Origin of the sequence: Chryseobacterium salipaludis (assembly GCF_022968825.1) — a bacterium.
In the GTDB taxonomy this organism is placed as follows: Bacteria; Bacteroidota; Bacteroidia; order Flavobacteriales; family Weeksellaceae; genus Kaistella; species Kaistella salipaludis.
In genome coordinates, this window is the sequence record NZ_JALHKS010000006.1 from 1 (window position 1) to 115,343 (window position 115,343).

Sequence of the window (115,343 nt, forward strand, 5' to 3'; positions counted from 1 at the left end):
TTCACTGAACATCGACTACACCATCCCGGCTGAAAAAGCACAGACAGTCCTCTTAGGAAAACCGGAAGGGAAATACACCCAAACAGTAACCTATACCGCTACAACCAACTAATTCCTCCGGCGTTGAGCCTCTCGGCGCTCAGGAAAAATACCCAAAAAGGTCCGGCACTCCAGCCCGGACCTTTTTCTTTTCTTCTGCCTTTCTCACGAAGCACCTCGCAACCCGCAACCCGCAACCCGCACCTTGCACCTTGTCAGTTCGAGTGTTTTTCCGAAGCGCAGCGTAGGAACAATCACCGACAACCGACAACCAACCACCGACCACTCACCACTCGCAACCCGCAACCCGCAACCCGTACCCCCGTCATTGCGAGGAGGCGCCAGCCGACGAAGCAACCCCCTGAACGGCAGCGCTCCTTTGAAAACCCGCAATCACTCAATTACTCCCCACTCCTCTCCTCTGACCACCCACTCCTCACTTCCGATCACCGGCCACCCGCCACCGTTCACCGTTCACCGACCACCGATCACCGACCACCTCGCAACCCGCAACCCGCAACCCGCACCTTGCACCTTGTCAGTTCGAGTGTTTTTCCGAAGCGCAGCGTAGGAACAATCACCGACCACTGACCACCCCGCAACCCGCAACCCGTACCCCCGTCATTGCGAGGAGGCCTCAGCCGACGAAGCAACCCCCTGAACGGCAGCGCTCCTTTGAAAACCCGCAACCCGCACCTCGCAACCCGCAACCCGCACCTCGCAACCCGCAACCCGCAACCCACACCCTGCGCCCCGCACCAAAAAAATCCGTAACTTTGCCCCGCAAAAACACATTTTTCCACCGCGCCTCTGCCTTCCTCACCCCTGCAGCCGCCGGTTTATAAATGAACACAACATGATCCCGACTACAATACAATCCTGGCTTCGGCGCCGCACCGCCGCCCCCTTGGCTGCCGTTCTGATCCTGACCCTCTGGGCCTGTGGCCCCAAAAAAAACATGGTCTATCTGGAGAAAAATGACTACCAGCAGGCCGTGTCCCAGGCCGTCTATCAGGGAACCCGCCTCCAGACCGGCGACCTGCTCGACATTAAAGTCTCCGCTTTTGATGAATTTGCCGTTCGCCCCTTCAACCAGGCCACCATGTACAAAACAGCCAGCCCAAATGAAGTGCTGAATAATACCACCAACCAGAATGCTCCCCAAGGTTACCTCGTGGATGCCGATGGCTATATTAGTTTCCCGGTCCTGGGGCGCCTCCACGTCGCCGGCCTCGGCCGCCAGCAGCTCCAGGAAGACCTCGAAGGACGCTTAAAAGCCTATCTGACGGATCCCATGGTCACCGTGCGTCAGCTCAACTTCAATGTCACCGTTCTCGGCGAAGTGAACAAGCCCGGCCAGTATACCAGTGATAATGAGAAAATTAATCTCTTCCAGGCCTTGGGCCTTGCCGGTGACATGACCCAATACGGTGATCGCACCAATGTTAAGCTCGTGCGCAACGTCAATGGCACGGAGCAGACCTATACCCTCGACTTTACCGATGCGGGCCTTACCAAATCGCCCGTCTATTATTTGCAGCAGAATGATGTGCTCTACGTCCAGCCGGATGAAACCAAAAAAGTCGTTGCCAATACCAATCCCAACCGCACCCTCGTTCTCTCGCTCGTCGGTGTCGGTATCACCCTCGCTTCACTCTTAATCAATGCCTTCAAATAACCGCATGGAGATGGACTTCCTCCCGGAACACCAGCCGGAACAAAAAATTGATCTTAAAAAAGTAATCGGCCGCTACCGCAAGAAATGGCCGTGGTTCCTGGGCTCATTGTTATTATGCTTGGTCGCTGCCTGGCTCTACCTGCGCTATGCACCTGTCATTTATCAGACCCGCGCTTCTGTTTTTGTGGCCAAAGCTTCCAAGAAAGGAGGCTCCGGCGGCCTCACCGATCTGCAAAACATTTCCCTCACCGGCGGCCTCAGCGAAACCGATATCGAAGACGAAATTTCCATGCTCAAAGCAAAGCCGCTTATGCTGCGTGTGGTCAAAGAACTGAACCTCGATATGCAGTTTATTTATGAAGGAAATGTGCGCACCAACGAACTCTTTTCCGACGGGCCGCTCGACGGCAAGGTTACCCACCTGCGCGAACCCCGGAAATTTAAACAGCAGGCCTACACGATCCGTCCGGCCAGCAATACCAGCTTTAAACTCAGTGCCGAAGGAAAGCCGGACCGTATTTTCCGTTATGATGTTCCCGTGCAGGAAGAGTTTGGAACTTTTGTCGTGTCACGACACCCGGCCGTAGAATTCAAAAGCCCGCTAAAATTAGTAGTGCGCAACGCCGCTTTGGCCGCCGAAGACTTGGAGCGCAGCCTCACCTTGGGCGTACCCGGCAAAAACTCCGCCGTCATCGAAATGTCGCGCAATGGTGAAAACCCCGATAAATCGGAAGCGGCCCTCAACGAGCTGATCCGCCAGTTCAACCTCGATGCCATTGAAAACAAAAACCAGGAAGCCGAAAATACCGCCAAGTTTATCGATGAGCGCCTCGACCTCATTACCCGTGAACTGGGGACCATTGAGAGCCAGAAGGAAGCCTTCAAACGCTCCAACCAGATCACCGATCTTGAGACCCAGGCCAAACTCTCCGTTGAAAATGCCAACGAAGCCACCAAAAAGATCATGGACGTCGGCACCCAGCTCGAGATGGTCAACTCTGTCCTGGCCTTTGCCAACTCCGCCAACAATGAACAGCTGCTGCCTTCCAATATGGGCATGCCCGCCGGTCTGGACCAGCTGATCTCCGACTATAACCAGCTCGTCCTCACCCGCAACCGCACCCTGCGTCAGGCCACCCCGGCCAACCCCGCCGTCCAGCAGTTCAACCGTGATATTGCCGCTACGCGCAATTTGGTGCGCGACAACCTCGTGAAGACCCGCGCTACGTTGCAGAATACCTTGTCTGATTTGCAGGCGCGCGTCACTGAATCCCGTGAAAGCATCACCAAATTCCCGGGTCAGGAGCGCCAGTTCCGGAACATTGACCGCCAGCAAAACATTAAGGAAGCGCTTTACCTCTACCTCTTACAGAAACGCGAAGAGACATCCATCTCTTTGGCTGTTACGACTCCGAAGGCGCGTGTTGTCAATCCGGCCTATACTGTAGCACAGCCGGTCGCTCCTAAAAAACAGATCATCTATCTTGGCGGCTTCCTGCTCGGCCTGCTGTTGCCCTTCCTTGGTTTCTATGGCTACTTTGCCTTTGATACCAAAGTGAAAACCAAAAAGGATCTTTCTGATGCCCTGCCTGATGTGCCCGTCCTGGCGGAGGTACCCACCGTGGGGAAGGATGACTCTGACCTCATGGGTAAAAATGACCTTTCCGTCTATGCTGAAGCCTTCCGCATCCTGACCGCCAACCTGAAGTTCATGCTCACCAAAATCTCGGGCACCGCGCCGGTCATCCTCTTCACCTCCTCCGTGAAAGGCGAAGGCAAAACCACCGTGTCGGTGAACTCCGCGCTCAGCCTGGCCAGTACCAAAAAAGTACTCCTCATCGGCGCCGACCTCCGCAACCCGCAACTGGAACGCTATATTGTTCCCGGCCCGCAAGGCCTCTCCGATTACCTGGCAGATGCCACCGTCCATACCGATGATATCATTCACCCGTCCGGCCTCACCCCGAATCTGGACACCATCAGCAGCGGTACCATTCCGCCGAATCCAACCGACCTGCTGGAAGACAGCCGCCTCGCGGACTTGCTCACTGATTTGCGTCAGCGCTATGACTACGTCCTCATCGACTCCGCCCCGCTCATGATGGTCAGTGATTCCTTCCACATCCTGCGTCATTCCGATGTCCTGGTGTACGTCGTCCGTGCCCGCTACACCGAAAAAGAACTGCTCGATTATGCCGGCACCGTCGCCAAAGACGACAACGTTTCCCGCATGGCCCTCGTCCTTAACGATGTCGATAAAGATGAAATGCGCTACGGCTACGGTGGCAAATACGGCTACGGCTACCACGACGAAACCAAAAAACCCTGGTGGAAATTTTAACAAAATGCAAATTCGCAAATATGCAGATCTGCAAATACGCAAATAAGCAAATCAGCAAATCAGCCAGATATAAATAAAATAAGTTAAAACATAAAAGCAAATTCGCAGATATGCAGATTCGCTTAATCAAGACTAAATATACGAGAGTAGTTAAAGCGGAACGAGGCAAATTCGCAGATCCGCAAATCCGCCCCGTTAGAAATAAGATAAGTTAAAACGTAAAAAACAAATACGCAGATACGCAAATACGCGAATAGGCAGATATGCAAATATGCAGATTCGCAAATCCGCCCTGTAACACATGACTGTCCAAACTTATAGAGAGCTCGACGTCTGGAAAAATTCCATGACACTTGTTGAAGATATATACAAAATGTCTTTTGGCTTCCCTAAAGAGGAAATGTATGGCTTAACTTCTCAAATACGCCGGTGCGCTGTTTCAATTCCTTCAAACATTGCCGAAGGTTTTATGCGCAGGAGTACCAAAGAGTTTATGCAATTTATTTATATTGCGCTTGCCTCCCTCGGAGAACTGGATACGCAATTGGAAATTGCGGTGCGTCTGCAATATCTCGAACGGGCTGCAGCTATCCTGCAAAACATCGAAATAATAAGAAAACAGTTATATGCTTTAAACAGATCTTTGAAAGCAAAACTTTAACCCATCACCAACCACCGACCACCGACCACTAATCACCGACCACCAACTCCATGAACCAATCACCGACCACCGACCACCGACCACCGACCACCGACCACCCACTACTCAATAAAAAAATTCTCATCACCGGCGGCGCCGGCTTCATCGGCTCCAACCTCACCGAAAAGTTCTTAGAGCTGGGAGCGGTCGTTACCTGTCTGGACAACTTCGCTACCGGCCATCGCCACAACATTGCGCCTTTCCTCAGCAATCCGAACTATACCTTGATCGAGGGGGACATCCGGAATCTGGATACCTGTCGGGAGGCATGCAAAGATCAGCAATTTGTCCTGCACCAGGCTGCTCTTGGCTCCGTGCCTCGCTCCATTAACGATCCGATTACGAGCAATGAGGTGAATGTGAGCGGCTTTCTCAACATGCTCGTCGCGGCACGTGATGCCAAAGTCAAGCGTTTCGTCTATGCCGCCAGTTCCAGCACCTACGGAGATTCTACAAGCCTGCCCAAGGTGGAAGATGTGATTGGCAAACCGCTCTCGCCCTATGCCATCACCAAGTATGTCAATGAACTGTACGCGGATGTCTTTGCGAAAACCTACGGAATGGAATGCATAGGCCTTCGGTACTTCAATGTCTTTGGCCGCAGACAGGATCCCAACGGCGCTTATGCCGCCGTCATCCCCAAGTTTGTCATTCAACTCATGAACCATCAAAGTCCGACCATCAATGGCGCCGGCGATTACTCACGAGACTTTACTTATATCGACAATGTCATCCAGATGAATCAGCGGGCCATGCTGACAGAAAATCCGGCTGCCGTCAATACGGTATATAATACCGCTGTGGGCGACCGTACTACCATCAAAGACATGGCCCAACTCCTTAAGCAGTATTTAAGCGAATACGATCCGGCCGTCAGCGACGTAGAAATCTTGCACGGTCCTGTTCGTGCAGGTGACGTGCCCCACTCCAAAGCCAGTATCGCAAAAGCCCGGGATTTACTGGGTTACGAACCCAGTCACATATTTGCACAAGGGCTCAAAGAAGCCGTAACATGGTACTGGGAAAACCTTAAAAGCACAAGACAGTAAAAACAGATAAAAAAACACAAACATATATTATGACTCACAAAATTGCCGTCATCGGCCTTGGTTATGTAGGCCTTCCCCTTGCAAGGTTGTTTGCCACAAAATTTCCTGTAGTGGGATTTGACATTAATACCAAAAGAGTAGCCGAACTCAATGCTGGCCACGACGACACCCTTGAAGTATCAGATGAGCTGTTGCAGTCGGCGCTTGTTGCGGTCAATCCCTTTGCTGATCTAAATGCAGGAGAGGGACTGTATTGCTCTGACAATCTTGACGATATTGCTGATGCTAATATTTACATTATTACGGTACCTACGCCTGTAGATAAGAACAACAGACCGGTATTGACTCCGCTTATAAAGGCAAGCGAAACCGTAGGACAGGTTATTAAGAAAGATGACATCGTCATTTACGAATCTACCGTTTATCCAGGCGCGACGGAGGACGACTGTATTCCTGTTGTTGAGAAGGTAAGCGGGATGACGTATAATGTAGACTTTTTTGCAGGATATTCGCCGGAGCGTATTAACCCGGGAGATAAGGAGCATACCGTAGAGAAAATTAAAAAAGTGACCAGTGGTTCCACACCTGAAATCGGTAAAGTAGTAGATGATCTTTACAGCTCTGTTATAAGTGCCGGCACCCATCTGGCTCCGACGATTAAAGTGGCCGAGGCTGCCAAGGTGATCGAGAATTCCCAGCGCGACATCAACATCGCTTTTGTCAATGAGTTGGCCAAGATATTCAACCTTATGGACATCGATACCCATGCGGTGCTCGAAGCAGCCGGGACCAAATGGAATTTCCTTCCCTTTAAACCGGGCTTGGTAGGCGGTCACTGTATTGGCGTGGACCCGTACTACCTCGCGCAGAAGGCGCAGGAGTATGGCTATCATCCGGAAATCATTCTGGCCGGTCGTCGCCTGAATGACTCTATGGGTAAATATGTTGCAGAACAAGTACTAAAGGCCATGATCAGAAAAGGCATTAATCCGTGTGGCGCTAAAGTGCTAAATTTAGGAATTACCTTTAAGGAAAACTGCCCAGATGTACGAAATACCAAGGCTGTCGATGTAATTCGAAACTTAGAAGCGTACGGCTTAGAGGTAACTACATTTGACCCATGGGCGGATCCCGACGAGGTAATGCATGAATATGAGATTATTTCTCATTCACAATTTAAAACGGAGCACTTAAAACCATCAAGAAAATATGATGTAATCATAATAACAGTCGCGCATGATGCCTTTAGAAAATTAAATTTATTAGAATATCTTAAAGAGATAAATATTATATATGACGTCAAGGGTATTATAGAATCAACGGCTGAGAAAACATCTATAAGATTATAGACAAAACTTTTCTTTAGCTCCCACAAATGGATATTAGAAAGACTGTAGTATCAGGTATCAAATGGTCCTCAATAAGCAATATTGGGCTGGCAATACTGCAGTTGATACAAATCAGCATTCTTACTAGGTATTTACCAAAGGAAGACTTTGGTTTATTAGCAATCGCAGTCTTTTCTGTTAATTTTACGAACATCTTTGTTGAAATGGGTATTTCAACTGCCATTTTATTTAAGCAAAATATTACCCAGAAGCAATACAGCAGCTTATATTGGCTAAATAATTTTATCGCGATAATATTATATATATTTATATATACCGCTTCACCTTTAGTTGCACAATTTTATAATCAACCAAAAGTCGAAAACATAATTAGAATATTAGCTTTTAATATCATTTTAATGGCTATCGGACAACAACACAGAGTTATACTTCAAAAGAAGTTAATTTTTCATACCCTGGCAAAAGTTGATCTGATCGCATATACCGTAGGCTTAATTACTGCAGTAACTATGGCAATATCTGGTTACGGAGTCTACAGTTTGGTATTTTCCACAATTAGCACTTCGGCAATTTCGTCATCACTGCTGATATATATTCGCAGAAAACAGGAACCGATTTTACTACATTTCAAAATGAGCGAAATCAGAGATTTTTTGACAATCGGAACTTATAGTCTAGGTAGCAACATATTAGATTTTCTCTCGAGGGAAATAGATCTAATTTTAATAGGTAAATATTTTGGCCCACGCACCTTGGGCATTTATTCGTTGGCTAAACAAATAAGCTTAAAACTATATTCAGTTGTTATTCCTATCGTATTTAGTGTTTTTAATCCTCTGCTAGCTTCAATGAACCGCGAGAAAAAAAAGGTTGAATACTATTATCTTAAAGTTTTGCACATGATTTCCCACACTACAATACCATTCTACTTAATTGTCGCACTATGCTCTCGCGAAATTCTGACGATATTATATGGGAAAGAATATGAAACAGCTTATTATATCTTGGCTTGTTTAGCAATTTTTCAAGCATGCTTTACACTCGTAAAACCAGCTGGCAGCCTTCAAATTGCCACTGGTAGAACTGATGTAGGTTTCATATGGACGATCATCAGAAATGTTTTAACAGTAACAGTTTTACTCTTCGTTATTAAAAGTGAAAATATCGACGCAGTAGCAACATCTTTAGCAGTTTTAAGCTGCGGATTTCTATTTCTTATGTACAGGTTGCAAATAAAAAGAATGACCAAAATTACATTCAGAACATATTTACAGCAATTCCTCTCTCCTTTATTATTACTTGTTACTATAACAACTTTAAATCTTTTCTGGATAGATGGATATACTATTTCAAACAATATTTTTATCAGCTTAATAATTAAAATTATGACAGGTTTGATAACTTATTTCGCAGTCTTATTTATGATAGGAGAATTAAAAATAATTAAAATAAAAGCGCTTTTTCGAAATGAAAATAGGTGATATAAATTCCTTTTTGTATTTGGGTTATTTTTTAGATTTTCAGAATTCTAAAAACATAATTGAAACAGGAGACTTTTCCAGTAAACAGAATGAGTTATCAAAATTGGATGAAAATGATCTTCTTAGCTTAGCAAAAACGGCATGGTTTAGAACTTTCGAAGAATTGTTCTCCAATAAAAGTTTAAACGTTGTACCAATTAGCGGCGGTATAGACAGCAGGGCAGTTCTTGCAACTCTTCAGGAGTTTACTGAAAGTTCTAATATATATACATATACATTTGGGACCGAAAACACTTTAGATTTTGAAATTGGAAATTTAGTTGCTAAAAAGCTCCAAACCAAACATAGAACTTTTTCTTTTAGTAATTACAAATTTTCTACGCAAAAAGAAATAGAAATTTCTAAGAGAACGCATCATCAGACATTTTTATTTCATCATCCGCCTTTAGAAGAACTGGATAAACTTTATTATGGCGCAAACATCTGGTCTGGTTACATGTTAGACTGGATAGCAGGTTCTCACTTACCTGCTAAGGGAGCTGAAACACCAACGGCTGCGAGAGAAAAAGTATTAAAAAAAGAACGGTTTGTAAAATCTGCAAATCTTACTTGCGCAACCGAATCACAAATAGCAGCATTATACGATCTGCCTGATCGTAATCCTGGCATTTCATACGAAGAATTAATAGAAGTTTATAACAGATACCCGAAATATATAGCACCAAATATCTTATATGAAGGTTACCAATTTATTCTGCCAGGCAATAGTCGCAATCTCTTTAATTTTTACTTTAATTTGCCAAACAGATATAGAAGAAACCAGACACTATATAAAAAATTTGTTTTCACCGAGTTTCCAAAAATATTTGCATTACCTTTAAAGCAGTTTCATGGCTTGCCGAGCGACCATAGTATGTTAAGGCTTAATTATGCTCGCCTTAAGAATAAAATCAGAAACAAAATGAACCTGCTAAATCGAACCTCAATCAATCCACAAATAAATTATATGGATTTCAACACAGGAATTCGCCAAAGAGAGGATTTAAGAACTACAATTCATGATAATTTGATGGATTTAGCAAAAAGGGATATTGTACCTTGGATTGATTTGCCACAGATTTATAATGATCATATTAACCAGAAGGGTAATTATGCTGATGCCCTCATAACTCTCGCATCCCTTGAGATTCATATAAAAGCCGGAAAACAATTATGACAAAGATTCTATACTTATCAGGCTCACAAATCCCATCAAAATCGGCAAATAGTGTACACGTGATGAAGATGTGCCAAGCCCTAGCTAATGAAGGATGCACTGTTAAACTCACTGGTATGGGAACAAGTAAGGAAGATCTGTACAAGTTTTATGATGTCGCAGCTAAATTCAAGACAGCAGTAAGTTCACCACAAAGAAATAATATTTTACGTTTCTTCGCTTACAATTGGTTATGTTTTAAGGAAATTGCACAAAGTCGTAATACAGTAGTTTATCTTAGATACTTCTATCCCCTATTATGGTGTATAATATTTAGGAAAAAAGTAATAGTTGAATTCCATGGGATATCGCATAATAGATTTATAAAGTGGCTTATTAATATCTTATTACGTTCAGAAAAACTTGTAACTGCGGTCTTCATTACCGAAAAACTACTTCTCGAGTATCAAAAAATGTTTAAACTCGAGCAAGAGCGATGTCTAATTCTATCTGATTGTGCAGACAAAGTAGACGTTCCTGAAAATGGAACAAATCGTAAAAATATAGGATACGTTGGTCATTTATATGGTGGCAGAGGAATTGAGATAATCATTGAGGTTGCAGTTCTTTTGCAAAATTATACGTTTCACATAATAGGTGGACATCCGGGTGATGTTGAAAAGTACCGTGCAATATCTCCTACCAATATAAAATATTATGGTTTTAAAACTCAGGCAGAACTCAAGGAAGTTTACAAGCACTTTAGTATAGCGCTTGCTCCTTACCAAGAAAAGGTCAGCATTGAAAAAAAAGGTGCCGATAATGCTAGATGGATGTCACCAATGAAAATATTCGAATATATGGCAAACAAAAAAGTTATAATTATGTCCGATCTCCCGGCTTTACGAGAAATTGGATTACACACTAAAGATTTCTTAATGGTGGACGCTAAAGATTCTAGTCAATGGAAGAAGGCAATCGAAACGCTTAATAATGATTCTGATTTATTTGATGACATAAGGGAACATTCCTATAAAACTTTCCTAGCAAAATATACTTGGAGTTCACGTGCAAAAAGAATAACTGACGCGATAAGTTTGAAAAAGTGAATATATTTCTCTTATTATACCTCCTTCTGTTACTTATAACAGTAATACAACTGAATTACAATCAAAACCGCACCTTCTATATAAGGATCGGATGGTTTTTCTCTATTCTAACTTTTCTTTATTACGCGCTACCCATACTAATAGTATTATATCTTCCTGCTACCGTACAACAAATAACTTCACGGGATTTCACTGCGGATCTGATTTTACACATATCGCAGATATTAGTTGTTGCACAGTTTTCATTTTTATTAAGTGAAGCCGTATGTGCATATTCTTTTAAAAACGCGAAAACAACAATAAAAGCTTATCCTTACAGCAATTATATTCTATTACTTTTACTAATAACTGGTTATTGCCTCTTCTTTTATAGATGGACTTCCGTTGGAGGCTACGGAGCCATACTGCAGATGGCCAGAGCAGAATATATAAACGAAGTTGCCGCTGAAAGCAGCTTACTATCTCGCTACGACATTATAATAACGATTCTGTCGGTATTGCTAGCTTATAATATTGCGGTTGACAAAACTTATTTAAGAAATAATAACGCACTAATATTCTTCTATTTTATATTTTTATTGTTAACCTTATTGATGGGAACAAGGTTAAATTTAGTAAATTACCTATTAGGTTTCTTTGGAACTTTTTTTATACTCAACAAAAACTTTTTATTAAAAAACAGAGGTAAACTCACGGTAGCAGCTTCTGCAATTATTCTATTTTTGACTATTTATCAAACTGTGCGTGGCGATATTGCTAACTATTTTGCTACGGATTCGTTCAGTATAAGTAGAGAAAACATTACTCTTGTCCCCACTGAATTTTTTACAGGTATACTATCAGAAAGCCATTTGAGCGTTATCCCAGATATAAATAATGAACACTCTTATTTTACTCGCCTGCTTCCAAAATCGATTAAAAATTTTCTCCAACTTGAGAATTACGACACATATGCAGTCGAAATTGCTTCTAAGTCCCGTTTTTCCAGTGGAAATGTCGTGTATACCGTGCCTTATGCGACCGACGTTTTTCACGGCTCTGCAGATGATTTATTTCTATTCCTAATAACCAGTACAATAATATATATTACATTCTCATATATTGCCCATGCATTCAGCAAAACAAATTTAATGTGCTTAGTGCTTTTATATTTCATAATTTATAATGTGTTTCGGGCTGAAGGTCCGATCTGGTTTTCTAAATTTTATTTAAATTACTTTTTACTATATTTAATAACTCTGCTTATTGGCAAACGCAATGTTATTACAACAAATTCTTAATATAAAAATAAATGAAGCAAAATTTAACAGTTAATTTACAAGGATTACTTGTTATTACCATAGATTCCGGCTTGGAAATCACAAATCGAATTGATGAATTTTTACGAAGTTTCGACTCTAAGGAAAAATCAGCATATCAGAGGATAACCATTAAAAAAGTACAAGCATTACCGACTTCATTACATAGAGAATATTCAGATAATATTTATATTAATTCCGAATCTTTAATAGACCTTAATTATGGCATTGAGGTTATATTAAAAGAAAATGAAATTATTTTAAACACTAAGTATAGATATATTGAATGGTTAATGTATATGATTCAGATAGCTCTTTTAAGAACAGACAGCGTATTAATACATGGTGCTGCTGTCGCCAAAAATGGAAAAGCAATTCTTTTCCCTTCTTGGGGAGGAGTAGGTAAGACGGCCATTCTTAATGATTTTGTAAAGAAATACAACTACCAAGTAATCGGAGATGATTTATTTATTCTTACAAAGAATGGAAAAATACTATCCTTCCCTAAGCCTATGGTATTATACCCGTACCATAAAAATCTTTTTCCTGACTTATTTAAAAAATCTCCGACATTACTTCCCGACGCTCTAAATAAAACAGTATCTAGGCTAGTTCCTAAGATTAAAAAACTTCTTTCTCCTTTCCCGATTTTAATGAATTTTGCACGTAATAATAACCCACAAGTGAAATGGGCGTTGCCAACGGAAGTATTTGGCGTTGAAAATATTGCTAATGAAACTGACGTTGAGAGAGTGTATTGGTTAGAACGTTTTAAAGGTGAAACCGTAAGGAATGACTGCAACGATGCTATATTTTCTCAAATTTTAGGAAGTACTGTTAACGAGTTTGATCAGAGAGTAGTATTCTGCGTAAATATTTTAATGGGACTTGGCGTGCTCGATAACAAAGTATATCTAATTAAGTGGGATCAGGTATTGCGAAATGGTTTAGAAAAAGCAAAAAAAGGTAAAATAAATATTAGTAGTGAGGTTAGTATTGATGAAATAGGCTCACTTGTTCACCAAATGCTCTAGTCAATTTTATAACTCATTGCAAATGGAAAAAATTCCCTTACTCCTAGCGACCGAAAAAAGATATTTTCTCAACAACGACGACGACATTGTAGATATTGACAATACTAGATCATATCAGTTTTGGGCAAGATATTTACAGGTCTTTAATCACGTAATCGTTATTGCGCGAGTTAGCGCAAAAGTTGTTGATAGAGCACCAAACGTTGAAGGCGAAGGCGTTAGCATCTTTCCGTTGGAAGACTTTCAGGGTCTAAAAGAAACAGCGATTACATACAGGAAAACATATCTACGAATTCAGCAACTTTTACTAAATCTAAACCACGCTGCGATATTGCTCAGATTACCAGGAACAATTGGCAATATAGTAGCAAGCCTCTGCATTAAGAATAATCTTAAATACTCTGTGGAATTAGTAGGAGATCCTTATGAGGTTTTTCGCGCAAAAGACAACCTGTTATTTAAAGCATTAGCATATTATCAAAAAATTAAACTTCGAAATATTATACGGAATTCCTCAGGCGTATCTTATGTAACTCAGTACTATTTACAGAACGTTTATCCCTGTGCTGGTTATCAGACACATTATTCAAGTATACAACTTAATAGGAGTTTTTTGCAAGTTAAACAGCAGTCCAGTAATTCTAAACTTTTACTGATCGGCGTAGGCTCTCTCGAATTTAGGTATAAGGGTGTTGATGTGTTACTCCACGCTTTGAAGATGTTAAAGGATGAAAATATTGATTTTTCTTTGGTATGGTTAGGTGATGGAAAATTGCTCAGTGAATACCAAGGTTTAGCAAATAGATTAGAACTCGACGATAAAATTAAGTTTGAGGGTAGTGTAGATAATGCGTTAATACCGAAATATTTAGCAGCAAATAATATTTTTGTTATGCCAAGTTTGTCGGAAGGGTTGCCCCGGGCATTGATCGAAGCGATGGCCTCAAGCCTTATATGTATTGGATCAAATGTTGGAGGAATTCCAGAATTACTATCAAAAACTTGTCTTTTTGAACCAGGAAAAAGCCTGTCATTGTTTTCAAAACTAAAAGAGGTAAAAACAGATTATTACTATTTCCTCCAAACTTCTCATCGGAACTATGAAATAGCGATGGAATATTTACCTGAAAAATTAAATGAGAGGAGAATAAAATTCTTTAAATCGATCAATGTAAATACCTTAAAGTGAGAATAATCAGGACTTCCACTGTTCCTTTATCATTAAATGCTCTGCTAGGTGGGCAGCTCAAATTTTTGAGTAAGCACTTTGAAGTGATAGGCGTTTCTTCACCCGGTCTAAATCTTGATCTTGTTAAAAACAGAGAAGGTTGCCGTGTTATTGCTGTTGAAATGCAGAGAAATATTTCTCCGCTTAATGATGTGATTGCCCTGTATAAGCTATTTTGCATCTTAAAAGTCGAGAAACCTGTCCTAGTGCATTCTATTACACCAAAAGCTGGCTTGCTAACTATGCTTGCCGCTCGGCTTTCTGGTGTGCCAATTCGTGTTCATACATTTACAGGACTTATATTTCCTACTCGGCAGGGATTTGTTCGACGTTTGCTTATATTAACAGACAGAATTCTTTGCTGGGCCGCTACTAATATATACCCTGAGGGACAGGGAGTAAAAGATGATTTGCAAAAGTTTGAAATAACAGAAAAACCGCTTAATGTGCTAGCTAATGGAAATGTTAACGGGATCGACACCACTTATTTTTCCACTACCACTATTGAAGAACAATCGGCAGCGCAGTTAAAAGCAGAGCTCGGAATTTCCTCAGAAGATTTTATCTTTATCTTCGTTGGCCGTCTTGTAGGTGACAAAGGGATCAACGAACTCATTACCGCTTTCTCAAAAATCAGCAAATCAGCAGATCAGCAAATCAGCAACAGTTGCAAGCTTCTCCTCGTAGGGCCGGTAGAGGCCAAACTAGATCCCTTGCTGCCCGAAACGCTGAACCACATTGAAATTAATCCGAATATTATTTCCGTCGGCTTTCAACAGGATGTCCGCCCTTACTTTGCCATCGCTGATGCCCTGGTGTTCCCCTCCTATCGCGAAGGTTTTCCTAATGTCGTCATGCAGGCCGGTGCTATGGAATTGCCGGCTATTGTAACCGATATCAACGGCTGCAATGAAATTATTATCCATGGAAAAAATGGTCTCATCATCCCGCCGAAAGATTCAAATGCACTTTTCAACGCGATGCTGCAACTATGGGAAGATAAAACTCTATACGCGCAATTAAAGCGAAACGCAAGACCTATGATTACGAGCCGGTACGAACAGCAAGTGGTCTGGGATGCTTTATTGGCAGAATACAATCGCTTGATCTTAGAATATAAAAATAAAAAAGGTGTATAAAATAGTGTTCAAAAGAGTAATGGATTTCCTGTTTGCCCTCTTGGGCCTCATCCTCCTCAGCCCCATTTTCCTAGTGATAACCATTGCCTTAACCCTTGCCACCGCCGGCCAGCCCTTCTTCTTCCAGGCCCGCCCCGGCCTGCACGGACGCATTTTTCGCATCGTTAAGTTTAAAACTATGAACGATAAAAAAGATAGAAACGGTCATCTGTTGCCGGATGCAGACCGGCTCACCGCTGTCGGCAGTTTTGTGCGAAAAACCTCCCTCGATGAAATCCCCCAACTGCTCAACGTCCTCAAAGGCGATATGAGCCTGGTGGGACCCCGCCCGCTCCTGCCCCAGTACCTGCCGCTCTATTCAGCGGAGCAGGCGCGCCGCCATGAAGTGCGGCCGGGCATTACTGGCTGGGCCCAGGTCAATGGCCGCAATGCCATCAGCTGGCAACAGAAATTCGACTTTGATGTCTGGTATGTGGACCACCTCTCCTTCCTGCTGGACCTGAAAATTATGTGGCGGACCCTGAAAAAAGTAGTCGTGCGGGAAGGAATTTCCCAGGAAGGCCAGGCTACCATGGAAGCTTTTAAAGGAAACGTATGATACTCTACGGCGCCAGCGGCCATGCGAAGGTCGTACTTGATATATTGCAGCAGAACGGCATCGTGCCCGAGCTGATTATAGATGATAATCCAGCCCTTCAGCAACTGGACGGCATACCGGTAACCACAGATCGAACCGCTCTTGTATCGGGTCACCAGGCCATCATCACCATCGGCAACAATCACATTCGCAAAAAGGTTTCAGCACAACTGCCACTTGCCTTTGCTACTGCCATTCATCCTGCCGCTGCCGTCGCCGCATCCGCATTTATAGGTGCAGGCACCGTAGTCATGGCGCAGGCTGCCGTCAACCCCGCTGTTACCATTGGCAATCACTGCATCATCAATACGGGCGCAACCATTGACCATGACTCTATTTTAGAGGATTTTGTCCACATTTCCCCGAATGCTGCCTTAGCCGGAAATGTAACCGTCGGCGAAGGAACCCATATCGGTATTGGCGCCTGCGTGATTCAGGGAATTCAGATTGGCGCCTGGGCAACTATCGGCGCCGGTGCCGTCATCATCCGCGATGTTCCGGCGGGCGCGACCGTCGTGGGCAATCCAGGCCGGATTATTAAAGTGCAATAGAGCCTTTTGCGCCTTCGTTTCATTCTGCACGTTTTCTTCCGACAAGGAATTGTAAATCTGAATTCTATAAAGTGGATACCGCACTCCTCATTCTTTGCCCTCCTGCTCGCCCTATTCTTTCTTCCCGTTCTGGTGATCTATTATATTTTTGAGAAAAACGGACGAAAGCACATAGTAAAAGTAATTCTGCTGACCGCTTTGCTGTATGCCACAGTGCTGTACCTTATATTTCAAGGTCTGGCGAATTATCAGGAAAGTTGAAAAACAATGCGTAGCCACCTACCTTTCAAAAGGGTGATTACCTAAAATCAAATACTCCAAGACTTAAATAGGGTATAGAGCCTGATTCAAAACAATAAAAACAAAAAAAATTACCCTAAGACTATCACAGCATTATTTACCAAGATGTTTTTTCACTGCAGCGGCGGAAGTGCCTGCGGCCTTAACTGCAGCTTTCAATTGTAATGGGGTTACACCAAATTTATCTGACCAATATTTTAACTCCCAGCTTTCGTTCACATTTATTTTCGATGCATCTTGCGGTCTTCTTTTATTTAAATCATCACTCATAATTGCATAGTTATGTATTAATAAAAGTAAATGTAAGAAATATTTACCCTTATCAAATTATGGCTTCCCCCAAAACTTAAAAAAAGAGTCTTTTCACCTTTTATTATGAAGCACACATTTCAATTCTCATTGATATGTACGTTACAGTTGTTGGCTTTTCATACCCATCGAAAGCCTGATTACTGTCTGCCAACACCACACGCGACATGCAGGCCAGGCTTCCAATTAGATCTTAGTCTGTTTTCACCCCACGGCTGTCATGCCGTTCTTTTTCTCTAAATTTAATAGCGTTAACCTTACTGATGCTTCGCTGAAAAATTCATTTTCACATTACTTATTAATATCATTTCGCTTACTTTAAAACTTTGCCATATCTGTCTTCAGCACAACGCAGCCCCTAAAACACCGAATCAATGGCGCTTCTAACTTTCTTTTAAAATACAACTACGGCAAAACCCAAAAAAATTGCCATACTTATAATACATCCCGTATCGCTTCCTCAGCAGCGGTCTCGTCCGCATCCACCCTCCCAGATCTGCATTTCAACCATGCCCGTCGCTTTATTCATAGGCACTTCTCCCGAAATATGAAAAAAAACAAACTTTTAATTTGCCGCTTCAAAATAATTCTTAAGTTTATCACCTGCTAAACAGTCGGTTGCAACGCTAAATAGCACACCGGGCTGCCAGCCTTAAAACAAAACAACACAAATATGAAAACACTTGTATCCTTACTCTTAGGCAGCGGCCTGCTCGTAGCTTCCTACCTGACGATCTTTACACCAAATGCCCTAAAAGCCGAGACCGCCCGCTGCACCGGTTCAGCTTCCTGCTCAGCCTGTACCAATTGTTCCCGCTGCGGCCATTGTGGCGCCGGCGGCAGCTGTGGCGTTTGCCGGGGAAGTTCCTCCGGCCGCCAGGCCTACTCTTACGGAACGAATACCTCCGCACGAAAAAGATCATCCGCCGCGGCCTACACTTCTTCCCGCAGTATAGCGCATCGGTCCTCTGCCCCCTCCTCTCGGACTAAAACGATAGACCGTCCGCTCACCATAGGTACGGCCCTCTACCCTGTCAACGAAATCATCAACGTCCGCAAAGGTCCCGGCACGCAGTATCCCGTCCTTGAAAAAGTAACGCCGCAGTCTGAGCTAATACTGTTGCAGGTTCACCAGGGTTGGTATAAAGTCGAGGTTTCTGCAACCGGCACCGTTGGCTATGTCTTTGCGAATGGCGTTCGCTGATTCACACTTCGATCACCGAAAAGACTTTCGTACACCCGAAACCCTTACTATTAATTATAAATTAACGCAACACGTATGAAAAAACTATTTATTTTTTCCCTGCTCTTCCTCGGCACTATGGGCTTCGCGCAGAAAAAAGAGTACGACCCCAAAATGATGGGCTGTTACAAGGGTTCCGAAGCTAATCAGCAGGTGGACGGCATTTCAAAATATTGGGTCTCCTGCCGCCTGGACAAAGGTAAAAGTGTGTTGCTGTTCGTAGCCATCGACCATGGCCGGGTACAGCAAACCACCGAAAACGGTACCTGGTGGACCGGCAATGGAAAATACTACGAACTGCACAAATATGATAACGTGACCGATGTCTATAATTATGAAGTCCTGAGCAATGGTGATGTCCGCTTCAGATCAATCGAACTCATGGGGCAACAGGACGACACCTACGAGTTTACGGATTATAAGATCGCAGAGGATTAAAAAATGTGAAAATCAGGCAGTGGGCATGACTGCAAATCATTTCTCTTGTTTTTACAAAGGGTATCTGGCCCTTGACTTTAAATGAGCGTTTTTTCTTTTATGACCACATAGGAAGCGTTTAAATATCTTGCAGGTTTAAAACGGTTCGACAACAAAATAATTTTAAATGAAGTCAGAAGGCGCCGGCACGCCGCACGGCGAAATACAGAAAAGCAGGTGCCGGGATGGCGCAATATAAGTTTGGCAAATAGACCTTGAGCGCTACATCTTAAGGCTAGTTCTGCTGAGTGATAATTCATTATAGCATAATGTATATCCGACAAAAGTGTAAGGTGTAAGCTCAAAAAAAGATATGTATATTTGGAAGAGTCATCCTCCGCAAAACGCTGGCCGCGAAATAAAAACCCAACTGTTAATTTGTACATAGCCGATGCCCGATTTGAGTAAAACCTTTCTTTTCAGAATGACTCATATTGAGAACATTCCTCACATTCTTCAATATGGCATCACCCATGCAACCTCAGAAAATGCCAACCCCGCTTTTGTTCCGATAGGCGACAGCACTTTAATTAATGCACGGAATAACTTTTTACTAAATAATGGCCGACGCTTGGGAGCGTACATTCCGTTTTATCTTGGGGTCAGAACGCCAATGCTGTATGTGGTACAACACGGCTTCAATATGGTAGCACCCACACCAGCTGAAAACATTGTGTATTGTGTAACTTCTGTTCAGAAAATTATTGACTTGGGTTTGAACTATATGTTCACCGACGGGCATGCCGTGGATCGCTTCAGTTCACAATACACCGCAGCCAATCTTCAGGATATAGATACAATTCTGGACAAGGCAGCCATTAAGGCCAAATATTGGAAAGATGAATACGATTTGGACAAAAAACGAAGAAAGGAAGCAGAGTTTTTAGTTGCAGGAGATATTGCACCGCAAGCTATTTTGGGCTTTGTAACTTACAATCAAATAGCAAAGGATAAAGTTGTTAACTTTGGTGCACAAGAAGCAAAGGTTTACATTGACCCCAATTATTATTTTTAGGAAATGATACACTACAAAACAGGAAACCTGCTGGACAGCGAAGCAGAAGCATTGGTCAATACCGTGAATACCGTTGGGGTGATGGGTAAAGGAATTGCTTTGCAGTTTAAGAACAGGTTTCCCAACAACTTTAAATTGTATGCCAAAGCATGCAAGAACAAGGAACTGAACGTGGGCCAACTGCTGGTAACTGAAGAAGAAGATTTGCTGTCCGGCAAAAAAATCATCATCAATTTTCCGACAAAAACCACTTGGCGTCTGCCTTCCGAATACCAGTATATTGAATCAGGCCTCACTGCATTAGTGAAGGTAATTGAGGAGAAAAATATTAAATCAATTGCGATTCCGCCTTTGGGTGCAGGCAATGGCGGCCTCGATTGGAACAGGGTAAAGCCGATTTTAGAAAAACAATTGGCAGCAGTTGATAGTGACATTTACATTTATGAACCAAATGCGGCTATACAGGAAGTGCTGAAAAAAGAGAGAGTGAAGCTCACGCCTGCCCGGGCCATGCTGCTTTCTGTTCTATATGAACTGGTTCGAAACGGCGAGTTTGTCTCCGAATTTTCAGCCGAAAAAATTGCGTATTTCCTACAGCGTTTTGGCGCAAAGGAAACCTTTAAGCTGGAATTTCAGCCTAATTTTTACGGGCCCTATTCAGGCAAAGTAAAACACGTACTATATTATCTGAATGGCAGCTACCTGATGGGCTACAGTTCCAAAGATAAAAAACCATTTGAGGAACTGAGCTTAATTACTGATACTGAAGCGGAGGTAGAAGCATTTTTAAATAAGCCCGAAAATGCAGTTCACAAAAAAACAGTAGAAAAAACAAAAGCATTCCTGTCTGGCTATTATTCTCCATTTGGCTTGGAACTGCTGTCAACCATCGACTACATCATTTCTGAGAAGAACACGCGAAATCCTGAAGCAATTACACGGGAACTGGAAAACTGGAGCGGCCGTAAAAAAACCTTATTTACCAATCCGAAATTTGTCGAGATCGCAATTGATAGTCTGGAGATGCATCTTGATTAATGGCAGGATAATACTGAAAGCCGCTTGCAGAGATACCCTATATTACTCTTTCTACTTTATCTTTCGGTCAGAGTCCAATTATTGAACTTCTATACTGTAAATACATATTTAAATATACTCTTCATCTTGTGCAAATTTCAACAAGACACACAGTATAAACATACAATTAAGAAACATGGTTGAAGCAACTTTTAGAGGTACGGGGCAATTAAATGGTCCGGTCCCCATTAATAAAACTATTGAAGTAGACGAACAAACTGCTAAAGATTTAGGAAGCTTAAAAAGAGATGAAGTTAAACTTGCAATTCTGGCAATGCATTATCCGGGTGTAAAAGTTAATCCTCGAAACATTTCCGTAAATATAAAGCGAATTAATAAAAAAGAAGACTATAATGTTTATGGGAAATTTGTAAAAAGGAATAGTCCAAAATCTTTCAGCATCTTAAATATACTTTCTTGGATTGTGTTCTTACCCTTCAAATTGGCGTGGTGGTTATTAAAAAGCATCTGGAAAAATGGATAATTACATTTACGCTAAATGGCAGATATGAGATATGAACTTAAATATACAGAACTGATTTTCGAAATTATAAATTCAGAAAGATTTAAAAACGGCTTAGAAATAATTAACACCTCCTATCCCAATTTAAAACAGGAAGCACTAATAAGAAATTTAATCCTTGAGGAATTAAACAGTCGCTTTCTTTCAGCAGGAATCACTAATCTGAAGGCATTTGCTGAACATCCAAGAGTTAAAGGGACAAGAATAGACTTATCAATTGTAGATGTAGACACTATCGAAAGCCCTTTTAAGATCGAATTTAAATACCAGTTTTCCAAGGATTGTAACAACATGAAAGATTACTGGAAAGTTGTTGACAGGGATTTCGAAGTTAGAGTAAGTGATCTGTTTATTTTAATAATATCTGATTGGGATGTTCAGGAAAAGAGTTATTTTGACAGTCAATGGGGAATAACTTCGAATTTGTCCAGATACGTTTCAAAAAAAACGGATTGGAAAGCAAATATTATTCAGAACTTTAAGAGATTCGAAAAAGCACAACTTAAAGAGTGTGAAACAATATCAGTAAAAAATCCGTATAGAACTCAATATTATTTTTATCTTCTTTCCAGATAACGGCTCCTGTGACACAACAGTATTTTGAAATCTGGAATTTGACTTGAAAGCTGATGTGTGATGAGATTACTTAGTGTCCTCGCAATGCAGAAGCTGTTTTTTAAGGCTAGCTGAGTCTCTATGGGCAATCCTTACCAACCTGCAAATATCTTTTGTGTCTGGCCGAAGAAACATCCAGCCGGACGTACGAGTGATGCTTCAGCAGTTTTGTCATTCATCAATTAATTGCTCATCTTTCGTTTCACTGTCTTCGGTGCCATGGCTTTGCTGTTGGGAAGTTTTGTATTCTGCAAAAATTAAACTAAAGAGCACCATAAGTCCAAACATCAGTACTATGACAATCCACCACTTTAAGATATTAAATATCCATAAATAAGGCAAACACGCAACAATTATAAAAAGTATATTTTCCTTCCGTACCCTTGAAAACTGACCCGATAGTAAATTTTTAAAAAGCTCGTTTAACAGCACTATAAGTGTCCAACCAAAGAAGACAAAAATAACTTTTCGCAGCCAGGTTGACAGGTAGGGGCGTTCATCAATAAATAATGTACTGAATGTTAAAACGATTGCAATGACAGAAAGCGTGTTAATAATTACGGAAAAGCTTTTAGCTCGAACTGTGCTTTCTTTTTTCTTATATATGTAGGAGAGATTCAGGTTAAGAATTCGATCTCTTTCGAGCACCATATTATCCCCGGGAATATCCCTGACTATAGTTTCATCAGAAGTCTTACTTCGTACATATTTTTTAACATCCGATAGAACAATGGTCTGCAGCATAAAATTTTCGGAAGATGTGAAATAGCCATCTACTTTTCCAGAATATAAGATAGTATTTTCTCCACCATCGATGAGAACGTCTGCCACAGTATAAGAATAAGTAAGTGTATCGTCGGTATTGCTGCTATACTGGCCTGTTATCAGTCCTTCCCAATAATTTTCATATTTGAAAATACCCAAAACCCGAAAGAGGGAGGTCTTTGTAAATCTGTAGAAAAGATACCCAAAAAAAATTGAAATCAGATAAACACATGACGTAAGAAGAATGATATCAGCAAATAATTCTTTATCGTAGTCTGGAATTTTGTTATTAGAAAGCTGTGTGAAATTTTGTGAGATCTTGTTGTAGGTCAGATTTTCCAATAGCCGTAAGCTAAAGACATTTTCAAGCGACCAAAAAATTAATCCGGAAAGGGCCAGCATCAGTACACTTGCCAATACGGTTAATACGGTTCTCTCGAAAAGATTGCCTCTCTCAAACTCTTTAGAATATTCTTTCCTAAATAAAAATTTCCGGAACAGAAAGCCCGGAAATATAAATATCATTACATAAAGAATAGTGTTTAAGGCAATATTAAGATCTCCCATTGCACTATTTTACTACGATAGTAATTTTTCTATCGGATAGATGAACAGTTTTGCTTTTTTCACCTTTTTTCTTTCTTAACTCTTCAACTGCAGAATTAATTAGCTGTCTGTCGTTTGGATTTTTAAAATCTTCCCGAAAGTTATTAATCGATCTGTCCTCCGCAGCAGTAACAAGCGTAGTAAAAAAGGAATTGATAAGATAAAACACATTTGATAAAATAACCATAGCTGTATTTTTTCTGTTAAGCAAATGTAAGAACAAAAACTTATCCACAACCATTGCACAGTATAAATTTTTGATTATTTTAACAGCTGTCCTAAAAAGTCCCTGCAGATAAAATATTGAATCCTGTGCCAATTGTGTTATTTCAGTGCCTTATAAACATACGCTCTTTAACGCCGACACTTGGAAACCATTCCTTCCAAAAGGTCTTGATGCGATCTATTAAGTTAGCAAAGTAAAATATCTTTACTAGCCATATTATAGTCCCTTTTTGAATTGTTTTGCATAATCATAGAGCATAGGACGCTTAGCTTTTTTATTCCAACATAATCTCATACCTAATTTTAAGCTGTTTCATACATCCTGAACAAGTTCCACATGCATAGTTGGAAATATGGCATGAATGAGCGATACTGATGAGTTCAAGAGGAACATTATACTTCTGAACTAACTCATGACTGTAATAATCCAATGTTGGACACTTTATCTTAATTTTCCCTTCTTGAAAAGATGTCAAATTATTAATCAATTTGTAAAATTCTTTTGTTCCATCAGTATGGAATTGATCAGATTTAACCGACGCTAAGTAAAGTTCTGTAATTCCGTCTTTTATTCCTTGCATCGAAGCTAATGTGATCAACAATTGATTTCTAAATGGCCACCATTCCTCAGATGGGCCAATATCTATATTTTCAGAATTTGCTAATGTGCCTGATCCCAGATGTCTACAATCTACTTTAATAACTTTATGGTTAATCCCTAACTTCTCGCAGACAAACTTCGAAACATAAATCTCTCTCTCTGCTACAGTTTGGCCGTAATCAATCGTATAGGCCAAGTTAGGTCTCAATTTATAAGCGAGACAAATTGAGTCTACACCTCCTGATAATAATAACGCTCTTTTTACAGCTTCCATATAGTATGATATATAGCTGTTGTTAAGTGCTTAAAAATATCCACATTTGCCGGCTTTAACATTAGAAGTTTATCATCAGTACAGGTGCGGTGATATGCTACCATCTTTTTACCCTTCGCCATAGAATATCCTGCTTCAATTAAAGTTCCTGAATCTAAATTGTCTAAAACAAGAAATATTATGTCAGAGTTTTCTATCGCTTCGAGATCTTTTTTAGCAATATTTGCATGATCACCAATTCCTATGTCATGAAACGGCGAAAATACATTTATTCCAAATGACAAAAAGGCGGATCGAACCTTTTCTATTAAAATCAAGTCAGATAAAGAAAAAAATGGTGATGCTATGTATACCTGCATTTTTTCGAGCACCTCATGCTTGTATTCACGATATTTGAAGTTTTCTAATATTGAGGTATCAACGTAGGCTTTCAGATCGCAATATATGGCAGTTGATCTCGATGCGTATAGAGCCGCGTCTTCAATTGAAAGCTTTCTCTCCATCCAGTAATAACCAAAACTTCCTGTGAAAACATCACCTGATCCGATCTTATTTACATTATATGTAATGTATGATGGAATGTTAACTATTTTGTCTTCTAAGTATAAGCTGGCACCGTACGGTCCATTCTTTATAATGAAAGCTGTTACAAGTTCTACCTGGAAAAAATATTTTATAATTTCGTCAATATTATCTGTACCGGCGATCGATTGGGCTTCCTTTTTATTTACTACATAAATCAGTTCTTCTGCTTTCCCAAACTCACTAAACTTTTCAGGTCTTTCTGCGGTTTGAGGGTCATATACAACTTTTTGTCCCTGTATGGAAAGAGCTGCTTCCAACAATCCAAAGACTATAATATTATCTGAGCTTACATTCAGAGTTCTCAATCTTGAAATACACTGTAAACTTGGAATTATTTCTGGTTCATCTAATGAAAAACAGTATTTGAATACTATCAGCTCATGATGCTCCTTACAATAAAATGAGAAATTTTTATAAGCTTTTTTATTTTCGTTAAGGTATGTAACGGTTTGACTATTTCCTACAGTTGAGTATTTTGTAGGACAGTTGTTCTCTAGTAAGAACTTCGTTGCACGAAATCCGGACCCATATAGTTCAGTTGAAATATCGTCGTAATCTATTTCTAGATACGTTCCTCCTAATACATTAATCATTTTGTTTTTTTTGTATGTATACAATACAAGCTGGTGAATTTATGGATTTTATTTCAGCAGTATAAGACGTGCCATTTTTAATACACTCAATAATATCTACGGTATTCAAATGAAGAATGGTTCCTAGGATTTCACCATTCCGATCTTCCAAAATCAGGGTTTCACTACTGGAAAGCATCACCTCTAAAACGTCTCTTACTTGATGCTTTTTGAGAACCATAATATCAATTGAAGAAACAGTCGTTGTCAATGTAGTTTTGTCGCAATCAAATTTGTTTCGTTGTGGCGCTACATAGCTACCCCCACCAGATCCACTCATATTATTTATATAATTAAATTGTGATGACTCAATGTTCAGTTCAGCAGTTTTATTGCATATGCTGTCAGAATAAAAATGATATATCTCTATTCATAATTTTTTCTTCTTATCTTGAATTCTTTCTTGAGGGTTATAATCTCATCTTGGAGATTCTTTAGTTCAACTGAGCTAAGTTTTTCAAATAATAACATAGGATTTATTTCTAAAAAATTACAGATCTTTATTACGTTGGCGGTAGTGAGGTTGGCTTCCCCTTTTTCAATTCTACCGATGTGATTTATAGAAAGTTCTATTTCGTTGGCAAGATCTTGTTGAGAAATCTTTTTGCGTAATCGGTTTACGTGGATAATAATACCCATCTGTTTCAGTACATCAATTGGATTCCATTTATACATTCAATAAAAATTGAAATTTTATTCAAAATTCATCAACACATATATGTGTAGTTGATAAATTATTCCTATATTTGTTTCAGAGTTACATCTGATGATGTAATATTGCAATACTTGATTCAAGCTATTGCTTAGATTCTCGCATCAGGAAATCGCCAACTTTCTACCGAATGCAACGAGAAAATAAGTAAAAGGCTCACGACTTTGGCGTGGGCCCACTTATAACTTCTGTTGCTGGCGTTTGGCGATGCCTCTGATGCAGATTGTGCGAGTGGGTTTCCACGCCGTTTTTATTTCGGGCAGTTTCCCAATTATAAGCACAAAGATCGCACGACGGTAACGGCGCTCACCCCGCCGGGGCAGCAATGCCTTTGGGAAACATTCATTTTTCATTTCACTGTTTAACAGCCGGTAGCGGCTGCCCACCAGAAGGCGGTCCCACAGAGCAGCCAAAAGGCGGCCCCTGAGCGGATCCGAAGGGCAGCCACCCACCGGTAAACAAAAAAGCAACGGCCTGATAAAACAACAAACATATCACCGCCCAACAACGGCAGCACTCCCGCGAGCACCAGCGTACCACCGTCATTGCGAGGAGCACGAAGTGCGACGAAGCAACCCCCTGAGCGGCAGAGCTCATCTGAACAGCAGCGCACCCTGCACCTAATAACAAATAAACAGATAAACAACTAAACAACCTCCAACCCTCTAATTTCTAACCCTCTAATATCTAATATCTAGTAAAAAGATCCGCCCACCACGGGAAAGCCGCACTTTCTTCATAATCACCAACGGCTTTCCCCAGGCAGATCGAGTAAGAAGTAGGGAGTAAGGAGTTCGGAGGAGTAGGGAGTGGGAGAAGAAAGAACAAAGAACAAAGAAGAAAGAAGAAAGAAGAAAGAGAAAAGAGATCAGATAACAGACTGGAAGATAACAAACTCATTCCTTCCCGCCTATCATTATACTTTGTACATTATACAGAACCACCAAATGATCCTAAAAACTCAAACCTACCCGATGCCTATAGCGTACAGCATTTAGCGTAGAGCAGATAACCACCAGCCTATCATGATACAGAATCACAAAACCACCAACAAAACCGAACACTATGAAAACCTAAAACCCAACCCCACTTAAGGCGTACAGCTTACAACCTCCGCCTATCATTATACATTGTACATAATACATAGTACAGCCAAAAAAAAGCCCTTTCTCCACAAGTTTAGCGACACAGGAGAAAGAGCCGTGTAATTAATCAATAACTAATTAAAAACTTACACAAAACTATGAAAAAAAACCATAGTTGCTTCAGCGGCACCCTCGGTACCCTGATGCTCAGCGTCCTCATCTCCCATGTGCAGGCGCAAAACCACACCGTTTCCGGCACCGTCACCTATGCCGGCAAACCCCTCGCCGGCGTCACCGTTGCCGCCGATAACAGCTCCCAGCTCACCACCACCGCCTCTGATGGCACCTGGCGGCTGCAGCTCCCTGTCGAAACCACCACCCTCCTCTTCCGCCATCCCCGCTTCGGCGAACGGCGCGAAGAAATCGACGGGCGCACGGTCATCAACCTGGCGCTCGATGAAAAAGAAACCTCCATCGAAGAAGTCGTTCTCAATGCCGGCTACTATAAAGTCCGCGGCCGCGAAAGCACCGGCAGCATCGCCAAAGTCTCCGCCAAAGACATCGAAAACCAACCCGTCACCAACGTCCTCTCCGCCGTACAGGGCCGGATGGCCGGTGTTAGCATTACCCAAAACAGCGGTACCCCCGGCGGCGGCTATGACATCCAGATTCGCGGGCGTAATAGTCTGCGCAATGCCCTCAACAGCCTGACGGATGGGAATCAACCACTCTTTATCATTGATGGGGTACCAATTTCCGGTGATGTCCCTTCTTTTAACAGTGCGGGACTGCTTCCTCTGAAAAGCATCAGTCCGCTCAACAGCATTCATCCCAATGATATCGAAAGCATCGAAATCCTCAAAGATGCAGATGCGACCGCGATTTATGGCAGCCGTGGCGGGAACGGTGTCGTCCTGATCACAACAAAAAAAGGAAAGCCGTCACCTGTGCGGGTGACGGTCAACTCAAGCTATAGTCTCAGCAAAGTAGCAAGTCGGTTACAACTAATGAATACAGAGCAGTATCTTAAAATGCGTACGCAGGCTTATGAAAATGTGGGCCAGACAGCTTATCCTGCCAATGCCTATGACATCAACGGCGGCTGGGATCAGGCTCGCTCCGTAGACTGGCAGAAAGAACTGATCGGCGGGACGGCGGAAAATACAGGGCTGCAGGCGGCAGTGTCAGGAGGTAGCGACAAAAACAGCTTCTCTGTCAGTGCTTCACATAACAATCATACTTCTGTCTTCCCGGGTGACTACCGCTACCAGGCAAATTCATTCACAGGCAATTTTAGTCATCAGTCACCGGACAACCGCTTTCGCCTGGGCTTTTCCAATATTTTTAGTTTAACTTCTCACGACGGACTGGAAACGGATTTTACAGGCCGGGCGTTGACCTTGGCACCTAATGCACCTCTTTTGTATGATGCCGACGGCAATCTGAACTGGGAACAGGACACATTTGACAACCCTTTAGCCGCACTGAATGCACGCTACCAAAATAAAACACGTTTGCTCAATCAGAATATTAATATCGACTATAAGCCGGTATCATCGCTAAGCTTAAAACTTAATGCAGGTCTCACCTTCCGCGATTTAGACGAATGGACTGTTACACCAAGTACTGTTTACAGCCCCGGTTCAGGTATGGGATCCAGTGCAGATTTTTCTTCTTCTTCCCGGGGAAATGCTTCTGCCTTTTCCTATCTGCTGGAGCCCCAGCTGGAATGGCATAAGAAAACAAAAATCGGCACTTGGAATGCAGTCGCGGGATTAACCTACCAACAGGCATTCTCAGAGTCGTCTGCTATGAATGGCTTTGGCTTTGCCAGCAATGCACTGCTTTATAATATTGCAGCCGCAAATTATGTAATGCTCCGACCTACTAAAGAAACGCAATATAAATACGCAGCCATCTTTAGTAGAATTAATTATCAGTTGCGAAACCGTTATATACTGAATCTGACAGCACGCCGCGACGGCTCCAGCCGGTTTGGCCCTAATAAGCGTTTTGCTTCATTTGGCGCTGTAGGTGCTGCCTGGCTCATTTCTGAAGAACCCTTTTTAAAAAAAACATCCTGGCTGCCTTACGCAAAAATACGTGGGAGCTACGGTCGGACAGGTAGCGATGCTATTGGCGACCATCAGTTTACAGATACATACACCTTAGGGTATTATCAGTACAATGACCAGACAGGCTTATACCCCTCAAGATTGTATAATCCCGATTTCTCCTGGGAAAAAACGAATAAACTTGAGCTTGCATTAGAACTTTCATTCTGGAAAGAAAAAGCAAGTCTGACTGCTGCCTGGTACCAGAACAGGTCCACCGATCAGCTCATTGGTTTTCCGCTTCCGGCAACTACAGGGTTTGCATCTGTCTTGGCTAATTCTCCCGCCACCGTTCAGAACAGCGGTCTGGAACTGGAATTGCAATTGCATCCGCTTCGCACAAAAGATTGGAACTGGAAAGCCTCTCTTAACTTAACGCTTCCGGACAACAAGCTGTTGGCATTTCCGGGTTTGGAAACATCTACCTTTGCCAACCGCTATGTCATTGGCAAATCGATTTATGGGGTACGACTACTAAATTATGAAGGAATAGATCAGCAGACCGGACATTATCAGTTTACAGACCTAAATGCGGATGGAAAAATAACGTTGTCCGATGATGCAGCGGCCTTCTTGGATTTGGGGCCAAGTCTCTTTGGTGGCTTTCAGAACACCTTGCAATATAAAAGTTTCTCTTTTTCGTTCCTTGTGCATTTTGTCAGGCAACAAGGCTGGAACTATATAAGAACAATGGGCGTTCCCGGAGCTATGGCCAACATGCCCGTCGAATTCCTTAATGTATGGTCACCAGAAAATCCGGCCGGCTTATTTATGCCTTACACACCGGGGACCAATGCTCTGACTAATGCTCTGACAGACCATTACCGTAACAGTACGGCTGCTGTCAGTGATGCTTCCTTTCTCCGATTGAAGAATGTACAGCTCAATTACCAGCTGCCGCACTTAATATCAGGAGTACACAGCGCCAGTCTCTATATGCAGGGACAAAACCTGTGGACTTGGACCCGCTATTTCGGCTTGGATCCTGAATCAGTGACCAGCGGATATTTACCGCCATTAAAGACCCTTTCTCTGGGGATGCAACTTACCTTTTAATACTCTACCTCATGAAATTTACTACATATTTTACAAACGCAACTGCCTGCTTACTGCTGTTTTCAGCAGTTTCCTGCGAAAAAATGCTGGTCGTGGACGGCCCGGTTGAGCAGCTGAATACCCAGCAGGTTTTTGAATCTGTTTCCACCGCTGATGCGGCACTCAGCCACCTCTATAGCGAACTTCAGTCTGGCGGTTTTATCAGCGGTGGAAGTCTCGGAAGTGGTGCTGTGCTCGGTACATATACAGATGAACTGATCAGCTACAGCAGCTCAATGCAGAATGCAACATATGATCTTTACAATAACGTACAGGGCAGTTCTAACCTTACTGTAAAAATGGTATGGGGCAACGCTTGGAGCCATATATACATGGCTAATGCTATTATCCATGGAATTAAAAACAGCAGTACAATTCCTTCCGATGACCAGCGTAGAATAAAAGGAGAAGCGCTGTTGGTGCGAACCCTCCTCTACTTGCAGCTCCTGCAGATCTTTGGTGATATTCCCTATACCACCACTACCGATTACCAGATAAATCAGCAGTTAAAAAAACAATCTGAAACAGAAATACTCAGCTATCTCCGGCAGGATGCCGCAGATGCCGCCGAACTGTTGTCGGATGAGTACCGCAGCTATGAACGCATTTATCCCAACCGTAAAGTAGCGCAAATGATACACGCAACTGTTCTGTTGACTGCTGGTGATCCTGCCACAGCAGAAGGGGTGCTCCGCGATATCATTGCCAGCCCTTTGTATGAAATGGAAACCAATCTGGAAGACACTTTTCAAAAAGAAGGTACTCATATCCTGTGGCAACTCAAACCACTCTATTTTGGCGAACCAACACAGGAAGCCCTTCTTTATTATTTCCAAAGCACGCTGCCGTCGTCTTTCACGTTGTCTGATGCCTTAGTCGATTCTTTCGCGCCCGGAGACCTGCGAAAGGAAAGATGGATCTTGCCGCTCGCCGTCAATGGCAAGCAGTACTATCGTGCTGTTAAGTACAAAAATGTGGAAAGCAATACCGAAGAGTATTCGATTCTGTACCGCTTGTCTGAGGCATATCTGATGCTCGCGGAAGCGATGATACAGCAGGATAAGAAAAACGAGGCTTTGCCCTATCTTAATGCTGTGCGCCGGAAAGCCGGCTTGGAACCTTTCCAAGCGGCTGGGTCAAAACAACAGATGCTTGATGATCTGCTTCAGGAATACAGGCATGAATTCTTTACCGAACGCGGCATCAGGTTCACTACCCTGAAAAGATTGGGACGTTTGGACGTTTTATCTTCCACTAAACCTGGTTGGAAAACTTTTCACCGCAGGTGGCCGCTTCCTTTTTCCGATCTCATGCTTAATAATAATCTTAATCCGCAAAATGATGGGTATTAAAATTATAGTATTCCGCTTAATCGCCCTGCTCTTGATGTTTATAATTTGCGCGGAGCAAGTTTCCGCACAAAAAATAAAAAAATATCCCGCTACCAGATATTTGCCGGTAGATGTGAAGGTTTCTCATGATAATAAATATCTGACTTTCCAAAAAAACCATGAGTACAGATCAGATACCTTAGTCTTGCTTTCTGTTGCCTGGCCGGAACAAATTTTATATCAGATGGGGGGCACTAATCCCGACAGTCTACATTTTCTCCCTGATGAATTTTTATATGTGAACACGGGTTCAGTTGCAAATCTTTTGCATATTCCGACCCTTACTGTGAAAAAGTGGGAGAATGCAAAGAAGGCATTTTATTCGGTCCGACATCAACGGATATGTATCCTACGAAATAACACCCTTGAAATCTATGATTCGCATGGAAAACTTTTGTCCGCCATCGAAGAGGTAATAACCGTAGAAGAACAGGCACAGCGTATTCTGTATACCGTTAAAGAAAACAATAACTACCATTTAATGGAATGGATGCCTGGTAAGGTCGTCCGTCTATTTTCAGCTGATAGACCCAATTTTCAGGTGTTCTACGCTACGCAAAAAGAGTTGATCATACAGCTACAAGAAGAGAATAAAGAACTGGCGCTGTTTTACGTGGGAAAATCAGGAGATCCGACTCCTGTTAGTATAAAGGAAATACCACGAACGTCTAATTTAGCCGCGGCTTCGGCCGTGGGTTCGGATAAAATTCTTTTGACCCTTTCCGTTCCTGATGAACAGCCAGATCTAGGTTCCACCGTGGATATATGGTATCCTAACGATCGGCAACTGGAAAAGAAAATACTTCCGGCCGAAAAACTGGTAAGTCTTATATTTAAGTCTGACTCCGGTCATTCAACTTTGCTGGATCATGCTAGTTTCGCCTATCATACCGCGATCGGAAACAGCCGTTATCTTTTGGCCTTAAATCCACATCAAAATCGCGACTATACACGTGACTACATACAGCAGCCGGTGTTCAGGTATGATACAAAGACCGCCACATACAAAAATTTGGGTGTGGCTGGATTAATTGCTTATTCGAGCTTAGATGGGAAGTATCTGCTGTCACATGACACCGCCAATTGGGTGCTTTTTGATATCAACTCGGGCACGCGTAGAGTAATACAGTATGAGCGGGAAACAGTACCGTACTTTTCTGACAATGGTAAACAAATCCTCTTTTTTGGCACTGGAAATATTAGTGCTTATGATCTTAGAACAGGTAGACTGCATGCCACGAAACTTCCCGCTGGTTTTGTCGCCGAGGCTTTGGGTGGGAACCGAATAACGATACCTCTCCAAAAATTTATGTCGTGGACTTCCTACGATCAGGATCTTCCTTTGATCTTGAGGATTCAGCATCCGGAAACCACGCAACAGGCGTTGGGTACCTACCAGCAGAACGCGTTTAGCGTGCTGACCAGCGTGGGCTTAGAGCAGTTTTCGCCTGTAAGCGCAGATCTGAAAAACAAGACGTACTTCTATACGGTTGCGGACTACAACCGTCCGCCTGAATTGTATATTCACCAGCAAGGAAACACGCGCAAAGTGTTTCAGACAAATAAAGACGATAAAGACATTTCGCATTATCGTATGCAGAGGATTTCCTATACCAATTCGAAGAGTGTCCCACTGACCGGTTTATTGTATTATCCGCTTCACCACCAAGCCTCTCAGAAATACCCGATGATTGTCGGAATATATGAGAAACTACGATTCAAAGCAAACCATTATTTACGCGATGGCTTTGCCGGGGTCGTTGAGGGATTTAATATCAGGTCTTATCTGGATGAGGGATATTTTGTATACTTGCCCGACATTGTCTACGACAGTCGTGGCACAGGATGGTCCGCACTCGACTGCGTGGAGTCCGCCATGGATGCCCTCAAAAATAAACCCTCTGTCGACCTCACGAAAGTAGGACTGATTGGCCACTCTCACGGTGGTTACGAAACCAATTTCATCGCCACACAAAGTCCTCGCTTTGCAGCCTTTGTCGCCGGTGCCGGAAACAGTGACCTGGTCAGGTCTTATCACTCTTTCAACTATAACTTCCTCAGTCCTTTCTTTTGGCAGTTTGAAGATCGGCAGTACCGCATGTTCACTTCTTTTGCTGATAATAAAGAGTTGTATATTTCCAACAGTCCGGTGTATCATGCTGAAAAAGTAAACAAACCGATTTTGCTCTGGACCGGCATGCTGGATCAGAATATTGATTGGAACCAAACCATGGAATTTTATCTTGCTTTGCGGCGTAATCATAAAGAAGTGATTGCTTTGTTTTATAAAGACGAAGAACATAGTTTTTTAGACATAAAAAACCGTGCAGATCTTTTTAATCGGATAGCACAGTGGTTTGATCATCATTTGAAAGGGTACACGAGAGACTGGATAAGTGATATGAATAAGTAAAGAGGATGCCCTTGTGGCATCCTCCTTTTTAAATTAGGGTCTTTCAAACAGCTTAACTGCGCATGAAGTTCCATTAAGGTCGTATAGCTGCTGGCTCACACCACCTACGACCGCAGTACAGACGATAATGCCGTCTGTGTCGCACATTTTGCCGGACGGGATACATTTCGGAGTGTGATTGTTCTGAAATGCATAGCCCGGACGTAATGCTTTCCCCTCATTCTCTGCCGGATGCGTTGCATACGCACTGCCGGCTCCTGCTAACGCGATCAGCGCAGGTAACAGGATTTTTTTAAAATTTTTCATAATAAAAATGTTAAATTGGTAAATGCCTACTCTGGTCAGGGTTTTCGGCTCTCCCCTTTATCGTATTTTATCCGTGATAATTCGCTCCAGCCGGTACCGTACCAGCTCATCGCCCGACAGGATAAAAAAGTGACTGCCCGTCACCAACATCTGGCGCATTTGGCTCTTTCCGCGGTGTTGCACATACATACTGCCGGCATACCCCGCCGGCGCGGTGGAATAGAGGTCCACCACTGCATTTTTTCGCCACATCTCCGAAGTTTCATAGCGACCGCGCAGGCCCGATTCTACGAACAGTAAGCCTCCGGACGCTTCCATCGTACGGTTGGACACCATCGGCGGCGCAGCCAGCTTTCGCCTGCCGCCCGCCAGCGTGGTCACCTCCAGTTTTGCCTGCGACATCGTGTCAATCGTTTTGAGCTGTAGTTGATTTTCCAACTCTGTATTCACCTGCAGAATCGGATTCTTATAATAGAAAAAGTAATAAACCCTATTTTGCCTGTCGTCATACACCAGCTGTCCGTCTGCGTCAAAGCCACCGTCTCTTTTCTTCGTAAGAAGATCGTCATTGATGACCACCGGCTGACGCATGCCGGGGTTCAGTACTGCCAGCGCTGTTTTTCCGCTGGCCTTGTCTTCTACCCTCAACATGAATTGGTCGCCCGGCAGATGGGTCAGTTGATCAAAATACACCTCTTGATGGCTGATTTCTCGCAACAACAAGTCTCGTGGAAGGTTATTCGCTTTGTAAATAACGGGTACGGTGCCATCAAACCCATATAGCTCCCCATGCTCAACCCGATATTGCAGATTGCGAAAGATATGATAGGTTTCCGGCCTCACCTCCAGCGTGTCAATACCACCTAACCCAAAGTCGATGGACAGCAGCCGGAAAGGGGTGCTGGGATTCCCTAAATAAAGTTTGCTCCCGTCGTGGCCCGCAAAGTAATAAGAATCGAAACCGAGGTCCAGTGTTTTCTCTTCCGTGATGGGATGTGGTGGAAAAATACGTATGAAATTGTTTTCATTTCTAGTCATATGTTCAGATGTTCTTGCAAGCAGAAACACTCCTGCAAGGGTGGCCAGCCCCGTAAGTCCAAGCTGAAAGTAAAAAGAAGACGGCTTGGATTGTTTTTCGGGACTCATCAGGTAAAAACCTGCTCCGGCAAATAGGGTGGCTGCACTGTTAAAAATAAGGTGTTCAGTCCAGCCCATTTTTTCGAGAATACCACCGCAGGAGCAGGGAATAAAATAACTGTAATTCAGGATCAGCCAGACATAACCTGTAAAGGCTGTCATCAACACAAAAGACATCAGCAAACCAATCTTCCGCATCATCGGAAAAATAAGTAATGCCGAAACGGCCAGCTCAATGAAAATGACGCCATAAGAAATGAATCCGGTGTACGGACTGACCAGTGGCGACACGGCCAGCTGTTGTTGGAAATCCTCGAAACCTTTTATTTTACTCACAGCAGTATAACAGAATAAGAGAATGAAGAAACAGGCGGCTGCATAAGGCAGATATTGAGTTGCTTTTTTCATGGTATAAAGTTTTAACAGGCATATAAAAGCTGCCAGCGTACCGCTTTGCCGCAATAATCAGGCATCGGCTTCCCTTTGATGACGGGCTGGGTCGTACTGACCGCTCCATCTACTTTCCAGATGCCGCTTACAGGGCATTTCGCGGAAGTTCGTGCAAAAACAGGCGTGGCTCGCATGCTTCTTTTTTAAGTTGTAAACTGTCCGTTCTCCAGTTATCACGGTCTCTGGGGACATCCTTCGGCGGGTCTTTTGTTTCGCTTTCTGCTGCAGTACTGTCAGTTACGATTCTTTGTGTGTTGGTGGCAGAAAACTCCTGCGAAAATTCTTCCGCCGCACCGAGTTCCCGGCAGGACGTAACCGCCAGTAAAGCGAGGGCAGCTAATAATACTTTTCTCATGTGTTAGGATTTTGATTAGTAAAAAATCCCCGCGGGTATCATAGAATTCTGAGAACGAAGGTAGCTGCCAGCGTAACGCCTTCAAAACACTTGCAAGGGTAATTCCTGAAAATCCGGTGTGTTTTTCTTAAAAACACCATACATCATCTTGCTTCTATTATTTTGGTTATCATATATTTACATATCCGCCATGACCAGGGTGCCTATATTTAACAATTTCTGTGTTGCATCCTTCAGTTTTTGGTTATTTTAGTAAAATCAGATGTATATGAGGACCCATTATTTACATTTCATCCCAATAATCCTGTTCCTGCTGACCACGTCAAACTCCATGTCCGCTCAGGATTTCAATAAATACAGGGAGCGGTACGAACATTTCGCTGAAAATGATTCAACTGCCTTTTTGCACCTCACTCCGTATATCCGACAGGCAAAGGCAGAGAAAAACAAAGTAGAGTTGGTGCAGGCCTACAAAGACGCCGTCAGCTTCAGTACCACGCGCAAACTGTCCTATGCGGACAGCATGTTGTGGGCTGCCTCGCAATCGGGGCGCAAAGACCTGCTCGCGCAGGCCCACCTTACGAAGGGTACTGTATATTATTTTAATTACCACAAGTTTCAGCCTGCCTTGGATGAATATTTGAAAGCGTGGAAAATAACCTCCACCGGAAGCGATCCGTATCTGCGCTACAAAAACCTGTATCATATCGGGGTCGTCAAAGCATATCTGGGCTACCATGCCGAAGCGCTGGACATATTTCAGCAGTGCCACCGCTTTTTTAACAAACCGCTGGAGGTCCCCGAACTGCCTAACAAGCGGTTTAACAGAATGAAAGGGTACCTCAATACCCTGCATCAGCTGTCGGGTTGTCTGCTGCATCTGGATCGTGATGAAGAAGCCCGCGCCCTCATCCTGGAAGGACTGCAGAAAACCGCCGGCACCTCCGACTTCTTTTTGGAACGGAGCTATTTCTTTAAACTGCAGGGCATCTACTTTTACAAAAAACAACAGTATCATGCATCCGGTGTCGCCTTGCATACCGCTTTACCGGGTCTGGAGAAAAAGCAGGACGCCGCCAATATAGCCTTGGTATATTATTATCTCGGGAATGGTCAGCAGCAGCTCGCTCAGCCTCAGCAGGCCGTTCATTACTTCACCGCTGTAGATTCTCTTTTCCGCCATGCTGACTTTCTGCTGCCTGAGACCCGGCCGGCTCTGGAGTATCTGATCACCTTTCACCGTCAGGCAGGCAACCCTGCCCGCGAACTGTATTTCACCACCCAGCTTCTCAGGGCAGACCGGCTCATTCTGGAAGATTACCGCCGACTGCCGCGTGGCATCCGTCAGCAGTACGACAAGGCAGACCTCCAGCTGGCACGGCAGGAGCTGGAAAGCGCCCTCTACCGCAGCCGCGTCCTGACAACTGTTTCTGCGATGATGGTGCTCGGCTTGTTTGGGTGGCTCTGGTACCGCCGGCGAGCTTCGGAACCCGTAACCGGTGAACCCTCTCTTCCGCTGGCGGCGGGCAGTGAGGAAGAACCGATAGCCACTCCCTCCGCGCTCAGAGCGGTACCCGATGCCGTGGTCGCTTCCGTGCTGCACCGCCTGCAGAAGTTGGAGCAGAAGCATTTCTATCTTCAGCCGCGCATGACCCTGAATAAACTCGCACCACTCGTCAAAACCAATACCTCTTATCTGAGCCGCATTATTCGGGACCATTACAATTGCAGCTTTACAGAATATTTGCGCAACAAGCGTATTGCCTACCTCACCCAAATGCTGCACGAAAACCGGCAATGGCGCAATTATTCACTGGAACATCTTGCCGCTGAATGTGGCTTTCTCGAGCACAAAACCTTTTCAGCTGCCTTCCAGGCAGTCCACGGCGTCAAACCCCTCGACTATATCACGCAACTCGATCCGGACAAACCCGCCGCCACAGAAAAGTAACCCTCCCTGCGGCCAGCGCTCATTTTAAATTATTGCCACCTATTCCCCTCCTCCGGACAGGTGAGCCTTTTCACCGGAAAAGACTCGGGGTGGTTCCCTCTGACCTCTATATTCTTAAAGTCTATTGTCTTTTATCTTTCCACCTATTACAGAACATTTTTATGGTAATAAGCACGCCCGAAAACAAACGATCAATATAGAATCATGTTAACAATAAGCTTGGACACAGGAAACGGAGGCGATTAAAAATTGGAAATTATTTTGGTTAAAAAATTTACCTGTCCGAGTGGCGGCCAAAACGTATCATCGAAGAAAAACTTTTATTTCCGCCCGAGTTTGGTAAATTTTAGAAAATAATTTTCGATTTCAGCCGAGTTTCCAGTCCTTGATCTTTTGGTCCGTTTGCATCAAGGCAAAAGGACAAAGATTAAGAAAGGTAACTGCACCTAAATTCTCCCTCTATTGAGTCTTATTCAAACCACCCCGTCCGTGCGCTCCGCGCACCGACACCCCTCCGAAGGAGGGGAATAACTTCGCTATTGTAGTGCATTTCTGCCAATAAGTAAAGAAATATCAGATTAAATCTTTTCAATAAAGGTTTTTCTGTGCCGTAAAGAGGTGTCGACCCGCGGACTAATCCCCAAAGCCTGGATTAACAGCGCCTTCACAGCAGCGCTTTTTCACATGAGCAAACCCCTTCAATCTGGCGTACTCCATTCCCCTCCTTCGGAGGGGTGGGACTTTTCGTCAGAAAAGGCTCGGGGTGGTTCCCCTCCAACGGCTATAACCACATGAGCAAACCCCTTTCAATCTGGCGTACCCCATTCCCCTCCTCCGGAGGGGTGGGCCTTTTCGTTAGAAAAGGCTCGGGGTGGTTACCTCTGACTTCTATATTCTTAAACTCTATTGTCTTTTATCTTTCTACCTATTACAGAACATTTTTTCGGTAATAAGCACGCCCGAAAACAAACGATCAATATAGAATCATGTTAACAAAGAGCTCGGACACAGGAAACGGAGGCGATTAAAAATTGGAAATTATTTTCGTTAAAAAATTTACCTGTCCGAGTGGCGGCCAAAACGTATCATCGAAGAAAAACTTTTATTTCCGCCCGAGTTTTGGTAAATTTTAGAAAATAATTTTCGATTTCAGCCGAGTTTCCAGTCCTTGATCTTTTGGTCCGTTTGCATCAAGGCAAACCCGCCTTAGCGGGTTCGCTGATTCCTTTAAAAAAAAAATAAAAAGATGAAGCAAAAGGACGTAATTTAAAAATCACCTGCAACCTTTTCTCCCCATTGCAATAAGCACGGCGAGGTGGCAGCCCTCTCAACGGAATGCTCCCTTCAAAATCAATCCTTGCATTCCCTTGGGGGGGGATGGGACTTTTTGTTAGAAAAGGCTCGGGGTGGTTCCCCTCCAACTGCTATAACCACATGAGCAAACCCCTTCAATCTGGCGTACCCCATTCCCCTCCCACGGAGGGGTGGGACTTTTCGTCAGAAAAGGCCCGGGGTGGTTACCCTCCAACGGCTATAACTACATGAGCAAACCCCCTACAATCTGGCGTACTCCATTCCCCTCCTCCGGAGGGGCGAGACTTTTCGCCAGAAAAGGCTCGGGGTGGTTCAGCATCACTCTGTATCTACCTGTTGCTCAAGGCAAAATGTTGTAATACATACTTTATATATCATATAATACTATTATCTTTTCCTAAAATCTAAAATGACATCTTCAGCCGTTCCCGAACGTAAAATCCTGACCGTCATTAACGGTATCGAAATTAAAGAAAGGCGACTGGGGAGTTTGCCATATAATTCGCGATTAAAGCAATTTGCAGTACAAAACAGACGTGCGGGCCATCTGTGTGAGGTTTTGTTTTGGAAACATGTGCGGAATAAATCTTTTCATGGGCTCAACTTTGTGCGCCAGAAAATTATCGGATCTTATATAGTTGACTTCTACAACAAACCTTTGGGCCTGGCGATTGAAATTGACGGTTGGATACATGAATACCAGACAGAAAGCGATACCATAAGACAACTCAAACTTGAAAGAATGGGGGTCTGTATTTTTCGGGTGAACAATGAAGATGTTCTGTACAATATGCACTGGGTGCATCAGGAACTGGAAAATTTCATTATTGAAAATTTTAAATAAAAGGCAGATACAAGTGGTCTTTTCGACAAGTCCTACCACCCCGTCCGTACGCTCCGCGCACCGACACCCCTCCGGAGGAGGGGAATAACTTCGCTATTGTAGTGCATTTGTGCCAATAAGTAAAGAAATATCAGATTAAATCTTTTCAATAAAGGTTTTTCTGTGCCGTAAAGAGGTGTCGACCCGCGGACTAATCCCCAATATCTGGATCAACAGCTCTTTCATAGCAGCGCTTTTTTTCACATGAGCACCCCCCTACAATCTGGCATACACCATTCCCCTCCTCCGGAGGGGTGGGACTTTTCGCCAGAAAAGGCTCGGGGTAGTACCCCTCCAATTGCTATAACCACATGAGCAAACCCCTACAATCTGGCATACACCATTCCCCTCCTCCGGAGGGGTGGGACTTTTCGCCAGAAAAGGCTCGGGGTGGTTACCCTCCAACGGCTATAACTACATGAGCAACCCCCCTTCAATCTGGCGTACCCCAATCCCCTCCTCCGGAGGGGTGGGACTTTTCGTTAGAAAAGGCTCGGGGTGGTTACCCTCCAACGGCTATAACCACATTAGCAAACCCCCTACAATCTGGCGTACCCCATTCCCCTGCTTCGGAGAGTTGGGACTTTTCGTTAGAAAAGGCTCGGGGTGTTTCCCCTCCAACTGCTATAACCACATGAGCACCCCCCCTTCAATCTGGCGTACCCCATTCCCCTCCCACGGAGGGGCGAGACTTTTCGCCAGAAAAGGCTCGGGGTGGTTATCCTATCCAGTCTCTATTCTCTCAAGTCTGTTATCTCAAAGCCTATCTTTTCTCTTTCTTCTGGCACCTTGCATCTCGCACCTCGCCCCTATCATAGCGATGAAATTTCAGCCCAATGACGATCCTTAACACCCAACCCACCCAAAAAATTCCTTATTTTATCCCCAAAAAAATGAATGCATCTCAACTATTTCTCAAAACCCAACAGTTATACAGCACCCTCCTCGATACCCTGCAGCAGATAGAAAGCAGCAACACAGCAGGCCTGCCCCTGTATGAAAACTGCCTCATGGAAATAGACACAGCGATCCGGCAGGTAAAAACATGGCTCACGAACTGTACTTTTTCTTCTGCTGCTGAAGAAATTCGGTTCTTCAAAGAAATGAAACCTTTGTTTATTGCCCAGTTTATCTACTATGCGGCCGTGCTCAGCATTGAAGCGTCTAAACCGAATGCGGGTCAGCAGGCTTTACGTGATTATTACAACCTTGAATTGCACCAATTGCAGTCTTTTATCGATGAGCACAGCAGTTTTTATGACTATTACAGGCGCAAAGCCACCTATCTGGATGAGAAATATTTTACCCGGCGGCAGCTCGATTTTAAAATGGCGGTCGATCCTAATGTATACAGCTATGACGAAAATTTCAGCACCTCCCATGATCAGCTGGTGGCACGGATTATAGCAAATGACCGGCTCGAACGCTTTTTATTAAGTGCCGTTTACAATGTCGACGGATATTTTTTTGAAAAGTTTTCAGACAAATCTCCTGTCGCCTGGACAGGCTCCAAGGCAGCGTTGGTGGAGCTCCTGTACGCCTTGCATGCGATGAACTTTATTAATAACGGTACGGCTGACTTTAGTGAAATGGTAAAGTTTGCTGAAAAGACACTGAACATAAACTTGGGCAACTATTATAAAACACTGCACGAAATAAAAAACCGCAAAACAGGGCGTTCTAAGTTTCTTACGGGACTTGCAGAACAGCTGGAAAAACATTTTGATAATCAGGAGCAGTAGCAGCACAGAATAAGCCAGTGTTTACCATTGTTGGCAAATTGCTCGCAGCCGGCAAAAGCAGCACAATCGCACGGTATTACCGTGCACATACCGTATTCATTTGAAAACTTTTGTAAATCTTTGCTGCTGAGCGCGGTAGGAAGCAGCAGATGGGAACTTAGTGCGAAAAAGCCATTGCGTATTGGTAGAAGTAAATGGCAGAAAGATACATGGTAAAGTATGTCCATATTCTGAGAAACCCCCTTGATTACAACATAATGGATTCCGATCAACTACTGCAGAATGCTGCCCTCTTATGGCAGGATTTGCAAAAGACAGAAGAGAAACTCGAAGCGGCTGACGTAGCACCACTGGAAGCTGCCCGCCAGTTGCTCGCCGCCACAGATGTTGCCTTTCGCACCCTGAAAGAATGGGTCATAAACCACCATTTTGACAGCTGCGTGGCAGAGATTTATTTTTTTAAATCCGTAAAGCCCAAATTTGCTGGCAAGTTAATGTGTCTCAGACGTATGATAGCGGTCTTATGCAGCATACCGGCCGCGGGAATAAAAAACCGGCGCCGGCATTATCAGAAAGAATTTGAAAGCCATCTGACTTTTGCTGCGAACCACGCAGATTTTATTCAATATTACCGGCGTTCGGCAACAGGTATGGACGAGCGCTATTTCATCCGGTATCGCTGTGATATTGAGACAGCTGTAGTTGACACCTTTTACAGTTTTGATGAACGTTTTGCGACTTCGCATGATCATTTGGTCGCGACAATTCTCGCAAATGATGAATACGAGTTTTTCCTGAAAAAGCAGCTGCAGAGCCTGCAGGAGTCGGTAGTGTTGAAACACATTTCTGAAGAGCACTTATCCTGGACCGCTTCCAAAGCCGCCCTGACCGAACTCATCTTCGCCCTCCACCACAGCCGCGCCCTCAACAGCGGCACCGCCGACCTCAGCCAAACCGTGCGCTGGTTCGAACAGCACTTTAACATCAGCCTCGGCAACTACCACAAAACCATGTCTGAAATCAACCTCCGCAAATCACACCGCACCAAATTCCTCCAACACCTCACCGAAAACCTCCACACCTACCTCGACCACCTCAACGCCTAACCTTCCTCCACAGCAGCGCTCCCTTTAAAATCTCTCTCAACGGCAGTGTGCTCTACTTTTTAAGCGTACATCCGTCATTGCGAGGAGCACCCTACTGCGACGAAGCACCCCCTGAATAGCAGCATTCCCTTCAAATTATAATCCCCTCCATTCCCCTCCTCCGGAGGGGTGGGCCTTTTCATCAGAAAAGGCTCGGGGTGGTTTACCTCCCTGCAGCGTCCTCTACCTTTCCAGCTCACACCCGTCATTGCGAGGAGCACGTTAGTGCGACGAAGCAACCCCCTGAACGGCATCGCTCTCTTCAAAATCCTCTCAACGGCAGCGTGTTCTTCTCTTAAGCGTACACCCCTCATTGCGAGAAGGCGCCAGCCGACGAAGCATCCCCCTGAATAGCAGCGTTCCCTTCAAATTATAATCCCCTCCATTCCCCTCCTCCGGAGGGGTGGGCCTTTTCATCAGAAAAGGCTCGGGGTGGTTTACCTCCCTGCAGCGTCCTCTACCTTTCCAGCTCACCCCCGTCATTGCGAGGAGCACGTTAGTGCGACGAAGCAACCTTCTTCAGCGGCATCGCTCCTTTGAAAAAAGCCGCCCTCCTCCAAACAAAAAAGACCCCTTCAAAGGGGCCCTTCCTGCAATAAACATCACCTCCGTTTCCGGTAGCAGTACACCAAAAACTTAATCAAACATTCTGACTTAGGAGCTTTTTGCGTTAAAAAAAATCACAGTTTCTTCAATCGTAGCTTTCCACCTAAAACAAAATAAAAATCCCCGCTGTTCGAGTGGCGGCTAAAATCTAACATCGAAGAATAATCTTCATTTCCGCCCGAAACCCAACGAAGTGGTTCGACGACCACCGGGAGTCAAACCTAACGAAGTGGTTCGACGACCAACGGGAGTCAATTTCTTTAAGAAATTTTGATTTTTTAGCAAAAACGACGAAGGAGTTTCGCCGATTCTGCTAAAAACATGTAAAAGGATGAGGCAAAAGATCCAAGTCTTGACATCGTAGATGCAGCGTAGCTAAATCGCAGATTCGACGATTCCGCTGAAAAATAAAATCAGGGAGTTAATTTTGCTTCTTTTGGTTCAAGCCAAAAGAAGAAGAAGAAAAAGGAGAAGAATAGTACATAGCAATAAGTCATTAGCAGCCCCTCCTCCAAACAAAAAAGACCCCTTCAAAGGGGCCCTTCCTGCAATAAACATTACCTCCGTTTCCGGTAGCAGTACACCAAAAACTTAATCAAAACCGTCGCCAGGTAACTGGCAGCCCCTCCCAGGCCGGCCAGCACAATGGTCTTCACCAGTTCCTCCTGCTGCACCTGCAGCCACACCGTCAGGGTCATGCCCAACAGGGCGCACATGCGCTGTGAGGTATCGAAGTGCATCACGGCTGGTCTTCATTCTGGATCGCTGTCTGGCTGATCGCACTGGCAATGCCGCCGGCAATCGCCGTATAGCCTGCAAGAGTGATCAGCACTGCCGGCAGCGCTACCGGCGCTGTGGTAATCACCGCGCTGATGCCGGTCAGCAGCAATCCGTAATTGCGGATCTTGCGGAAGAACCGGGGAGTCGGCTCCTGCATCCGCTGGAAAATCTGTTTCATTAGATTTCTTTTAAAAGAGTGAGATAAACGGGGCGGCCGCTTTCCAGAACCGGAAAAACCGCCCGGGTCAGTCGTGCAAGCGCCTGCCGCGAGGCGGCGCCTTTGCCTTCACCGGTATGAACCGTAACCGGTGCAATACAGCCTTTCAGTTCCTTCAGCGCCTCATTGGCGGCGTGGAACAGGATCAGGCTTCGTCCGCGGACGCCCGTCACTTCCAGGTGCCATTGGTAGCGCTGGCTGAAACGTTTGCGCAGCGCGTAGCGCCCTTCCGGAATACACGAGATGCGCGGCGCGTTTCCGAGCCAGGGCAGCTCAATTGTCTTGCAGAGCTCCTGGCCATTCGCCAGCAGGCGGCCCTGGGTGCCTTTCGCCGCATAGCGGCGGTAGAGTACCAGTTCCATTTTACGGTGTTGCGGAAACCTGGACGATTTGCAGCGCGTTGTATCCGCCATTCTTCAGCGCATAGAACGAACCGTTCACTTCCTGGAAAAACGAAATCCCCAGGACCACAAACAGCGGATGTGGCGACTCAGCCGGCAGCGTATGTTCCAGCCGGATAAGTTTCGTGGCCGCATTGCTGATCGGCAGCACCTGCGTTTCTGTCTTCTCACTCACAGATTTCTCCTGCGTAAAGTCCACCGCCATGGCAGCTGCCACCAGCTGGAAGTGCGTACAGCCGCTGGGCACACCGATGCTGTCGGCCGGTACAAACGGCTGCAGTTCCACGCTGGCGGTTCCGGCTGCGCGGTCAATCGTCGTTTCATACGGCGCAAAAAGGGTGGTACCCAGTTTCCCTGCGCTGTTGAACTCAAATCCCTGCAGCATTTCTGCTTCACCGTCGATCACGTTGCGCAGGCCGCGGGGGTTCACTGCATCCATCTGCAGCACTTTGACCATTTCGCGTGTGAGCCTGGAGACCATCCGCGGGTCGGCCGCATTTTGCAGCAACGTCTGGATAGAGCGCCGCAGCGTTTTTCCCGCCCGGCCGGCGCGGCCAAACTCCGCTCCGTTTTCCCGGGTGCGCTGGAAAGCCGGGTCGTTCATAATACGGTCCGCAGATACCCCGCCGCGTTCTCTGGCCATATGGCCGTCACGGGTTTTGTAGAAGGTAATGTCTCCCAGGGTCCCCTGTAACTTAATAATACTGTTTTGTCTTGCCATGATAATAAATTTTAAATAGCATTAAACAATTGGCAGCCTTCAGGTGGCCGCTTTCACCTTGTGATCACAGCACAAAGATGTATTCAAAAACCTGATTATCAAAGCACTAACACCGGTTAGGCACCTTATTTCCGCCTTCTTCCGCCCCTTTCCGCCACGTGCACCTTTGCGCCGTTTACGCCCATTCCTGCCACCCGTACCACCAGCGAAAGCACCCATTTGAACAGCAGCACTCCCTGAAATAGAGATCCCCTCCATTCCCCTCCTCCAGAGGGGTGGGCCTTTTCGCCAGAAAAGGCTCGGGGTGGTTCACCTCCCTGCAGCATCCTTCACCTTTCCAGCGTACCCCCGTCATTGCGAGGAGGCGCAAGTGCGACAAAGCAACCCCTGAACGGCATCGCTCTCTGAAATAGAGATCCCCTCCATTCCCCTCCTGCGGAGGGGTGGGCCTTTTCGTTAGAAAAGGCTCGGGGTGGTTCACCTCCCTGCAGCATCCTTCACCTTTCCAGCGTACCCTCGTCATTGCGAGGAGGCGCCAGCCGACAAAGAGGTCCCTGAGCGTAGTCGAAGGGCACCCATTCGAACAGCATCACTCCCTACAGGACACTGCACCACTCCTTCGCCACCTGATGAGATAAACAGCACCATCGATTAATATCTGACAGTCCGCCGAGTAATATTTAGTATATTTGAAATACAATAAAAACCTTTGTATGAAATTACTATTACTTTGTGCTGGTTTCTTGTCTTTAAGCTTTATGGCAACGGCACAGGCAACCGGCTGTACTACGGCGCCAAACGGGCAATATCCCGATGGTATCTTTACACCTTCCTGTAACGGCAATGCTGAACTTATCGTTGACTATGCCTTTACGGGTGAATACTCTGTGGTGAAGGTGACTGAAGGAATTGAATACGAATTTATGGCTGACTCTGTTGAAGGCACACCGGCTTTCGTAACTATTGCTTCTCAGGACGGTAGTGTGTTGGCGTCAGGAACCTCAAAGGTAACCTGGACTCCTGCTGATGATATGGTGGTAAACTTTTATACCCATCTTTCGCAGAACTGCAGCTATAACGATTATGAATTCACAGCCAGACGCGTCAAATGCAGGCAGGGAGAACGCGATTCCTATTGTGAACCTACACTTAATTGTAGTGATGGTGCCGTCATTGAACAGGTGAAATTTGCAGATCTTAATAATGTTTCGGCCTGTAGTACAAACGGCTTTTCAGATTATACAGCGAAAATAGCAAATGTCGAAAAAGGCCGCACTTACAGTTTGGAGGTGAAAATCGGATATGGGTGGTTCGAGCAGTCAGTTTCGGTATGGATTGACTATAATAAGAATTTCCTGTTTGATACAGATGAGTTTGTTTACATCGGCACGGTCGATCAGGGAATCTTGTCTAAAAACATCACAATACCTTCAAATATTGCTGATGGTGATTACCGAATGCGTGTTCGTTTGGCGACAGTCGGGCAGGGAGCAGCCTCTGCGGGCAACTCCTGCAACGTGGCCGATGGCTACGGCGAAACGGAAGATTATACCTTACGCGTTGGTACGGCTTTGGGAACATCCGAAACAACGAAGCCTGTCCTGACCGTTTCTCCGAACCCCACGAATGGTTTCGTAACGGTCAATAGTTCCGAAGCAATTGCATCAATAAGCGTCATCAGCACTTCCGGGCAAACGCTGCGTAGTATTGCCGGGTCTTCCGGAATAGACCTGAAAGGCCTTTCAGCTGGCATTTATTTGCTGCAGATCACTCATAAAGACGGAACAACGGTAACACGAAAAATCATCAAAAAATAGCACCTATCCTGCTGACTGTCCTCGCAAACGCGCGGACAGTTGTTTTTAACTCCCTTTCTTGCAAGGAAGGCTTTAGCCCGACGGAGTAACCTCGTTACTGCGAGGAGCGCCCATCGCGACGCGACAACCCTGTCATTGCGAGCAGCGCAAGGGAGTAGTCCCTGAGCGCAGTCGAAGGGCACCCTCCCTGCGCAGCAGTGCCCCCCTTTCAATATAAAACCTCACCCGTCATTGCGAGGAAGCGCCAGCCAACGAAGGAACTATTACTGCGAGGAGCACATCGTGCGACGAAGCAGCCCCCCTTAACGGCAGCGCTCCCTTCAAATTACAATCCCCTCCATTCCCCTCCTGCGGAGGGGTGGGCCTTTTCGCCAGAAAAGGCTCGGGATGGTTCCCCTCCAACCTCAATTGTCCCCCAAGTCTGTTCTCTCAAAGTCTGTCATCTGAAAGTCTATTCTCTATCATCTTTCCTCCTTCCTCGCCACTCCTCCACTCCCCACTCCCCACTCCTCACTCCTCTCTGGGGATAACTTTTCCCGCCGGCATACCGCCCAACTACCGACCATCCCATCAGACGAAGCGCGAGCTTTACGTCACAAATAAAAAGTCATGAAAAAAAGAAATCAACGCCTCTGTGTCTATCCTAAAGACATTCAGCGCATTACCGGCCGCAGCGACCGCTACAGCCGTCAGCTGTTGCATACCATAAAAAATCACTTCGGCAAGCAGACCCATCAGGCGCTTTCTGCGGAAGAAGTCAGCACCTATCTCGGCCTGACCCTGGAATCCGTCCGCGAAGCCTTATCGCACTAACCCCTGTTAGCGCTCCAAGCGCTAACAGGGGTCTCATACCGAATATCACCCTTTACCGTGCAACCTTGAAAACAATGATCTCACCGTCAATAAACTTTTCTCCTGTCTCCCCACTCAATTACTCAATCACTCAACAACCGTCCTCCGACTTCCGAGCCCGTACCCTGCACCTTGCGCCCTGCACCTTACACTCGTCAGTTCGAGTGTTTTTCCGCAGCAAAGCGCAGGAAAAATGTATCGAGAACCGCACCCTGCATCTTGCACCCTACACCTTGCACCAACTAAACAACCTAATTAAAAATTAAAAAACGTCAGATCCCAAAACCCCGGACCTCGGACTTCCAAACTCCAACCTCTAACCTCTACATTCTAACATTCTAATTTCCAACCTCTCATGAATATCACATACCCTCCACATAAAAACGTCACCATTCCCCTCCGCCGGAGGGGTGGGCCTTCCGGTCACGGAAGGGTCGGGGTGGTTCCCGCAGATCCTGCACCTCGTCAGTTCGAGTGTCCGCCAAAGGCGGATGTATCGAGAACGACTGTGGTTACTGCATTTTCAGCAATCACTTCTCGATACACGCTCCTCTCGTCGCGCACTCGAAGTGACGCCCGCACCCTCCACCATCCACCCTCCACCATCCACCGTGCACCTCACACCACTCAATCACCCAATCGCTCCCCACTCAATTACTCCCGACTCAATCACGCAATCACTCAGCAACCGTCCTCCGACTTCCGAGCCCGCACCCTCGCCTTACACCTGGCACCGCTCAATCCCTCAAACTACCAATAAGCCTCGGACTCAGGAAACGGAGGCGATTAAAAATTTTAAATAAGTATCCGTTTAAAAATTCATCTGTTCGAGTGGCGGCAGTAATCTAGCATCGAAGACAAATTTTTATTTCCGCCCGAAACCCAACGAAGTGGTTCGGCGACCAGCGGGAGTCAGTTCATGAATTTTAGGATACGTTTTAAAATTTCAGCCGAGTTTCCAGTCCTTGATTTTTTGGTCCGTTTACTCATTCCTTTTCATTGTTTATTCGCATTCGTGATATGCTTCGCAATTGCATCAAGGCAAACCCGCGTTAGCGGGTTCGCTGATTCCTTTAAAAATAAATAAAAAGATGAAGCAAAAGGACATAATAGTAACGCACAGATTCCACAGATTTACACAGATCTTTCGTCCGCTCTGCATCCTGCGCTTGACATCTCCCACCGTGCACCCTGCATCCCGCACCCTGCACCACTCCGCACTCAATTACTTCCCACTCAATCACTCAATCATTCAATCACTCCCCACTCCATCTCCCACCTCCCGTTCTACGACTTCCGAGCCCGCACCCTCGCCTTATACCTGGCACAACTCAATCCCTCAAACTACCAATAAGCCCCGGACTCAGGAAACGGAGGCGATTAAAAATTTTAAATAAGTATCCGTTTAAAAATTCATCTGTTCGAGTGGCGGCAGTAATCTAGCATCGAAGACAAACTTTTATTTCCGCCCGAGTTAATGAATTTTAGGATACGTTTTAAAATTTTAGCCGAGTTTCCAGTCCTTGATCTTTTGGTCCGTTTACTCATTCCTTTTCATTGTTTATTCGCATTCGTGATATGCTCCGCAATTGCATCAAGGCAAACCCGCCTTAGCGGGTTCGCTGATTCCTTTAAAAATAAATAAAATGATGAAGCAAAAGGACAAGCGAGATATCTGCAGCATCATCACTTCTTTGCACAAAGGAGGGCAGAACGCATGAAAAAAATATTGAGAACCGCACCCTGCACCTGGCAGCACTCAATCCCTCAGTCCTCAAACTACCATAACCCCAGACTCAGGAAACGGAGGCGATTAAAATTTTAAATAAGTATCCGTTTAAAAATTCATCTGTTCGAGTGGCGGCAGAAACTTACCATCGAAGACAAATTTTTATTTCCGCCCGAAACCCAACGAAGTGGTTCGACGACCAACGGGAGTCAAACCTAACGAAGTGGTTCGACGACCAGCGGGAGTCAAACCCAACGAAGTGGTTCGACGACCAACGGGAGTCAGTTCATGAATTTTAGGATACGTTTTAAAATTTCAGCCGAGTTTCCAGTCCTTGATCTTTTGGTCCGTTTACTCATTTCTTTTTCATTGTTTATTTGTATTCGTGATATGCTCCGCAATTGCATCAAGGCAAACGCGCCTTAGCGGGTTCGCTGATTCCTGTAAAAAAATTAAAAAGATGAAGCAAAAGGACAAGAAAAAGACAAGAAAAGACAAGAAAACAAAAAAAGCCCTTTCCCCAAAAGTTTAGCGACACAGGAGAAAGAGCCGTGTAATTAATCAATAACTAATTAAAAATAATCACAAAACCATGAACATCACCAATTCACCTTAATGACCTAGGAGCTTTTTACGTCAAGAAAAATTAAAATTTCTTTTGTAACCGACTGTCCACTAGCACTTCCTAAAAATCCCCGCTGTTCGAGTGGCGGCAGGAATTGTGCTTCGAAGAGAAATTTCTCTTTCCGCCCGAGTTACGGGGATTTTATTAAAGAAATTTTGATTTTTTAGTAAAAAGATCCAAGTCTTGATTTTTTGGTCCGTTTGCATCAAGGCAAAAGGACATATAAATAAAAAAGCCCTTTCTCCAAAAGTTTGACGACACAGGAGAAAGAGCCGTGTAATTAATCAATAACTAATTAAAAACATCACAAAACTATGAACAACACTCCATCTTAACACTAAACAGTTCCGGACACAGGAAACGGAGGCGGTTAAAAATTGGGAATTATTTTCGTAAAGAAATTTACCTGTCCGAGTGGCGGCCAAAACCTACCATCGAAGACAAATATTTATTTCCGCCCGAAACCCAACGAAGTGGTTCGACGATCAACGGGAGTCAAACCCAACGAAGTGGTTCGACGACCAACGGGAGTCAAACCTAACGAAGTGGTTCGACGACCAGCGGGAGTCAAACCCAACGAAGTGGTTCGACGAACGAAGAGAGTCAATTCGGTAAATTTTGGAAAATAATTTTCAATTTCAGCCGAGTTTCCAGTCCTTGATTTTTTGGTCCGTTTACTCATTCCTTGTTATTGTTTATTTGTATTCGTGATATGCTCCGCAATTGCATCAAGGCAAACCCGCGTTAGCGGGTTCGCTGATTCCTTTAAAAAGAAATAAAAAGATGAAGCAAAAGGACAAGAAAAAGACAAGAAAAGACAAGAAAACAAAAAAAGCCCTTTCCCCACAAGTTTGACGACACAGGAGAAAGAGCCGTGTAATTAATCAATAACTAATTAAAAATAATCACAAAACCATGAACATCACCAATTCATCCTAATGACCTAGGAGCTTTTTACGTTAATAAAATGCATGTTTCTTTTATCGTACACTGACCTGTGTAGAACATCCTAAAAAAATCTCCAGTGTCCGAAGCGCGGGAAAAAATCAGGTTTAGAAGATCCAACTTACCTTCCGCGCAAGTTTGGAGAAACCTAACGAAGTGGTTCGACGACCATCGGGAGTCAATTTCTTGAAAAGAAACAGACATTTTTAGTAAAACGACGAAGGAGTTTCGCCGATTCAAATGAAAAAAATAAAATATGAGGCAAAAAGATCCAGTCTTGATCTTTTGCTTCTTTTGCATCAAGGCAAAAGAAGTTAATAGAAAAGCCCTTTCCCACAAGTTTGACGACACAGGAGAAAGAGCCGTGTAATTAATCAATAACTAATTAAAAAGAATCACAAAACTATGAATATCAGCAATTCACCTTAATGACCTAGGAGCTTTTTACGTCAAGAAAAATTAAAATTTCTTTCGTAACCGACTGTCCACTAGCACTTCCTAAAAATCCCCGCTGTTCGAGTGGCGGCAGGAATTGTGCTTCGAAGAGAAATTTCTCTTTCCGCCCGAGTTACGGGGATTTTATTAAAGAAATTTTGATTTTTTAGTAAAAAGATCCAAGTCTTGATTTTTTGGTCCGTTTGCATCAAGGCAAAAGGACATATAAATAAAAAAGCCCTTTCTCCAAAAGTTTGACGACACAGGAGAAAGAGCCGCGTATTAATCAATAACTAATTAAAAACATCACAAAACTATGGACAACACTCCATCTTAACACTAAACAGTTCCGGACACAGGAAACGGAGGCGGTTAAAAATTGGGAATTATTTTCGTAAAGAAATTTACCTGTCCGAGTGGCGGCCAAAACCTACCGTCGAAGACAAATATTTATTTCCGCCCGAAACCTAACGAAGTGGTTCGACGACCAACGGGAGTCAAACCCAACGAAGTGGTTCGACGACCAACGGGAGTCAAACCCAACGAAGTGGTTCGACGAACGAAGAGAGTCAATTCGGTAAATTTTAGAAAATAATTTTCAATTTCAGCCGAGTTTCCAGTCCTTGATCTTTTGGTCCGTTTACTCATTCCTTTTCATTGTTTATTTGTATTCGTGATATGCTCCGCAATTGCATCAAGGCAAACCCGCGTTAGCGGGTTCGCTGATTCCTTAAAAAAATTAAAAAGATGAAGCAAAAGGACATATTAGAAGCGCACAGATTCCACAGATTTACGCAGATCTTTCGTCCGCTCTGCATCCTGCGCTTGACATCTCGCACCATGCACCCTGCACCTTATAACCTAGCATCAATCGCCACTGAATCACTCCCCACTCAATTACTCCCCACTCAATCACGCAATCACTCAACTACCGCTCTCCGATTTCCGACCCCAAACCCAGCCCCCCTGCCCCAATATTTCTCCTATTTTCACAATCATAACACACAAAAGTATAACTCCATAAAACCGCAGAGCCGTATCTTTGCATATGAGAAGGTGCCGGTACGACAGTGCAGCAATACGCTCCCGGCCTGCACACTCTTTCAAAACACAAATTTCAGATAGTTTTCAGCCGGCGTTTTTAATGCCGGCTTTTTTGCCGGCAACCTCCGGCTGATAAACAATTGTTCTTTAAAACTTTATACCCGGGAAGCTTTATCGGTATAATTTCACTACGTTTTCTTAATATTTTTAGCATAGATGATAAAATTCAGTGTAATTTTGTTGCTGCGGTACTGCTTTTTAGCTAGCTTTATATACCTAACATATAGTCTATGGTGAGAAAACAACTTTTTAACTGGGGACTTGCAACCGTTCGCCAGCCACTGCGAGTGGAAACCACAGGGGTGTATCCTGTCTTCCGTATTGTCTATAGCGGTACAGACACCATACACCTGACGCTGAATGGCAAAGAGCAGACCTTGCACCCCGAAACCTTCCTGCTGATTCACCCACAGGTCGAGGTATGTATTTCAAAACCAGGTGAAACCACAGTCCTGCTCTGGTTTACGCCGGAACTGATCGCAAATTACCCGCCGCGGGTTCACTATATCCACGAGAACTTTTTGTTTGCCAAAACCGAGGGTTTGCTGGTCAAAAATGAATTCGTGCTGTACGACGACCTGCGTCGGCAATACCTGCTTCCTTTCCTGGAGGCACTGCCGGGTGCAGGCTTTCGTAAAAACATCTTTATCAATTTTCTGGAGTACCTTCTGATACGTGTCGTGCTTGCCACTGATCCTTCCCTTCAGCATCAGCGAAATCATGCGTATGAAAAGAAAATTGCCGAGGACTTTAAGGACCTGTTGCAGAAAAACGCAGGACGGCAATATTCCATGGATCAGTACGCCTCTCTTTTGCACATCAGCAAGCGGACCCTGGACCGTGCCATGCAGGTCGTGTACGGCTGCACCGCGAAAAAATGGTGGGAAACCTATATCCTGGACTGGGCGCGGCGTGACCTGGCACAGACCGATATTCCGGTTAAAAACCTGAGCCTGGAACTGGGCTTTTCACAGGATTCCAATTTTATTAATTTCTTTAAAAAACATACGGGATGGTCTCCCTCGCAGTACCGGGAACGCGCCAATCGAAAGGAAAAGACACAGACAGGCAGTTGCAATATAAGCTGAACCAATACGCTACACCTGGTTACAAATCCATTCTTGGTCCGGATTCCTTGCATAAAACCTGCGGCATCTCACCCTGCAGGACCGTGCGGATCAATCCGTTCTTGGAGGCGTATCCCGCACAAATAAAATCGCGCTTCGCTGAGCGAAGCGACCTTGCGTTCTTAATTAATACGCAAAGCAATACAGTTTCTTTGCGTGCTCTGCATTAATAAAAGCAGTGTAATCCATCCAAACAACAGCCGTAAACACCTACAACACACGGCCCTCACTGCACATCCTCACCCGCCTGCAGGATCAGCTCGTATTCAAATCCCCGGCCCAGCAGATATTTTACCGTCTTGGAGCGCCGCTGCCAGTCCTGAATGCCTTTGGTTTTTTCATAATAACTGCGGTATTGTTTCTCCAGTTCTTTGCGGTATTCCGGTTCATAAAGCTCATCAAAGGACTGATTGATCAGCTTTTCGGGCACACCTTTTTGTTTCAGGTGCATGCGAATTTTATTCCGGCCCCAGCCTTTGATATTGAATTTTCCGCGGATGTAACTTCGGGCAAACCTTTCCTCATTGAGGAAATTTTCCTGCATCAGGTACAACAGAATCTCTTCCTTCGCTTCCGGAATCAGCAGGAAATCCCGCATCTTCTGTTCCACTTCCTGGTGGCAGCGGTCCTGATAGGTGCAGTAATTCGCCATTTTCTGTTTGATCTCTTCGAAGGTATAGGATTTCTTTTCCATAGCAGGTTTTTACAAAGATAAGGGTAGCGGACTTTTCATAACGCATACAATTGAACTCCGCAAAAAAAAGAAGCCGCTTCCCATCACAGGAAACGGCCTCTTTACATTAACTAAAAACTACTAAAATGTGAATAACGGCTTACCGGCCATCATATCATTTACTTGTCGGCGCACGTTCAGTAAGACCGTTTCATCGTTCAGGTTGTCCACCACTTCACTGATGAATCCGGCCAGTGGCGCCATATCGGCTTCCTTCAGGCCGCGGGTCGTGATCGCTGCCGTACCGAGACGGATGCCCGAGGTGGTGAAGGCAGACTTATCATCGAACGGCACCATATTTTTATTGCAGGTAATATCTGCTTTTACCAAAGCTTTCTCCGTTTCCTTACCATTGACATTCTTGTTGCGCAGGTCCACCAGCATCAGGTGGTTATCCGTACCGCCGCTCACAATATCGAAACCGTGGCTGATCATAGCATCAGACAGCGCCCGGGCGTTGGCGACGACCTGCTTCGCATACGTTTCAAACCGCGAATCCAGCGCCTCACCGAAAGCAACCGCTTTGCCCGCAATCACATGTTCCAGCGGGCCGCCCTGAACACCCGGAAATACCGCGCTGTCCAGCACCTGGCTCATCATCTTGATCTGTCCTTTGGGAGTTTTGTGGCCCACGGTATTTTCATAATCACGCCCCAGCATAATCAGTCCGCCACGCGGGCCGCGCAGGGTTTTATGGGTAGTCGTGGTCACCACATGGCAATGCGCAAACGGTGAACTCAGCAATCCTTTCGCGATCAGACCTGCCGGATGGGCAATATCCGCCCACAGCGTAGCACCCACTTCGTCTGCCACTTCACGGAAGAAGGCAAAATCAATATCACGGGAATACGCAGAGTAGCCGGCAATAATCATCTTCGGTTTCACTTCCAGCGCTTTTTGGCGCATCGCTTCATAATCGATCAGTCCGGTTTCCTGAATTAAACCGTAGAAATGCGCCTCGTACTGAATCCCTGAAAAGTTGACCGGTGAACCGTGCGTCAGGTGGCCGCCCATCGAAAGGTCGAGCCCCAGGATTTTATCGCCCGGCTGCAGCAGCGACAGATATACGGCTGCATTCGCCTGGGAACCGGAGTGCGGCTGCACGTTGGCGTACTCCACGCCGAACAGTTCCTTCGCCCGTTCAATGGCCAGCGTCTCCACTTCGTCCACCACTTCGCACCCGCCATAGTAGCGGCGGCCCGGGTATCCTTCTGCATATTTATTCGTAAGCACGCTGCCCACTGCCTTCATGACTGCATCTGATACAAAGTTTTCAGAAGCAATCAGTTCCAGCCCGTGGGTTTGCCTGAGCCTTTCCTGCTCAATAAGGTCAAAAATCGGATCCATACTTGTAAGTAAAATTCATTGTTGATTAGGGTATCAAATTTAGGCAAATTTTAGCAAAGAAATAAAGCGGTGAAGGCATCAATTACCTGATATGTTTCCATAAATTTCGCCAATCGTTCACAATACCTGTAATCCCTTTCTATTTAGTATTTTTGCTTTTGTGAATAAAAAATGGCAGCCCGGTTCCGGAGTTTCGGTGGTGGATGAGGATCTGAAAGGAATCCTGGTTTCCATCAGTGAGGGCATGGCTGTGCTGGAAGACGTGCATGGTTTCCGGCATGAATATCCGCTGCATAAGCTGGTGCCCGAGGACCGGGAACTGTACGATCACGTTCCGGTCCGGAAAAAGGCAGAGCCGCTGAAGACCCTGTCCAAAAAACATAACGAAAAACTGCTGAGGCTGGATTTACATTTTGAAAGGCTGGTGCGCAATCCGCAACAGTATTCATCCTATGAACGCCTGCTGATTCAGCGCGAACGCCTTTTGGACACACTGGAATTCTGCCGCACCCACCGTTTGAAAAAACTGGAAATCATCCACGGTATTGGTGACGGCACCCTGCAAAAAATGGTGTATGACGTGCTGGAAAGTCAGCTCAACCTTGATTTTCATAATAATGAAATCCTGCACGACCAGTCCGGAACTGTACTTGTTTATTTAAAATAAAAAAACGCAGCCTTGCGAAAAGAGGCTGCGTTGTCGTTTAGTATAGAACGCGTCTGTTACTCGACATACTTAAAAGAAGTTGCATAGAATTTTCCTTTCTTGATTTCACCGCTCACCACCGCTTTCTTCGTCATTTTGCAATAGCCGTCTTCCGCATGCGCGTTCCCGAAAGTTTTCTTATCCAGGCCTTCCACGTGGTAGATCTTGTTGTCAATTTTAACTGCCATGGCGCAGCCTTTATCTGTTTTTAATTTAAACTGGCACATCCCACAGCCGGCGTCCACCGTTTGGTTCTGAATTTTTTGCTGTCCGAAAACGGTTACCGAAAAAGTGAGCATCAGCAGCATAAATAGGTTTCTCATGGGCTTTGTTTTTTAGGTTTAATATCCTGTGAATTAATAAGGTAAAGGTACAGCAATTTACCGTGCGCACAAGATGATTATAATCAGGTGGACACGGCACTTCATTTTCAGCAGCCGCAAAATTTAAGTACATTTGCGCCAGCAGTTATGGAACAACTTCACTTACTCTTTACGCGCGACGCCCTGCAGTACCAGAGCCGGCGCGGCCGCCAGGTCACTTCCGAAGAAAGCTTTGCCGGCGGAGAAAACACACCTTCTTTACTTGTGCGGCTCGAGCAGCTGCTGACCTCAAAAAAGTACAGCCATATTCAGGTTATTTCCGCACTGAACCATTTTACCATGATGCCGGAAGGGTTTCGCGAACACGAGCTTGGTTATGAACTGATTGCCTACAATGCCCCCGTGGTAAAAGAGCAGGAGGAACTGATGCTTTCCGTGAACAAGAAGTACGGCGTGCAGTTTTATTACACCTTGCCCAAGAACGTGTATCAGCTGATCAAGCAAACCGGCACCGGCACCGCTTTCAATTTTTCCGGCGAGCAGTTTCTCTCCAGAATCAATCCGAAGAACCGAAAGGAAATTCACATCAACCTCTATGCACAGCAATGTGAGTTTTTTGCCCTGGATGGCCGGAAAGTAGTCTTGTACAATAATCTGGATGTAAGTTCAGAAGTTGATTTCCTGTATTTCATTATGTTTACTTTAAGTAAAATTGGTTTTGGTTCTCAGGAAACCTCTTTCTTTGTGTATGGCGAAACCACGGAAAATGAAACCTTTATTTCCGAACTGCGAAAGTTTGTGAAGAAACTTAAGATAAGTTTTGATAACATACCCAACCGGCATTTCCTGCTGAATACCAAATAAACCGTTTGGTTTTCTGCCGGAAAGCGTACCTTTAACACAGCCGGCCGCTTTTATGGCTGACTACAAATATTTGCCTGTATGTACAGAATCATCAGTGGCCAGTGGAAAGCCAAAAGAATTTCCGCACCGAAAAATTTCACGGTACGCCCGACGACTGATTTTGCAAAAGAAGCTTTGTTCAGCATTCTGGAAAACCGTTTTGATGTAGATTTCGCCTCCGCGGCAGCCCTGGATTTGTTTGCCGGCATTGGTTCCCTGTCACTGGAATTAGCCTCCAGAGGGTGCCAGGATGTCACCTCCGTGGAACTTAATCCGAAACATGCAGCCTTTATTACAACCACAGCAGAACAGCTCGATATGCGCAATCAGGTGCAGGTGCAGCGCGGTGATGTTTTCGACTGGCTGAAGAAAAACAAAGGCCGCCGTACGTTTTCATTAATTTTGGCAGACCCTCCCTTCTCTCTGGAAGAAGCAGAATACCAGCAGCTTATTAACAGTTTACTGAAGCCCGGCGAGTTCCTTACCGAAAATGGCGTTTTGGTGGTTGAACATCAGAGCCGTAAAATTCCGGCACATCCTGCCCTGCTGGATACGCGCAAATATGGAAACGTGAGTTTTTCTTTTTTCCGTGCCGAAGCAGCACCCGCCGAAGAACTGCAGGACACTTTATAACACTTCCAGCTGCAGCGCAACCGAGTTGCCGAAGAAACGACGGGAAATTTTCTGGAAATTCTTAGTAATATCCGATAAATAAAATTCGCAGGACGGCTGCGGGTTGGCGCTGCGCAATAACTGGCTTTTATCTAATTCCATCCGGAGCTGGTTGGCCACAATGCCCGGCGAATCAATCACGCGTACGCGGTTGCCGTAAAAATGCCGGATTTCTTTGATAAGCAGTGGATAGTGCGTACAGCCGAGAATTAAGGTTTCGATATTCTTCAGTTTATTGCTGCTCAGGTAATTATATAAAATAGCGTGCGTGATAGGATGATCCCGGAAACCTTCCTCAATAGCCGGTACCAGCAGCGGTGTGGCCAGTTCATCCACATGCAGAAAACGGTTATGCTTCCGGATGGTTTTGCGGTACAAACCGGTGTTCACCGTCGCTTTCGTTGCAATAACACCGACTGTATTGTGAATTTCATACGCTACCTTTTCGGCCACCGGATTAATGACATCGATCACCGGCACGCGGCCGTCGACCAGCGCAATAACTTCTTTCAGCGCATTGGCTGTAGCGGAGTTGCAGGCAATTACAATGGCTTTGCAGTTCTTCTTTAAAAGAAACTCCGTAATGCGGGTGCAATATCCTACAATGGCTTCCCGGGATTTTTCGCCGTACGGCAGGTGCTTGGTATCTCCAAAGTAAATAAGGTCCTCATTCGGAAGCAGCCTCCGGATTTCTTTCGCGATGGTCAGGCCGCCCACCCCGGAGTCAAAAACACCAATGGGTTGCGAAGGAGAAAGATGGCTGTAATCAGGTTTCTTATTTTTCAAAGGAGCAGAATATTTTTGCAAAAATAAGAAAATGCAGTCGGACTTTTGCGTATCAACCGACCTGTCGATAGCAATATTCTCTTTCCAAAGCGGCTTCTTTTACGTCCAGTTGTCATGCTGAAAGCATCTCAACGATGTTTCTCCATTGTCGAGATTCCTGCGCAACGACAACCGCCAACGTCCATTTGTCATGTTGAAAGCATGTCAACGATGTTTATCCACTGTTGAGATTCCTGCGGAATGACAGACGCTAACGCCCAATTGTCATGCTAAAAGCATCTCAACGCTGTGATTGCCCGCTGTTTAGATTCCTCCGGAATGACAACCGCCTTCTCTTTTCTCTGCTCATTAAACCACAAACAAATCCGAGGCAATCCCATCGGCTAAAAACCAATGTTTTTCCGGAATAGCCAGATAACCGTCCTTCAGCTGTAATTTTCCCTCCAACAAATACTGGTTTAGGACCATTCCCCATCTGCCGTCGCTCATCAGCTGCTGTAGTTTTGCAAAGTCAACACCCCGGCGCGTGCGCAGGCCAATCATCAGCATTTCATTATACCGGTCACGCGCAGACAGTTCTTCCGTTTCCAGTGGCAACTGATGCTGCTGCAAAGCGTCAATGTATTTTCGGTTATGGCTGACGTTCCAGCTGCGCTTTTGCCTGCCGTCGTAGGAGTGCGCAGACGGACCGATACCCAAATATTCCTTATACTGCCAGTAGGCGCCATTATGGCGCGAGTGAAATCCCGGCTTCCCGAAATTGGAAATCTCATAATGCTCAAAACCCTGTGCCGCCAGAAACGAGGACATATAAAAGAAATCATCGTGCTGCTGCTGTTCCGCCGGCGCTTTCACTTTGCCCTGCGAAATCCAGGCATTCAAAGCGGTTTGCGGTTCCACTGTGAGCGCATATGCCGAAATATGCGGCACTCCTAAGCCAACTGCCTGGTCAAGATTGCGCTGCCACGTGTCCGACTCTGCCGTCGGTGTACCATAAATCAAATCAATACTGATATTATGGAAGCCGAAATCCTGCGCACGCCGAATGGAATCCACAGCTTCCGCTCCGTTATGCGCACGGTTCATTAATTTCAGGTCAGCGTCATAAAAGCTTTGGGTGCCAAGCGAAAGGCGGTTTGCCGGCGAGGCAGATAGCCGTTTCAGAAAATCATCCGTCAGGTCATCCGGATTGGCCTCCACCGTAATTTCAATATCGTCTGAAAAAGAAAAATAGTCTGCCGTCTCTTCGATCAGCTGGTGCAGTTCCGCTGCCCCGAGCAATGACGGGGTGCCGCCGCCAAAATAAACAGAGTTCAGCTGCCGGGACTGCAGTTCGCCTTGTCGAAGTTTCAGTTCCTTTTTCAGCGCCGCCAGCATCGGTTCCCGGTCGCGTAGGGACACCGAAAAATGGAAATTGCAGTAACTGCACTTCTGGCGGCAGAAAGGAATGTGGAAATAAATCATGCGGCAGCAAAGGTACTTTCTTTAAAGAAAAATCCCTGCGGTTGCTTTACAATAAATAACAGTTAATAGCGGAAGCCGCGGCTGTTGATAAAGTTTTCGAAGTTATAGCCGATGCTCAGCATAAAGCTGGAGCCCGCCTGCTGCTGAAAATCAGACATGCCAAAGTTGTAGGCCGCCCCGAAGAAAAACTGATTCACTGTCGCTTTAATCACCGGCGACAGCGTAACACTCTGGTTCCCGAACTTGCTGCTGGCCATGCGCAGGCTGGCACCGGCTGCAAAGGTGGCATTTTCACCGGTGGCGGTTCCCATGAGATTCACATCCACCAGTTTGGTAGAGTTGGTATTCAGGTTCACCCATACCGAGGGCGTCAGATAGACATCTTCCCCGAAATAGACATCATAACCGGCGTTCAGCATCACCTTGGTCGGCTCCGGCTCGACGCCGTTGACAATCGGAATATCGTTGCTTAAGGCAATGTCTTTCACAGAAACTCCCCCAAAAAAATTCCGGTAGGTTACCGCCATTCCCATGTCGGCGTAGAGCAGAAACATCGAATCAGCGCTGAGCAACGGATCATTCGGTTCCGACGGATTGAGCAGTGAAAGGTCAATATTCATATTATAAAAATTGACATTCGTACCAAAGGAAAACTGGCTTAAGCGCTCCCCGTCATCATCCAATGGAATAAAATAAGAAGCGCCGGCGGTAATTCCGTTTGAAGAAATAGGGCCGTTCTGATCCCGGAAAAAAGCCAGCCCCGCGCCCACACGGTCGAAGACATTGGCATGCAGCCCCACAGATTGCACATTGGGCGACTGACTGAAATTGGAGAACTGCTTCTGATAGTTTAAATTAAGTACCACATCGTCTGTCTGGCCATACAGGGCCGGATTGAAAAGGAATTCACCGTTCAGCAGATATTGCTGATAATACGGCAGCGTTTCCTGCGCCCGGACACTTCCGAAAAAGATGACCATAACGCAAAGCACATATATTTTTCTCATTATTGAGCGCAAATTTTTGCTGCAAAGATAACGCTTTTTAGTCAGATGTACCGTTCATATATTGCTGCCAGCGCCCTAAAGCTTCCTGCATATCAGCCGGCATCGGGCTTTCGAAGTAAAGGTGTTCGCCGCTTACCGGATGTTCAAAACCCAGCGTATGGGCATGAAGTGCCTGACGTGGCAGGATTTCAAAAACGTTCTTTACAAACTGTTTATACTTCGGCAGGTTCTGGCCTTTCAGGATCTGGTCGCCTTCGTACCGCTCATCATTAAATAAAGGATGGCCGATGTGCTTGAAATGTGCCCGGATCTGGTGCGTTCGTCCGGTTTCCAGGCGGCACTCCACCCAGGTCATATATCTGAATCTTTCTTTAACAGTGAAATGAGTAACTGCGTGTTTGCCGGCGCTGCCATCTTCGTACACCGACATTTGTAACCGGTTTTTCGGGTGGCGGCCAATGTGCCCCGTAATGGTTCCCTCATCTTCAGCCAGATTGCCCCAGACAAACGCCCAGTAGAGCCGCCGGGTTTTACGGTCAAAAAACTGCCGGGCCAGATGGCTCAGTGCGTATTCGGATTTGGCGACGACGAGCAAACCGGAGGTATCCTTATCAATCCGGTGCACCAGTCCTACCCTGTCCAGGTCCGATTTCTTACCCTGCTTTTCAAAATGGAAGGCCAGTGCATTCACCATGGTGCCGCTCCAGTTTCCATGGCCGGGATGCACCACCATGCCGGCAGGCTTATCGACCACCACCACATCATCATCCTCAAAAATAATATGCAACGGAATATCTTCCGGAATGATGACATTCTCCCGCGGCGGGCGGCTCAGCAACACTGCGATTTCGTCGCCGGGTTTTACGCGGTAATTTTGCTTGACGGGTTTGCCGTTCACCACCACATTGCCGGCGCGGCAGGTCTGCGAAATTTTATTGCGGGTTGCATTCTGGCGGAAGTGGCACAGGAACTTATCAATGCGCAACGACTCCTGGTTGCGGTCAACCTTCAGCGTGAAATGCTCGTAAAGCCCTTCGGATTCGTGTTCCTCCGTTCCTTCGTCATTGTCTTCCGGTGCGGTCCAGTCTTCGTTTGCCATAATGTGGGAAATCAGCGCAGCAGTTATTCTACTACGACCTTTCTGGGTTTGGATTTTTCGTCCGTTTTTGGTGTAGGTTTAGGCTTTGTGTCCGTCGCCGGTTTGGTTTCCTCTTTCGCTTTTGGCTTCGTTTCCTGTGCTTTCACAGGTTCATTCCGCGGCGGGGTTTCGGTTCTGGACGGAACTGTTCTCGGCGCTTCCTGTGCCGGAGTTGTTACCTGCGGCTGCGGGGACGGGTTATAAGTCGTTGCCTCGTCATAATATACCGGTTCAGGTCCCTGCAGCTGGATGCGGTACATGCTGTTCAGCTGCTCAATTTTATTGCCCATTTCAGCCGGCGTTTTCTTGGACGCCCAGATATCGATCTGCATTCCCTGGTCACGCACGTCGCCCGGTGCCGGATCCTGATAGTACACGATATCCGACAGGTCACTGCCGCCGTCTTCATGCTCGATCAGCCCGACTTCAAAAAGATTCTGCGCAATAATCGCTTTGGCTTCCTGAACGGTGCGGCCTATGAGATTGGGAATGGTAATATTTCTTCTTGGCCCGGCGCCGATCACCAGGTCAATCGATGTGAAACGCGGCAGCAAGGTGCCCGGCTTCAGCGTGGTTCCGTTGAACATCATCCGAAGCACGGCATCGCGCTGAATGCTCGGCTCGTAAATAGTATCACCCACCTTTAAACCCACCTGCTCCAGCTGACGGAAAGCCAAGCCTTTATAGCGGTCGAGGATATCGGGTACGGATACCTGCGCGTAGGTACGCGGATTTACTTTAATTAAAATCGTACGGCCGTCCTTCACACGCGCACCGGGACCGGGAAAAATCTGCAGCACCTGCAGCGGTCGGTATTTCGGGTCATATTTAAAACTGTCCACTTCATAATCCAAACCGTTTTCATCCAGAATACGGATGGCTTCGTGCACAGATTTATTAACGATATTCGGCACCGGGATCTCCTTTCCATGGTTGGTGTGTACCTCGAGCCAGCGAAACGTAAGCCAGATCAGCCCTACGAAGACCACCGCGGCCGCAAGCAGGTTCACCCAGACTTTCCAGTGAAAGAATGATTTCAGCATAATATACAGGTCTTTAACATAGCTGCAAATATATAAAATTATCTTTTCGCGCCGGAAACGCAACCACGCAATCGCAGCCACAAAATTTAGAATATTTATCTTTGCCTGCTAAAGTAATTACATGATTTTATCCATGACCGGCTTCGGCCGCAGCGAAGGAATTTATGAAGGCCGAAAAATTGTGATCGACCTCAAGTCACTCAACAGCAAATCATTCGACCTGACTGTGAAAACGCCCTCGCGCTACCGGGAAAAGGAGTATGAATTACGCAAAATCCTGAGCGAACAGCTACAGCGCGGAAAAGTAGATTGCTACATGACGATGGAAAACTCGGAAGAAAACACCGAAACCGTCCTGCATCACGACCTGATCCGCCGCTATATTCAGGATCTGAAAACACTGGCTGCCGACGGGCCCGACTTTGAATACCTGAAGATGGCCGTCCGGATGCCGGATGCCACGGCTGCCCGCGCTGATGACCTTTCGGAGGCAGAATGGAATTTTGTTCTGGAACTTCTACAGGAGGCGATTGCGAGGTTCAAAGAATTCCGGCAAACCGAAGGCAGCATCCTGCAGCAGGAATTACAGAATAACCTCATGCGAATTTCGCAGCATCTCACCGCTGTGGAACCTTTTGAAAGTGTACGCCTGGAAAATGTGAAAGAACGCTACAAAAAAACACTCGACGAATTTGAACAGCTGGACGAAACCCGTTTCTACCAGGAAATGGCCTACTACACCGAAAAGCTGGATATTGCGGAAGAGAAAGTACGCTTAACCCAACACCTGGCCTACTATCAGGAAGTGATGGAACAGGAAACCGGCAACGGTAAAAAGCTTGGGTTCATCGCGCAGGAAATGGGCCGCGAAATCAACACCCTGGGCTCCAAAGCCAACCATGCAGATATCCAGCGCCTGGTAGTCATGATGAAAGATGACCTGGAAAAAATCAAGGAACAAACCCTGAACGTGCTGTAAATTAACACTGCGCACCGACTTTATTTAAAATTAAAAATGAAAAAAGTAATCATATTTTCGGCACCCTCCGGCAGCGGCAAAACCACTCTCGTTCGGCATTGCCTGGAACAGTTTCCACAACTGGCCTTTTCGGTTTCCTGTACTACCCGCGCACCACGCGGCGCTGAACTGCACGGCGTGGATTATCATTTTCTGTCGCCGGCTGAATTCAGAACAAAAATAGACGCCCGGGACTTTGTGGAGTTTGAGGAAGTGTATGCAGATACGTTTTACGGCACCCTGAAATCAGAAGTGGAACGAATCTGGAATGAGGATAAAGTGGTTATTTTTGATGTGGATGTACTGGGAGGCATCGCGCTGAAAAAATATTTTGGCGACCAGGCACTGTCAGTGTTCATCATGCCGCCTTCTGTGGCCGAACTGGAGCTGCGGCTGATTGCCCGCGGCACGGATGACCTGGAAACGATTAAAATGCGCGTGGCGAAAGCTACTGAAGAAATATCGCATAAAGATGCTTTTGATGTTATCATCGTGAATGACCAACTGGCTTCCGCACAGGAACAAATTACCAAATTGCTCACTTCATTTATCAACTCATGAGAATAGCCATCATCGGGTGCGGCTGGGTCGGAGAAAAACTCGCTGCCTACCTGTCTAAAAAAGGAGTTCACGTGATTGCCACGACCACGACCCCTGAGAAAATTATTCCGCTTGAAAAAATAGCAGAGGAAGCGCATTTGTTGGATTTTACGGATCATCCGGATTTCAGCGTGCTGCAGTCCGTGGATGCTGCCATTTTCAGCATGCCTATTTCGGATACGTCCTGGCTGGAAGGCTTTAAATCACTCGATACTGAATTTCCAAAAACGATGTTGTTCAGTTCCACCGGAATTTACCCACAACAGCCGGGCATTTACACCGAGGAAGATGATGCCAACCTACGTTCAGACATTCTCGCGGCCGAACGCCTGGTCCGCAGCTCCTATCCCCAAACCAATATTCTGAGGTTTGGCGGACTGATGGGCGGTGACCGGTCGCCGAAGAAATTATTTGCGCGCCGCACGCCAAAAGACCTCGGCAAGGCCGCCAATTATATTCATTATGAAGATATTCTGCGTGTGGTGGAACTGCTGCTGAAGTCAGAATTAAAAGGCTGCACCTATAATGTGGTCGCGCCCGGGCATCCTACGATCGCGGAAATTATGAATGAGCCCCAACCGGCCGAAAACCGCGAACAAAGAATCATTTCTTCTGAAAAACTGATACAGGATTTTAATTATCATTTTTTGCATCCTAACCCAAAAAACTTTTAACCGACATGAGTACCGAACAACTGGCTACTGCCAAGGCCAATTTGCCCGTACGCGGCTTTTTAAATATTGACGATTTAATAATTCCGGAAGGAGAAGCACTGGTGCAGGCGATTCTGGATTTAAAGAAAGAAAAGAACGCCGTAATTCTGGCGCATTATTACCAACCGCCGGCCATCCAGGACATTGCTGACTATTTGGGTGACTCGCTGCAGCTTGCACGCGCCGCGAAAGATACCGATGCGGATATGATCGCCTTTTGTGGCGTCCATTTCATGGCAGAAGCAGCGAAAATCCTGAACCCTGCCAAAAAAGTAGTCCTGCCCGACACCCTGGCCGGCTGCTCACTGGCTGACGGTTGCAGCGGTGAAGGCCTGCGTGCCATGCGTGCCGAACATCCCGGGGCGCTCATCGCCACCTATATCAACTGTAATGCGGAAACAAAAGCCGAATCCGATATTATTGTAACCAGCTCCAACGCGGAAACCATCATCCGTTCTTTGCCGGCGGACAGACCGATTATTTTTGCACCGGATAAAAACCTGGGCCGCTACATGATGAAAAAAACCGGGCGCGATATGATTTTATGGGATGGCAGCTGCGTTGTTCACGAAGCTTTCTCAATGGAGCGGATCGCCAGACAACTGTCGGAACATCCGCACGCCAAACTGATTGCCCATCCGGAAAGCGAAACACCGGTGCTGGATCTGGCGCATTTTGTCGGGTCCACATCTGCCCTGCTGAATTATATGGAACAGGACGAAGCGCAGGAATTTATTGTCGCCACCGAAGAGGGCATTCTGCATGAGATGCGCAAACGCGCGCCGCACAAAACATTGATTCCGGCGCTGGTTTTTGATGAAAGCTGCAACTGCTCGGAGTGTTTCTATATGAAACGGAATACGCTGGAAAAGCTGTATCTGTGCATGAAATACGAGCTGCCGGAAATCACCATGGATGAAGACCTGCGGCTGAAAGCTTTGGAACCGATTGAAAAAATGCTTGAGTTATCGAAAACGATTAAGTAAAGGAAACCGGGCGCGGCCTTCGGCCGCGCAAAGTGTCCTCGCTCGGCTGCGCATTCTATGACAAAAAACAAATAAAAGCGTTAATATTTAATTTGCAAATTTATGGGTATCAATATAGGGCGTCCTATACTCATCACCTTCCACTCTTTTATATTCATACCCTGCTTGCGGCAGTAAAACATTTAATCTACAGTCCTCACAAGGACTTAGGAGATTTTTACGTTAATAAACCTCGAAGAGGTTCGCCGACTCCATTGAAAATTAAACATGATGGAGGCAAAAATTAAAATTTCTTTTGTTCTGACCGTCCACAAACACAATTTAAAAATCCCCGCTGTTCGAGTGGCGGCAATAATCTTACATCGAAGGCGAATCTTCATTTCCGCCCGAAACCCAACGAAGTGGTTCGACGACCAACGGGAGTCAAACCTAACGAAGTGGTTCGACGAACGAAGAGAGTCAATTTCGGGGAAACCTAACGAAGTGATTCGACGACCAACGGGAGTCAAACCTAACGAAGTGGTTCGACGACCAACGGGAGTCAATTTATTAAAGAAATTTTGGTTTTTTAGTAAAAACGACGAAGGAGTTTCGCCGATTCTGCTAAAAAATTTAAAAGGATGAGGCAAAAGATCCAAGTCTTGAAATCGAAGATATTCCTATAAAAATATTAAAATCGGAGAGTCATTTTTTGGTCCGTTTACTCATTCCTTTTTCATTGTTTATTTGTATTCGTGATATGCTCCGCAATTGCATCAAGGCAAACTCGCCTTAGCGGGTTCGCTGATTCCTTTAAAAATAAATAAAATGATGAAGCAAAAGGACAAGCGAGATATCTGCAGCATCATCACTTCTTTGCACAAAGGAGGGCAGAACGCATGAAAAAAATATTGAGAACCGCACCCTGCACCTGGCAGCACTCAATCCCTCAGTCCTCAAACTACCATAATCCCGGACTCAGGAAACGGAGGCGATTAAAAATTTTAAATAAGTATCCGTTTAAAAATTCATCTGTTCGAGTGGCGGCAGTAATGTAGCATCGAAGACAAACTTTTATTTCCGCCCGAAACCTAACGAAGTGGTTCGACGACCAGCGGGAGTCAAACCCAACGAAGTGGTTCGACGACCAACGGGAGTCAGTTAATGAATTTTAGGATACGTTTTAAAATTTTAGCCGAGTTTCCAGTCCTTGATCTTTTGGTCCGTTTGCATCAAGGCAAAAGGACATATAGTAAATTTCTTATCCCGCGCACAGATCCCACAGATATACACGGATCTGCGGTCAACCTCACACAGATAGCGTTCCGCTGGAACGCATTTTCATTGAAAACTTGATCTCATTCCTTTTCATTGTTTATTTGTATTCGTGATATGCTCCGCAATTGCATCAAGGCAAACCCACCTTAGCGGGTTCGCTGATTCCTTTAAAAATAAATAAAATGATGAAGCAAAAGGACAAGCGAGATATCTGCAGCATCATCACTTCTTTGCACAAAGGAGGGCAGAACGCATGAAAAAAATATTGAGAACCGCACCCTGCACCTGGCAGCACTCAATCCCTCAGTCCTCAAACTACCATAATCCCGGACTCAGGAAACGGAGGCGATTAAAAATTTTAAATAAGTATCCGTTAAAAAATTCATCTGTTCGAGTGGCGGCAGTAATCTAGCATCGAAGACAAACTTTTATTTCCGCCCGAGTTAATGAATTTTAGGATACGTTTTAAAATTTTAGCCGAGTTTCCAGTCCTTGATCTTTTGGTCCGTTTGCATCAAGGCAAAAGGACATATAGTAAATTTCTTATCCCGCGCACAGATCCCACAGATATACACGGATCTGCGGTCAACCTCACACAGATAGCGTTCCGCTGGAACGCATTTTCGTTGAAAACTTGATCTCATTCCTTTTCATTGTTTATTTGTATTCGTGATATGCTCCGCAATTGCATCAAGGCAAACTCGCCTTAGCGGGTTCGCTGATTCCGTTAAAATAAATAAAATGATGAAGCAAAAGGACAAAGATTATAAAGTTACTTGCAACTTATTCCAGCTGCGCATTCTGTCTCATAGCGTACATTTGCAACAATGATTTTATATTTTTGTCTGCCAGAAGATTTACACCGCTCCAAACTCTCACTTCACTCCCGCCTCGTCTCTTTCCCATTTTATGATGCCGCCCATGACCTCCACCATCCTTTTTGAAGACCTGAAAATATTTGCCTTTCATGGCGTGCTGCCCGAAGAAACCATATTGGGCACATACTATCTCATCAATGCCGAAATCCGGGCAGACCTCTGGAAAGCCACCGAAACCGATGAGCTGGATGATACTATAAATTATGCTTTGCTTAATGACATCATCCATCAGGAAATGGCCATTCCATCGAAACTGATGGAGCATGTGGCCGGCCGTATCATGAGAAAAATTCATGAAAGGGTTCCCGAAGTTTCTTTCATCCGGCTTAAAATAACGAAAACAGCACCGCCCATGAGGGGCGAAATGAAAGGTGTGAGTGTGGCTTTTGAGAAAAGCTTTACGAACTGACTTTACAAGCAAGCAAAATTTCCTGCGGCGCTTCCCGGCTGAAATCCGTAACTTTGAAAGGAATTCAGTTTCGCTCCCGCTTATGAAATATATTGTCCTGTCCCTCCTTTCCGCCATTTTGCTCAGCGTTTCCTGGCCCACCTACGGCGTACCCTTTTTTATATTCGTTGCGCTCGTTCCGCTGTTGATGCTGGAGCATGATATTTCGAAATTCTCCAAAATGAAGCATAAAAGCCTGGCGGTGTTCGGGCTTTCCTATCTGGCCTTTGTCATCTGGAATATCGTGACCACCGGCTGGCTTTATGGTGCGCGCAATCCGGACGGCTCGCATTCGCTGTTTGCGGTGGTCGTGCCGGTCACTTTAAATGCGCTTTTTTATGCCTTTGTGTTCCAATGTTACCATTGGTATAAAAACCGGCAGGGCACCTATTTCGGTCTGGTCTTTCTGGTCGCTGCCTGGATGGTTTTTGAGAAAATTCATCTGAGCTGGGAACTCAGCTGGCCCTGGCTGAATCTGGGAAATGTGTTTGCCGAATATCCTAAAATCATTCAGTGGTACGACAGCCTGGGTGCCACCGGCGGTTCCTTCTGGATCCTGATTGTGAATGTGTATGCTTTTTACACCCTGAGAATTTGGGAAGCAGGCCGCAAACGACGTTCCCTGATCATCAATTCGTCGGTACTCACGGCCGGTATCGTGCTGCCGATGCTGATTTCCGCCGTACAGTACAATAACTTTAATCCTACCACCAACGGCAAGGTGAATGTGCTGATGCTGCAGCCGGACCTGGATCCATATAACGAAAAATACAGCAAGGACAGCCTCACCATTGTGAACGAGCTCCTGGCCTTGGCTGACAAACATTCGACCGGCCCCATTGATTATTACATTGCGCCGGAGACCGCCGTACCGGGCCATGGCTCTATTTCAGAAACCGGTTTTGAGGACAGTGAGGTTTTAAATACTATTAAAAGTTTTTTAAGCCGGCATCCGAACTCGGTTTTTGCCACCGGCATTTCTTCGCACCGTTTTTATAAAAGTGCCGAAGAAAAAACCGACACTTCTTATCAGACAGCTTCCGGCTTTTACGTGGACAGTTTTAATTCCGCGGTGCAGCTGGCACCCGGTCAGCCGGTGCAGGTGTATCACAAAGGGAAACTCGTACCCGGCGTTGAAATATTTCCCTACATCAATACTTTAAAACCCGTCTTAGGCAATATTATGCTGGACTTGGGCGGCACCACGGCTTCGCTGGGTATGGATCCCGAACGTACTGCTTTTGCCAATCCTTACAACAACGGAAAGCTCGCGCCGATTATCTGCTATGAGAGCATTTACGGCGAGTTCGTCAATGATTATGTAAAAAAAGGCGCCAACTTTCTGGCGATTATGACCAATGACTCCTGGTGGGGCGTCACCCAGGGGCACAAGCAACTGATGGCGTATGCCCGGTTACGCGCCATTGAAACCCGCCGCGACATTGCCCGCTCTGCCAACAGCGGCATCTCGGCGCATATCAACGCGCGCGGCGACGTGCTGGCCGATACCCTGTACGGTGACCAGACTGCGCTCTATGCACAGATTAATTTATACGAAGGGCAGACCTTCTATGTGCGCACCGGTGATTTGCTGTCCCGGCTGTGTATCTTCGTGTTGGGCTTCCTCATTTTCTATCGCCTGATTAAAGCGTTTCAGAACCGCAACAAAGAAAAGACCGCGTAGAAGATTACAACAGTCTGAACACTTTGCTGCGCATACTCCATTGCGCAAAGTGTCCTTATTTTGAGTTTTAAAGATACTATTGGCTGGTACTCTATCATCAAAGGACTTGTGTCTGACATGAATGTCAATATCACAACCTCTACATGGCTGAAAAATAATCTTTGCAATTGTTTTTCTTAGCAGTTGCCGTGCTGCGATCACACACCCATCTTATAAGCTAAGATCCACCTGCTGGCATTATGCTCAAAAATATAAACGGCGCAAGTATCGAAAGGGCCGTTTGCCCTGCAGGCTATTGGTACAAAGTCAATGATCATGAACGAGTCTTCTTTTTGCTTACTATCGGCCTGCCAAAAACGATGCTGAACAGGCATGCACCATGCGCAATGTTAGTAAACTATTACGGATGATTATAAACTAGTATATTCCTGACAATGCACACTTTACAATATATTCTTATTGCTTTGTTGAAATGAATTATTGTGTATATTTGGGAGTTATGCGACATATCAAACAGAATGACTGAAATATTTACAACTATTTTTAAAACTTCAGAAGAGAGGATAAAAAATCCCTTTATTGGAACTTTTATATTATCATTTATTGCAATAAATTGGAAACCAATAATGATACTTTTTTTCTACAATAAATTAATTGAACAAAAAATTGATTTTATTTCAGAGAATTATTCGAATGAATGGAATTTACTGTACTTCCCATTAATAATTGCGTTATTTTATTCGTTATTATTACCATATATAATGTGGCTATTTGATACTACAACATTTCAGGCACTAAAAGGGAGGAATACAAATCTATATAATAGCAAAATAATCGATATCGAAGGAAAAAAGAGAATAGCTGAACAAGAAATAGAATTGGAAGATATAAAGGCAAACTATAAAGAAAAGGCTGACCTAAATAAAAAAATAAGTACGTTAGAAGCATTAAATTCGCAAAAAGATCTTCAAATTGATAATTTAAAAAAATCAGTAGTAGAGAGTAATAATCAAAATCAACAATATCAAAATGAAATTAGGGACAGAGAATTAAGAATTGACGAGCTTATTGAAGATTCCAGAAACTCAAAAATCCTTAAAGAGAATTATTATTCAGCATATGAAAAAACCCCACAGGAATTAATCAAAAAATTTGTGGAAATCCTACCTACTATGAACTTATATTTTAGGTCCAACTCTTTGAGTCTAGAAACAAAAAGAGAAGTTGAAAATTATCTATCACTTGGACTAATAGATTTGCATAAGAGCGAGAAAAACCAAAAATTCAAGTTGACAGATAAAGGCTTATATTTTTTGAGTAGAGGAATATAAAAGATACGTCACATAATAACCAAGCTTTCATTGGGCTTGAAAAGCCAACAATGAAAGCACTGCTCCGCAAAGTCTCCCGACTTTGCGCCCACCTCCCAAGAGAACCTCTCCCCATCCTCTATCACACAGTTCCTATATTTCAATTAAATTATTGCCCGGGTTGAACCATACCAAAGGCATGGATGAAGCATGGATAATGTATGGATCATGCATGGATATGCCGACTCGAGTGTAGGGCAGCAGTATCACAAAAGAAAACTACAACTGTATTCGATCGCACACCCCGCCGATGGACTATTGGCCCTTTTCTTTTTGGTGGCTAAAGTGATTGAGCAGCAGCCGTATTTCATTGAACTCAAAGTGCGGCGGCAGTGCCCGCTTCCATTCACCTAACCCTTCAAAGGTGTGTTCGCGAAACACTTCGGCGAACTCGGCAATCTTTTCTTTGGCAAAAATCCGGGTGAGATCCAGCAAGCCCTGTTCTGCAAACTTGGCCAGATGCCCATAGATGGTTTCCGGCACCAACCCGCGTTCCTTGGCAATTTCCGGGATCGTCTTCCCGTTCTCAAACAGCTGAAACGTCAGGATATGCGAGGGAATTTTTGCTACTTTGGCGGTAACGCTCACGTTATTCTTCGGATCGAAAAGTTCTGTTTCCAGTAAGCGGACCTTTTTCAGGTCATTCAGGTATTCTTCCAGATCGTCAAGCAAACCCCGGAAATCCTCGTTGTATTGCTTTAAGCCTTTTGTTCCTTTATTTTCTGCATAAAAATCAAGCAGCGGCTGGAACAGCAGCAGATTCACTTTCGTAAAGAAAAAATTCACCGCGCCCCGGGCTTTGTCTTCAATCTCGGTCCAGGTGCCCTCACCATCAGTGAGTTTCTGCGTTTTCTGCAGAATCACCCTTTCAAATTTATAAAACACACCGGCCAGTTCCTGTGCCCGTTTTGCCAGCTCCTGATGCAGCACCTTTGCCTTCTGCTGATCAATGGCACGGCTGCTCTGCGCCGACTGATACCACATCTGCAGTGAATGCGGCAGCCAGGCGCAATTCACCTTCGCCATCATTTTACGGATGCTGTAATCATATTTCTCCCGCTCCAGAATTTCATCCATCTGGTCATTGGCGTGGGTATTATCCTGGAACTGCAATACCCGGCGGTCTGCAAAAATCACATCAGGCGTAATCCTGGATTTGAGCACAATCCCTTCCAGCGTACGGCAACGCGACAGGGCAACATACACCTGGCCGGACGCAAATGATTTGCCGGCATCGATGATCAGGCGGTCAAAGGTGAGTCCCTGCGACTTATGAATGGTAACCGCCCAGGCCAGCCTCACCGGATACTGCATAAAACTGCCCAGCACATCTTCGGTAATATTTTTCTCGGCATCAAGGGAGTATTTTTTCTGCTCCCAGGTTTCTTTCTTTAAGGTATATTCTTCGTCATCACCTTCAATCAATACCGTGATTTCGTCGGCATCCAGGCGCAAAACTTCGGCGAGCTTGCCATTGTAATACCGCTTTTCGCTGCTGGCATCATTGCGGATAAACATAATCTGAGCTCCGGCTTTCAGCTCCAGTTCTTCCTCATTCGGGTACTGGTTTTCATTAAAGTTACCCGTTACTTCGGCTTTATAAAAATGAGATTTGCCCGGCAGCGCGGCCAGTTTCTTTTGATTAATGGCATCTGCCATGCGGTTGTGCGAGGTCAGATATATATAAGCCTCTTCTCCGGGTTCAAAATCCGGCTGATACCGTGCATTTAATTTTTCAAAATCAATGCTGCGCTGGTCACCGTCGCGGATGGCATTCAGAATCTCAAGAAACTGCTCATCTTTCTGGCGGTACACCGTAGTGAGTTCCAGGGTAATAACTGGCATTTCCCGCAGGGCATAACTTTCGAAAAAGAAAGGGCTGGGATAATAGCGGCTCAGGAAATGCTCGTTCCGCACCACCGGCGGCAACTGGTACAAATCACCGATAAAAAGCATCTGCACACCACCAAAAGGCTGCTGATTCCGGCGCACGGTCCGCAAGGAAAAATCCATCATATCCAGGACGTCTGCGCGCAGCATGGATACCTCATCGATAATTACAATCTCCAGCTCGCGCAGCAGTTTCAGCTTGTCTTTGCGGTATTTAAAGTGTGGCAGTAAGTCGGCGATATTCATTCCCAAATCACTGTCAATCCGGTCGGTCGTAGGAATAAAAGTGCGCAGCGGCAGGCCAAACATGGAATGAATAGTAACCCCGCCGGCATTGATCGCTGCAATGCCTGTCGGTGCCACCACAATATACTTCTTCTGAGTCCGGCACACAAAATCGTTCAGGAACGTGGTTTTCCCGGTGCCTGCTTTCCCGGTCAGGAAGATGCTGCGGCTGGTGTATTCGGCTAAGCGGAAAACAGAATCATTCATAGGCTCAAAAGTACGGAAAAACTGTGAGGAGCCAACCGGCGCAGACTGGCGCAATGATTGCTGGAAACTGTGTACTTTTGCCTTTTAAAGCCTTTGTCATGAAAAAAACTTTGCTGCTCCTGACTCTATCTGTCGCGTTGCTTTCCTGCGGTACCCGCAAAAAAGCGGCAGATCCTGATACGTTACCAAAAGATGTGGCCTTGCGCCCGGACACAAATTCCGGTATGCAATATGACCGCGAACAACTATCATTACTGCGGAAAGAAATTGAAGCCATGATTGCACTGACGCCCTGCACCAACACGGCCGACTGGATGTTCGCTCCGATTGGCGCCAAGCCCTGCGGCGGCCCTTCTTCCTACATCGCTTATCCGATTGCGAGGCAGACTGAAATCCTGCCTTTGATTCAGAAGTTCAGTTCCCAGCAGGCTGCTTTTAATCAAAAATATAAAATGATGTCGGACTGCGCCTTGGTGCCGGAGCCTGCCGGGATACGCTGCGAAGACGGAAAAGCCATCTTAATCGGAAACCGGTCCGTGGCCTCGCCGGACGTACCGCAATAATCAGAGCGAAGTGTTTGGCTGCGGCTCATACCAGGAAGCGTATTTCACGTAGTTATCAGCGATGCGGTTCACTTCTCCTTCCAGCAGGTCTGCAGAAATGTCTTTTATCTTACGTGCCGGCGCGCCTGCCCAGACTTCTCCGGACTTGATGTGCGTTCCCTGTGTGACCACCGAACCGGCACCAATGATGGAATTGGATTCAACCAGGCAGTCGTCCATCACGATGGCACCCATGCCGATCAAAACATGATCATGTATGGTGCAGCCGTGAACAATGGCATTGTGACCAATCGAAACGCGGTTGCCGATGGTAAGCGGAAAACGCTCATAGGTGCAGTGGAGCATCACATTATCCTGCACATTGACGCGGTCACCAAGGCGAATGGTGTTTACATCGCCGCGGATGACGGCATTATACCAGATACTGCATTCTTCGCCCATCACCACGTCTCCGATCACGACGGCGGTTTCGGCCAAAAAGGTTCCGGTTCCGATCTGCGGTTTTTTTCCTAAAAGTTCTCTTACTACAGCCATTTGAATATATTCGGTTTTAAAATTACAGCCAAGCCTGCAAGCCCGGCTGATTCAAAGATACGAAATATATGAAGCAGCTTTAAAGGAAAACGCTTTGGTTATAAAGATGTATAAAAGTAAAAAGACTAGTATTAAATAAAAAGGCCGCTCTTCTTTTAAAGAGCGGTCCTAGAGATCTGCTTGTTTATTTTTGTTTGATCACCCTGCTGTCAACTCCTGAAACAGACGAAGACGCTCTGCCGTTTTTGTTGGGAGATGTGGTGTAATATACTTTATTATCAACCCCTGATATTTCAATCCTCGAAACGGACTCTGCTGTAACGAGGTTGGTGGTTCCCAAAACAACGATTTCGGAGGCATGCCCTTTTAAGGTAATGTTATGACCATTTCCGGAGATTTCCACCTTTTCACCATTCACTTTAAAGCTACGTTTATGGCCATTGCCCGTAATGCTGATCACGCCGTCTTGCTCAGTAACACTCCCCGTGGTTCCGCTATTTCGAACTGTAGTGGAATTGCTGGATTTAACGGCACGCGCTCCCGAAGTTACAGCATTCAGGACATCGCGAAACTGCGCCTGGGTTTGTGTGAATCCACCGAAAGCGAAAAGCAGCACCACTGCCATTTTCAGATTTTTCATATCAGGTTTTCGGCTGGTTCATCAAAAAATATTCCACTATTGCACCTCAGTTTGTGTCCTTTAGCATACTTAAAATAAAAATGCGGAAGAAAAGATGGCTCCTCCTACTTCCGCATTTTCATTCAATATAATATAACAGTTTGCCTAGCCACATTTGCTGTTGCCACAGTTATTGCAGGTCAGGCAACCCTCCTGATACATGACCTGGGAGGAACCGCACTCGGCGCATTTTCCTGCGGCTGCTGTTCCGTCCGCAATATATCTTTTCAGCGCGCGCGCCACCCCGGCTTTCCAGTTATTTATCGATTCGGAATCCAGTTCCAGGCGGTTGATGAGTTCCACCACATTTTCCAGTGCCATCCCGTGACGGAGCGTTCCCGAAATCAGTTTCGCATAGTTCCAGAATTCGGGTTTAAATTTATGTGACAGTCCTTCAATCGTGGTTTTATAGCCACGCAGATTTTTAAACTGGAAATCGTAGCGCGACTTACCGTTTTCATCTTTGCTTTTAATAATAACACCTTCATTTACCCAGCGCGGCACCGCAATCCCTTCTTCATCATCTGCCAAACCGGTAAATATTTCATACGGTCTGCCCTCAATCAAGCCCACAAAGGCAATCCATTTTTCTTTATTATTCTGAAAGCGCACCACCTCGGCTTCCAGAATCTGCGGTCTTTTCGTAGGGAATACGGACGGTACTGCTGCTTCCGGCTCTTCTTTTTTATCATCGGCGGAAATTAAAACGCCGGAACGAGAACCGTCGCGGTATACCGTAACTCCCTTGCAGCCGACTTCCCAAGCTTTGATGTATAGCTGATTAACCAATTCTTCCGTTGCTTCATTCGGGATATTGATGGTGACTGAAATGGAATGGTCCACCCACTTCTGAATACTGCCCTGCATTTCCACTTTGCTCAGCCAGTCCACATCGTTGGAAGTTGCCTTGTAATACGGTGATTTTGCAATGATTTCATTGATCTCTTCCTGAGAATAATTTCGTTTGGTGTCAATACCCTGTACTTCCATCCACTGTTTGAACCGATGGTGGAAGACAAGATATTCTTCCCACGAGTCTCCTACTTCATCCACGAAATCCACGCGCACATCCCGGTCATTGGGATTTACTTTTCTTCTTCTTTTATATACGGGAAGAAACACCGGCTCAATCCCGGAAGTGGTTTGTGACATCAGCGAGGTACTGCCGGTGGGTGCAATGGTGAGCAGCGCAATATTGCGGCGGCCGTACTGCAACATCTCCTCATAAAGTTCAGCATCTGCTTCTTTTAATCGCAACATGAACGGATTATTCTCCTCCCGCTTCGGATCATAAATCGGAAAAGCACCGCGCTCTTTCGCCAGATGGACAGAGGCGCGGTAGGCTGCCAGTGCCAGTGTTTTATGAACTTCGGTAGAGAAACTGTCACCTTCGGTGCTGCCATAACGGATGCCGAGTGCGGCCAGCATATCACCTTCGGCGGTGACACCAACGCCAGCCCGGCGGCCTTCCAATGTTTTATGGCGAATTTTCAGCCAGAGATTTCGTTCGGTAGCCTTAATTTCACTGCCTTCCGGATCTGTTTCTATTTTCTCTAGGATGGCATCGATTTTCTCCACTTCCAGATCGATGATGTCGTCCATCATGCGCTGTGCATACGCCACGTGTTCTTTAAATAAAGAAAAATTAAAGACGGCTTTTTCCGTGAACGGATTTTCCACATACGAGAAGAGGTTAATCGCCAGCAAACGGCAGGAATCATACGGGCACAGTGGAATTTCGCCACAGGGATTGGTGGAAACCGTTTCATACCCAAAATCAGCATAACAGTCGGGCAGCGATTCACGGGTGATGGTATCCCAGAACAGAACACCGGGTTCCGCTGATTTCCAGGCATTGTGGATGATCTTTTTCCATAAATCATCGGCAACAATCTCCCGGCTGAATTTCGGCTGCGCACTGTGAATCGGATATTTCTGGACATATCTTTCTTTTTCGACTACGGCTTTCATAAAATCATCATCGATCCGCACAGAAATATTGGCACCGGTAATTTTCCCTTGTTCCATCTTCGCCTCGATGAAATCTGCAGAATCGGGATGGTTAATGGAAACTGAAAGCATCAGTGCCCCGCGGCGGCCGTCCTGCGCCACTTCGCGGGTGGAATTGGAGTACCGCTCCATAAAAGGAACCAGCCCCGTGGAGGTAAGTGCTGAGTTTTTTACCGGAGAGCCTTTCGGGCGAATGTTGGACAAATCGTGTCCCACGCCACCGCGGCGCTTCATCAGCTGAACCTGCTCTTCATCAATTTTCATGATGCTGCCATACGAGTCGCTGTCGGTACCGCTGCCTATCACAAAACAATTGGAAAGCGAGGCAATCTGGAAATCATTTCCGATACCGGTCATCGGGCTGCCCTGCGGAATAATGTATTTAAAATCCTTAATGAGTTCAAAGATCTTTTTCTCCGGGAGGGCATTCGGATATTTGGTTTCGACCCGCGCGAGTTCTACCGCAATTCTCCGGTGCATATCCGCGGGTGTTTTTTCATATAGGTTACCAGCTGAATCTTTCAGCGCATACTTGCTTACCCAAACTTTTGCAGCCAGATCATCTCCTGTAAAGTATTCTAACGTAGCCTGATAAGCCTCGTCAAATGTGTAAGTCACCTTCTTATTTTTTGTTACAACTGCATCCATACTGTTTATATTTTTTTTAAAGTTTAAAGATACATTGATAAATAATAAAAACAAATGTTTGCAAATTTAATCTTTTAAAACACTATTTTTCAATGCTTTAAAAAATTTAGCACCTTAAAAAGTTGACAAATATTTTTTATTTAATTATTTAATACATATTAAAAGATAACAATTTGCAGAACCCTGAATATCAGTAATGTGCTACGACTTACAACGAAACTTTTCAAAATATGATTCAGTGCGATCAGCTGATTAGCGTGCTGTTTTTTATGCGTAACTTCGTAAAAACACAAACAACGATGATGAAAAACAACTCCTTCCACCAGTTGCTGGGCCGGCAACTACATGGTATCCAGAAAAGTTTTCGCCAGGAAGAAATGAGCATCCGCGATTTTGGAAGCCTTTTGCCCGCTTCAGTCATGGTACAAGAACTCACAAACAACCTTCCCAGTGGTGTTTCTTATATGAATAATTGGGGCTGCGAACGTCTCGGAACCGACGCGGAAACGATCAACGGGATGGGCATTGATTATTACCAAAAGTTCTTTGTCGCGGAAGAAGTGCGTCAAAACATGATGGGAATCGCCCATTACTTACGCCAGAATGACCCCGGCAAGCAATATAATTTTTTCCAGCGCGTGCGGCTAACGCACGATGGTGATTATCACTGGTTCTATACCGTTTGCAGATTAGCGGCTTTTGAAAAGCAGGCAGAAAATCAAAAACTAATTATTCTGTCCAGCCCGGTGGAAGGGATTGACGACATGATTTCCAAAGTGTCTAAAGTTTTGGACGAGCATACCTTTATTAAAAATAATTACAGAATTTTCGCAGAACTCACCAAACGCGAAAAAGAAATCATCACCCTAATTGCGCAGGGTCACTCATCCCGGGATATCGCGCAGCAACTGTTTGTTTCTGTTCATACGATTAATACCCACCGGAAAAACATTATCCGCAAGACCAATTGCACCACTTTTGCCGCGCTGATGAAATTTGCCCTTGCCTTTGATTTGGTATAATTGCGATTGATGTTTGCTATTCGGAGTTCTGAATTGTTATCCGTATTTTTGTAATCAAATTTGATATCGTTATGAATCGTCTCATCATAGAACCTACCGAGAATAAAAAAGTAATGAAGTTTGTGGCAGATTACAACCTGATTCCGGGTTCGCTGGAACTGGACCGCGAATCCGACATTACCCAAATTCCACTGGCGCAGGCACTTTTTAAACTTCCTTTTGTGGAACGGATTTTCATCACCGCAAATTTTGTGGCCGTTGCCAAGCAGGATTCAGTGGAATGGGAGCACGTGATTGAGCCGCTGAAGGAAATGATTACAGACGAACTGATTGCAAATCCGCGCATTTATAAACAAACAAAGTCGGAGGAAATCCAGGTGTTTGCCGAAATGACACCCAACCCGATGGTGATGAAATTTGTGGCCAGCCAGCCATTGCTGCAGGGGTTTGTGGAAGTGAAATCGCGCGATGAAGCGTCGGGCGTACCATTGGCACAGGCGCTTTTTAACAAATTTGAGTTCGTGAAAGAAGTTTTTATTTCTGATAACTTTGTAGCCGTTACCAAAAGCGTTGCCGTGGAATGGCATGAAGTGATGGTCGCCGTGCGTTCCTTTGTGGCAGATTACCTGCAGAAAGGCGGCCCCATTTCCGATATCAAACCGCAAAAGCATGAGAGTCCGGTTGAAAAACTCATCAACCGTGAATATACCGATACAGAACAGCAAATCTCCGCGATCCTGCAGGAATATGTAGCGCCCGCGGTGGAAGGCGACGGCGGTAAAATTTCCTTAATGGAATACGATGCTGAAACCAAAACCGCAAAAATGCTTTTGCAGGGCGCCTGCTCCGGGTGCCCGAGTTCTACCGCTACGTTGAAGGGAGGCATTGAAAACGTGCTGAGACAATTCCTGCCCGATCTGGTACAACATGTGGAAGCCGTAAACGGATAGTTTTCCTAAAAAAGTCAGCTTCAGGATTTTCTTATTTTAATATTAAATTTCTTTCCGGCCCGTCGTTACAGGCGCAGCGCAGGATTATTACTCATAAAAATGCCTAAAAAAGGAATATTGCTGGTGAATCTCGGTTCGCCAAGATCTACAAAAGTATCGGATGTAAAAGAATACCTGGATGAATTCCTTATGGATGAACGGGTAATTGACTACCGATGGTTTTTCCGGACTTTGCTCGTGCGCGGGATTATTCTGAATACGCGACCTAAAAAGTCGGCCGCTGCCTATGAAACCGTCTGGACACCCGAAGGCTCGCCGCTGATTCTCATCACGGAACAGATTCAGAAGAAATTGCAGCAGCGTGTGGATGTTCCCGTAGAAATCGGGATGCGCTACGCTGAGCCCAGCATTGAAACCGGCCTGAGAAAGCTGACCGATCAGGGTGTGACCGAAATCGTGCTCTTCCCGCTTTATCCTCAGTATGCTATGAGCACTACTGAAACGGTGATAGAAAAGGCAGAGGAAGTGCGCAAGAAATCCTTCCCGGGTATTAAAATTCATTATGTGCAGCCTTTCTACAACCGCGAGATGTATATTAATTGCCTGGCAGAAAGTATCCGCAAAAAGCTGCCGGCGGAGTTTGATGCACTGCAGTTCTCCTATCACGGCGTACCCGAAAGACATATCTACAAAACAGATCCCACGAATACCTGTAACCTGAACGACTGCTGCTCGCGGCCGGAAAATCCGAGCCACCAGTTCTGCTACCGCCATCAGTGCTATCGTACGACCGAACTCGTCATCGAAAAGCTGGGTATTCCAAAAGAAAAAACCATTGTTTCGTTCCAGTCCCGCTTAGGTAAAGACAAGTGGATCGAACCTTACACGGATGAGACTCTGGAAAATCTGCCTAAAAAAGGCGTGAAAAAACTGGCCGTGGTTTGTCCGGCCTTCGTGTCGGACTGCCTGGAAACGCTCGAAGAAATCGCGATGGAAGGCCAGGAAGAATTCCTGAAAGCCGGCGGCGAATCATTTCATTACCTGCCTTGCCTTAACGATGAAGACGCCTGGATTGAAGTGGTGAAAAATCTGTGCGAAGAAAAACTCAACGAGTTTTATTTGGTTTAAATTTTCAACATTTATCGAACCGGTGCGCGGAATTCGCCGTAGCCGAGCAAACCATCATAATTGCGGCCAAACGGACGGTAATACAGAAACGCCTGATACAAGTTTTCTGTTTGCCAGAAGTTGCCGTTGATTTCGCCCATATTCTCTTTCCCGGCGGCATCCATCGTGGCGAGTGCGTAATTGTAAAACCCTTGTTTTAAATAAATTCTGGCAACATAGCTGCGGCTGGCTTCATCATACTCCATTTTTGACTCCGGTGACGGGCGGTAATAATTAAACATACCGAGCACATAAATATCTTTTTCCAGCGGTTCAGATTCAAGGACAAAATGCACCCAGGAATAATCCCCTTCGCGGTCGGCGTTCCGCTCGATACCCAGGTCATTCCGCCGAAAATAGAAAGCACCGTTCACATCGGGCTGAAACTGGTAATTAAGCGGATACGCCCAAACAGGATGCAGGTACGTATAATTTACGCCCTCAATGGTTTCCGCGTGCGCTACCATATCGAAGGCCTGATTCATATTTTTATTATCGAAATAATAAAACTCATTATTCCCCGGAAAGCTCAGTGCCAGCTGCTGAAACAGCACTTTATTGCCCAGGCTGGACGAAGGAGTCTGCTGATACACGCCCGACTGCCAGTTATTATTCTGAATGACATTCAGCGAAAGCGAACTCACATTATTGCTTAAAATGTTTCCGGCCGCCGCAGCTTCCACTTCCACTCTTTGATTAAGGTCGGCATGGCGCGCATCACTCGTGCGGGTGATACGCAAACCCAGATTTGCTCCTTCTTCAGTAACTGAAAATCTTCTTTTAAATAAAGGGCTGGACGGAGAATCCCGATACACGATTAACTCAAAATTCCCGGATATTTTCGGGCGCATTTTTTCATTGGGAAAAGGGAGCGTATAGTGGGTGTAAGGTTGCAGGGTATTAAAGGAATACCGAAACTGGTCGATCAGGCCGGTCATGCTGCCCTCGGCGATTTCGGTGAAAAATAAATCATCAGGCTGCCAGTTGCGGTCCAGGTGGCGAATGGTGTAGCGGTACACGGTGCTGCTGTTGGACAAATCATCAAAACGCAGAATCAGCTGGTCCCGGAATCCAATGACTGCAGTTTCATCATTGGTTTTAGGATTAAAAAACTGGATGCTGCGGATATCCTGCGCCTGAAAAAGCCCGGCAAGCATCAGCATTAAAAAAGAAAAATATTTCATCTAAACAAAATTAGTGATTTCAATCGGGACCCGCTCTGATTGTTCGTGACACTACAACTTTACTCAGCCTGATTTATTGCGCAGTTGCTTTAAAAACAGATATTCCTGTACCTTTGTCTAAAATTTGTGTTTATTATGCTGCAGGTTCAGTCTTTTGCCTTTAACCCTTTCTCGGAAAATACATACCTTATTTATAATGATCAGAAAAACGCCATTCTCATCGATCCGGGCAACTTTTCGGAAGCAGAAACGGAGCAGCTGGAAGCCTTCATTAAAAACAAAGAACTGACGGTCGGGCAGATTATTCTGACCCACGCACACATCGACCATGTGCTGGGTTTGCAATGGGCGGCTGACACTTTCAAAGTACCGGTGCAACTCCATGATTTGGAAACCGAAATCCTGCAGCGTAACCCGATGGACGCACAGCGCTTTGGCTTTTTCTTTAAACCCTTCAGCGGTGAAACCAAAACCCTGCAGGAAGGCGATGTTATTACACTTGATGACGACCGCTTGCATATTTACCATGTTCCGGGGCATTCACCGGGCAGCATTGCGCTTCACCACGAAGGCCAGAATTTCATCATCTCCGGTGATGTTTTGTTTCAGGGGAGCATTGGCCGTACCGATTTATACAAAGGCAGTCATGAGCAATTATTGCAAAGCATCCGCGAAAAGCTGTTTGTACTGCCGGAGGAAACGGTGGTTTATAACGGCCACGGAAATCCGACCACGGTTGGCTTCGAGAAACAGCATAATCCTTTCTTTTAGACGAATAAAAACTGCCGGACTTTTCGTCCGGCAGTTTCATTATTTTTAAAGGTTTTTTTATTTCCATTTAATATTGCAACCCATGCTTGGTTTCTGGAAATCTTCCTGAGGCGCGCCTGCCAGCAGATTTTCAAAAGCAATAATCAGGTCCTCGCCGGTTACTTCCTTATTATTACCCGGGCGGGAATCATCCATTTGTCCGCGGTAAATCAGATCCAGTTTTTCATCAAAGAAAAAGAAATCCGGTGTACAGGCGGCATCATAGGCTCGCGCCACCGCCTGGCTTTCATCATATAAGTATGGAAATTCAAAGCGGCGTTCCAGCTGGAATTCTACCATTTTCTCCGGTGAATCTGCGGGATATTTTTCCACATCATTGGAATTAATCGCGATAAACTCAATGCCTTTATCCTGATAGTCTTCGTACAGTTCCGTGAGTTTATCAATCACGTGCAGCACAAAGGGGCAATGGTTACACATAAAAAAGACGAGTGTTCCCTTTTTTCCTTTCAGGTCATCCAGTGACTGCTGCTCATTACTTTGGGAAGGATTGGGCAGTTCAAAGAAAGGTGCCTTGGAACCAAGTTCGCGCATCGTGGAGGGAGTATTTGCCATTTTTTATTGATTTAAAAGATTACGCAACAAAGATAAGGATTCCTGCGTCGAATAGCAGTAGGACACCCAGTGGATATTTTTTTCACCGCGGTACCAGGTCAGCTGGCGCTTCGCGAAGCGTCGAGAATTTCTTTTGATATCCTCAATGGCTTCGGCCAGCGAAATTTCTTCATTGAAATACCGAAACAATTCAGCGTAGCCCACCGTCTGCAGGGCCGGCAGATGCTGCACTGGCTCGAGTTGTTTTGCTTCCTTCAGAAGCCCCTGCTCCAGCATCACCTCCACCCTGCGATTGATGCGGTCATAAATGACTTCTCGCGGCGCATCCACGCCGATACGGATGACTCGGAAATCACGTTTATTTTTTTGCGTCCGGATCAGTCCGCTGTACGTTTGGCCGGTTTGCCAGATGATATCAATCGCGCGAAACAGCCTGCGGGGATTTTGCAGATCCACCTGTGCGGCATACTCCGGATCCAGTTCTGCCAATATATTCTGCAACGCAGCAATTCCTTCCTGATCCCATATTTGCTGGAGTTTTTCCTGATGTTCTTTATCAGCTGGTGGCAAATCATGAAGTCCTTCGATCACCGCTTTTTCATACATCATACTGCCGCCGACAAGAACAACCGTTTCATATTTCTGAAACAGAGTATGAAGTAATTCCAATGCTTCAGTTTCATATTGCCCAATAGAATACCGGTCCCGGACGGAGCGGTTGCCAATAAAATGATGCGGCACCTCCTGTAATTCTTCAACGGTGGGTGCTGCGGTGCCGATGGGCATTTCGCGATACAATTGCCGGGAGTCGCAGGAAACAATTTCCGTGGAAAAGTGTTTTGCCAGGTCCAGCGAGAGGCGGGTTTTGCCAATTCCGGTAGGCCCTACGATAGAGATAAGCGTTTTCACGCTGCAAAGTTCTTCTTTTTTTGCTAAAATCACCGCAGAACTTTAAAATGAGGCGAAAGCCTGTGGCGCTTTTCGGAATTCAGCGTCAGCACGCATCAGCTGATCGGTTATTTCTTTTACTTGGCGGTGTACTTTAAATATACTTTTTTTGCCGGCAGCTTCATTGGTAACATTATTCAAAATCACCACCGACATGTGTACAGAAGGATAGTAAATTAACAGTGAAGCAGAGCCTTTTACATATCCTGTATGAAAAAAAGCCAGTTGTTCTTCGTCATGCATTAGTCCGTTCGAATAGCGAACGCTTCCCAAAATCGGATGGTGGAAACGTGTATGCTTGTTTACAGTATCGTTTTTATAAAGCAATTGATGTGCGACCGGACCGGCAGCCCAGCGGTGCAAATCGGCAGCCGTAGCGAGAATTCCACCCGCAGGAACCGAAATTGCAGGCTGTGCAAGCCTTTGCGGCATTCCAGCAACACGCTCAAATCTTGTTGCCGTTCTAATATACGGCCAGGCTAATTGCGAACCTGAATAACCTGAAGCGCTGAAAGTCTGTCGTAAACCAGTTTTTTTAAAGAGATACTGAAGATTTTCGTCAAAGCTTTTTCCGGAAGCTTTTTCTACAATATTGCCCAACAGCCTGTAGCCTTTATTTGAATAGTGGAATTCTTTACCGGGCGCGGATTGCAGACCCTCGCTAAAATCTGCCAGTCCGGACGTGTGATTAAGCAAATGACTAATTGTTATATTCTTTTTAGACCCTTTTTTAAAGTCAGGGAGAAAACGCTGTACACTGTCCGTTACGGCAAGTTTTCCGGTATGTTGCAGGTCCAGAATCAGCGCGGCAGTGAACTGTTTGCTCACCGAAGCAATAGCAAAAACCGACTCGTCATCCAGCGGCCGTTTCTGCTCGAGATCAGCAAATCCTTTATTTTGTTTATAAATATTTTTACCGTCACGATGAACGGAAACATGGCCATTGAACGCTGAATTATTTAATACGGAATCCAACTGCTGTTTCAGGAAAATTCGCTGGAAATGCAGGACGGCCGTGTCCGCCTGCAACTCGCGTTCAGCCGGTGCCTGGGTTTGCAGGTCGGCTTTCTGCTGACAGGAAGCTATGAGCAATAGAAAAAAAAGATAGAAATATAAACGCACGCCGGATTGTTTTAAATAAAAAATCGGCAGCCGTGATGGCAGCTGCCGGTTCTGTTTTGTAATAATCGTATTATCCGACAATTTCCGCTTCAGAAATCTGTTTGCGTTCTTTGCGTTCTGCTTCCCAGGCCGTGAACTTTTCTGCTTCTGCGATCAGCATTGGCATGGCCATGGCGAGCAGCGCCAGGTCATCCAGCACACCCACAACCGGGATCCAGTCCGGAATAATATCAATAGGCGTGAGCAGATAAATTAAAACCAAACCGATCACCACCGCATTTTTAAACTGCGGGCGGTATCCTCCTTTGGTCATGGCAGATTTCACCATCCGGATAATTACCGGTAATTTTCTGATAAAACCTTTGTGCCGGAACGCTTCACGCGCTAGTTGTATTTTGGAAACTTTCATAGTAGTGTAGAATTATAATCACCAGAATTTCGCAAAAGTCATACCAACCTTTATTTTCCAGCGTGGTCTATAAATTCATGCACTGATTTGGAATTCCAATCTTTGGTACCATCCTCTTTCAATAAAATCCGTCCGTCTTTATTCAATAAGAACGTGGTCGGGTACACGCGTGGCAACACATGGCTGGTAATCGGGCTTTCCGCAAGATAGACCGGCGCGGTGTATTTATTCTTTTCCATAAAGGCACGCACATCTTCCTCCTTATCCTGCATGGCGATCAGTACAAAGTCAATTTCGCCTTTCCGGCTCTGGTACAGCTTTTCAATGGTCGGCCATTCTTCGCGACAAGGCGGGCACCAGGTTCCCCAGAAATTCAGGAAGACCATATTTTTCCCTTTAAGTTCTTTAAGGTTAATATTCGGCGTATTAATTCCTTTTAGCTGAATATCGTAATCTTCCTCCGTAAGCGTCACAGCATTTTCCACCGCAGCAATCGGAAAAAAAAGATCTTTCAACTTTAGTTTCACCTGCGGGAAGAAAAACATGACCGCCAGAAAACCGGTAGCAAAAAGATAAAATATATTTTTACGGATGAACTCCATTGTTTTTAATTTTTAAATATCAGATCAGTTCCACAATTTCCTGTATGGCATCTGCCCCGCGGTTTTTCGCGTAGTACACCTGCAGATCATTATAGAAAGTTTCCCGTGGATAGACTTCCGGGTTTTCCTTAAATTTCTTAAGCAAACCAAGGCCATACGCCGGACGCGGGCCCCAGGTATTTCGAACCGTATCATCATTGTTTATGATAAGCACTTTCGGGATAGACTCGCTGCCATCGGTAAGGAACTGCTTAATCAGCGAATTATCGGAATCACGAAGAAAGACGCGGACCTGCACGCCGGCAGCTTCAAAAAATCTGGCAACAGCAGGCACGATAGCGCTGGCATCTCCGCACCACGGCTCAGAAATGATCAGAATTTTACCGTCAAAGTTTTTACTTTTCAACTGTTCCAGCATTTCTTCTGAAACTTTATAGGTTTTCAAAGTCCGGTTCATTCGCTGCAAGCCCAGTTGATAATATTCCAGATTTGGATCCGGTGTCTCGGTAGTTTCGGCCGCCTTCTTTTCAGCGTACTCCATATATTGTTCGAAGGTAAGGGCTTGCTGCCAGTATTTTTCCATGTAAAAATTTACGTTTATATATTTTAATTGCTTTTAAATTGATTTATTGAACCGACGGGTTTTATCAATAAGAAACAAATCCGCCAGCACGAAGGCAGCCAGGTTTTCAACGACCGGAACGGCACGCGGAAGAACGCACGGATCATGACGGCCCCGACCTTCCACAACAGTAGGTTCACCATGAGAATCAAAACTATCCTGAGGACGCAAGACCGTGGCAACCGGTTTGAAAGCGACTCTGAAATACACATCCATCCCGTTTGAAATACCACCCTGAATTCCACCGGAAAGGTTGGTTTTTGTGGAGAAATCAGCATTGAATAAATCATTGTGCTCCAGGCCGGTCATTCGTGCACCACAGAAACCACTGCCGTATTCAAAGCCTTTGCAGGCGTTAATATTCAGCACGGCATGGGCAAGTTCTGCCTGCAACTTCCCGAAGACCGGTTCACCCAGGCCGGCCGGCAGATTTCGGATCACACAGGTAATTGTTCCGCCAATGGTGTTGCCGGCTTTTTTGATTTCGCGAATCCGTTCAATCATTTTTTCGGCAGTTTCAGGATCGGGGCAGCGCACATCATTATCATCTGTTTTGGACAAATCCAGTTCCTGATACGGCTTTTCGCAGAAAATATCGCCAACGGAGGAAACATACGCATGAATCTCCACACCCAGCGGCAGGATCTGACGCGCCAGGCTTCCCGCCACAACCCAGTTCACGGTTTCCCGTGCCGAGGATCTGCCACCGCCGCGATAATCGCGCAAGCCGTACTTTTTGGTATACGTATAATCTGCATGGCTCGGCCTAAAAGTTTCTGCGAGATGACTGTAGTCACCCGATTTTTGATTTTCATTGCGAATGATAAAGCCAAGCGGTGTGCCGGTGCTGACCCCTTCGAAAATACCCGAAAGCCACACCACCGTATCGGGTTCGCGGCGCTGGGTAACGATTGCGCTTTGCCCGGGCCGGCGGCGGTTGAGTTGTTGCTGAACCGCTTCCAGATCAAGCGTGATGCCTGCCGGAAAATGCGTAATAACACCACCATAAGCAGCGCCGTGACTTTCACCAAAGGTGGAAAGAGTGAGTAAGTTTCCTAAATCGAACATGATACAAAGTTACTGAGTTTTTCCAAGGTAAGCGTCTACTTCCCGGGGAAGTACATTTGGTGTGTTTTTATGATTTTTCTCAGGTGTCGTTTTTCTTCCGGCGTAAGCTTGCGGGAGATAAAGCCCTTTTCACCGCGTTGCGGAAAGACAGCGGCTTCATAATTTTCGCGCAGGAAGCCTGGAGTAATAGAAGGAAGTTGCGTATCAAAACTGTAGGGATAACCGCGACTTACGTTAAATGAAAGATTCCCAAGCTGGTACGTGTCGAATTTATTCCATTCATAAACTGAAGGTTTGAGCAGCTGAGTGACTTTAAACTGCCCCATAAAAAACCCCATCCGGAAAGAGGGAACCAGTTTTTGCAGCAAGGTTGGCTGTATTAGAATTATAAGAACACTAAAACTTAAAGCAGAACTGATCCCGAGAACCCAATTTTTTCGTGCGTATTTTCCAGCAGTGATCAGGGCGGTCACGAAAAAAACATCTATAAAAAACCGGTATTGCGCTGAAAACAGTAAGATAAATAATGATTTAATGAGCAATGCGATACAAAGCAATCTGACTTTAAGAGACTTTGTTGCTACAGCTACCCAAATCAAGATAATGAGAACTACAGCGAAAAGACAATGGATAACGCCTTTAATCCCCGGTAACAAAAGCCAGTTGATTACCGACTGCATAGTTGTAAACCGTCGAATATCTTCTGCCTGATATTGCATATCATAAGACTTTTCCAGCGCGAGGTCGGCTGAGTTCTGCATCAGTACCAGATCCGGCTCCCAGGGAACTTCAAAGGAACTGAAAGTTGACGGGAACAGAGGAAAACCAAAAACCCAGATATTTTTAAATACATATAAAAGAAAAACAAACCCGGCAGGTGCGATCACCTTTGCATTCCACAGTTGTCTTTGCCGAAGTAAATCTAATAACAGAAACAAGGGAAGCCAGAAAAAAGTAGCTTTTACCGCAAAAACAAAGACAGAAAGTGTCAGTAAAAAGGAATCTGTTTTTCCTTGCAACGTTTCACGCACAATGATTAAAGAAAGAACCAAAGCCGGCAGGTCCGGACAAGGTGACTACACGAAAAGGACCAGAACCGGCACAAAAACAAAAGGCAGCCAATCCTTTTTTTCCAGACAGTATATCAGATAAATCAATAATAACACGGAATTGCTTCGCAGGAAGGAATCAGCTAGGTGGGAAACACCCGCCTGAAAGATGTGCCAGACGGACATTTACCCTAAAACCATGTCCAGATTGGCAAGGCCGCGCACAAGACCTGCGGAGGATAACCACTTGATCGTCGGAATATGGTATCCGAAGTGATCCATAGTAAACGGAAGAAAGAAGAGCACAAGGCCGTAGGAATAATTATGATTCCCATCAGCATCTTGTTTTGCCACAACAAAGAAAAAAGCGGACGATACCCTTTGGTCTTTAGGAAATAATACCAGCCAAAAGCAACACGGCCAACTCGAGCGGCCAGGTAAGCGGTAGAAAGTAAGCAGCGCCGGTAAAAAACAACCCCGCAGCCATAATTCCCGCAACAGCCTGCAGCGCAATGGTGCAAAATTGCCTTCTGAAAATCAGGCCTGCCACATGTCCCCAGCCCAACAGGGCAGGTAAAAGAACAACAAAAAGCAGGAGAATAGAGAGCATAAAAAAGATTGCCTAAAAATAGACAATCTTTTGATGATTATGTGATGATTTGATTAGTATCTTGGCTGAACGCGACCGTCCTTTCTGTCCTGGGAACGCCCGATGGTATATCCGGTAGCACCACCGATGACACCACCAATCACGGCACCTGCTCCACGGTTCTTTTTGTTAATCAAAGCACCGGCTGCAGCACCACCTACCGTACCGATAATGGTACCTTTGGCAGCTTTACTCATACCCTGCTTTTGTTGCGTTCCCTGGGAAGTTCCCTGAGAATTTCCGGCATACGAACCGGAAGAAGAAGCGGCACGGCGCGGCGTATTATTAACGTACACTGTTTTAGTTTCGCGAACTACCTGAGGTTTCGGCGCTACGGCAGCAGCACGGCGAACTTCTTCCATACTGTCCTGTCTCTTTTGAGTTTCGTAGGCCATACGCTCTTTTTCAATCGCGAGTTTTTGTTTTTCAATTTCTAACTGTCTTGCCTGGAATTCAATCTTTTGTTGCTCCAGAGACTTTTCAGCCACGGTAGTATCTTTTTGACACGCAGTCAGCATCATTACGGAGGCCAAACCGGCAAACATGATATTTCTCTTCATTTTCATTGGCTGTTCTGATATTTTGATGTGTGTTCTCATAACCTAAATTTTTACTTTCGTATTACATTAAATCCTTCATTTGCCATTAACATGCCAAAGGCTATACCAATCTTTTGTTAAAGCAAAGTTAAACCGCCGAAACTCCGTTTATCAGGGACTTTACAAGCATTTATTTAAATTTATGTTTAAAACTACTATTAAAATATAGCGTACTGAACAAATAAAACTTTACTACTGTTTAGAATTAAGGATAATAACGATCAATCCTGATGATTAGTATATTGATGCACCGATGCTTAATTACGCGAGAATTCGTGCCAAAACTTCCTTAGCAGCAGCCGGACCCGGGAGAACAGCAGTCAACTGCTTTTTCGCCGTACACCGTGATACTTCTGATTACCGTTTCCTTGGATTTGTATTCTGCCAGTTCAGCTTCACTGAGATAATCTCGCAGAATATCGTCGGGCACGATGATAGGTTTATCTTTCTGAATCACCATATTTTTAAAACCTGCTTTTTGCGCGTAAGCTAAATACTCATCTCTATCAATTGCGCTTGCGACACATCCGGCATACATTTCGGCAGCAGATTTTATTTTGTCCGGAAGCTCGCCGGTCAGCACAATATCAGAAATACTGAAATGCCCGCCAGGTTTCAAAACGCGGAAAATTTCTGCGAAAACTGCCCTTTTATTGGGCACCAAGTTGAGTACACAGTTGCTGACAACAACATCAGCCATCTGAGCGGTAACCGGCATCTTTTCTATATCGCCCTGTCTGAACTCTACATTATTAAATCCCAGTCTTTCAGCATTCAGCCGCGCTTTATTTATCATTGCTTCGGTAAAATCAATTCCGATGATCTTACCCGTTTCCCCGGTTTCTGCACGCGCAACAAAACAATCGTTTCCGGCGCCGCTTCCCAGATCGATGACGGTATCTCCCTTCCTGATCTTCGCAAACTGAGTTGGCAGGCCACAGCCCAGGCCTAAATCAGCCTCGGGGTTATACCCTTCAAGATCATTGTATTCCTCGCTCATAATGTTGTAAACTTCCGTACTGCAGCTCCCGGCTCCACAGCAAGAAGAGGCGTTGGTTTCTTTATCCTGTAAAGCAATTTCACTGTATTTCTGCTTTACCATTTCCTTGATTTGTTCTTCGGTTTGCATATCTATTTTCATTTTTAAATTTAACAACAGTCGTTATGGACGGTATTGAGTGCGATTTTTGTGAAATACCCGGAAATCATTTCGAAAGTTTTTTCATTTATACAATAATTAGTCGCGGTTCCTTCCACCGTTCCTTTGATCAGGCCGGCACTTCGCAGGATTTTTAAATGTTGAGAGATGGTGGGCTGCGCGAGCGGTATTTCTTCTAGTATATCACTTCCAATGCAGGCATTCACCTTCAGCAAATGATCTATTATGGCTACTCTGGCCGGATGCCCCAAGGCCTTAAGAATCAGGGCTATTTTATTTTGCTCCTCCGTAAAGTGATCTGTTTTTGTAGTACCCATCTCTATTGATTTATATATTGCAATATTACAATAAATGATAGAGATAAAATAATATCTCATTTTTTATTTATAAACATCAGGAGCCAGAGTTTATAATCGGGCAAGTAATATGTGCGTTTTTAGGTCTTCAAATTTGAAACTTCCATTTAATCCCGACCAAAAAATGGTTAGCATCAGTAAATACAGAAACAACTCAGAAATATAAGGTAGCAAGGAGATGCCGTGAGATCAAACAAATCGAAAATAAAAAATCCTTAACTCGTTATATAATAACTTATTAAGGATTTCTGTCGAGGTTCCTAGCGGATTCGAACCGCTGTAGATGGTGTTGCAGACCATTGCCTAACCACTCGGCCAAAGAACCGTTTTGGTTGGCAAATATAACACTTTTTATATTTCCAGAAAATTTAAAAGGCGTTTTTATACATTGTCTGGCAGTAAAGCTAGTCCAGCGTCTGAACGCCACGGCCATTTACGAAGATGGTCTGGCCGCTCACCCATTCCGAAACTGGACTGGAAAAATACAGCACTGCGCCCGCAATATCCTCCGTGCTACCCAGTCTTTTAATTGGCGTATGCGCGAGCATTCGCTCTTCTATTTCAGGCGTTAAGACACTTTCGAATGCAGCGGTACGCGTGGCGCCGGGCCCCACTGCATTGATCCGAACTTCAGGCCCGAAAACGTGCGCAAGATTGGCTACCATGTGATTTACCGCTGCTTTCGAGCCGGCATATCTGCTCATATTCGGACTCTTGTTCACGCTGGACATGGAGGTGATAAATACAATAGATCCGTATTTATCTTTTTTCATATAAGGAACCGCCAGCCACTGAACACATTGAATTCAAAATCGCGGCGTATATCAGCGACATCGGTTTTAAACGGATTCTCAAGGCCACCGCCACCATCACCGGCATTGTTAATTAAAATATACAGGTTTCCCAACTGTTTTACCGTTTCTTCCACAGCGTTGACGAGATCCTGATCTTCCAGGACATTGCAGCGCACGGCGATCGCCTTAATGCCTGCATTGGTCAATTCCTTCACTGTTTCCTCCGCTGCTTCCAGATTATTATCGGCAATACAGATAAGGGCGCCGTGATTTCCCAGCATAAGAGCGCAGGCTTTGCCGATACCTGCGGCACCACCGGTAACCAGGGCTACTTTATCATTCAGGTTAAATAATTCTGATGTTTTCATATAAGCGATTTTATTTTTTATTTTTTAAATAAGCAGCTACGGCTTCATATGCCGGTAAAGAAGTGGTATCATTCGCTCAGTTGGCTGCCAAGGGATGCGTCGCCAGGCGCACGATCACCATTTCTGCGGCCGGATCAATATAAATCGTCTGACCATGAACGCCGCGTGCGGCAAAGGCACCATCTTCATTTTCGGTAATCCACTACATATTCCGGTAGAACCAACCTTTCAGTTCCCGGATGACCGGACTTTGCAAATGCTTGTTTACTGCCACCTCTCCGGATATCTGCTACGGCCGCGGCAGGAATGATGTGTTTACCGTTCAATTGGCCGTTATTTCTCAGCATTTCCCCGAAGCGCACCAGATCCCGCAATCCGGCATTGAAACCGCCGCCTGCAAATGGAGTTCCCAGTGCATCTATCTGATAATAAGCATCCTACTCCATACCGAGCCGGCTCCAGATTTTTTCGGACAGCAGATCGGTCACTGACCTTCCGGTGGCTTTGGAAATTATCCAGCCAAGCGCATCAGCATTCACAGTTTTATAACCGAAGGCTTCACCGTGCCTGCCTTCTTTTTTTACTGTCTTTAAGTAATTATAATAACCTTCGGGCGCCTTGTAATCTTTTTTTCGGGGAAGTGGATTCGGGAAGCTAGGAAGTTAACCAGTTTATTTTCATCGAGCACACTTTCTGCAACCAGAATGGAGGCCAGCGTTCCGGTAAAAGATTTGGTTACGGACATCACGGCGTGAACCCGCTCTGGAGCAAGTTCACCAAAATACCGCTCATAAAGTACACTACCGCGGTGCATAATAAGCATTCCGTCCGTATAATTTTCCCAAAGTGATTGTTCCCAGGTCATTGGTGAGGAAGATTTCCAGGGTGTGAAAGTTAATGCATTAATATTTGAATCTAATTTATACCCCAGCGGTGAGGGCGCTCCTAAGCCACGGGACACATTCTGGGTTGGAAGCAATTCGCGCCTATGCATAAAGCTCCAGCGCATGGCCGGAAACTCGTAAAAACTGCCGTCCCACGGGTGTAATACTTTATCTGCGGGTGGCGGACAAACCTTCATCCAACCGAAATTAGAGGGTTCACTTTCCTTTGCGGAGAGATATTTGCTGTTTTTCTGTGCCATATAATTGGTATTAAATAATAGAGAACCGAGGATCACGGCTTTTACGGACAGAGGTATTAATGTGTAGTCATGTTTATTGCTTTTGCAGTTCCGGAAAATGCAGCAAAACAACGCCCATCCCGTTTTTTTTATTAAAAATAATCTTCTGATTTTTTCAGAAAAAGAGCATCTGACATAAATATCGTATTTTAGTATCTATGAAAAATTTTGAACTCTCCGTGCTGGATCTCGCAGCCGTCAAACAGAATAAAACGATTCACGACACTTTTCAGGATAGTCTGGACCTGGCCAGAAAAGTAGAAGCGCTCGGCTATACACGCTTTTGGCTGGCTGAACATCACAATATGGCCAGCATTGCCAGTTCTGCCACGTCGGTTTTGATTTGTTTTATTGCCAACGGTACGAGTCGCATCCGTGTGGGCTCCGGCGGTGTGATGCTGCCGAATCACAGTTCACTGGTTATTGCGGAACAGTTTGGTACTTTGGAAAGTTTATTTCCGGGACGGATTGATTTAGGAGTCGGACGTGCACCGGGCACAGACGGGCTTACCGCGCAGGCATTAGGCAGAAATCCGCATACGATTAATGAACATTTCCCGAAACAGATTACCGAACTACAAAAATATTTCTCGAGTGACAATGCGGACAGTCTGGTGCGTGCCATTCCGGGTGAAGGTTGTGACATTCCTATTTATATCCTCGGTTCCAGTACAGAAAGTGCCTGGCTGGCCGCGGAGATGGGGTTACCTTATGCCTTCGCCGGACATTTTGCACCAGAGATGATGCCGTATGCTTTTGATATTTACCGGGAGCAGTACAAACCCAGCGCCAGATTTCCGGAGCCGTATGTCATTGCCTGCGTGAACGGAATTGCATCCGAAACAGATGCAGAAGCGCGCAGACTGGCGACAACACTTTATCAGGCATTTGTAAACATCATCCGCAATGAACGCCAGCCCTATCCTGCGCCGACAGATGATATGGATTCGATCTGGAGTGCACGGGAAAAGATTGGAATTTTACAGAAACTCAGGTATAGTTTTATAGGAAGCCGCGAAACTGTGCAGCAGCAGATGAATCAGTTTCAGAAAGAATTTAAGGCAGATGAACTGATGATTACGTCCCATATTTACGAGCATGCGGCGAGAATCCGGTCGTACGAACTTATTCAGGAGGCGGCCGAAGCACTGAAAAGCAGCACTAAAAAATAATAGAATCATTCTTAAACAGAAAGTTCAGGCTTTGTCATGTTTTTCATCAATATTTTTGATAGTTGAAGCTATGCCCGCCGGTCGTGCCAGTGAGTTAAAAACTCAGTATCTTTGCAAAAATCTAAAGTGAAAATGTCTGATATTAAGCTGAACACCATACAGGAAGCCATAGATGATCTGAAAAACGGAAAAATCATTATCGTTGTTGATGATGAAAACCGTGAAAACGAAGGGGATTTTCTATCGGCTGCGGAACTTACCACACCGGAAATCATTAATTTTATGACCATTCACGGGCGTGGTTTAATCTGTACACCGCTACCGGAAAAACGTTGTGATGAGTTGGGCCTTGATATCATGGTCACGCGCAGCAGCGACCCGAAGGAAACTGCCTTTACGGTCTCGGTTGATTTACTGGGAGACGGCGTATCCACTGGAATCTCTGCCAGCGACCGCAGCAAAACCATCTTGGCGCTGATGGATGAGAAAACAAAACCCTCTGACTTTATGCGTCCGGGCCACATTTTCCCGCTTCGGGCCAAGAAAGGCGGTGTCCTTAAACGTGCCGGACATACGGAAGCAGCAATTGACCTGACGAGACTGGCCGGACTGAAAGAAGGCGGTGTCATCTGCGAGATTATGAATGAGGACGGATCCATGGCGAGGTTGCCGGAATTATATGAACTGGCGCAGAAACATGACCTAAAGCTGATTTCCATTGAAGATCTCATTCATTACCAGCTTAAAAAAGGAGACCTTATCGAAAAGATTGAAGAAAGACCGGTGAAAACCCACTATGGCGATTTCAACTTTTTTGCTTTTAAAGAAAGCAGCACCGACCAGATTCACTTTGCACTGACAAAAGGGAAATGGGCCGAAAATGAACCGGTACTGGTGCGCGTGCAGGCTTCCAATTCTTATTTTGATGTATTAAGCAGACTGGCAACCGGCGAAAAACCTTTGCTTGAGAAAGTCACCAATATGATTAATGCAGAAGGAAAAGGCGCGATTATTTTCATTAATAATGTGTCCAACTCCGAGAATACAATGCGCAAACTGCAGCAGTTCCTCGATTTCCAGGATGGGGCACAACCAAGACCGACCTTAGCTTATAACTTCAGAGATTATGGAATCGGCACGCAGATTCTGAAAAACTTGGGCATCAATAAATTCCGAATTATCTCTCAGCATCCTGATCAGAAACCGCTGCTGGGTGGCTATGAAGTGGAAGTAACGGAGATGGTGAAGCTGTAAACAAATTTTTTCTGTAAACTGAATCCCGGCGAGAGTCGGGATTTTTTATGATGGGGCAGACTCAGATTAATGCGCGGTGTATTTTCAGCAGATGCCATTTCGTAGAAATTTTAACAGCGTACAAAAAAGAGTTGAAATGCTTACAGCATGACAATTGCAGGTTAAAAAACACTACCGTTTTACACTTTTTATTTTTTTCCATACCGCTTGTGATTCCGTAGGAATCTCAACAGCGTACAAAAAGTACTGAGATGCTTGCAGCATGAGAAATGCGCTTAAAAAATATTTTATATATCATTGCTTATCTGTGCGTCTTTTTTCCACCGTGTTTGTCATTCCGCAGGAATCTTAACTACAATTTGTATCTTTATAAGATGCAAAGAGACAACGGCTGGCACACCGATTATATTTACATTCTCACGAATAAAAAAAGAACGGTTTTGTATACAGGTGTTACAAACAATTTGTCGCTTCGGTTATTTCAGCATGCTTCAAATGCGAATCCTAAAAGCTTCATTTCAAAATATAAGTGTTACTTCCTCATTTACTAGGAGAAATTATTGATCATTGGTGGTCTGAAAATAAAGAAAAGACAAAAGAAACCACCTTGAAATCCGCGCAGACCATTCTTACGCGATTTATTGAAGAAAGCCGGCTCAAGAAAAGATCCAGAATCGAGATCATTACTACTGTTTCGACCGTGCCTGAAGAAATGGGTTCCGAATATGTAAAAACCTTTAAAGAACTGAAAGCCACCAACACCGGCATCTTAGCAATCTCCGACCGAAATGAGGCGGACGCTCCGGAAACGCTAAAACGGTTAGAAAAGGCGGATGCTGTCTTTTTCTGTGGTGGTGATCAATTGCGGCTTACTGCCATTCTGGGTGGCACGCAGTTTCACAATCTTCTTCAGGAACGCTTAAAAAAGGACGAGTTTATGTTTGCGGGTACTTCCGTCGGAGCTGCAGCAGCTTCCGAAAGTATGCTTGTTCAAGGCAACAGCGACCGCGCCGCTTATAAAGGTAAAGTGGTAACGACGACCGGTCTGTGCCTGCTGAAAAATATTATTTTTGATACCCATTTGATAGCGCGCGGACGCATCGGACGGTTATTTGAGATTGTGGTCAGCAATCCGACCGTGCTGGGTGTGGGCCTGGATGAAGATACCGCGCTTCTGATTCAAAATGATAAAATGGAGGCCGTGGGTCCGGGAATGACGATTATCTTAGACGGTCTCAGCATTACCGATACTAATTTGCTGCAGATACGGGAAGGCGCACCACTTTCCGTTTCGGATTTTACGCTGCATGTGATGAGCAAAACAGATGTTTTTGATATTAAAAAACGTAAGCTTAACAATATTACGCCACCAGAGGAAAAAGTAACAGAGTAATCAAGAGTCAATGATGAGTGCCGTTACTTTTTTGCGCGGAAATCCCAGGGTGCTTTCGGGTTTTTATCTGCCCAGAGGCCTTTTTTCTGAAGGCGGGCCTGCTGCTGTAAGACGCCGTATGTGGGATCATCGGAATACTTTTCATAATGCCAGGCAAATCCGGCGCGCACCATTTCTTTATTTGCATTTAAGGAGGCCGAGGTGTAAAGCTCCGCAATAAGCCGGCCGTTGCGGTCCCAGTTCCCTTTTTTGCCCTTGCTGACCACCGTGACCGTTTTACCGAAGGTCAGGTCTGATAGTTTTTGCTTGGCCTTGGTTCCGAAGTCCTGCTTTTTCTCGGGTGCGTCGATGTGTTCCAGGCGGATGGTCAGGGGAAGTTTATAATACAATGCTTCAACCGTATCGCCATCTTTAACACCAATAATTTTCATCTGCAACATAATGACGTGCGGTTTGGGCGCGTCGGAAATTGCGGGGAAAGAGAGCGTACTGCTCAGTAGAATAAGGAAAGCGAGGAATGGTTTGAACATGATAAGGAGATGAGTGGAAATGAGTTCTAGAATTTAGTTTAAAGTTTTTATGAATCGATAAAATCTTTTAGCTTAACAGGGTTTTGTCTTACATCAAAAACATTTGCGATTTCCGCGCGGTTTTGATTTACATTCAGCCAATAGACTATTTTATAATTTTTAACAATAATATATCTGAATTTTTGCTTGTGATGGATCAGTAGTGGTTCAACGACACCCATATTTTGTTGCTCACTGAGAATTGCCGTCGCATCAACAATTTCTGATGTTATTTTCTGAGCTGTATCCCTGTCAGCTTTCTCAGTATAATAAATGTAAATATGTCGTAACCGGTCAATCGCAAACTGAAGCCAGACAACGTCTATTTCCATTCCGTTATTTGTTTTCTAAGATCTTTGACGTCTGTGAAACGCTGCTTTTCGGAATCCTGTATCGCCTGTTTTGTTTCCTCTTCATATTGTGCTAAAGACATTGGGCTGAAGTCCACATTTTCATTTTCAGATTTCTGTTGCTGCAGCAATTTTTCCAGTCCGGCAATCAAATTCTCATCCTGCAATTTCAGAAATTCCTGAACGAATACTATTTTTCTTGCTTCTAACGTCATGATGTTGATTTTAATCAAAATTACAAATTTTATTATGATGCATTTCGATCAGACATCATAAGAATTTCGTCGCGTAATACATTACCGCGATGCATTTACATCATTAATAACCAAGCAATTACTTATATAATTAAATTTTCTTTTAAAAGAAGTACGCTCTGCGCCCCGGCCTGAACGGAGCTCTTTTTTGCTGAACGCAGTGGTGCAAAAAAAGCGGGAGTGGAGGACGGAAATGTGCGCCCAAATAAAAATCCCGGACATTGCTGACCGGGATGATTGTTTGAGCTAAAAATGCTTACGCCTGAACATTGTTCTGTCCCAGTACGAAAGGCTCTACTTCTTTAATTTCGCCGAACTGCTGCTCGTAGTTTGCGATGTTCTGCTGAAGCGCAGCCAGTACTCTCTTCGCGTGAAGAGGTGCCAGGATTACGCGGGAACGCACGTTTGCCTGCTGTACACCCGGCATCATCTGGATGAAATCCAGTACGAATTCTGAAGGAGAATTGTTTACCAGGGCCAGGTTGCAATATACACCTGCTGCTACCATTTCGTTCAGCTGGATATTGATGTTGTTGTCGTTGTTTTGGTTTTGGTTGTTGTCCATTATTTTTTCAATTATAAATTATAAATTTTAGATTTTAAATGAACCTGCGAATCTACTGCACGATCATGCAAATCTTATTTTTATCAGGGTCTAAATATAGAAAAGGATTTTAGATTACAGAAATTTAAAATCTAAAATCTGTAATCTAAAATCACTTATTTAATTTTAGTTCAGGTCTTCAAATTCCTTTTTGGAACCGACGATGATGTTCTGATAGTCTTTCAGACCGGTACCCGCAGGAATTCTGTGTCCTACGATTACGTTTTCTTTCAGACCGCTCAGGTAATCCACCTTTCCGGAAACCGCTGCTTCGTTCAAAACTTTGGTTGTCTCCTGGAAGGAAGCTGCCGACATGAAGGACTTGGTCTGCAGTGCCGCACGGGTAATTCCCTGCAGAACCGGAGTTGCTGTGGCAGAAAGTGCTTCGCGCACCTCCACCAGCGCCAGGTCTTCACGACGCAGTTTGGAATTCTCGTCGCGCAGTTCGCGCGCGGTGATCATCTGTCCCGGCTGGAAGGTTTTGGAATCTCCGGCATCTACTACTACCTTCAGACCGAATACTCGGTTGTTTTCCTTCAGGAAGTCGTATTTGTGTTCCAGAGCTCCTTCGAGGAATTGGGTATCACCACCGTCTACGATCATAACCTTGGTCATCATCTGACGTACGATAATTTCAAAGTGCTTATCATCGATCTTCACCCCCTGCAGTCGGTATACTTCCTGGATTTCATTTACCAGATATTCCTGAACTGCGGTTGGTCCTTTGATCTTCAGGATGTCATCCGGAGTAATGGAACCGTCGGACAACGGAGAACCGGCAAGTACGAAGTCGTTTTCCTGAACCAGAATCTGGTTGGAAAGTTTCACCAGGTACTTGGAAATTTCACCCGTTTTAGCTTCCACGATAAGCTCGCGGTTACCACGCTTGATTTTTCCGTAAGATACCACCCCATCGATCTCAGTAACAACCGCCGGGTTGGACGGGTTACGTGCTTCGAAGAGTTCGGTAACACGCGGAAGACCTCCGGTGATATCCCCTGACTTGGCCGATTTTCTCGGAATCTTGATCAGGACCTTACCGGCTTTAATTTTCTCCCCATCATTTACCATGATGTGTGCTCCTACCGGCAGGTTGTATGCCTTCTGCTCTACTCCTTTGGAATCAACTACCTTCAGCGTTGGTACCGCTTTTTTGTTTCGGGATTCAGAAATTACTTTCTCCTCGAAACCGGTTTGTTCGTCAATTTCCAGCTGGAAGGAAACACCCTGTACAATATCCTCGTATTCTACCTTACCGGCAGATTCTGCAATGATTACCGCGTTATACGGATCCCATTTACAGATGAGTGCTCCTTTTTCTACTTTATCGCCCGGTTTCACGGCCAGCTCAGCACCATAAGGAATGTTGGCTACCATCAGTGGTGTACGTGCAGCATTGTCTGCCACTAAACGGAATTCTGTAGAACGGGACACCACGATTTCGGCTTTTTTGCCTTCGTCGTTTTCGGAAGTAACGGTGCGGATTTCGTCCATTTCCACGATACCGTCGCGACGTGCCACGATGGATGGATTTTCGGAAATATTTCCTGCCGTACCCCCTTGGTGGAAGGTTCTCAGCGTCAGCTGTGTTCCCGGTTCACCGATGGATTGCGCTGCGATAACACCTACTGCTTCACCCATGTGAATTGGTTTCCCAGTTGCCAGGTTACGTCCGTAGCATTTCGCACAGATTCCTTTTTCGGCCTCGCAAGTGAGTGGTGAACGTACTTCAACGATTTCGATACCGGATTGCTCCACCGTGCGCGCCAGCTCTTCATCGATAATCTGATCTGCTTCAACCAGAATTTCATCGGTTTCCGGATCATAAATATCATGCAGAGAAACTCTACCTAAGATTCTTTCAGAAAGTCTTTCAACGATTTCGTCATTCTTCTTAAGCGGTGTAATCTCGGTTCCGCGCAGGGTGCCACAGTCATCTTCAGTAATGATAACGTCCTGTGCCACGTCTACCAGACGACGGGTCAGGTAACCCGCATCCGCTGTTTTCAGAGCGGTATCCGCCAGACCTTTACGTGCACCGTGGGTAGAGATAAAGTATTCAAGGATGGACAGACCTTCCTTAAAGTTCGCCACAATCGGGTTTTCAATAATCTCCGCACCGGTTGCTCCGGCTTTCTGCGGCTTCGCCATCAGACCACGCATCCCGGAGAGCTGACGAATCTGCTCTTTGGAACCACGCGCTCCGGAGTCGAGCATCATGTACACAGAGTTGAAACCACCCTGGTCTGTTTTCATACGGCTCATAATCATCTCCGTAAGACCAGCGTTGGTATTGGTCCACACGTCGATTACCTGGTTGTAACGCTCGGTATCGGTGATCAGACCCATATTATAATTCATCTTGATCTCATCCACAGTTTCTACTGCAGTAGCGATCATGGTTTTCTTTTCTTCCGGAATTACGATATCACCCAGGCTAAAGGAAAGACCTCCTTTAAATGCGTTGGAATATCCTAAATCCTTCATATCATCCAGGAACTGAACTGTAGTCGGGAAATCGGTTTCGGCAAGGATTTTACCAATAACGTTTCTCAAAGACTTTTTCGTCAGCAGTTCATTTACATAGCCTACTTTCTTCGGAACAATCTGGTTGAACAGTACGCGTCCCACGGTAGTTTCCACAAGTCTTGTCACCAGTTCGCCGTTTTCCTTCACCGGCACGCGGCAACGGATTTTAGCGTTCAGTGAAGCCTGTCCTTCCGCGAAGGCAATTTCCACCTCTTCCGGTGAGTAGAAAGCGAGGCCTTCTCCTTTTACTTTTCTCTCTTCAGTTGACGAAAGCTCTTTGGTCATAAAATACAGACCCAATACCATGTCCTGAGAAGGTACGGTAATCGGAGAACCGTTGGCCGGGTTCAGAATGTTCTGTGAACCAAGCATCAGCAGTTGTGCTTCCAGAATCGCTTCCGGACCGAGTGGCAAGTGAACCGCCATCTGGTCACCATCAAAGTCAGCGTTGAACGCGGTGGTCACCAGCGGGTGAAGCTGGATTGCCTTTCCTTCGATCATTTTTGGCTGGAAGGCCTGGATTCCCAGTCTGTGCAGCGTAGGCGCACGGTTCAGCAGAACGGGGTGGCCTTTCATCACATTTTCCAGGATATCATATACCACAGGCTCTTTACGATCGATAATTCGTTTTGCAGATTTAACTGTTTTCACGATTCCTCTTTCGATCAGCTTGCGGATAATAAACGGTTTGTACAGTTCAGCTGCCATGTCTTTCGGAATACCGCACTCGTGCAACTGCAGGTTTGGACCTACGACGATTACGGAACGCGCGGAGTAATCCACACGCTTCCCGAGAAGGTTCTGACGGAAACGACCCTGCTTACCTTTCAATGAATCTGAAAGTGATTTCAGCGGACGGTTGGATTCCGACTTCACGGCAGAAGACTTACGCGTGTTATCGAACAGGGAATCCACGGATTCCTGAAGCATACGCTTCTCGTTACGCAAGATAACTTCCGGTGCTTTGATTTCCATCAAACGCTTCAGACGGTTGTTTCTGATGATAACACGACGGTACAGGTCATTCAGGTCAGAAGTCGCGAAACGACCACCATCCAACGGTACCAACGGACGCAGTTCCGGTGGAATAACCGGCAGTACGCGCATGATCATCCACTCGGGGCGGTTAATCATACGAGTGTTCGCGCCACGAAGTGCTTCCACAACGTTCAGACGCTTTAATGCTTCTGTACGACGCTGCTTGGAAGATTCGTTGTGTGCCTTATGGCGAAGGTCGAAAGAAAGGGAATCCAGATCGATTCTCTTCAGCAATTCTTCCACCGCTTCAGCACCCATTTTGGCGATGAACTTATTTGGATCTGCATCGTCCAGATATTGGTTTTCTGCCGGGAGTGTATCCAGAACATCCAGATATTCTTCTTCGGTCAGGAACTCCATATTTTCGAAGTCAGAGCCATCTGCCTTGCGCGCCATACCCTGCTGGATTACAACATATCTTTCGTAGTAGATAATCATGTCCAGTTTCTTAGATGGCAACCCAAGAAGATATCCTATTTTGTTTGGAAGGGAACGGAAGTACCAGATGTGTGCAACCGGCACTACCAGACCAATGTGCCCGATACGCTCACGACGCACTTTCTTTTCAGTTACTTCCACACCGCAACGGTCACAAACGATTCCTTTGTATCGGATACGCTTGTATTTACCGCAGGCACACTCGTAATCCTTCACCGGGCCGAAGATCTTTTCGCAGAAAAGACCATCACGCTCCGGCTTGTGTGTACGGTAGTTAATGGTTTCCGGCTTCAGCACCTCGCCGCGGGAGTCCTGCAGGATGGATTCTGGTGAAGCTAAACCGATCGTAATTTTAGAGAAATTACTTGTTTTATTTTTATTTGACATTTATAAGCAGATTTTAGATTTTAGATCTTAGATTTTAGATTAAAATGCGGTTGCAGAGAAAACTAATATCATCTAAAATTCATCATTTATAATTTAAAATTATTCCTCCAGTCTTACGTCAAGGCCAAGACCCTGAAGTTCATGCAGCAATACATTGAAAGATTCCGGAATACCTGGCTCAGGCATGGCTTCCCCTTTTGCAATTGCTTCATATGTTTTAGCTCTACCAATAACGTCATCAGACTTCACGGTCAGGATTTCACGAAGGATGTTGGATGCACCAAAGGCTTCCAGTGCCCAAACCTCCATCTCACCAAAACGCTGTCCACCGAACTGGGCTTTACCACCCAATGGCTGCTGTGTAATCAATGAGTACGGACCGATAGAACGCGCGTGCATTTTATCATCAACCATGTGGCCGAGTTTCAGCATATAGATAATCCCAACTGTGGCCGGCTGTGAGAAACGCTCACCGGTTCCGCCGTCATACAGGTAAGTGCTGCCGTATTTCGGTAAACCAGCCTGGTCTGTGTATTCGGTAATCTGGTCAAGGCTTGCACCATCGAAGATCGGGGTGGCGAATTTAAGACCCAGTTTTTTACCGGCCCAGCCCAATACGGTTTCATAAATCTGACCGATGTTCATACGCGAAGGTACGCCCAGCGGGTTGAGTACGATATCGACCGGTGTACCATCTTCCAGGAACGGCATATCTTCTTCACGAACGATTCGGGATACAATACCCTTGTTTCCGTGACGACCCGCCATTTTATCACCTACGTTCAGCTTACGCTTCTTGGCGATGTATACTTTAGCCAGTTTAATAATACCTGCCGGAAGTTCATCACCAATAGAGATCGCAAATTTCTCACGGTTTTTAACCCCCTGGATATCGTTGTATTTGATCTTATAGTTATGGATCAACTGCTTCACCAGCTCATTACGCTCTGCGTCCACAGTCCAGTCGGCACCGCTTACGTTCACGTAATCTTCCACACTTTGCAACAGTTTGGTGGTGAACTTCACGCCTTTACCGATGATTTCTTCATCCAGGTCGTTTTTCACACCCTGAGAAGTTTTACCGTTCACCAAAGTGCCCAGTTTCTCCAGCAGGGTTGAACGCAGTTCATCAAACTTCGCTTTGTATGTATTTTCGATTTCCTCGAGTTTCAGTTTCTCTTCGGATCTCTTTTTCTTGTCTTTGATGTTACGGGAGAACAGCTTCTTGTTGATCACCACCCCTCTCAGTGAGGAATCCGCTTTCAGGGAAGCATCTTTCACATCACCGGCTTTATCACCGAAGATCGCGCGAAGCAGTTTTTCTTCAGGAGTCGGATCTGATTCACCTTTTGGCGTGATCTTACCGATCATAATATCGCCCGGCTTCACATCAGCACCAATACGGATCATACCGTTTTCATCCAGATCTTTGGTTGCTTCTTCGGATACGTTTGGAATATCAGAAGTTAATTCCTCCATACCCAGTTTGGTATCACGAACTTCCAAGGAATATTCATCCACGTGGATAGAAGTAAACCAGTCTTCGCGAACTACTTTTTCATTGATTACAATCGCATCCTCGAAGTTGTAACCTTTCCATGGCATGAACGCTACCGTCAGGTTTCTACCGATGGCCAGTTCGCCGTTTTCAGTCGCGTAACCATCACACAATACCTGACCTTTTTTCACACGGTCTCCCACGCGTACATTCGGACGCAGGGTAATCGTCGTACTCTGGTTGGTCTTGCGGAATTTGGTCAGTTTATATGTTTTCGTACCGGACTCAAAAGATACCAGATCTTCATCATCGCTGCGGTCATATTTAATAGTAATCTGATCTGCATCCACATACTCCACGACACCGTCGCCGGCAGCGTTGATCAGAACGCGAGAGTCAGTAGCTACTTGTTTTTCCAGACCTGTTCCTACAATCGGAGCTTCGGGTTTCAATAACGGAACTGCCTGGCGCATCATGTTGGAGCCCATCAGCGCACGGTTCGCATCATCGTGTTCCAGGAATGGAATCAGAGATGCAGAAATACCGGAGATCTGGTTTGGTGCCACATCAATCAGGTCTACCTGCTGAGGTTCCACTACCGGATAATCACCATCCAGACGTGCAATTACACGGTCTGTATCGATGGTACCGTCGTCCTTCATCTCAACGTTTGCCTGAGCAATTACACGATCCTCTTCATCTTCAGCATTTAAGTATACCGGAGCTGTTTTCAAATCTACTTTACCATCTTCAACCTTGCGGTATGGCGTTTCAATAAACCCAAGGTTATTGATTTTCGCATAAATACCCAAAGATGAAATCAGACCAATATTCGGTCCTTCCGGTGTTTCAATCGGGCAGATACGGCCGTAGTGTGTATGGTGAACGTCACGCACCTCGAAACCTGCTCTCTCACGGGAAAGACCACCAGGCCCGAGCGCAGACAGACGACGCTTGTGCGTAATCTCGGACAGCGGGTTCGTCTGGTCCATGAACTGAGACAGCTGGTTGGTTCCGAAGAACGAGTTGATTACTGAAGTCAGTGTTTTGGCATTCACCAGGTCAATCGGTGTAAAGATTTCGTTGTCACGAACATTCATACGCTCACGGATGGTTCTGGCGATACGGGAAAGCCCTACACCAAACTGTCCGGAAAGCTGCTCACCTACCGTTTTGATTCTACGGTTGGATAAGTGGTCGATATCATCCACCTCCGCTTTGGAGTTCACCAGTTCAATCAGGTGACGAACGATGGCGATAATATCTTCTTTGGTAAGAACTTCGGTCTTCTCCGGAATGTTAAGGCCTAATTTCTTGTTCAGGCGGTAACGACCGACTTCACCCAGAGAGTAACGCTGCTCAGAGAAGAAGAGCTTCTCGATAATTCCACGTGCCGTTTCCTCATCTGGCGGATCTGCATTACGCAGCTGACGGTAAATATATTCTACCGCCTCTTTTTCGGAGTTGGTAGGGTCTTTCTGTAAGGTATTCTGAATGATCGAGAACTCGTTGGAGTTTTCCTTGTGAATCAAAATTGATTTCACGCCGGATTCCAGGATCATATCGATATGCTCTTTTTCGAGTACCGTTTCACGATCCAGGATGATCTCGTTTCTTTCGATGGAAACCACCTCACCGGTATCTTCGTCCACGAAGTCTTCGAACCAGGTATTCAGTACGCGGGCAGCCAGGGTACGGCCTTCCACTTTTTTCAGGGCAGCTTTGGAAACCTTCACTTCTTCGGCCAGGTCAAAGATCTGCAGAATATCCTTATCCGACTCGTAACCAATCGCACGCAACAGCGTAGTCAGCGGTAATTTTTTCTTACGGTCGATATAGGCATACATCACGTTATTGATATCCGTGGTGAATTCCATCCAGGAACCTTTAAACGGAATAATACGGGAATAATACAACTTGGTGCCGTTGGCGTGGTAGGTTTGTCCGAAGAACACCCCCGGCGAACGGTGTAACTGCGTCACGATAACACGCTCGGCACCATTAATGATAAATGAACCGGAAGGCGTCATGTAAGGCACCGGGCCCAGGTACACATCCTGCACCACTGTCTGGAAATCCTCGTGCTCAGGGTCTGTACAGTACAGTTTGAGACGGGCTTTCAGCGGCACGGAGTACGTGAGGCCCCTTTCCACACACTCATCGATGGAGTAGCGCGGGGAATCCACCAGGTAATCCAGGAATTCCAGCACAAACTGGTTCCGGGAATCCGTGATCGGAAAGTTTTCTTCAAAGGTTTTGTACAGCGACTCATTGCGGCGTTGTTCCGGCAAAGTGTCTAACTGGAAAAACTCTTTGAACGATTGAATCTGAATGTCCAGAAAGTCAGGTGTGATCACTTGTCCTTTTACTTCGGAGAAGTTGATTCTTTCGTTCACCTGAGCTTTTGCGACGGCTTTAGATTTGCTCATAAAAGTTAAAAAGAATGAGGGTTAAAAAATATTTTGTTTCAAAATATCAGGAAAGAAAAGAGAAAAGAGAAAAGAGAAAGAAAGCACTTGAAGCATTTGCAAGTCAGTCTTTATTCTTTATTCTGTCTTCTGAAATCTAAACCTAACTGCAACGCCGGTATATCTTTTCACGGAGTAGTGCAAAATATTTTTACTGAATAAAACCTTGAAAGCCAGCACACACTTAAAAACAACAAAGTCTCTTTTAAAAATTTAAAAGAGTATCTGATTGATTTTCAATATGTAATGATTTTAAAGACTCCAAACAGGTTTGCAAATGTACGAAATTTATAGTATACAAAGCAAATGCGCATGGGTTTAAATGAATTGTAATCAATGATTTAAAGGTGAGGCTGGTTCTCTAAATTCAATGATTGAGTTTGAAATTTGACTTAATATTTTTAATAAAGATGTTCGATTGAACCCGTAGATTTTTCCGCGCATTTCGCAAAAATAGAAACGCCTGCTGATACGATGGATTTTATTGTAACTTAAAAAAAAACAATCCAATTTGAATTAATACAGACTGTTAAAGTACTGATTGCCATTAGAATATATTCACGTTAAATAGTCTTAAATCCTACCATTTTCGCAGATAAGGTCGTATATTTGCTATACCAAAAAACAAGAGTTAATGAATTTCCCAAGACTACAGGAAAAGCTTGAAATACTGGCAGACGCAGCGAAATATGACGTATCATGCTCCTCCAGCGGCGGAAACCGGAAGAATAAAAACGGGGGCTTGGGCGACAGTCATGCAAGCGGGATCTGCCACTCGTATACGGAAGACGGACGTTGCGTTTCTCTGCTGAAAATACTGCTTACCAATCATTGTATTTACGATTGTGCGTACTGTGTTTCCCGCAAATCAAATGATATCAAAAGAGCGGCCTTTACTGTGGAGGAAGTGGTGGATCTGACCATTAACTTTTACCGTCGGAATTATATCGAAGGTTTATTTCTGAGTTCAGGCATTTTCAAAGATGCCGATACCACCATGGAACGACTGGTGCGCGTGGCCAAAAAACTGCGTACTGAACATAAATTTAATGGATATATTCATTTAAAATCCATTCCCGGTGCCAGCGATGAACTCATGAAAGAAGCGGGCCTGTACGCCGACCGGCTTTCGATTAACCTGGAAATTCCCACAACAAGCGGCCTTAAACTACTGGCACCCGAGAAATCGCACGACGAGATGATCAAGCCGATGGGTTTTATAAAGAATGAAGTAACGTTATACAAAGAGGAACGCAAAATCTTCCGCTATGTACCGAAGTTTGCACCGGCCGGGCAATCCACGCAGGTTATTGTGGGTGCCACAAATGAAACGGACCTGAAAATCATCAAAGTTGCGGACCATTTCTATAAGAACTTCAATCTGAAAAGAGTTTACTATTCCGGCTATGTGCCGATGCTGGAAGATGCGCGCCTGCCCTCTATTAACTCCCAGGTTCCGATGGTTCGCGAAAACCGATTGTACCAGGCAGACTGGCTGATGCGGTTTTATGGTTTCAAAGCAGATGAAATTGTGGATCAGCAAAATCCGTTTCTGGATCTGGAAGTAGATCCCAAACTGGCGTGGGCGCTGCGGAACCGGTATCAGTTCCCGGTTAATATCAACACCGCACCGAAAGAAATGATTCTTCGTGTACCGGGAATCGGGCGCAAATCCGTCGGTAAAATTCTGGCGGCACGCAGATTTCAGAAACTGAACCTGGATCATCTTCGCAAGATGGGCGTTGCCACCAACCGCGCAAAATACTTTGTGGAATTTGATGCCCAAAACGAATTTACCAAACACCTGGACGAACGCCATTTCCGTAAAATTATTTTAAACGGAATGCAGTCCAAGTTCCAGAATCCTTTTTCCCAGCAGCTGAGTTTATTCTGATGACCATTCTTCGGTACGACGGCAGCTTTGAAGGGCTGCTGACAGCAATCTTTGAAGTGTATGAATACCGTTTCAGCCCCGCACTTCCAGCCGCAGAAGGCGAGGAAATTATTCAGCATTTGTTTGCGCAGGAACACCAGGTGGTGACCGATCCGGAGAAAGCGCAGCGTGTCCTGAAAAAGCTGGAAATCACTTTGGAAAAAGCCGGCATCGCGCAGCTGATGAAAGTTTATTTTTCGGAGGCCGCCAACGCGCCGGAGCTTATTTTATACGCAGTGCAGCAAGCGCTGTTGCAGACTGACAAAAATATTCTGGCGAATTACGGCGATGACCGAATTCTGGCGATTTCCAAGCTGGTGAAATCCGTGAACCGCGAAATCCACCGGATGCATGCTTTTGTACGTTTTGAAAAAATGCAGGACGACATGTACTTTTCCCGTATTGAACCTGATTATAACGTATTGCCGCTCATTATTAAACATTTCCGGGATCGCTACCGTGACCAGAAATGGATGATCTATGATTTTAAGAGACAGTACGGCGCCTTCTATGATTTAGAAGAGGTCCAAATGTTTGAACCTACACAAACTACGATAATTCCCACACGTAAAACTGCTGAAACCTTGCATGAGAGTGAATTGCAATACCAGAAATTATGGCAGCGGTACTTTTTTAAAACTAATATTCCCGAAAGAAAGAATATAAAACTTCATGTCCAGTCGCTGCCGAAACGGTATTGGAAATATCTGCCGGAGAAGTGGTGATATAGATGGTCTGCTCAAAATAAAGAAGCCGTCTCGATACAACATTTGAGGCGGTTTTTTTTATTTCTTCTTTTTATGATACTTTTTTTGGGAAGGATGATTTTTTTGCAGAAAAAGCCAAAAGTGCTACCTTTCAGGCACTTTTCTTTCTTAGATTGTGTGCCAGGGCGTGTAAGCCGAACTCCAATTCACATTTTTGTAGACCGTAATGGTTAAATCGCTTAAAGTTGCGGTTGGATTTGATGTGGGCAAACACAGGCTCTACATCAGCGGTGCGCTGTCTGCGTTTTTTTTCTCCGATTTCGCTCAGTAAATTTTCTCTTATTTTTTCTTTGTGCCGCTCCAGATTAGCGTTGCGCTCCAGGGTTCTGTTTCCCTGGGCTTTAAAACAGGTACCGCGCACAGGACAGCCATTGCAGTTTTTGGCCTGGTAGACACTGCTGGTTTGATGGTGGCCGCTTTTGGTTTTTCTTCGCCGGGTGCTTATCTTTTCCATGGGCTGCCCCATCGGACAGATGTATTGGTCTTTCTCTTCGTTATAGTAAAGCTTGTCGCGGTGGAAGTCTTCATTGATTTTCTTTCTTTTCGATTTTGAGATGCCATGCTCCTTGTCGAAGGTATTGTATTTTACGAAGGTTTCAATGTTCTTTTCTTCCAGCAGATCGTAGTTTTCTT

Annotated in this window: 96 protein-coding genes, 1 tRNA gene and 4 pseudogenes (1 of these 101 running past the window's edge); 51 read left to right on the top strand and 50 right to left on the bottom strand. The window is 45.1% G+C overall.

Annotated features, from left to right (window positions below):
- The first annotated feature begins 895 nt into the window (after positions 1-895).
- The 14 genes from MVI27_RS09975 to MVI27_RS10040 all read left to right on the top strand — a co-directional run bounded on the left by MVI27_RS09975 (position 896) and on the right by MVI27_RS10040 (position 16,828).
- Entirely contained in the window at positions 896-1,717 is an 822-nt protein-coding gene (locus MVI27_RS09975) for a polysaccharide biosynthesis/export family protein (RefSeq protein ID WP_246961434.1), read from the top strand.
- A gap of 4 nt (positions 1,718-1,721) precedes the next feature.
- On the top strand, positions 1,722-4,058 hold the full coding sequence (locus MVI27_RS09980) for a GumC family protein (protein WP_246961436.1): 2,337 nt from the start codon (positions 1,722-1,724) through the stop codon (positions 4,056-4,058).
- 301 nt (positions 4,059-4,359) lie between these two features.
- Positions 4,360-4,719: a four helix bundle protein gene (locus MVI27_RS09985; RefSeq protein WP_266213272.1), complete on the top strand. Its 360-nt coding sequence runs from the start codon at positions 4,360-4,362 to the stop codon at positions 4,717-4,719.
- A 50-nt stretch (positions 4,720-4,769) separates the two neighbouring features.
- Positions 4,770-5,807 carry an SDR family oxidoreductase gene (locus MVI27_RS09990; RefSeq protein ID WP_246961440.1) on the top strand — a complete coding sequence of 346 codons (1,038 nt, stop codon included), beginning with the start codon at positions 4,770-4,772 and terminating at the stop codon, positions 5,805-5,807.
- 29 nt (positions 5,808-5,836) lie between these two features.
- Positions 5,837-7,156: a nucleotide sugar dehydrogenase gene (locus tag MVI27_RS09995; protein ID WP_246961442.1), complete on the top strand. Its 1,320-nt coding sequence runs from the start codon at positions 5,837-5,839 to the stop codon at positions 7,154-7,156.
- Between the two features lie 26 nt (positions 7,157-7,182).
- Positions 7,183-8,637 carry an MOP flippase family protein gene (locus tag MVI27_RS10000; RefSeq protein WP_246961444.1) on the top strand — a complete coding sequence of 485 codons (1,455 nt, stop codon included), beginning with the start codon at positions 7,183-7,185 and terminating at the stop codon, positions 8,635-8,637.
- Positions 8,624-9,853 (top strand): asparagine synthase-related protein, encoded by a 1,230-nt coding sequence (locus MVI27_RS10005; protein ID WP_246961446.1) that lies wholly within the window; start codon positions 8,624-8,626, stop codon positions 9,851-9,853. The genes MVI27_RS10000 and MVI27_RS10005 overlap by 14 nt, the downstream gene beginning before the upstream one ends.
- Entirely contained in the window at positions 9,850-10,941 is a 1,092-nt protein-coding gene (locus MVI27_RS10010) for a glycosyltransferase family 4 protein (RefSeq protein WP_246961448.1), read from the top strand. Before MVI27_RS10005 ends, MVI27_RS10010 begins: the two co-directional genes overlap by 4 nt.
- A gap of 410 nt (positions 10,942-11,351) precedes the next feature.
- Positions 11,352-12,221 (top strand): hypothetical protein, encoded by an 870-nt coding sequence (locus tag MVI27_RS10015; protein WP_246961450.1) that lies wholly within the window; start codon positions 11,352-11,354, stop codon positions 12,219-12,221.
- 11 nt (positions 12,222-12,232) lie between these two features.
- The gene (locus MVI27_RS10020) at positions 12,233-13,273 is read left to right on the top strand and encodes a hypothetical protein (protein ID WP_246961451.1); all 1,041 of its coding nucleotides are present in this window, start codon (positions 12,233-12,235) and stop codon (positions 13,271-13,273) included.
- Positions 13,274-13,295: 22 nt separating this feature from the next.
- Positions 13,296-14,462: a glycosyltransferase family 4 protein gene (locus MVI27_RS10025; RefSeq protein ID WP_246961453.1), complete on the top strand. Its 1,167-nt coding sequence runs from the start codon at positions 13,296-13,298 to the stop codon at positions 14,460-14,462.
- Positions 14,463-14,527: 65 nt separating this feature from the next.
- Entirely contained in the window at positions 14,528-15,640 is a 1,113-nt protein-coding gene (locus MVI27_RS10030; RefSeq protein ID WP_281432099.1) for a glycosyltransferase family 4 protein, read from the top strand.
- The gene (locus MVI27_RS10035) at positions 15,633-16,238 is read left to right on the top strand and encodes a sugar transferase (protein WP_246961457.1); all 606 of its coding nucleotides are present in this window, start codon (positions 15,633-15,635) and stop codon (positions 16,236-16,238) included. The genes MVI27_RS10030 and MVI27_RS10035 overlap by 8 nt, the downstream gene beginning before the upstream one ends.
- The gene (locus MVI27_RS10040; RefSeq protein ID WP_246961459.1) at positions 16,235-16,828 is read left to right on the top strand and encodes an acetyltransferase; all 594 of its coding nucleotides are present in this window, start codon (positions 16,235-16,237) and stop codon (positions 16,826-16,828) included. Before MVI27_RS10035 ends, MVI27_RS10040 begins: the two co-directional genes overlap by 4 nt.
- A gap of 393 nt (positions 16,829-17,221) precedes the next feature.
- On the opposite strand, the gene MVI27_RS10045 is transcribed toward MVI27_RS10040, so the two are convergent.
- Positions 17,222-17,398, bottom strand: coding sequence for a DUF3606 domain-containing protein (locus MVI27_RS10045; RefSeq protein WP_246961461.1), 177 nt, complete (start codon positions 17,396-17,398; stop codon positions 17,222-17,224).
- Positions 17,399-18,110: 712 nt separating this feature from the next.
- Here MVI27_RS10045 and MVI27_RS10050 point away from each other — a divergent pair.
- From MVI27_RS10050 to MVI27_RS10075, 6 genes are all read left to right on the top strand, one after another.
- Positions 18,111-18,641 (top strand): SH3 domain-containing protein, encoded by a 531-nt coding sequence (locus tag MVI27_RS10050; RefSeq protein ID WP_246961463.1) that lies wholly within the window; start codon positions 18,111-18,113, stop codon positions 18,639-18,641.
- A gap of 75 nt (positions 18,642-18,716) precedes the next feature.
- Complete coding sequence (locus MVI27_RS10055; RefSeq protein WP_246961464.1) at positions 18,717-19,118, top strand: hypothetical protein; 402 nt, start codon at positions 18,717-18,719, stop codon at positions 19,116-19,118.
- A gap of 463 nt (positions 19,119-19,581) precedes the next feature.
- The gene (gene darT, locus MVI27_RS10060) at positions 19,582-20,172 is read left to right on the top strand and encodes a type II toxin-antitoxin system toxin DNA ADP-ribosyl transferase DarT (protein WP_246961466.1); all 591 of its coding nucleotides are present in this window, start codon (positions 19,582-19,584) and stop codon (positions 20,170-20,172) included.
- A 3-nt stretch (positions 20,173-20,175) separates the two neighbouring features.
- Complete coding sequence (darG, locus tag MVI27_RS10065; RefSeq protein ID WP_246961468.1) at positions 20,176-21,210, top strand: type II toxin-antitoxin system antitoxin DNA ADP-ribosyl glycohydrolase DarG; 1,035 nt, start codon at positions 20,176-20,178, stop codon at positions 21,208-21,210.
- 175 nt (positions 21,211-21,385) lie between these two features.
- Positions 21,386-21,733, top strand: coding sequence for a hypothetical protein (locus MVI27_RS10070; RefSeq protein WP_246961470.1), 348 nt, complete (start codon positions 21,386-21,388; stop codon positions 21,731-21,733).
- 24 nt (positions 21,734-21,757) lie between these two features.
- A complete protein-coding gene (locus MVI27_RS10075; protein ID WP_246961472.1) occupies positions 21,758-22,348 on the top strand; it encodes a hypothetical protein in 591 nt (196 codons plus the stop codon).
- Positions 22,349-22,558: 210 nt separating this feature from the next.
- Here the strand turns inward: MVI27_RS10075 and MVI27_RS10080 are convergent, their stop codons facing one another.
- The 6 genes from MVI27_RS10080 to MVI27_RS10105 form a co-directional block, all read right to left on the bottom strand.
- The gene (locus MVI27_RS10080; RefSeq protein WP_246961474.1) at positions 22,559-23,719 is read right to left on the bottom strand and encodes a hypothetical protein; all 1,161 of its coding nucleotides are present in this window, start codon (positions 23,717-23,719) and stop codon (positions 22,559-22,561) included.
- Positions 23,720-23,723: 4 nt separating this feature from the next.
- On the bottom strand, positions 23,724-24,077 hold the full coding sequence (locus tag MVI27_RS10085; RefSeq protein WP_246961476.1) for a hypothetical protein: 354 nt from the start codon (positions 24,075-24,077) through the stop codon (positions 23,724-23,726).
- A gap of 181 nt (positions 24,078-24,258) precedes the next feature.
- Entirely contained in the window at positions 24,259-24,858 is a 600-nt protein-coding gene (locus MVI27_RS10090; protein ID WP_246961477.1) for a 7-cyano-7-deazaguanine synthase, read from the bottom strand.
- Positions 24,846-26,036, bottom strand: a complete 1,191-nt coding sequence (locus MVI27_RS10095) for a PfkB family carbohydrate kinase (RefSeq protein ID WP_246961478.1) — start codon at positions 26,034-26,036, stop codon at positions 24,846-24,848. The genes MVI27_RS10090 and MVI27_RS10095 overlap by 13 nt, the downstream gene beginning before the upstream one ends.
- On the bottom strand, positions 26,029-26,355 hold the full coding sequence (locus tag MVI27_RS10100; protein WP_246961479.1) for a hypothetical protein: 327 nt from the start codon (positions 26,353-26,355) through the stop codon (positions 26,029-26,031). Before MVI27_RS10100 ends, MVI27_RS10095 begins: the two co-directional genes overlap by 8 nt.
- Before the next feature lie 86 nt (positions 26,356-26,441).
- On the bottom strand, positions 26,442-26,750 hold the full coding sequence (locus MVI27_RS10105) for a helix-turn-helix domain-containing protein (RefSeq protein WP_246961480.1): 309 nt from the start codon (positions 26,748-26,750) through the stop codon (positions 26,442-26,444).
- Between the two features lie 1,280 nt (positions 26,751-28,030).
- Here MVI27_RS10105 and MVI27_RS10110 point away from each other — a divergent pair.
- The 3 genes from MVI27_RS10110 to MVI27_RS10120 are packed head-to-tail and all read left to right on the top strand — an operon-like array spanning position 28,031 to position 34,885.
- Entirely contained in the window at positions 28,031-31,042 is a 3,012-nt protein-coding gene (locus MVI27_RS10110) for a SusC/RagA family TonB-linked outer membrane protein (protein ID WP_246961481.1), read from the top strand.
- A gap of 11 nt (positions 31,043-31,053) precedes the next feature.
- Positions 31,054-32,433, top strand: a complete 1,380-nt coding sequence (locus MVI27_RS10115; protein ID WP_246961482.1) for a RagB/SusD family nutrient uptake outer membrane protein — start codon at positions 31,054-31,056, stop codon at positions 32,431-32,433.
- Positions 32,420-34,885, top strand: a complete 2,466-nt coding sequence (locus MVI27_RS10120) for an alpha/beta hydrolase family protein (protein WP_246961483.1) — start codon at positions 32,420-32,422, stop codon at positions 34,883-34,885. The genes MVI27_RS10115 and MVI27_RS10120 overlap by 14 nt, the downstream gene beginning before the upstream one ends.
- 33 nt (positions 34,886-34,918) lie before the next feature.
- On the opposite strand, the gene MVI27_RS10125 is transcribed toward MVI27_RS10120, so the two are convergent.
- The 3 genes from MVI27_RS10125 to MVI27_RS10135 all read right to left on the bottom strand — a co-directional run bounded on the left by MVI27_RS10125 (position 34,919) and on the right by MVI27_RS10135 (position 37,133).
- Positions 34,919-35,191, bottom strand: coding sequence for a DUF6520 family protein (locus MVI27_RS10125; protein ID WP_246961485.1), 273 nt, complete (start codon positions 35,189-35,191; stop codon positions 34,919-34,921).
- Positions 35,192-35,248: 57 nt separating this feature from the next.
- On the bottom strand, positions 35,249-36,736 hold the full coding sequence (locus MVI27_RS10130; RefSeq protein ID WP_246961487.1) for a MauE/DoxX family redox-associated membrane protein: 1,488 nt from the start codon (positions 36,734-36,736) through the stop codon (positions 35,249-35,251).
- 127 nt (positions 36,737-36,863) lie between these two features.
- Positions 36,864-37,133, bottom strand: a complete 270-nt coding sequence (locus MVI27_RS10135) for a hypothetical protein (protein WP_246961489.1) — start codon at positions 37,131-37,133, stop codon at positions 36,864-36,866.
- Between the two features lie 268 nt (positions 37,134-37,401).
- On the opposite strand from MVI27_RS10135, the gene MVI27_RS10140 reads away from it, so the two are divergent.
- The 4 genes from MVI27_RS10140 to MVI27_RS10155 all read left to right on the top strand — a co-directional run bounded on the left by MVI27_RS10140 (position 37,402) and on the right by MVI27_RS10155 (position 44,129).
- Positions 37,402-39,084, top strand: coding sequence for a helix-turn-helix domain-containing protein (locus tag MVI27_RS10140; protein WP_246961491.1), 1,683 nt, complete (start codon positions 37,402-37,404; stop codon positions 39,082-39,084).
- A gap of 1,723 nt (positions 39,085-40,807) precedes the next feature.
- Positions 40,808-41,242: an endonuclease domain-containing protein gene (locus MVI27_RS10145; protein WP_246961493.1), complete on the top strand. Its 435-nt coding sequence runs from the start codon at positions 40,808-40,810 to the stop codon at positions 41,240-41,242.
- An 875-nt stretch (positions 41,243-42,117) separates the two neighbouring features.
- Positions 42,118-43,023: an RteC domain-containing protein gene (locus MVI27_RS10150; protein WP_246961495.1), complete on the top strand. Its 906-nt coding sequence runs from the start codon at positions 42,118-42,120 to the stop codon at positions 43,021-43,023.
- A gap of 257 nt (positions 43,024-43,280) precedes the next feature.
- Entirely contained in the window at positions 43,281-44,129 is an 849-nt protein-coding gene (locus MVI27_RS10155; protein ID WP_246961497.1) for an RteC domain-containing protein, read from the top strand.
- A 1,202-nt stretch (positions 44,130-45,331) separates the two neighbouring features.
- On the opposite strand, the gene MVI27_RS10160 is transcribed toward MVI27_RS10155, so the two are convergent.
- Genes MVI27_RS10160 through MVI27_RS10175 form a run of 4 tightly spaced genes read right to left on the bottom strand, consistent with a single transcriptional unit; the run spans position 45,332 to position 46,893 of the window.
- The gene (locus MVI27_RS10160) at positions 45,332-45,514 is read right to left on the bottom strand and encodes a hypothetical protein (protein ID WP_246961499.1); all 183 of its coding nucleotides are present in this window, start codon (positions 45,512-45,514) and stop codon (positions 45,332-45,334) included.
- Positions 45,514-45,732, bottom strand: coding sequence for a cation:proton antiporter family protein (locus MVI27_RS10165; protein WP_246961501.1), 219 nt, complete (start codon positions 45,730-45,732; stop codon positions 45,514-45,516). Before MVI27_RS10165 ends, MVI27_RS10160 begins: the two co-directional genes overlap by 1 nt.
- The gene (locus MVI27_RS10170) at positions 45,732-46,133 is read right to left on the bottom strand and encodes a DUF5675 family protein (protein ID WP_246961503.1); all 402 of its coding nucleotides are present in this window, start codon (positions 46,131-46,133) and stop codon (positions 45,732-45,734) included. Before MVI27_RS10170 ends, MVI27_RS10165 begins: the two co-directional genes overlap by 1 nt.
- 1 nt (position 46,134) lies before the next feature.
- Positions 46,135-46,893 carry a hypothetical protein gene (locus tag MVI27_RS10175; RefSeq protein WP_246961505.1) on the bottom strand — a complete coding sequence of 253 codons (759 nt, stop codon included), beginning with the start codon at positions 46,891-46,893 and terminating at the stop codon, positions 46,135-46,137.
- A gap of 713 nt (positions 46,894-47,606) precedes the next feature.
- On the opposite strand from MVI27_RS10175, the gene MVI27_RS10180 reads away from it, so the two are divergent.
- The 3 genes from MVI27_RS10180 to MVI27_RS10190 all read left to right on the top strand — a co-directional run bounded on the left by MVI27_RS10180 (position 47,607) and on the right by MVI27_RS10190 (position 55,488).
- Positions 47,607-48,710 (top strand): GEVED domain-containing protein, encoded by a 1,104-nt coding sequence (locus tag MVI27_RS10180; RefSeq protein ID WP_246961507.1) that lies wholly within the window; start codon positions 47,607-47,609, stop codon positions 48,708-48,710.
- A 609-nt stretch (positions 48,711-49,319) separates the two neighbouring features.
- On the top strand, positions 49,320-49,523 hold the full coding sequence (locus MVI27_RS10185; protein ID WP_246961509.1) for a hypothetical protein: 204 nt from the start codon (positions 49,320-49,322) through the stop codon (positions 49,521-49,523).
- Between the two features lie 5,107 nt (positions 49,524-54,630).
- On the top strand, positions 54,631-55,488 hold the full coding sequence (locus MVI27_RS10190; RefSeq protein ID WP_246961511.1) for a helix-turn-helix domain-containing protein: 858 nt from the start codon (positions 54,631-54,633) through the stop codon (positions 55,486-55,488).
- A gap of 265 nt (positions 55,489-55,753) precedes the next feature.
- On the opposite strand, the gene MVI27_RS10195 is transcribed toward MVI27_RS10190, so the two are convergent.
- Together MVI27_RS10195 and glyA are read right to left on the bottom strand one after the other, a co-directional pair.
- Positions 55,754-56,221 (bottom strand): regulatory protein RecX, encoded by a 468-nt coding sequence (locus MVI27_RS10195; RefSeq protein WP_246961513.1) that lies wholly within the window; start codon positions 56,219-56,221, stop codon positions 55,754-55,756.
- 120 nt (positions 56,222-56,341) lie between these two features.
- Complete coding sequence (gene glyA / locus MVI27_RS10200; RefSeq protein ID WP_246961515.1) at positions 56,342-57,607, bottom strand: serine hydroxymethyltransferase; 1,266 nt, start codon at positions 57,605-57,607, stop codon at positions 56,342-56,344.
- Between the two features lie 160 nt (positions 57,608-57,767).
- Here glyA and MVI27_RS10205 point away from each other — a divergent pair, with 160 nt between their 5' ends.
- Positions 57,768-58,274, top strand: coding sequence for a Smr/MutS family protein (locus MVI27_RS10205; RefSeq protein WP_246961517.1), 507 nt, complete (start codon positions 57,768-57,770; stop codon positions 58,272-58,274).
- Positions 58,275-58,330: 56 nt separating this feature from the next.
- Here the strand turns inward: MVI27_RS10205 and MVI27_RS10210 are convergent, their stop codons facing one another.
- Positions 58,331-58,636: a DUF6370 family protein gene (locus tag MVI27_RS10210; RefSeq protein WP_246961519.1), complete on the bottom strand. Its 306-nt coding sequence runs from the start codon at positions 58,634-58,636 to the stop codon at positions 58,331-58,333.
- Between the two features lie 147 nt (positions 58,637-58,783).
- Between MVI27_RS10210 and MVI27_RS10215 the strand changes: the two genes are divergently transcribed.
- Together MVI27_RS10215 and MVI27_RS10220 are read left to right on the top strand one after the other, a co-directional pair.
- Positions 58,784-59,500 (top strand): DUF3822 family protein, encoded by a 717-nt coding sequence (locus MVI27_RS10215; RefSeq protein ID WP_246961521.1) that lies wholly within the window; start codon positions 58,784-58,786, stop codon positions 59,498-59,500.
- Positions 59,501-59,578: 78 nt separating this feature from the next.
- Positions 59,579-60,172 carry an RsmD family RNA methyltransferase gene (locus MVI27_RS10220; RefSeq protein WP_246961523.1) on the top strand — a complete coding sequence of 198 codons (594 nt, stop codon included), beginning with the start codon at positions 59,579-59,581 and terminating at the stop codon, positions 60,170-60,172.
- On the opposite strand, the gene murI is transcribed toward MVI27_RS10220, so the two are convergent.
- The 5 genes from murI to MVI27_RS10245 all read right to left on the bottom strand — a co-directional run bounded on the left by murI (position 60,167) and on the right by MVI27_RS10245 (position 65,649).
- Entirely contained in the window at positions 60,167-60,997 is an 831-nt protein-coding gene (gene murI / locus MVI27_RS10225) for a glutamate racemase (protein ID WP_246961525.1), read from the bottom strand. The genes MVI27_RS10220 and murI overlap by 6 nt on opposite strands.
- 348 nt (positions 60,998-61,345) lie before the next feature.
- On the bottom strand, positions 61,346-62,461 hold the full coding sequence (hemW, locus tag MVI27_RS10230) for a radical SAM family heme chaperone HemW (protein ID WP_246961527.1): 1,116 nt from the start codon (positions 62,459-62,461) through the stop codon (positions 61,346-61,348).
- Between the two features lie 62 nt (positions 62,462-62,523).
- Positions 62,524-63,468 (bottom strand): PorP/SprF family type IX secretion system membrane protein, encoded by a 945-nt coding sequence (locus MVI27_RS10235; protein WP_246961529.1) that lies wholly within the window; start codon positions 63,466-63,468, stop codon positions 62,524-62,526.
- Positions 63,469-63,505: 37 nt separating this feature from the next.
- Positions 63,506-64,567, bottom strand: a complete 1,062-nt coding sequence (locus MVI27_RS10240) for an RluA family pseudouridine synthase (RefSeq protein ID WP_246961531.1) — start codon at positions 64,565-64,567, stop codon at positions 63,506-63,508.
- A 23-nt stretch (positions 64,568-64,590) separates the two neighbouring features.
- Positions 64,591-65,649 (bottom strand): PASTA domain-containing protein, encoded by a 1,059-nt coding sequence (locus MVI27_RS10245; RefSeq protein WP_246961533.1) that lies wholly within the window; start codon positions 65,647-65,649, stop codon positions 64,591-64,593.
- A 121-nt stretch (positions 65,650-65,770) separates the two neighbouring features.
- Here MVI27_RS10245 and MVI27_RS10250 point away from each other — a divergent pair, with 121 nt between their 5' ends.
- From MVI27_RS10250 to MVI27_RS10280, 7 genes are all read left to right on the top strand, one after another.
- Positions 65,771-66,628, top strand: a complete 858-nt coding sequence (locus tag MVI27_RS10250; RefSeq protein WP_246961535.1) for a YicC/YloC family endoribonuclease — start codon at positions 65,771-65,773, stop codon at positions 66,626-66,628.
- 36 nt (positions 66,629-66,664) lie between these two features.
- Complete coding sequence (gene gmk, locus MVI27_RS10255) at positions 66,665-67,228, top strand: guanylate kinase (RefSeq protein WP_246961537.1); 564 nt, start codon at positions 66,665-66,667, stop codon at positions 67,226-67,228.
- Positions 67,225-67,941: an NAD(P)-binding domain-containing protein gene (locus MVI27_RS10260; protein ID WP_246961538.1), complete on the top strand. Its 717-nt coding sequence runs from the start codon at positions 67,225-67,227 to the stop codon at positions 67,939-67,941. The genes gmk and MVI27_RS10260 overlap by 4 nt, the downstream gene beginning before the upstream one ends.
- A 5-nt stretch (positions 67,942-67,946) precedes the next feature.
- Positions 67,947-68,966 carry a quinolinate synthase NadA gene (gene nadA / locus MVI27_RS10265; protein WP_246961540.1) on the top strand — a complete coding sequence of 340 codons (1,020 nt, stop codon included), beginning with the start codon at positions 67,947-67,949 and terminating at the stop codon, positions 68,964-68,966.
- Positions 68,967-71,144: 2,178 nt separating this feature from the next.
- Positions 71,145-71,510, top strand: a complete 366-nt coding sequence (gene folB / locus MVI27_RS10270; protein WP_246961542.1) for a dihydroneopterin aldolase — start codon at positions 71,145-71,147, stop codon at positions 71,508-71,510.
- 82 nt (positions 71,511-71,592) lie between these two features.
- Positions 71,593-73,233 carry an apolipoprotein N-acyltransferase gene (lnt, locus tag MVI27_RS10275; protein WP_246961544.1) on the top strand — a complete coding sequence of 547 codons (1,641 nt, stop codon included), beginning with the start codon at positions 71,593-71,595 and terminating at the stop codon, positions 73,231-73,233.
- Positions 73,234-73,751: 518 nt separating this feature from the next.
- On the top strand, positions 73,752-74,564 hold the full coding sequence (locus tag MVI27_RS10280; RefSeq protein ID WP_246961546.1) for a hypothetical protein: 813 nt from the start codon (positions 73,752-73,754) through the stop codon (positions 74,562-74,564).
- A 294-nt stretch (positions 74,565-74,858) separates the two neighbouring features.
- Here the strand turns inward: MVI27_RS10280 and MVI27_RS10285 are convergent, their stop codons facing one another.
- Positions 74,859-76,985, bottom strand: a complete 2,127-nt coding sequence (locus MVI27_RS10285; RefSeq protein ID WP_246961547.1) for a helix-turn-helix domain-containing protein — start codon at positions 76,983-76,985, stop codon at positions 74,859-74,861.
- 98 nt (positions 76,986-77,083) lie between these two features.
- Between MVI27_RS10285 and MVI27_RS10290 the strand changes: the two genes are divergently transcribed.
- The gene (locus MVI27_RS10290) at positions 77,084-77,548 is read left to right on the top strand and encodes a hypothetical protein (RefSeq protein WP_246961548.1); all 465 of its coding nucleotides are present in this window, start codon (positions 77,084-77,086) and stop codon (positions 77,546-77,548) included.
- Here the strand turns inward: MVI27_RS10290 and MVI27_RS10295 are convergent, their stop codons facing one another.
- The 3 genes from MVI27_RS10295 to MVI27_RS10305 all read right to left on the bottom strand — a co-directional run bounded on the left by MVI27_RS10295 (position 77,549) and on the right by MVI27_RS10305 (position 81,419).
- Positions 77,549-78,082: a gamma carbonic anhydrase family protein gene (locus MVI27_RS10295; protein ID WP_246961549.1), complete on the bottom strand. Its 534-nt coding sequence runs from the start codon at positions 78,080-78,082 to the stop codon at positions 77,549-77,551.
- Between the two features lie 184 nt (positions 78,083-78,266).
- Positions 78,267-78,722: a DUF3060 domain-containing protein gene (locus MVI27_RS10300; RefSeq protein WP_246961550.1), complete on the bottom strand. Its 456-nt coding sequence runs from the start codon at positions 78,720-78,722 to the stop codon at positions 78,267-78,269.
- A gap of 144 nt (positions 78,723-78,866) precedes the next feature.
- Entirely contained in the window at positions 78,867-81,419 is a 2,553-nt protein-coding gene (locus tag MVI27_RS10305; protein ID WP_246961551.1) for an adenosylcobalamin-dependent ribonucleoside-diphosphate reductase, read from the bottom strand.
- Between the two features lie 230 nt (positions 81,420-81,649).
- Between MVI27_RS10305 and MVI27_RS10310 the strand changes: the two genes are divergently transcribed.
- From MVI27_RS10310 to hemH, 3 genes are all read left to right on the top strand, one after another.
- Positions 81,650-82,441, top strand: a complete 792-nt coding sequence (locus MVI27_RS10310) for a LuxR C-terminal-related transcriptional regulator (protein WP_246961552.1) — start codon at positions 81,650-81,652, stop codon at positions 82,439-82,441.
- A gap of 71 nt (positions 82,442-82,512) precedes the next feature.
- The gene (locus tag MVI27_RS10315) at positions 82,513-83,391 is read left to right on the top strand and encodes a NifU family protein (RefSeq protein ID WP_246961553.1); all 879 of its coding nucleotides are present in this window, start codon (positions 82,513-82,515) and stop codon (positions 83,389-83,391) included.
- A 99-nt stretch (positions 83,392-83,490) separates the two neighbouring features.
- A complete protein-coding gene (gene hemH, locus MVI27_RS10320) occupies positions 83,491-84,519 on the top strand; it encodes a ferrochelatase (protein WP_246961555.1) in 1,029 nt (342 codons plus the stop codon).
- A gap of 11 nt (positions 84,520-84,530) precedes the next feature.
- On the opposite strand, the gene MVI27_RS10325 is transcribed toward hemH, so the two are convergent.
- Positions 84,531-85,742, bottom strand: coding sequence for a type IX secretion system plug protein (locus tag MVI27_RS10325; protein ID WP_246961557.1), 1,212 nt, complete (start codon positions 85,740-85,742; stop codon positions 84,531-84,533).
- A gap of 135 nt (positions 85,743-85,877) precedes the next feature.
- On the opposite strand from MVI27_RS10325, the gene MVI27_RS10330 reads away from it, so the two are divergent.
- Positions 85,878-86,513 (top strand): MBL fold metallo-hydrolase, encoded by a 636-nt coding sequence (locus MVI27_RS10330; RefSeq protein WP_246961559.1) that lies wholly within the window; start codon positions 85,878-85,880, stop codon positions 86,511-86,513.
- Between the two features lie 57 nt (positions 86,514-86,570).
- Here MVI27_RS10330 and MVI27_RS10335 read toward each other — a convergent pair whose 3' ends face one another.
- The 16 genes and pseudogenes from MVI27_RS10335 to MVI27_RS11920 all read right to left on the bottom strand — a co-directional run bounded on the left by MVI27_RS10335 (position 86,571) and on the right by MVI27_RS11920 (position 98,017).
- On the bottom strand, positions 86,571-87,128 hold the full coding sequence (locus tag MVI27_RS10335; RefSeq protein ID WP_246961561.1) for a thioredoxin family protein: 558 nt from the start codon (positions 87,126-87,128) through the stop codon (positions 86,571-86,573).
- A 3-nt stretch (positions 87,129-87,131) separates the two neighbouring features.
- Positions 87,132-88,037: a tRNA (adenosine(37)-N6)-dimethylallyltransferase MiaA gene (gene miaA, locus MVI27_RS10340; RefSeq protein WP_246961563.1), complete on the bottom strand. Its 906-nt coding sequence runs from the start codon at positions 88,035-88,037 to the stop codon at positions 87,132-87,134.
- Between the two features lie 42 nt (positions 88,038-88,079).
- The gene (locus tag MVI27_RS10345; protein ID WP_246961564.1) at positions 88,080-89,198 is read right to left on the bottom strand and encodes a serine hydrolase domain-containing protein; all 1,119 of its coding nucleotides are present in this window, start codon (positions 89,196-89,198) and stop codon (positions 88,080-88,082) included.
- Between the two features lie 70 nt (positions 89,199-89,268).
- Positions 89,269-89,607 carry a YkvA family protein gene (locus MVI27_RS10350; protein WP_246961567.1) on the bottom strand — a complete coding sequence of 113 codons (339 nt, stop codon included), beginning with the start codon at positions 89,605-89,607 and terminating at the stop codon, positions 89,269-89,271.
- 50 nt (positions 89,608-89,657) lie between these two features.
- Positions 89,658-90,209 (bottom strand): TlpA family protein disulfide reductase, encoded by a 552-nt coding sequence (locus MVI27_RS10355; protein WP_246961569.1) that lies wholly within the window; start codon positions 90,207-90,209, stop codon positions 89,658-89,660.
- Positions 90,210-90,228: 19 nt separating this feature from the next.
- Positions 90,229-90,792: a thioredoxin family protein gene (locus MVI27_RS10360; RefSeq protein ID WP_246961571.1), complete on the bottom strand. Its 564-nt coding sequence runs from the start codon at positions 90,790-90,792 to the stop codon at positions 90,229-90,231.
- Positions 90,793-90,825: 33 nt separating this feature from the next.
- Positions 90,826-91,899, bottom strand: coding sequence for a chorismate synthase (aroC, locus tag MVI27_RS10365; protein ID WP_281432100.1), 1,074 nt, complete (start codon positions 91,897-91,899; stop codon positions 90,826-90,828).
- 35 nt (positions 91,900-91,934) lie between these two features.
- Positions 91,935-93,302, bottom strand: a pseudogene (locus tag MVI27_RS10370) (LIC_10190 family membrane protein).
- A gap of 34 nt (positions 93,303-93,336) precedes the next feature.
- Positions 93,337-93,558: a hypothetical protein gene (locus MVI27_RS10380; RefSeq protein ID WP_246961577.1), complete on the bottom strand. Its 222-nt coding sequence runs from the start codon at positions 93,556-93,558 to the stop codon at positions 93,337-93,339.
- Positions 93,559-93,611: 53 nt separating this feature from the next.
- Complete coding sequence (locus tag MVI27_RS10385; protein ID WP_246961579.1) at positions 93,612-94,196, bottom strand: YMGG-like glycine zipper-containing protein; 585 nt, start codon at positions 94,194-94,196, stop codon at positions 93,612-93,614.
- A gap of 289 nt (positions 94,197-94,485) precedes the next feature.
- Entirely contained in the window at positions 94,486-95,337 is an 852-nt protein-coding gene (locus MVI27_RS10390; RefSeq protein WP_246961581.1) for an arsenite methyltransferase, read from the bottom strand.
- A gap of 8 nt (positions 95,338-95,345) precedes the next feature.
- Positions 95,346-95,672, bottom strand: coding sequence for an ArsR/SmtB family transcription factor (locus MVI27_RS10395; protein ID WP_246961583.1), 327 nt, complete (start codon positions 95,670-95,672; stop codon positions 95,346-95,348).
- A 293-nt stretch (positions 95,673-95,965) separates the two neighbouring features.
- A tRNA-Cys gene (locus MVI27_RS10400) sits at positions 95,966-96,036 on the bottom strand.
- Positions 96,037-96,115: 79 nt separating this feature from the next.
- Positions 96,116-96,873, bottom strand: a pseudogene (locus tag MVI27_RS10405) (SDR family oxidoreductase).
- Positions 96,874-97,310: 437 nt separating this feature from the next.
- A pseudogene (locus tag MVI27_RS11870) lies at positions 97,311-97,463 on the bottom strand (serine hydrolase); the annotation flags it as partial.
- Entirely contained in the window at positions 97,463-98,017 is a 555-nt protein-coding gene (locus MVI27_RS11920; RefSeq protein WP_323134630.1) for a hypothetical protein, read from the bottom strand. The pseudogene MVI27_RS11870 and the gene MVI27_RS11920, both read right to left, overlap by 1 nt.
- Positions 98,018-98,214: 197 nt before the next feature.
- Between MVI27_RS11920 and MVI27_RS10415 the strand changes: the two genes are divergently transcribed.
- The 4 genes from MVI27_RS10415 (at position 98,215) to MVI27_RS10430 (ending at position 101,875) form a co-directional block, all read left to right on the top strand.
- Positions 98,215-99,228 (top strand): LLM class flavin-dependent oxidoreductase, encoded by a 1,014-nt coding sequence (locus MVI27_RS10415; RefSeq protein ID WP_246961584.1) that lies wholly within the window; start codon positions 98,215-98,217, stop codon positions 99,226-99,228.
- A 132-nt stretch (positions 99,229-99,360) separates the two neighbouring features.
- Positions 99,361-100,482, top strand: a complete 1,122-nt coding sequence (gene ribB / locus MVI27_RS10420; RefSeq protein ID WP_246961586.1) for a 3,4-dihydroxy-2-butanone-4-phosphate synthase — start codon at positions 99,361-99,363, stop codon at positions 100,480-100,482.
- A gap of 374 nt (positions 100,483-100,856) precedes the next feature.
- Positions 100,857-101,033, top strand: coding sequence for a GIY-YIG nuclease family protein (locus MVI27_RS10425; RefSeq protein ID WP_343217666.1), 177 nt, complete (start codon positions 100,857-100,859; stop codon positions 101,031-101,033).
- Positions 101,012-101,875: a cyanophycinase gene (locus MVI27_RS10430; protein ID WP_246961589.1), complete on the top strand. Its 864-nt coding sequence runs from the start codon at positions 101,012-101,014 to the stop codon at positions 101,873-101,875. The genes MVI27_RS10425 and MVI27_RS10430 overlap by 22 nt, the downstream gene beginning before the upstream one ends.
- A gap of 23 nt (positions 101,876-101,898) precedes the next feature.
- Here the strand turns inward: MVI27_RS10430 and MVI27_RS10435 are convergent, their stop codons facing one another.
- The 6 genes from MVI27_RS10435 to rpoB all read right to left on the bottom strand — a co-directional run bounded on the left by MVI27_RS10435 (position 101,899) and on the right by rpoB (position 111,971).
- Positions 101,899-102,405, bottom strand: a complete 507-nt coding sequence (locus tag MVI27_RS10435) for a thermonuclease family protein (protein WP_246961590.1) — start codon at positions 102,403-102,405, stop codon at positions 101,899-101,901.
- Between the two features lie 47 nt (positions 102,406-102,452).
- Complete coding sequence (locus tag MVI27_RS10440; RefSeq protein ID WP_246961592.1) at positions 102,453-102,776, bottom strand: type II toxin-antitoxin system RelE/ParE family toxin; 324 nt, start codon at positions 102,774-102,776, stop codon at positions 102,453-102,455.
- The gene (locus MVI27_RS10445; protein ID WP_246961594.1) at positions 102,767-103,009 is read right to left on the bottom strand and encodes a hypothetical protein; all 243 of its coding nucleotides are present in this window, start codon (positions 103,007-103,009) and stop codon (positions 102,767-102,769) included. The genes MVI27_RS10440 and MVI27_RS10445 overlap by 10 nt, the downstream gene beginning before the upstream one ends.
- Before the next feature lie 295 nt (positions 103,010-103,304).
- Complete coding sequence (locus MVI27_RS10450; protein WP_246961596.1) at positions 103,305-103,613, bottom strand: DUF3467 domain-containing protein; 309 nt, start codon at positions 103,611-103,613, stop codon at positions 103,305-103,307.
- Between the two features lie 165 nt (positions 103,614-103,778).
- Complete coding sequence (gene rpoC / locus MVI27_RS10455; protein ID WP_246961598.1) at positions 103,779-108,044, bottom strand: DNA-directed RNA polymerase subunit beta'; 4,266 nt, start codon at positions 108,042-108,044, stop codon at positions 103,779-103,781.
- A 99-nt stretch (positions 108,045-108,143) separates the two neighbouring features.
- Positions 108,144-111,971 carry a DNA-directed RNA polymerase subunit beta gene (gene rpoB / locus MVI27_RS10460; protein WP_246961600.1) on the bottom strand — a complete coding sequence of 1,276 codons (3,828 nt, stop codon included), beginning with the start codon at positions 111,969-111,971 and terminating at the stop codon, positions 108,144-108,146.
- A gap of 673 nt (positions 111,972-112,644) precedes the next feature.
- Here rpoB and MVI27_RS10465 point away from each other — a divergent pair.
- Positions 112,645-113,904 (top strand): putative DNA modification/repair radical SAM protein, encoded by a 1,260-nt coding sequence (locus tag MVI27_RS10465; RefSeq protein ID WP_246961602.1) that lies wholly within the window; start codon positions 112,645-112,647, stop codon positions 113,902-113,904.
- On the top strand, positions 113,904-114,668 hold the full coding sequence (locus MVI27_RS10470; RefSeq protein WP_246961604.1) for a TIGR03915 family putative DNA repair protein: 765 nt from the start codon (positions 113,904-113,906) through the stop codon (positions 114,666-114,668). Before MVI27_RS10465 ends, MVI27_RS10470 begins: the two co-directional genes overlap by 1 nt.
- 133 nt (positions 114,669-114,801) lie before the next feature.
- Here MVI27_RS10470 and MVI27_RS10475 read toward each other — a convergent pair.
- Positions 114,802-115,343: pseudogene (locus MVI27_RS10475) on the bottom strand (IS1182 family transposase); it runs 1,007 nt beyond the window's last position.

What these genes read in the sequence shown, in the direction of transcription:
- MVI27_RS09975 (WP_246961434.1), top strand. Translation starts at nt 896, where the DNA reads ATGATCCCGACTACAATACAATCCTGGCTTCGGCGCCGCACCGCCGCC.
- MVI27_RS09980 (WP_246961436.1), top strand. Translation starts at nt 1,722, where the DNA reads ATGGAGATGGACTTCCTCCCGGAACACCAGCCGGAACAAAAAATTGAT.
- MVI27_RS09985 (WP_266213272.1), top strand. Translation starts at nt 4,360, where the DNA reads ATGACTGTCCAAACTTATAGAGAGCTCGACGTCTGGAAAAATTCCATG.
- MVI27_RS09990 (WP_246961440.1), top strand. Translation starts at nt 4,770, where the DNA reads ATGAACCAATCACCGACCACCGACCACCGACCACCGACCACCGACCAC.
- MVI27_RS09995 (WP_246961442.1), top strand. Translation starts at nt 5,837, where the DNA reads ATGACTCACAAAATTGCCGTCATCGGCCTTGGTTATGTAGGCCTTCCC.
- MVI27_RS10000 (WP_246961444.1), top strand. Translation starts at nt 7,183, where the DNA reads ATGGATATTAGAAAGACTGTAGTATCAGGTATCAAATGGTCCTCAATA.
- MVI27_RS10005 (WP_246961446.1), top strand. Translation starts at nt 8,624, where the DNA reads ATGAAAATAGGTGATATAAATTCCTTTTTGTATTTGGGTTATTTTTTA.
- MVI27_RS10010 (WP_246961448.1), top strand. Translation starts at nt 9,850, where the DNA reads ATGACAAAGATTCTATACTTATCAGGCTCACAAATCCCATCAAAATCG.
- MVI27_RS10015 (WP_246961450.1), top strand. Translation starts at nt 11,352, where the DNA reads ATGGCCAGAGCAGAATATATAAACGAAGTTGCCGCTGAAAGCAGCTTA.
- MVI27_RS10020 (WP_246961451.1), top strand. Translation starts at nt 12,233, where the DNA reads ATGAAGCAAAATTTAACAGTTAATTTACAAGGATTACTTGTTATTACC.
- MVI27_RS10025 (WP_246961453.1), top strand. Translation starts at nt 13,296, where the DNA reads ATGGAAAAAATTCCCTTACTCCTAGCGACCGAAAAAAGATATTTTCTC.
- MVI27_RS10040 (WP_246961459.1), top strand. Translation starts at nt 16,235, where the DNA reads ATGATACTCTACGGCGCCAGCGGCCATGCGAAGGTCGTACTTGATATA.
- MVI27_RS10045 (WP_246961461.1), bottom strand. Translation starts at nt 17,398, where the DNA reads ATGAGTGATGATTTAAATAAAAGAAGACCGCAAGATGCATCGAAAATA.
- MVI27_RS10050 (WP_246961463.1), top strand. Translation starts at nt 18,111, where the DNA reads ATGAAAACACTTGTATCCTTACTCTTAGGCAGCGGCCTGCTCGTAGCT.
- MVI27_RS10055 (WP_246961464.1), top strand. Translation starts at nt 18,717, where the DNA reads ATGAAAAAACTATTTATTTTTTCCCTGCTCTTCCTCGGCACTATGGGC.
- darT (WP_246961466.1), top strand. Translation starts at nt 19,582, where the DNA reads ATGACTCATATTGAGAACATTCCTCACATTCTTCAATATGGCATCACC.
- darG (WP_246961468.1), top strand. Translation starts at nt 20,176, where the DNA reads ATGATACACTACAAAACAGGAAACCTGCTGGACAGCGAAGCAGAAGCA.
- MVI27_RS10070 (WP_246961470.1), top strand. Translation starts at nt 21,386, where the DNA reads ATGGTTGAAGCAACTTTTAGAGGTACGGGGCAATTAAATGGTCCGGTC.
- MVI27_RS10075 (WP_246961472.1), top strand. Translation starts at nt 21,758, where the DNA reads ATGAGATATGAACTTAAATATACAGAACTGATTTTCGAAATTATAAAT.
- MVI27_RS10080 (WP_246961474.1), bottom strand. Translation starts at nt 23,719, where the DNA reads ATGGGAGATCTTAATATTGCCTTAAACACTATTCTTTATGTAATGATA.
- MVI27_RS10090 (WP_246961477.1), bottom strand. Translation starts at nt 24,858, where the DNA reads ATGGAAGCTGTAAAAAGAGCGTTATTATTATCAGGAGGTGTAGACTCA.
- MVI27_RS10095 (WP_246961478.1), bottom strand. Translation starts at nt 26,036, where the DNA reads ATGATTAATGTATTAGGAGGAACGTATCTAGAAATAGATTACGACGAT.
- MVI27_RS10100 (WP_246961479.1), bottom strand. Translation starts at nt 26,355, where the DNA reads ATGAGTGGATCTGGTGGGGGTAGCTATGTAGCGCCACAACGAAACAAA.
- MVI27_RS10105 (WP_246961480.1), bottom strand. Translation starts at nt 26,750, where the DNA reads ATGTATAAATGGAATCCAATTGATGTACTGAAACAGATGGGTATTATT.
- MVI27_RS10110 (WP_246961481.1), top strand. Translation starts at nt 28,031, where the DNA reads ATGAAAAAAAACCATAGTTGCTTCAGCGGCACCCTCGGTACCCTGATG.
- MVI27_RS10115 (WP_246961482.1), top strand. Translation starts at nt 31,054, where the DNA reads ATGAAATTTACTACATATTTTACAAACGCAACTGCCTGCTTACTGCTG.
- MVI27_RS10120 (WP_246961483.1), top strand. Translation starts at nt 32,420, where the DNA reads ATGATGGGTATTAAAATTATAGTATTCCGCTTAATCGCCCTGCTCTTG.
- MVI27_RS10125 (WP_246961485.1), bottom strand. Translation starts at nt 35,191, where the DNA reads ATGAAAAATTTTAAAAAAATCCTGTTACCTGCGCTGATCGCGTTAGCA.
- MVI27_RS10130 (WP_246961487.1), bottom strand. Translation starts at nt 36,736, where the DNA reads ATGAAAAAAGCAACTCAATATCTGCCTTATGCAGCCGCCTGTTTCTTC.
- MVI27_RS10135 (WP_246961489.1), bottom strand. Translation starts at nt 37,133, where the DNA reads ATGAGAAAAGTATTATTAGCTGCCCTCGCTTTACTGGCGGTTACGTCC.
- MVI27_RS10140 (WP_246961491.1), top strand. Translation starts at nt 37,402, where the DNA reads ATGAGGACCCATTATTTACATTTCATCCCAATAATCCTGTTCCTGCTG.
- MVI27_RS10145 (WP_246961493.1), top strand. Translation starts at nt 40,808, where the DNA reads ATGACATCTTCAGCCGTTCCCGAACGTAAAATCCTGACCGTCATTAAC.
- MVI27_RS10150 (WP_246961495.1), top strand. Translation starts at nt 42,118, where the DNA reads ATGACGATCCTTAACACCCAACCCACCCAAAAAATTCCTTATTTTATC.
- MVI27_RS10155 (WP_246961497.1), top strand. Translation starts at nt 43,281, where the DNA reads ATGGATTCCGATCAACTACTGCAGAATGCTGCCCTCTTATGGCAGGAT.
- MVI27_RS10160 (WP_246961499.1), bottom strand. Translation starts at nt 45,514, where the DNA reads ATGCACTTCGATACCTCACAGCGCATGTGCGCCCTGTTGGGCATGACC.
- MVI27_RS10165 (WP_246961501.1), bottom strand. Translation starts at nt 45,732, where the DNA reads ATGAAACAGATTTTCCAGCGGATGCAGGAGCCGACTCCCCGGTTCTTC.
- MVI27_RS10170 (WP_246961503.1), bottom strand. Translation starts at nt 46,133, where the DNA reads ATGGAACTGGTACTCTACCGCCGCTATGCGGCGAAAGGCACCCAGGGC.
- MVI27_RS10175 (WP_246961505.1), bottom strand. Translation starts at nt 46,893, where the DNA reads ATGGCAAGACAAAACAGTATTATTAAGTTACAGGGGACCCTGGGAGAC.
- MVI27_RS10180 (WP_246961507.1), top strand. Translation starts at nt 47,607, where the DNA reads ATGAAATTACTATTACTTTGTGCTGGTTTCTTGTCTTTAAGCTTTATG.
- MVI27_RS10185 (WP_246961509.1), top strand. Translation starts at nt 49,320, where the DNA reads ATGAAAAAAAGAAATCAACGCCTCTGTGTCTATCCTAAAGACATTCAG.
- MVI27_RS10190 (WP_246961511.1), top strand. Translation starts at nt 54,631, where the DNA reads ATGGTGAGAAAACAACTTTTTAACTGGGGACTTGCAACCGTTCGCCAG.
- MVI27_RS10195 (WP_246961513.1), bottom strand. Translation starts at nt 56,221, where the DNA reads ATGGAAAAGAAATCCTATACCTTCGAAGAGATCAAACAGAAAATGGCG.
- glyA (WP_246961515.1), bottom strand. Translation starts at nt 57,607, where the DNA reads ATGGATCCGATTTTTGACCTTATTGAGCAGGAAAGGCTCAGGCAAACC.
- MVI27_RS10210 (WP_246961519.1), bottom strand. Translation starts at nt 58,636, where the DNA reads ATGAGAAACCTATTTATGCTGCTGATGCTCACTTTTTCGGTAACCGTT.
- MVI27_RS10215 (WP_246961521.1), top strand. Translation starts at nt 58,784, where the DNA reads ATGGAACAACTTCACTTACTCTTTACGCGCGACGCCCTGCAGTACCAG.
- MVI27_RS10220 (WP_246961523.1), top strand. Translation starts at nt 59,579, where the DNA reads ATGTACAGAATCATCAGTGGCCAGTGGAAAGCCAAAAGAATTTCCGCA.
- hemW (WP_246961527.1), bottom strand. Translation starts at nt 62,461, where the DNA reads ATGATTTATTTCCACATTCCTTTCTGCCGCCAGAAGTGCAGTTACTGC.
- MVI27_RS10235 (WP_246961529.1), bottom strand. Translation starts at nt 63,468, where the DNA reads ATGAGAAAAATATATGTGCTTTGCGTTATGGTCATCTTTTTCGGAAGT.
- MVI27_RS10240 (WP_246961531.1), bottom strand. Translation starts at nt 64,567, where the DNA reads ATGGCAAACGAAGACTGGACCGCACCGGAAGACAATGACGAAGGAACG.
- MVI27_RS10245 (WP_246961533.1), bottom strand. Translation starts at nt 65,649, where the DNA reads ATGCTGAAATCATTCTTTCACTGGAAAGTCTGGGTGAACCTGCTTGCG.
- MVI27_RS10250 (WP_246961535.1), top strand. Translation starts at nt 65,771, where the DNA reads ATGATTTTATCCATGACCGGCTTCGGCCGCAGCGAAGGAATTTATGAA.
- gmk (WP_246961537.1), top strand. Translation starts at nt 66,665, where the DNA reads ATGAAAAAAGTAATCATATTTTCGGCACCCTCCGGCAGCGGCAAAACC.
- MVI27_RS10260 (WP_246961538.1), top strand. Translation starts at nt 67,225, where the DNA reads ATGAGAATAGCCATCATCGGGTGCGGCTGGGTCGGAGAAAAACTCGCT.
- nadA (WP_246961540.1), top strand. Translation starts at nt 67,947, where the DNA reads ATGAGTACCGAACAACTGGCTACTGCCAAGGCCAATTTGCCCGTACGC.
- folB (WP_246961542.1), top strand. Translation starts at nt 71,145, where the DNA reads ATGACCTCCACCATCCTTTTTGAAGACCTGAAAATATTTGCCTTTCAT.
- lnt (WP_246961544.1), top strand. Translation starts at nt 71,593, where the DNA reads ATGAAATATATTGTCCTGTCCCTCCTTTCCGCCATTTTGCTCAGCGTT.
- MVI27_RS10280 (WP_246961546.1), top strand. Translation starts at nt 73,752, where the DNA reads ATGACTGAAATATTTACAACTATTTTTAAAACTTCAGAAGAGAGGATA.
- MVI27_RS10285 (WP_246961547.1), bottom strand. Translation starts at nt 76,985, where the DNA reads ATGAATGATTCTGTTTTCCGCTTAGCCGAATACACCAGCCGCAGCATC.
- MVI27_RS10290 (WP_246961548.1), top strand. Translation starts at nt 77,084, where the DNA reads ATGAAAAAAACTTTGCTGCTCCTGACTCTATCTGTCGCGTTGCTTTCC.
- MVI27_RS10295 (WP_246961549.1), bottom strand. Translation starts at nt 78,082, where the DNA reads ATGGCTGTAGTAAGAGAACTTTTAGGAAAAAAACCGCAGATCGGAACC.
- MVI27_RS10300 (WP_246961550.1), bottom strand. Translation starts at nt 78,722, where the DNA reads ATGAAAAATCTGAAAATGGCAGTGGTGCTGCTTTTCGCTTTCGGTGGA.
- MVI27_RS10305 (WP_246961551.1), bottom strand. Translation starts at nt 81,419, where the DNA reads ATGGATGCAGTTGTAACAAAAAATAAGAAGGTGACTTACACATTTGAC.
- MVI27_RS10310 (WP_246961552.1), top strand. Translation starts at nt 81,650, where the DNA reads ATGATTCAGTGCGATCAGCTGATTAGCGTGCTGTTTTTTATGCGTAAC.
- MVI27_RS10315 (WP_246961553.1), top strand. Translation starts at nt 82,513, where the DNA reads ATGAATCGTCTCATCATAGAACCTACCGAGAATAAAAAAGTAATGAAG.
- hemH (WP_246961555.1), top strand. Translation starts at nt 83,491, where the DNA reads ATGCCTAAAAAAGGAATATTGCTGGTGAATCTCGGTTCGCCAAGATCT.
- MVI27_RS10325 (WP_246961557.1), bottom strand. Translation starts at nt 85,742, where the DNA reads ATGAAATATTTTTCTTTTTTAATGCTGATGCTTGCCGGGCTTTTTCAG.
- MVI27_RS10330 (WP_246961559.1), top strand. Translation starts at nt 85,878, where the DNA reads ATGCTGCAGGTTCAGTCTTTTGCCTTTAACCCTTTCTCGGAAAATACA.
- MVI27_RS10335 (WP_246961561.1), bottom strand. Translation starts at nt 87,128, where the DNA reads ATGGCAAATACTCCCTCCACGATGCGCGAACTTGGTTCCAAGGCACCT.
- MVI27_RS10350 (WP_246961567.1), bottom strand. Translation starts at nt 89,607, where the DNA reads ATGAAAGTTTCCAAAATACAACTAGCGCGTGAAGCGTTCCGGCACAAA.
- MVI27_RS10355 (WP_246961569.1), bottom strand. Translation starts at nt 90,209, where the DNA reads ATGGAGTTCATCCGTAAAAATATATTTTATCTTTTTGCTACCGGTTTT.
- MVI27_RS10360 (WP_246961571.1), bottom strand. Translation starts at nt 90,792, where the DNA reads ATGGAAAAATACTGGCAGCAAGCCCTTACCTTCGAACAATATATGGAG.
- aroC (WP_281432100.1), bottom strand. Translation starts at nt 91,899, where the DNA reads ATGTTCGATTTAGGAAACTTACTCACTCTTTCCACCTTTGGTGAAAGT.
- MVI27_RS10380 (WP_246961577.1), bottom strand. Translation starts at nt 93,558, where the DNA reads ATGCTCTCTATTCTCCTGCTTTTTGTTGTTCTTTTACCTGCCCTGTTG.
- MVI27_RS10385 (WP_246961579.1), bottom strand. Translation starts at nt 94,196, where the DNA reads ATGAGAACACACATCAAAATATCAGAACAGCCAATGAAAATGAAGAGA.
- MVI27_RS10390 (WP_246961581.1), bottom strand. Translation starts at nt 95,337, where the DNA reads ATGAAAATAGATATGCAAACCGAAGAACAAATCAAGGAAATGGTAAAG.
- MVI27_RS10395 (WP_246961583.1), bottom strand. Translation starts at nt 95,672, where the DNA reads ATGGGTACTACAAAAACAGATCACTTTACGGAGGAGCAAAATAAAATA.
- MVI27_RS11920 (WP_323134630.1), bottom strand. Translation starts at nt 98,017, where the DNA reads ATGGCACAGAAAAACAGCAAATATCTCTCCGCAAAGGAAAGTGAACCC.
- MVI27_RS10415 (WP_246961584.1), top strand. Translation starts at nt 98,215, where the DNA reads ATGAAAAATTTTGAACTCTCCGTGCTGGATCTCGCAGCCGTCAAACAG.
- ribB (WP_246961586.1), top strand. Translation starts at nt 99,361, where the DNA reads ATGTCTGATATTAAGCTGAACACCATACAGGAAGCCATAGATGATCTG.
- MVI27_RS10425 (WP_343217666.1), top strand. Translation starts at nt 100,857, where the DNA reads ATGCAAAGAGACAACGGCTGGCACACCGATTATATTTACATTCTCACG.
- MVI27_RS10435 (WP_246961590.1), bottom strand. Translation starts at nt 102,405, where the DNA reads ATGTTCAAACCATTCCTCGCTTTCCTTATTCTACTGAGCAGTACGCTC.
- MVI27_RS10440 (WP_246961592.1), bottom strand. Translation starts at nt 102,776, where the DNA reads ATGGAAATAGACGTTGTCTGGCTTCAGTTTGCGATTGACCGGTTACGA.
- MVI27_RS10445 (WP_246961594.1), bottom strand. Translation starts at nt 103,009, where the DNA reads ATGACGTTAGAAGCAAGAAAAATAGTATTCGTTCAGGAATTTCTGAAA.
- MVI27_RS10450 (WP_246961596.1), bottom strand. Translation starts at nt 103,613, where the DNA reads ATGGACAACAACCAAAACCAAAACAACGACAACAACATCAATATCCAG.
- rpoC (WP_246961598.1), bottom strand. Translation starts at nt 108,044, where the DNA reads ATGTCAAATAAAAATAAAACAAGTAATTTCTCTAAAATTACGATCGGT.
- rpoB (WP_246961600.1), bottom strand. Translation starts at nt 111,971, where the DNA reads ATGAGCAAATCTAAAGCCGTCGCAAAAGCTCAGGTGAACGAAAGAATC.
- MVI27_RS10465 (WP_246961602.1), top strand. Translation starts at nt 112,645, where the DNA reads ATGAATTTCCCAAGACTACAGGAAAAGCTTGAAATACTGGCAGACGCA.
- MVI27_RS10470 (WP_246961604.1), top strand. Translation starts at nt 113,904, where the DNA reads ATGACCATTCTTCGGTACGACGGCAGCTTTGAAGGGCTGCTGACAGCA.